Source organism: Staphylococcus sp. GDY8P126P (genome assembly GCF_017891965.1).
Lineage (GTDB): Bacteria > Bacillota > Bacilli > Staphylococcales > Staphylococcaceae > Staphylococcus > Staphylococcus saprophyticus.
Window position 1 is genome coordinate 57672 of record NZ_JAESKG010000001.1, and the last position, 115343, is coordinate 173014.

Consider the following 115343-nt stretch of genomic DNA (forward strand, 5'->3'; position numbering starts at 1 on the left):
TGATATAACTGCTGCTGGCAGTCCATTATCAGCTAACGGGTTACTAATCGCCCCACTATCTTTAGTTTCGTAAAAGAGGCCACTACCACCAAGTATGGAGAACCATAAGTGCGACACAACAGCAGCTACTATAGAAACGAGTAAGAATATCTCTCTGATTGTACGCCCTTTTGAAACACGTGCAACTAACATGCCCATTAATGGCCCGTAACCAATAAACCAGCCGAAAAAGAATAACATCCATGCTCCAGCCCATTTGTCATCTCCTCTGAATGTACTAATTTCTAAAAAGTGAGTAAGATATACGCCGTAAGAAGAAATGAATGTATCAATAATAAAACGGCCAGGCCCTATTAATAAAATAAATACGGCAAGTGCTAAAGCAAGCCATACATTAAGTTTACTTAAAAACTGTATCCCTTTATCAATACCTGTCGTGGCAGAAATTGTAACAACGACCATTAAACCAGCTACAGATAAAATTTGGGTGATAATATTATCTGGGATACCAAATATACTATGTAACCAATAACTAAATTGGAAACCAAAGAAGCCGATTGTGCCAATTGTACCTGCAACTGCACCTAAAATACAAAATACATCGATCATCCATCCAATTTTATTCTTTTCAATTTTACTTCCAAAGATTGGATACAACAGCGTACGTGGACGCATTTTCATGTTTTTATTGTAGTGTGCATACATAATAATAATGCCACTGACTGCACCATAAACTGCCCATGCTGTGAATCCCCAGGATGTAAAGCTTTGTGCCATGGCAGCCGGAATGGCTTGAGTACTGCTATTTTTAATATTTGGATCCATTGTTGGCGGTACATCTATAAAATAATACATTGGTTCCGCTGCTGCCCAAAAAATCGCACCAGCTCCTAAACCAGATGTTATTACAATAGCAGCCCATCTGAAATAACCCATTTCAGGTTTAGAGGCATTACCTAATCTTACGCGTCCGTATTTGGAAAAAGCTAAAAATGCTCCAACAGCAAAAGTAGCTAGCAGTAAAACTTGCCAAAAAGCACCAAAATATGTAATTGAAAGCTGAAATCCTTTTTGAACTAATGTTGATGTTGTCTTAGTGAATATTGATGACATCAGTACAAATAAGACAAGTATGCCCCCGCTTATTAAAAATACTGGCCAATCTAGTTTTTCTTTCCATTGAGAATATTTAATATTATTCGACTCCTCTATGTTACGTGTTTTCTTTTTCAAACGATTTACATTGCTTTAGACCAAAATGTTAAAAAGTTTAATTATGACGAAACACTTTAAGTAAAGAGTATAGCTTACTTTTGAAAAGTAATCAATTGGGCATTTAAAATAATTTGATTCTATAATTATAAAAATATTTAAAAATAGCTTTATAATAGTAAAAGAAGATTCCGAAAATAATTGGAATCTTCTTTGAAAATTTATATTTTGTTTTAGAGATGATTATAGTTATTCTTTTTCATACACAATCGGTTTTTGTTTTTTAACCATTGCCGCTACAATATATCCAATAATTGTAGTTACAATCGCGATTGGGAACCATTCTAATGAATATGATTTTAACGGTAAACTATCAATGAAGCTTAATTTTATCCAACCTTGTGTATGGATCACACTGAGGATTGATACAATAGAAACGATAGCGACTGGTATTTGTTGTGCAATGGGTTTTGTTGGTACAAAACGAGCTAATAAAATAAGTAGTACGGATGTAATCGCAATAGGATAAACAATACTCAATACAGGTACAGACATTGTAATGACAGAGTTTAAGCCTTGATTAGCTAAGATAAAACTAATTAATGTGAAAATAATTACGTAAATTTTGTATGAAATTCTTGGGAAAATTCTATGGAAATACTCTGATACTGCTACGACTAAACCACAAGCTGTAGTTAAACAAGCAAGAGCAACAATAATGCCTAATAAATATTTACCAAAAGTTCCAAATCCAACACTTGCCATTGTAGTTAATAAATAGGTACCGATATTTTGATCATTTGCAGTCAAACTCGCGATTTTTTCTTGAGAAACTGCCATATGATTGCCGATGTAGCCTAATGATATGTAAATAAACATAAGTGCTACGGCAGCAATAATACCAGCCATCAATGTTTGTTTGAATATTTTATTTGCATGTGTGACACCCGTTGCTTTTACTGCATTTACAACAATCATTGAAAAAGCAATCGCAGCAATCGCATCCATTGTTAAATATCCGTTCGTAAATCCTTGTGAAAAACCACTGAAGTTTGATGTGAAAGCATCAGTTGCTTGGCTATGTGAATTACTACCGTAATCAACGAATCCTTTAACAATCATTGCTAAGATAGTGATCAATAGTAACGGTGTTAATAATGATCCAATTCGATCAACCATTCTGCTAGGATTAATACATAAATATAAAACAATTAAGAAATAAATAACTGTGAAAATAAATAGTGCTAAATTACTATTCGTATTTGCTATTGGCGTAACTGTCATTTCGAATGAAGTAGATGCAGTACGTGGAATTGCAAATAGTGGTCCGATTGTAAGATATATAATAATTAAGAATATGATTGAAAATTTAGGTGAAATTTTATTTAATGAACCAATGTAACCTTGTTTATCCAATGCACCTACAATAACACCTAACAGAGGTAATCCAATACCTGTTAATGCAAATGCGAGTATGGATGGCCAGAAATATTGCCCACTGTCTAAGCCTAAGTTTGGTGGAAAAATGAGGTTCCCTGCACCAAAAAACATTGCAAATAGTGTGAAACCTATAATCCATGTATTTTTATTCATATGTCGTTCTCCTTCTAACCAATAAAATAATATTATCTATTCTATCATGTTTGATTAGATAACGTCTATATAAATTTCAGAATATTTAAAAATATAAAAGCCATTTATAACTATTTGTTTTATTAAAAAGACTTTAACAACAGTTTTTTTAATAATGGTGACAATTGTGCAGGTAAATTTTCAACACCTTCAACAAATAAAGCATATTGACCATAGATATTATGGATTGTTTGTTCAATGTCTTCTGTAATAGGTTCTTGACTAAGGAAAACATTAAACACTTCGATACCCATTTTACGAGACATCTCAACAGCTTCATAAGTATCTAAGATACCATCTTGACTATAATTATAGGCAGACGGTTCACCATCTGAAAATACAATTAAAAATCTTTGATTATGTGAGCGACGCATTAGACGCTCACTTCCAACTCTAATAGCGACACCGTCCCTATTATCATCTTGGGGTTCAAGCGCCATAATTCTTGGCCCATCTTTTTCTAATGTTGAATGATCATAAGAAATGATTTCATCAATAATATTTGGTTGGTTAGCATCGTCAGCATCAAAGGCATCTTCATTAAAGGCTAGAATCTCGTGTTTGACATTTAAAGGTTTTAAGGTTTCATGAAAAAGGACAACCCCTTTGATTGTTTCTTCCATTTTATCTTGCATACTTGCTGAAGCATCAATAAGTAGCATGAAAGTAGCATCGAAAGATTGACTTAAGTCTTGTTTTTTATAGAATAATTTGTATTGGTCATCAATGAACCAATTTAATAAATTCTTTTGCAGTCTGCCTTTAGTTAAATTATGTCGCTCATCAACATGTTCTCTGTCTATGGTCTTCTGGATGATTTGTATTAAATCTTTTATTTCAAATTGAACATCTGATTCAACGTTTTTGTATGCTTGTACATATTGTGGTTCAATATCTGGTATATTCCATTTAATTTCAACTCGCTCATTGATGCCTTTTAATGCAAAAGCTTGATTATGTCCGACTGAACCGCCCTCATCGTCATCGATTTGATTATTGGTTAGGCCTTTCCCTTTTTTGGTTTGCATGTCAGTCATGTCATCGCTTGCATCACCTTCGCGTGCGTTATCATTGTCCCCCATGACTTCACTATTTTCACCTTCATGTAATTCCATTTCTAAATAGGCACCACCTTGAGAAGCACTATCTTGATGGTTAGATTCCATGTCTTCACTAACTGTATTGTCATCACTTTGCTCTTCTGATTTGCCATCTGAATTACTGGCATCAGTTCTTGTTAAGTCTTCGAATTTGAGTGCCTCAATCGCTTCGTATACTTTTTTAGGTAAGTGATAATACTCATTTAACATATCTTCTTTTAATATGTCATCAATTTGATACATGATTCTTTCTGCTAAATACATATTGTCTTCAGACGATTGATTATAGAAAAAATTATGCAAATACATATACATATTGTTTAAAATATCGTCAATATGTGGATGGATTTGAGGAATATCATAAAAATTTTCAGTTATAAAAGATGCTTCTAAATGTAAAAATAGTAAGTCAGTGAAAGTGGTTTTAGTTTTATATACTTTAATTTGTGTTTTCGTATAATTTAACCGTACCTCTTTACGCATTTGAATAGCGGGTTGAATCGATGGACGTTGTCTTGCAATGGCATTTAAAATACGTTGATCTTCAAGTAATTTGAATAGTTGCTGGAAAAATTTTGGATGTTGAAATGTTGTATTATGAATCACTTCATTAACGATTTGTTCATCCATCATTTGATAACCATAAGCAGCAAGCATGACATCGGTCTTCAATCCTGTAGTTTCTATTGCTGTATCTCTATGTGACCAAAATGAACTTGTAATTAGGGTATTGTTTATTGGATCATAATATGGAAATTTTTGTATTTTTACTTGTGTTTGATCATTTTTTAATAAAAGTCGGGCTAAATCTTGAAGCATCATGACTTGCTTAGCGTCTAATTGTTCATCATTAAATTTTATAAAACGATCACTCATGATTATCCCTCACTAAAAATTTAATTCTACTGCATTTAAAATAGCTTGTTGCTCACGTTCATCTTCTAGTTTGTCTATAATTGTACGTTGTATTGCACGTTCGATAGGCATAATCGTAGCTAAATCACTTAGATCTATTAATGCTCTTATACTTGCCGCTTCTTCAGAAATTTGACCTTGTTTTGTCATTGTACGCAAATCTTCATTGAATTTAATGATTTTTTGAATCATTATGTCATCACTGAGTTGGCTTTGTTGTTTGATTACATCACTCAAAATATCTCCATCAATATAATCTACTTGAATAACAACGAAACGGTTTTTTAATGCTTCATTCATTGGTAATGTACCAATATAACCTACGTTGATAGCTGCGATCACATTAAATCCAGGTGCTGCATTAACGACTTCACCTGTAAATGGATTAGTTAATTTTCTACGATAATCTAATACACCATTTAATATAGGTAACGTTTCGGGTTTGGCCATATTAATTTCATCTATATAAAGAATATGACCTTCCTTCATAGCTTTTATGACGGGCCCATCAATAAATACTATTTCTTGTGACCCATTTTCGTCTGTTTGTATTGTTTTAAACCCGAGAAGACTTTCTGCATCTAAATCAACGGAACAATTAATTTGGTGCATAGGTCTATTCATTGTCTCACTTAATGTTTCAGCTAATTTTGTTTTTCCTGATCCAGTCGGTCCTTTTAGTAATATATTTTTATTAAGTTGCATTAATGATTGCGCATCATTGAATACAGTTTCATCTCTATTAATATAATTGGTATTTGCCATCACTTTATAATCTCCTTTTTAAAATGGATAAAATAGTTAGTTTTTCAATCAATAAAAATAGACTGGGGCATGAATCGTTAATCGTTCGTTTGCCCTAGTCTTATTAGAAAAATATTATAAATACGCAAACAGTGTTCTGCGTACAGTGCTCAGTTTAAACTTCTTTAAAATAATCTTTATAATAACCACCGACAAGTCCAGAGTTATCTATAATTTGATAATATTCTTCAGTTTCATTGATAACATCATACTGCTTACCAATTGTTAATATATCAGAAACAGTAAATTTTTGTGCATCTGTATGTACGACTTCTACTTTCTTTATAGGTGTATTATTTTTCCAAGTTTCATGTAACATAATATATACCTCGCTTATTCTTTGATTTCTAATGTTAATATGAAAGTGATACCACTTTTTTCACTAATTCTAAGAGATTTTTCGCCATCTTGATCTAATGATTGATAAGGAATGCCTATAGATTCTAGTTGTTGTAATGCATTCTGGAACTGTGCCTTAGACTCTGTAGCGAATTCAATTTGTTCAACGATACCATGTTCAGGCATTTTAATCTCTTCGGAGGAAGCATATAAATGCAATTCTCCACCTAAACCACCTTCTCCTATACGAAATACTTGTACTTTATAATCCGCATCTGGATGTGGTGCATATTCAGCAAAGTGTGTTAAACCGAATACTTTATCTAAAATAGATTGAGTTAATAATAATTCATTGACCTTAAGTAAAACAGGACCTAACCCTTGAATTTGATGTAGTGGGTTAACAGTGCTATCAAATGTAGGCATACCTAAAGGTGCACCTATATTATGTTCATTTGAATAAATATTAAAAGACTGATTATTTTGATCTTGAAATTCAAAATACTTATGTCCATTCAAATCTGTTACTTCACTATGCTCAATATGATGCTGATCTAATATGGTTTTATACTCATCTAGACCTTCATCACTTGGAATTCTCAAACCAATATTTTCAATATGATTATCATCATTTTGATATTTTGGAATTTCTACAAAATGAATACGTGTCCCAGAAGTGAGTTCAGCGTCTCCAAAACGTAAAGCATTGCCTTTATCAGCAACATTTAATCCAAGTATGTCTTTAAATAAAGTCTTAGTTTTTTCTAAATTATCTGTCCCGGTTGTTACACTTCTTAGACCATTCATTATATTAACCCCTTTATTTATCACTTTTCAATTTATTATAACGTATTTTTAATGTGATTAATATGATGATGTTTGTTAGTAAAGAACGTTTTATGAATTTTTAAGATTATACATTGGACGTTTTTAAAATATGTATTAATATAGATATATAACGTATTTAAAATTTTTAATGAAAGATTAAAAAATAGATGAAATATGATATATAGGAGGTAGAAATATGACTGGTGTATGGATTGTTTTTGCAATAACGGTACTTATTGCTGTTTATTCTGGCATCACTTTCTTTTCTAATTTAAATAGTAAAGCGAAACAAAAAAATGCCAACGCTAAAAGTGTTAAGAAGAATAATATATATGGCATAGTATTCTTGGTCTTTTTAATTATTGCCATTATAGAATTATTTGTATATATAGCGTAAATACTTAAATTTCATATTGTTAAATTAAGGCTTAGCTTTATGAAATTGATTAAGCATGAAAATAGCCCATCGATTACTTGTTTAAGTGAGCGATGGGCTATTTTCATTCTAGTATTTTTTTTTATATAAATATATTAAGGGGCAAAAAGCAATAAATTGGTAAGCAAATGAAATTAACACTAGTACAAGAAAGTTAAGGTCATATATTTGTATTGAATCCTCTGTTAAATAAGATAATAAATTATTGATCGGTGGTAGTATCCATAATATCCAATTTGTAAAAGGAAGGTTATTAACAATTATTATTTTGATTAATGACACAATAATGAAAAATACAGTAATCAGCCACCAGTAAGGTTTAAAAATAATATTTGTATTTGTTATGTAAGTACCTAACAAAATACCAAATCCCCCCATAAGTATGTGGATGATTAATCCTATGAAAAATAAATTGAGTGTCATTGATTTATCAAAATTACCAAGTAATATTGGATAAAATAGAGATATGATGTTTAGCGTAAATACTATAAGAAATATGTAAGTCATTTTAAAAATTAAATACTTGAGTTTTGAAGATAATTGAATATAAAATACATACCGTTCATTAATAGAATCAGTTTTGAAATTAGTTATAGTCAGCCAAGTTGAAATGATATAGAGGCCTACTGAAGTCGATCCATAACTAGATAAAATAGGAATGTCTGTGTATATATAAATACCAACGACCCAGATTAAATATAAAAATATAGGTGCAATGAATTGAAATGATTTAATAAATTTAATATTTTCATATTTTAAAAATGTTAGTAACATACTACTCGTCCTTCACTTCTAGTATTTTATAATTATGCTTGATTAAGTTATTCAAAATAATATTTGTATCATTTCTATCTATGTATATTTTTATTGAATTATTATTAATATTAATTTGATTATGTATTTTCTGAACTAATACTTGAGGAAAACTGATAGATGCATTTTTAGAAGTCAAAAATGTAATAGCTTTAAATTTAGGGTTTGTATTTATTGTCTTAAATTTGCCGTTATGCAAATTTAATTCATGTGTTGCAAATGATTGAACGATATTGCTTTCATGAGAAGTCAAAATAATTGTTTTTGTTTTTGACAGTTTTTTTAATAAAGAAATAAAGTTACTCTCTGTTTTTTTATCCAAGCCATTAAATGGTTCATCAAAAATAAGTATTTCTCCATTTGATAACAATGCTTGTATGATATTTATTTTTTGCAATGTCCCTTTTGAAATTTGGTTTAATTTATCTTTTTCAAATGAAGATAAATTAAATGATTTACTATAATATTTCCAATTATGGTCATAGTTATTATTTAAGTTTTGTATCGTTTCTAAAAATGTATGGACTTTTATTTTTAAATTATTTGGAAATTTATCAGGCGCATAGGCAATACGACCGTTAGTCTGAATCTTACCTTTTGTTGGTCGTATTAATTGTGCTATTAATTTTAATGTAACACTTTTTCCTATACCGTTGTCGCCCTTGATTAACGTAATGGAACCTTTTGGTATTTTAAAAGAAAGATTAGAAACAATATATTTATTATTAAGCTTTAAGGAAACATTTTTCGCATTGACTGCTACATTCAAACTTATCATTCCTTTTTATATTAATCTTTACTATATATCAATTGAACAACACCACTTTTAAATGTGTTTGTTTGTATGTGTGATAGATTAAGTTGTTTATGGATATTTTCAAAGAGTGGTTTACCTGTCCCTAGTACAACGGGATGGATGGATAGCCGATATTCATCTATGAGGTCGTGTTTAATAAATGACGTAATGAGCTCCGAACCACCATACAACCATATATCTTTTTGTTGTTGTGATTTGATGTCATTCACTGTTGTATACATGTCCTTAGGTTTAATAAATTGTGTTTGGTCATGGTTGAAACGTGTTTGGTTGGTAAATACATATTTATTTTTGCTATGAATTAATTGCCACATCAATTGATCATCGTTTTCTTGTTCATCATCAGGCGTATACGATCCCCATAAGTCATAGCTTTTACGACCATAAATGATAGCGTCAATTTGGTTTAAAAATGCAGTGAAATTCATCTCAGGCTCCATGATACACCAATCAATTTCTCCATTTGGTCCTTCAATAAAACCATCTAAAGTAACAGCTAAATCTAATATGATTTTGGAGTTGTTATTCATGTAAACACCCTCATTTCGATAAGATTATATCAAGTGTAATGGAAGTGCTGTTCAAATATCAATTAAAGTGTGTACATTTAATTGCAACGTTTTAAATATATTAAACCAACATCGATGAATAAAAAATGGTAGCATCGTCACTTAAGGACGATACTACCATAGAAAATTTTGAGGTATTAAATACTGTCGAATTGTACTGTTTTAAGTGATTCTGATGATTTCTGTATGGCATCAATCATAGCGATAGAAGTTAATGCATCCTTTGGATGAACGTAGTTATTACTATCATTATTGATGCAGTCATAAAAGGCATTAATTAATTTTCCGTGACTTGGCCCGTAATACGTTTTGTTACCGGTCATTTTTTCATCTTCAGCAATTTTTATCTTTTCGCCCGCTTCATTAACACGAGTAAGTATATTATCTTTGATTGTAAATTTTTCATTTTCAAAGATAATCTGTAATTCAATACTTGAATTTCCGAAATTCGCATTTGTAGCAAAGAACATACCATTTGCTTTGTTTTCAAACTTGATATGTGCAGAGGCAGTATCTTCCACTTCAATATCGTAGTCCAGTAACTGAGAAACAGTGCCTTTGATTGATGCAATTTTTCCACATAAAAGTTGCATTAAATCTAATGCATGAGTGGTTTTAGTGATTATTCTAATTTCTACAGAAGATTTAAAACATCTTATGGTTGTAGTTCAAGAAAATATTATCAGCAACATTTAACGTCATGATGCTTAAAAGCATTATGACGATATCTGTCACCTGTAATTAGAATGGTATTTATTGTGGTGATAAAAGACTAACAATTTAAGGAGATGTGATGAAAGCAAATGCATTACAGATCTCAGTTTCCGTAAATTAATGTAGAACAATGCTAAAAGCTACATAAATTAACAGGCATGACATAATAATATTAAATAGTAATTCATGTTTGGTAATCCATTCTTTTAAGAGCGTACCTATTGCAGCCCAACTTAAAGTACCTAGAAAGCCAATAAAAGCCAATAAAATTACTAAATTCAATTGCACTATCCAAGTGGAATAATTAGGTGTCACAAAAGTTGAGATAACTGTTAATGCATAAATTACACCTTTTGGATTAATAAATTGAAGTATCATTGCATATTTTATATTACTATATTTTTCATCAAAGGATTTTTTTGGCCCACCGATTGAACTTATTAATACTTTATAAGCTAAATATAAAAGATAAATAAAAGCAAAAATTTTCATGTATATTTCAATTTTAGGAAAAACTGTATTGAGTGATTCATTAAAAATGTTGGATAAACACAGTAAAGCTAAAAAACCAAATCCAACACCTAATGAAAAACGAAATGCTTTTTTAAAGGTTAAATTTTGCGAGAAAAACAAGGCCATAATATTGTTTGGACCTGGTGTAAAGCTTGCTACAACAGCATAAATCAGCATGTTGAGTAGTAACAACGCACTCCCCCCTATCGTGAAAAACGTTATAAAGTTTTTAAATGCGTTATAGCGTTTTTACTTTAAAGTATACTTTATGTACGTTATATTGTAAATAGAGGTGTTTAAAGAATGAAAGAAATCAATGATATTATTGCTGAAAATTTAAAACTCTATAGAAAACAAAATGGATATTCACTGGAACATTTATCGTATCTTACTGAAGTAAGTAAAACGATGCTAGGACAAATTGAACGTAAAGAATCTATACCATCCATTACGACACTTTGGAAAATAGCTAATGGTCTAAAAGTGTCATTTACTGAGCTTACTCAAGAAAATGATGAAATCATTAGAAAGATCACTTTGAATGATATTCAACCTTTAGCATCAGAAGATAATAAATATCAAATTTATCCGTATTTTAAATTTGATATTGAGAAAAAATTCGAAAGCTATATGGTGCTTATTGAGCCTGGAGGGACTATGAGCGGCGAACCACATGGATCTGGCACTATGGAATACATAACCGTATTTGATGGCACATTGACGCTAACATTAGCAGATGAGCAATTTATCATTAAAGAAAATGAATCAATAAAGTTTAATGCGAATATGTTTCACAATTATGCTAATAACCATGATGCAACGATTCGTATAAATATGGTTATACATTATTAATAATAAAGGCATCGACACCACTAAAATGTGGAATCGAGGCCTTTGTTTTATAGAATATAAAAATGTACTCTTAAGATTAATGATTCTCATATCGACGTGTTTATAATGCTGATATTTAATTTATTAAACGATTAAAAATCATTTCTTTTTCATATTCTCTTTTCCTAATATAAAATACGATAGTAATAAACCAACACCAACTATTATCAGACAAAGTACTATTCTCCCTACTAATGTTTCAGGCATCGGGAAAATATAAAACATTGTACACATAACTAATGCCATAATTATACCGAACCTCAATGAATTTTTAAGAGTCATAAAATCACCTCTTTTTTATTGATAACCCCAATTAGTACCTTGAAACACGTAATTACCAGCGGCATTTTTTACAGATTTCATATTTATATAAACACCCTTACTTATGTCTAAGGCTGAACTAGCCATAGCACCTAGGAGACTATCAATAGATCCACCTAAAGGATCGCTTGTAGCCAAAGTTGCGAATAATAATTTTTTCAAAATCATTCCATCTTCTCTACTTAATTATTTATATCAAATATATTATATCATTTTATAATGTAAGCGATTTATTTTTTGCTAAGTGTTTGATTTTATTTCATAACTGTTGTAATATGCCTGTTTTTTGTCACAAAATACAAGCTAGTAAATCAAAGGACTCATAATTTAGGAGAGATCCCGTGTGTATTTCAAAAATGCATAAATACATAAAAAATACAACGACGTTAAACGCCGCTGTATTAGTGTTAGTAAACTATTTTGTGTTGTGGATTAAGATTCTAATAGTAAATCTTCTGGGTTTTCAATTAATTCTTTGATTGTTTTTAAGAATCCTACTGCTTCTTTACCATCGATAATTCTATGATCATAGCTTAATGCAATATACATCATTGGGCGATTTTCAATTGTATCTGCATCGATAGCAATTGGACGCGTAATAATTGAGTGCATACCTAGAATTGCAGCTTGGCTACCATTGATAATTGGTGTAGACATCATTGAACCAAAGATACCGCCGTTGGTAATCGTGAATGATCCATTAACCATGTCGTCTAAACCAAGTTTTTTGTCGCGTGCTTTCTTCGCTAAGTTGCCAATTTCATCTTCGATTTCAGCAAAGTTTTTCTTATCGCAATCTCTGACGAAAGGTACAAGTAAACCATCTTCTGTAGATACGGCAACTCCAATATCATAATATTGTTTAGTAATCATATCGTCTCCATCAATTTCAGCATTGACTTCAGGATATTTCTTCAATGCAGCAACTGCAGCTTTTGTGAAGAATGACATGAAACCAAGTTTAGTACCGTCGTGATCTTTAATAAATTGTTCTTTTTTACGTTTACGTAAATCCATAACATTTGTCATGTCAATTTCATTAAATGTAGTTAACATAGCTGTGTTATTAGAAACTTCTAATAATTTTTTCGCTGCTGTTTTCTTACGACGAGACATTTTTTCTCTGATTACAGGTTTTGATGGATTTTGTTGTGTTGGTTTTTTCGTTTCTTCTTTAGGAGCCGGTTGTGCTTGTTGTTGAGTGCTTGTTTGAGTTTGGCTTTGATCAACATGTTCTTTTCTAACTACATCATTTGAAGCTGCAGCTATTTCAGATAAATCAATACCTTTTTCGCGTGCGTATTTACGTGCAGATGGTGTTGCATTAACGCGTTGGTTATTATCTTGTGATTTATCATCTGCATCATTGCTAGTTGATTCAGCTGGTTGCGCTGATTTGTCGTCTGTAGATGTTTCAGTTTCTTGTTTAGGTGCTTCTTGTTTCGCAGGTGCTTCTGAAGTGTTATTACCACTGCCTTCACCTACAACTGCAATAGCTTGGCCTACTTCAACCGTATCGCCTTCATTTGCTAATAATTCTTGAAGTACACCAGCTTCTTCTGAAACGACTTCAACGTTAACTTTGTCCGTTTCTAATTCAACGATAGCTTCGCCTTTATCAACGCTATCACCGACTTGTTTTAACCATTCTGCAATGGTACCTTCTGTTATGGATTCTGCTAATTCTGGAACTTTTACCTCTGGCATGCTTAACTTCCCCCTAGTTAATGTTTGTACTTTGTTCTATTATCATATTTTGTACGAGTTTGTGAATTTCACCGTCACCTTCAGCTGGCGCTGAACGTTGTATACGACCATGATAACTCAAATCGTATTTGTCTGTTGTTAACTCTTTTAGATAAGGATATACGAATGACCAAGCCCCTTGATTTTTAGGTTCTTCTTGTACCCAAGCTGCATGTTCTAAATTAGGTAACTCGCTTAACAATGCATCGATTTCATCTGCAGGGAAAGGATACAATCTCTCTACTGCTACAAGTAAAATTGACTCATTTGGATTTTTTGTCAGATACTCTTTTAAATCAATAAACATTTTTCCTGATGCTAAAATAACTTTTTTAACAGATGCTTTATCATGTGCTTCTGGTAAAATAGGTTCGAATTTACCTGAAGTGAATTTGCTGATAGGATCTGCAACTGTTTTATTACGTAATAAACTCTTAGGCGACATCACAACTAAAGGTCTCATAGATTGTGTACCTAAGTTAGCAGCTTGTGCACGTAATAAATGGAAATAGTTACTAGAGCTAGATAAATTAACAATTGTTGAATTATTTTCACCGGCAAGTTGTAAAAATCTCTCTAAACGTGCTGATGAGTGTTCAGGACCTTGTCCTTCAAATGAATGTGGTAAGAATAGTGTTAGCCCAGAACGTTCGCCCCATTTGGCACGAGAACTAAATAAGAAATTATCAAAAATCATTTGAGCCATATTTGAAAAGTCACCATATTGGGCTTCCCAAATTGTCATACATGATTTATTTTGAACATTATAACCATATTCAAAGCCCACTACTGCGGCTTCAGACAATGGTGAATTACGCACTTCAAACGTTGCTTTTTGGTCAGGCACATTGTGTAATGGAACATATTGTGCGCCTGTGTCTGGGTCATGTAATACAGCATGACGATGACTAAATGTACCACGTTCACTGTCTTGGCCAGTTAAGCGTATAGGTGTACCATTTTGAGTTATTGTAGCAAATGCTAATTGTTCTGCTTGAGCCCAATCAACTAATCCGTCTTCACTTTCAAATGGTTCTCTACGTTTTTCTAATACTTTGTTAAGTTTTTTCAGTACATTGAAATCTGATGGGTACGATAGCATTGCATCGTTGATTTCTTTAAGTTGTTCATAGCTTACTTCTTCATCTTTAGTTTGGATTGGTTCTGCCAGACTATCTGGTTTTTGCATATCTGGATTATCCATTTTATCGTTTTTATCGATTTTGTCATGAGCTGCACGTAATGTATTTTGAACATCATCAAAAATTTGATTCATTTGATCTTCAGAGATAATGTTTTCATTTACGAGTTGTTTACCGTATAGGATATCAACAGACTCATGCTTACGTATTTCATGATATTGTAGTGGGTTTGTGATGGATGGTTCGTCCATTTCATTATGACCGTAACGACGATAGCCGACTAAGTCAATCACGACGTCTTTGTTAAATTCTTTTCTAAATGCCATTGCAATTTCTATTGCTTCGATTGTAGCTTCAACGTTATCTGCATTGACATGCATGATTGGCACATCATAACCTTTAGCAACATCTGAAGAATATGTTGTTGAACGGCCATCTTCAGGTTCAGTCGTAAAACCAATGCGGTTATTAGTAATGATGTGAAGTGAACCACCTGTTGAATAACCTTCTAGATTACCTAAATTCATTGCTTCAAAGTTAATACCTTGACCTGGGTAGGCAGCATCACCATGTATTAAAATCGGCATTGATTTTTTAAATTCAGTAGTAACTGCACCTGGTTTATCTGTTGTATCTTGATTTGCACGAGTCTTACCTAATACTACTGGTGCGACGATTTCCAAATGACTTGGGTTATTTGCTAATGAAATGCGTTGTTCACTACCGTAAGATTGCGTAGTTTTAACACCACCAAGATGATATTTAACGTCTCCAGTCCATCCTGAAGTTAATTGTAGGCTACCGTCTTCAGGTAAGAATTTCATAGGATCTGTGTGCATAAATTCAGAAATCATCATTTCATAAGGCTTTTCTAATACGTGGGTTAATACATTTAATCTACCACGGTGTGCCATACCTATTTGAATATTTTGTATGCCTTCATCGCTCGCAATTCTTAATGTCTGTTGAAGCATTGGTACTAAAGTATCTACACCTTCAATAGAAAAACGTTTTGCGCCTACGAAGTTTTTATGAAGATACTTTTCAAAACCTTCAACATGAGCTAAATTTTTAAATAATTCAATTTTTTGATTGTCATTCAATGTTGCTTTGTATGGAGTTTCAATTCTGCGTTTTAACCATACACGTTCACGATTATTGTTAATGTGCGTATATTCAAAAGCGATAGGACCTTTGTAGCGTTTTTCCATACGCACAATCGCTTCATAAGCATTATCGTATATGTCTTTAAAATGTTCAGACACAATACCTGCTGAAATAGATTCTAATGTTTCTTGATCTAAGTTGAAGTCTTCGATGTTTAATTTCGGTACGTTTTCTCTTTGAGGTCGGTTTACAGGATAAATATCTGCCAATAAATGCCCATATTGACGAATGTTATCGATTAGGCGCATAACACGTTTGATTGTGCTATCTCCTTTAGTCACATTTGATTGACCTTCTGTGTTTGTTGCGATGTTTGCTTCACCGTTTTTAATTGTACTAAATAGGACTTGTAAATCTTCTGGAACTGCACTAGGATCGTCTAGATATATGTCATATAAGTCTAAAACATATCCAAGATTTGCTCCGAAATTTACAGGTGCCTCGGAAACCTGACTTTCGTTGCTCATATTACACCCTCCACAAAATAGTTGAAACGCTTACAAATCAATAATAGCACTTATTATATACAAATTAAAGTACCAATAGCGCACTTATTACTAAAAAAGCAGAACCTTTTTTACTTTGGTTCTGCTCATAAGTTTTATATATAATAGGGTGACATATATGTTGTTAGAAAAAACATTTTGCACCAATTAGTTTTGAATGTTAAAAAGTAATCTTAAACGTTGTATATTTACCAACTTCACTATCGACATGTATAGTACCATTATTTAGTTCTATGATTTTTTTAGCGATAGATAATCCCAATCCATTACCACCTAATTTGCGAGAACGTGATTTATCAACTCTATAAAATCTATCAAAAATAAATTCTATATCTTCTTTAGGTATACCCACACCGTGATCAGTAATTTCAATAGAAATTTGTTTGTTTCTCAACTTTGTTTGTATCTGAATGTATTTATTTATCTGATCATATTTCATAGCATTATCAATAAAGATGATCAGCATTTGTTCAAATTGATAACGATCAATTCTTATGTTTAATGGTTTAGGAAACGCATCGAATTCAAATGTATAATCACTGTGCAATTGTGATAAAGATTTAATTCGAGATGCAATCTCTTGATTTATCTCAACATTTTCAATTTCACCGTCTCTACTGTTATTATTGTCTTTTGTAAGTAATAATAGTTCTTCTACAAGTTTTGTAATTCTTGTCATTTCTTCTAATGAAATATCTAAAGACTCTTCTAATATAGCAGCATCTTTTTTACCCCAGCGATTGATGAGATTAAGATGGCCTTGAATGATCTGTAAGGGAGTACGTAATTCATGTGACGCATCTTCGACAAATTGTCGCTGTTGATTAAAAGATTCTTCCAATTGGAGCATCATCTCATTAAATGTCACAATTAAGTTGTCTGTTTCTTCGTAATTTGTACTTAATTCTACTTTTTCTTGGAAACCATCTCTCCGAATTTGTTGCATCTTATTCGACATCAATATTAACGGTTTTGTAATTTGCGAAGAAAAGAAATAACTAATAATTGCAGTTATAAACGTTGCTATCACACCAAATATTAGAGCGATAAAATATAAAGAGTTTACAAGTGCTTTATAGTCTTCTAAAGAATGCACTATCACACTGTAACCATTAAATTTTGGTGACTCAATATGATCTGTGATGATGAGATAATCTTTTTTGTGATCACTTTTAACTGCTATACGATTTACATTTGTCGGTGCGATATTCGGAGAAAACGTAATGGAGTTATCATTTGATGTTTCCATTAATTTGTGACCATCTTCATTAAATAACATGACTTTTTGAAAATTACCTAAGGATGCATTTAAATCAAGTGGTGTGACGTGTTCAATTTGTTTAGATTCAAATAATTTAACTATATCTTCTGAACTACGTTCAGCCTCATCTACTTCATTATGTCTTAATGAATTACTGAGGAAGAAAATGATTATGATGCTAAAAAGAAAAATGGTTAAAAACGTAATCGTCGGAGTAATCAACATCCATTTAGTTTTAAGTTTACGTTGTTTCATTGTCTTACCACGTACCCTACACCGCGTACTGTTTCGATACACTTATCTTTACCAAAGGGTTTTAATTTGTTTCTTAAATATCGAATGTAAACATCTACTACATTTGTTTCTACTTCTGTATCGTATCCCCATACGTCCGTAATGATTTGTTCCCTTTGCAGAACGTGGTTTCTGTTTTCAGCTAGTAAAAATAACAAATCATATTCTGTTTTTGTTAAATCAAGTGGTTGTCCATCCACAGTGACTTTAAAAGCATCTTTATCTATAATGATGCCTTTGATATCGATTAGATTCTTTTTTGGTTGTCTTCGTAACATAGCTCTGATTCTTGCTAATAATTCTTCTATATCAAACGGTTTAACGATATAATCATCCGCACCGTAATCCAAACCAGCCACCTTATCGTAAGTATCACTTTTAGCAGTGATGATAATGATAGGTGTAGTTTGATTTTGACGAATCTGACGACAAATTTCTAAACCATTTATATTCGGAAGCATTAAGTCTAAAAGAATTAAATCATAAGTATTTGATAATGCTTTTTCTAAACCAGGCTTCCCATCATATTCAATATCTACGTCATAATTTTCATGTTCAAGTTCAAGCTCTATAAAACGCGCAAGGTTTTGCTCGTCTTCTACTATTAAGATTTTTGTCATATGTAGCACCTCAAATTATATATTATAATAAATGCTTGTTTGTAGAAAGTTATTGCATAAAAATTTCAAAATGTTTTTAAAATACTTCATGATTTTAATCACTTTTATTGTAATATATAGGTATTTCATAAAATTTGAAAAAATTATTCGAATTCAATTGACAATCATTCTCAGTGTTGTATAATGTAATTGAAAATGATTATCAATACCAAAAATAAGACATTCCCCCCCACATATTTCGTTCTTATTTGGATTGTTCATTTTCAAAAATATCCCCTTTTATATGCCCGTAAAAGACTAACGTTGCGAGACAACGTGAATATAAAAACCGGTTTTACATTGTGAAATCGGTTTTTATAATAAATTTTGACACATAAAAGCAGTTAGATGAATTTATTCACCTAACTGCTTTTTTACTGTGTTTTTAAATAAATTATAAGTTACATCAGACACTATGGATGCACATAAGTTGAATTGAATGGAATTATACTTGCAATTTATGGCGTAATATTAATGTTGATAATACGACACAGAATGCGCCACCAATAATACCTGCTATAATATCTGTAGGATAGTGTACACCAAGATAAACTCTTGATGACGATATCATAATGATAAATAAAGCTGAGAGACCAATCATAAAGGCTTTAGATTTACCCTTCATAACTCGATTGGCGATATATATCGTACTTCCAAAGAATGCTGTAGAACCCATCGCATGACCACTTGGGAAACTAAATCCTGAGATATCAATAAGTCGAAGTAGCGTTGGACGTTCTCTATCAAAGATATTTTTAAGTAATGGGTTTAATGTACTCGATAAACTCATTGCAATTGCGAAAAATAAAGCCTCAATATTTAAACGTTTTAACATTAAATAAGCAACGAGCAACAGAGATAAACAAACCATTGCCCAAACTTCTCCAACTTTGGTTACACCGAGAAATATCGTTGTGGTGATGAAACTTTCAGAAGAATAAATGAACTCATATACTTCATTATCAATCCACTTTCCCAGTCTTGATTCGTGGAAGAATGCAATGATGCCAAATATTAACGTAAAAATAATGAGTAATGATATTCTTTTCCAACGACTCATTGCATGTACCTCCTATTCGCTTAAAGCATCGTTTATTATCTTTTGGAATAAATCCTGACGCGTAAAGCTTTCTTTATATGTTTGCATTTGTTTAATGATATCATCGCGATTGGTTTCAATTTCTCTCAATTGTGTTTTTAATTCATTTTCAGTTAATGTATCTTCGAGAATTGTTTTACCAAATCCTTTTGATTCAAAATGTTTAGCATTGTCAATTTGGTCGCCACGTGATTGATCTAAACCTAAAGGAATTAATAACATTGGAATGCGTAGCGCTAAAAATTCATAGATAGCGTTAGAACCAGCACGACTAATCACTGTATCTGTAATAGCAAGTAAATCCGTTAAATCATCTTTAACAAATTCAAATTGAATGTAATCTTTAGTGCCAACATATGAATTGTCTAATAGCCCTTTTCCAGTTAAATGAATGACTTGGTAAGACTCTTGAAGTGTCTCGAGATTTTGTCTTATAATGTCATTCAATTTTTTACTGCCTAGACTGCCACCCATGACTAATAATACTTTTTTATCATTATTAAATTCTGTCAGTTGATAACCTCTATGTTTATCTCCAGTTTTTAAGTCTTCTCTCACTGTTGCACCAACAAAATTTGCTTTATCTTTAGGTAAATAATTTAATGTATCTTCAAAGGTAGTATATATTTTTTTAGCGAATTTTAATGAGATTTTATTTGCTAAACCAGGTGTTAAATCAGATTCATGTATAATCGTAGGGATTTTTAAAGATTTTGCAGCAATAACGACTGGTACTGAAACAAATCCCCCTTTAGAAAATAGTAAATCAGGCTTTTCTTTTTTTAGCACACTTCTAGCATCTAATACACCTTTTAACACCTTAAATATATCTTTAATATTATCCCAAGAAATATACCTTCTTAATTTACCACTAGATATAGAGTGGTATTTAATTGAAGGTAATTGAGATTCAATCATTTCACGTTCAATCCCATTTTTTGATCCGATATAAAAGGTATCGTATCCTTCTTCTATTGCAGTTGGAATCAAACTTAGGTTTACGGAAACATGTCCAACTGTACCTCCACCGGTAAATGCGATTTTCGTCATAATATAACCTCTATTCTTCTAAATTTTTATAATAGGCATAAAATGGTTCACCTTTATTAAAAGGATGATAATCAATTTTTGCTTCGCCTACTTTGCTAAAGCCAAATTTAGTAAACAGTCCTTGTGCGCGCTTATTTAAAGCAAATGTATCGGTTAATAACACATGAATATTATGATCCAGTGCTAAATTAACTGCAAAATCAAATAGTTGCGTTGCAGTACCTTTATATTCAGATGATCCTGCCAATCTATGAATAACATAGGCACCTTTTCTGTCAATTGGCCATTCTAATTCATCATACCATTCTGATTGCTGTTGGTCGACAACTATAAAAGCATAAATAATAGAATTTTCTTCTAGAACAAAAAGTGTGTCTTTTTCAATATCTTCTTCAAAATGTTCTTCTAAAGGATAATGTTCATCCCATTGATTGTTGTTGTCTTGCTTCATAATAGTTTTAGCTTCTTCTACAATGTTTAAAATACTAGATAAATCATTTTTATTTGCTTTTCTAATCATAAACCGATGACTCCTCTTAAATTAATTTAGTTTTTTTAAAAGCTCATTTAATACGGTGTCTTCTTTGTTTGCTTTTTCAACAAGTTGCTGTGTGAATTTTTCATTCGTTGACTTGTTAAATGTGCCATTTACATCTAAATTATTTTTCTTTTGGAAGGATTTGAGTGCATCCTCTAGTTCGCTATCAAATTCAGTAGACTGATTATTAATATGATAGCCTAATGCATTCAATCCCACCTTCATTGTTTTAACATTTTTATCATCGTCACCCAACTGATATGTTTTATTGCTTGGGATAACATTTAATGATTTATATGCAGGTTCTTCTATTTTCTTATCAGGAGTAATGCCTTTTCCATGAATATAATGAGATTTTGGCGTTAACCATTTCATATTAGTGAATTTTAATAATGAACCATCTTCAAATTCTCGTGTAGTCTGCACAATGCCTTTACCAAATGTTTTTGAACCATAAACTTTGGCTTTATTATAATCTTTCATAGCACCTGTGAAAACTTCTGAAGCACTAGCTGAGCCTTTATTTACTAAAATAGAAACATCCATATCTTTGGCTTCTTTTGAGGCATCATTTGAAGCCTTAATTGCTTCTTTATGTTTGCCTTTTTCTAATTGAACAACTGTTTCATTTTTATCAATGAAAATGTTTGCCATTTTAACAGCTTCATCTAATAAGCCTCCAGGATTATTACGTAAATCCAATACAATTTTACGGATGCCATCTTTGTGTGCTTTAATGATGGCAGATTTTAATTCGCCTGATGTACTATTTTGGAATTTATTGATAGTAAAGACACCGACATCGCCATGTTTTTGGTATTCAACACTTTTGACATGAATTTTATCTCGTTTTATTGTGATGTCGTGAGCTTGTCCACCGCGTTCAATGGTTAGTGTTACTTTTGTACCTTGTTTTCCTCTAACTTTTTTAACAATTGCTTCTAAAGGCTGTCCTTTAATCGATTTACCATTCACTTTAGTAACCACATCTTTAGGCTGAATTCCGGCCTTTTCAGCAGGTGATTGTTTCATAGGGCTTGTAATTTGAATTTGATTCCCTTTCTTTTGCATTTCAGCCCCAATACCTACAAAATCACCTGATACATCTTCATTAAATGATTTAGTTTCTTTTTTGGTCATATAGTCTGAATAAGGGTCATCCAATTTTTTTACCATACCATCAATCGCTGCTGTCCCCAGCTCTTCTGAACTAGTATCTTTATAGTATTCATCATCTAGTGTTTGATAAACTTGCTCTACTTTTTTCATCTCAGCACGTTGATTACTATTTAAACCACTTGTCCAATGACTGATCCCAATCGTTGCAAATACTGCAATCACAGCAGTTACAAGTATTGTAACTATTAATATAATAATAAAGTGACTACGTTTGAAATTTATTTGTTTCTTTGTTGATTGCGATGATGCTTTTTCATTTACTTCTTGATTCACTTCAGTTGTGTCTTTACTTTCTGACATTTAATCACTTCCAATACATATGTAAAAAATTAATATTGTAAAAAATCATTACAAATAAAATGAGCTGGGATTGAATCATTTAGATTAATCCCAGCAACAAATGATACCTTATTATTTTAATATATTTTAATCGTGCTACTCAAATGTTAAAGTAATTAAAATTTTAACCATTCGGTATATTCCTCGTATAAATCATCAAAAACGGATAATGAAATAGTATAATGCCCTTGTGTTTCTATATAATCTGACAGTATATGAAAGTCTTTTTCATGTTTTGGAAAAGATAAATCATCAAATATTTCTTCTGCTAATTCACCTTTTTCATCTTTACGCCCACGTGCTGTAAGGGCAAAATGATAAAATGAATGGTCTTTCATTAGTTCATTGTCACATCAACAATTTTAGTTTCACCTTTAGTCACAGTTGTTACATCAGCCACTGAAATAGATGCTGTGTTGTCAGAATTTGTGATAATAATTGGTGAAACAACTGATTTTGCATTTTCTTTTATATAGTCTAAATCAAATTTTAATAATGGGTCTCCAACGTTAACAACGTCGCCACTTTCAACTAGAATGTCAAAGCCTTCACCATCTAATTGCACGGTATCAAGACCAATATGAACAAGTAATTCTAGGCCATTTTCAGCTTTTAATCCAATAGCATGTTTCGTTGGGAAAACATTATCTACCTTACCATCGATTGGTGAAACAACTTCACCTTCTGTTGGATTTATACCAAAGCCTTCACCCATCATTTTTTGAGCAAATACTGGATCTGGTATATCTTCGATTTTTACATATTCCCCAGTAATTGGTGCATAAATCGCGCTTTCTTTATTGACCTCTTTGCCTTTACCAAATAATTTTTTAAACATAATATGTTCGCTCCTTATTTTTCAAAATGTGGTATTAAATCTCCATATCCTAGTTCTTCTAATTTTTCATATGGTATAAATTGTACAGCTGCTGAATTAATGCAATATCTCAGACCGCCGCTTTCTTTTGGTCCGTCATTGAATACGTGACCTAAATGGCTATTTGCATCTTCAGAACGTACTTCAGTGCGCACCATGCCAAATGTTTTGTCGACTAATTCAACGATTTCTTCATCGGCTAATGCCTTAGAAAAACTTGGCCAACCACAATCTGATTCGAATTTTTCTTCAGAAGTGAATAATGGTTTACCTGAAATTTTATCAACGTAAATACCTTTTTCAAAGTGGTTCCAGTATTCGTTTTGAAATGGCGGTTCTGTACCATTTTCTTGTGTAACTAAATACTCCATTTCATTTAAATCATTTTTATTCTTTTTAATCATTTTGTTTCCCCCAATGCTTTTCTATAAAATTTTTCCGACCTGATCCACGTTGATACTGTTCATAATGCAATGGATTCTTTTTATAGTAATCCTGATGATAAGTTTCAGCTGGATAAAAGTTTTTATATGGTTTAATGGGTGTAATGACAGGTTTGTTAAAGATACCTTGTTCATTTAATTGTTGAATTTTAGCTTCGGCTGCTTTTTTCTGATTTTCATCATGATAAAAAATAGCAGGCTCATAATGTTCTCCACGATCAAAAAATTGACCACCGTTATCAGTAGGATCAAACGTTTTGAAATAAACGTCTAATATATTTTCGAAGGAAGTAATTTCTGAGTTATAAGTAATTTGGACTGCCTCGACATGCCCAGTTTGATTTGTACTTACACTTTCATAAGTTGGGTTATCTGTATGTCCACCACTATAACCAGAAATAACATTTTCGATACCAGGATATGAAGTGAATGGTTTAACTAAACACCAAAAACATCCTCCTGCTAATGTCGCATAAGCCATAATATACCTCCTATATCTATTTTGTCATAAAGTTACCATTATTTTAAGCGATTTGCTATGAAACTGTTTATATATTAAATAAGACCAATTTCATTTTGAGTATAGTCATAGCGCGCTTTGAAGTAGTACTTTATGATCGTAATACGACTAAACCGATAGCACCTTGTCCTGTATGTGTTGAAATGATAGGTGTTGTAACGTTCGTGTCGAATTTTGTAAAGTTGAACTCTTCTGAAAAATGTTTTTTTACTTTGTCTACGAATTCAATAATATTTGCATGTGCAATACCGATAGATTTTACATTTTTATCACCGATAAACGCGCTCACTTCTTTTTTGAGGAACTGAACACTTGCATTTTGAGTTCGAGAATTATGAATTAATTCAATCTTTCCGTCTTCGAGTGTTCCGATTGGTTTGATTTTCATCATATTACCAATTAAACCTTTCGTTTTGCTAATACGTCCGCCTTTAATTAATTGGTTTAATTGTCCTATAACAACATAAAGTTTAATGTTTTTTTGTAGTTCAACAATGTTTTCAACGATTTCATTTGTTGATAGTCCAGTATTATTCCAATCAACAATGTGTTGCACTTGGTAACCTAAACCAAAAGAAATAGACTTAGAATCAATGACAGTAACTTTACTATCAGTCATTTCGCTAGCTTGCAGTGCAGTCTGATAAGTTCCACTTAAACCTGATGTCATATGAATGCTTATGATTTCAGAACCATCTTCGCCTAGTTCATCGTATAATTCAATGAACTTACCGATAGCAGGTTGACTTGTTTTAGTATCAGCATTTTCTTCCAGTTTTTGAATATATTCTTCCGACGATATATCTATTTGGTCAATGTAGGATTCACCATCAATTGTTAAATTAAGAGGTATCACATGAATATTATTTTCATTTAAATATTCATGTGATAAATCAGATGTTGAATCAGTAACAATTTTCTTTTTTATCATAAATTTCCTCCTATGAAGTTCCCTTACGGATTAAATGTAAAAAGGTATGAGGAATCGTATTTTTTTCATCCAATACACCTTTATTTGATGATGCGACTTCCCAGTCTTTAAATGTATATGGTGGGAAAAAAGTATCACCGTTATATTTATCTTCAATAACAGTAATATACATATCATCAACCTTATCTATCATTTCTTCAAATAAGGACTGGCCACCAAATATAAAAACATGGCCAGGTAAGTTGTAGATTTCTTCGAAAGAATGGATAACATCCACACCCTCTGGTTTAAATGATTTATTTCTAGTTAACACAACATTTCTTCTATTAGGAAGAGGTTTCCCGATAGATTCAAATGTTGCACGACCCATGACAAGCGTATTTCCAGTAGTTAACGACTTAACGTGCTTTAAATCACTAGGTAAATGCCAAGGCAATTGGTTATTTACGCCAATAACCCGTTGTTGATCATGGGCTACAAGTATTGAAAGTGTCATAATGTTCCTCCTAATATTGAAATGAAAACAGTTTAATATGAAACACAAAGTGCATTATATAATAAATTATTGATGTTTTTAAGTCACTTCCCATTTAAACTGCGATGGGTGCTTTAATCGCTGGATGTGATTCATAATCAACAATTTCTAAATCCTCGTAATCAATATCAAAAATAGAGGCATCTGAATTGATATTAAGTGTTGGTGGATTATAGCTTTCTCGTGCTAATTGTGTCTCAATAGCTTCGATATGATTAGAGTATATATGTGCATCGCCAAAGGTGTGTACAAATTCTCCAACTTCAAGGCCACATTCTTTCGCGATGAGGTGAGTTAATAAACTATAACTTGCGATGTTAAAAGGAACCCCTAAAAAGATGTCTGCACTTCTTTGGTATAATTGACAACTTAATTTGCCATCTTGAACATAAAACTGAAACATTGTATGACAAGGTGGTAACGCCATTGTATCAATTTCTGTTGGATTCCATGCAGATACGATATGACGTCTTGAATTAGGATTCGTTTTAATTTGATTGATCACCGTTTTTAATTGATCATAATGATTACCATATTTATCTTCCCAATCACGCCATTGTTTACCATAAACATTACCTAAATCACCATATTTTTTAGCAAAATCATCATCATTTAAAATACGTTTTTTAAATTGGTTCATTTCGTCTTTATAGATTAGGTTAAAGGACTCGTCTTTTTGTGCCCTATGGCCAAAATCAGTCATGTCGGGTCCGTTATAGTCTTTGGATTGAACAAATTTTTCGAATGCCCACTCATTCCAAATGTTGTTATTATATTGAAGTAAATACTTAATATTTGTATCTCCTTTGATAAACCATAAGAGCTCTGTAGCAATTAATTTAAATGATACTTTTTTAGTTGTTAGTAATGGGAAGCCTTTTGATAAATCAAACCTCAGTTGGTGACCAAATTTTGAGATGGTTCCAGTATTTGTGCGATCATTCTTTTGTTTACCGATTTCTAAAATTTCTTCACATAATTGATGATACGCTTGATCAAAAGCATTTAACATTTAATCCACTCCTTCCAAAATTAATTTTATTTGTATCTTATTGGATAATTGTTATAAGTTAAAGGATTTAACATTAATTATGTAAAAATAATGTACTTTGAGTAAATTATACATCATTTTTTGTAAACGTTATACGCGTTAGTACTTATTTTTATGGAATAAATGCCAACTTACTATATCTTATTGGCTTGTTTAGACACAGTAAGTTGGCATAATGACCATTTAATGAATTTTTACGCTATGTTATTCAATACGATTTAAAAGCGATATTTATATAACCATACGAACCATTTAGCAGTAATCGTCAAATGCGTCTTTAATGTCCATACAAATATCTTGAATATCTCTACCTTCAATGTGTTCACGAGGTATAAAATGTTTCAATTCTTGTCCTTTGAAAAGCGCATAGGATGGACTAGATGGAACCTGTTGGATATAATCACGCATTGTTGCAGTAGCTTCTTTATCTTGACCTGCGAATACTGTTACTTTATTTGTAGGTTTTTTATCATTTTGTTCTACAACTGTAACAGCCGCTGGTCTTGCTAAACCAGCTGCACAACCACATGTTGAATTAATAACAACAAATGTTGTATCGTCACTACCCACATTTGTCATAAAGTTAGATACTTCATCTGCGGTTTCTAAACTTTTGAAATCACGTCCAGTTAATTCACTACGCATTTGAGTTGCAAGTTCATTCATGTATGCTTCATATGCATTCATTTAAAACACTCCTTTATAAATTCATATCATCAAATTATTACGATTTATTTCTATTAGCAATTTGTTTCCACACAGAACCTAATGCTTCATCACCATTTTCAATTCTTGCTATTGCCATTTCTATTTGAAGTTTAACTTCATATGCAGGGTCATTTTCATGTGTGCGAAGTGCATCAAGTTGTTCAGGACCGCCTTCATCAAATATAAACATAGCAGCTCGCCATCTTACTATTTTATGGGGATCATCTAATGCTTTTTCCATTTCAGGCAAAGCTTGTTTGAATCCTAAATCGCTTAAACAATCACCAGCTGTTCTTCTGACTGCTGGACTTTTATCATGTAATCCTTTAAATAAATAAGGTAATACTGCTTTATCTTCTATCATACCAAGCAACACGATCGCTTCACGTCTTAATGGTGTTTTCTCTTCTTCACTAACAGCATCACCTAATAATGGGAAATCTCTTTCTGTTGGTGTTGGGAAAGCTTTTAACATTCTTAAGCGTTCTTTCCAATCATCAGTTGCTTGATAAGTCTCAAGCGTCACATGTTGGTATTTTTTTTCAGGAATAACGACATCTGTATTTAAAGCATTTTCTACAAGATGGTTTAAATCTTTTTCAGGATAAAGTGCTAGGATTTCTTCAGTGACTTCAGACATAATATCATCTAATTCACCATAACGTATACCTAAGTCTTCCCATTTACGTTGGAAAACGATATTGTCATCATCTTTTTGAGCTGCAAGCATACTATCAATATACACTTCAGGTAATTGCTTACGTTTTTCTTCAGTACTAGAAGTAAGTTTAACCTGGTATGGGATCCCTTTGAACTCAAGTACTTCTGCCCTAACTTCGCCAAAGTGTTCATCTGGTGCTGGTGTAACAATAGATTCAGATTCGTCGCTTAATGTTGCTGTTACTTTAGGTAATAAAACTTCCCAATCATATTTGGGCTTTTTATCTACAGCTAAAAAATCCATAACGTAAAATATAGATTTCACACCATCAACTGCTAATACATCATTGATAAACTTGGGCTGATTATCAAGAATAGTTGTATACGTATTTGACTTATTATCTTTTCTTTTCTCATTCAAAACAATTTTCATTGTGTTGGGACTGGGCGTTGGTTCGACACGTACAATTTCCATTCAGAAAACTCCTTTTTATATTTCTTCTAAGGTTTTAGTTACTTCAGGTAATAGTGTTTCCCACTCATAGTCCGCCTTTTTATCTACGGAGATAAAATTCATTGCTTGGAAAATAGATTTTATTCCTTCGATTTGTAAAATATCGTTAATAAACTCAGGTTGATTATCTTTTACTGCAGTAAAGGTATTCGGTTTGTAATCTTCACCTGATAATTGTAAAACGATTTTCATTGTATTTGGGTTTGGTGTTTGTGATACTTCTAAAATATCCATAATAAAATGCCTCCTAATTATTGTAACTCATTTCCTAATTGTTTAATTTCTTTGCCGATTGAACATTCATTTATACAAAAATGATGTGCTTGTGTTTTACCTTCTGACTTTCTTATATGATGTTTGAGTAAACATGATTTGCAATAAGTGTTCATTAAATCATCTATTGAAGCCATAGCTTCTTTTTCAGAATAAGTAAGAATGTTTGTCACGCTCCTATATTACTTAAAATATCATATTTCTATCGATTGATTCATTTTATAATGTTTTGACACTTGAAGACATTATATCATTTGTAACTAGGATTGTTTAATCTTTAAATTTATGAAAATAGATATTCAACTTTTTATGTACGATATGAATAAACACACTTGTATTTTTAATTTTTTCTGATAAAATTACTTAGTTGTTTATTTTGCGGTTTCTAAACTCCCGCATTATCAAAATTTAGGAGGAATTTAAATTGTTTAACGAAATATTTGGTGTACTAACATTTTTAGTTACCTTTTTATTATTAGTAGCTATGTATCGCTTGTTTGGGAAACAGGGATTAATCGCATGGATTGCAATTGGAACTGTACTTGCTAATATCCAAGTTCTTAAAACAATCGACATATTTACTATTTCAGCAACATTAGGTAATGTAATGTTTGCTTCTATATATCTTGCCACAGATATTTTAAATGATATTTATGGTAGAAAAGTTGCAAAGCGTGCAGTCTGGATTGGCTTTAGTTCGACACTTGTTATGATTATCGTAATGCAAATGTCGCTGCATTTTACACCATCATCTATTGATACTTCGCAAGGTGCGTTGGAATCAATATTTAATCTTGTGCCAAGAATTGCATTGGGATCAGTGGTTGCCTATATAATCGGACAACATTTAGATGTACTACTCTTCTCGTTAATAAAAAAAGTGTTTAGCTCAGATAAAACATTTATCATTAGAGCATATGGTAGTACGATCATAAGTAACATAATCGACACTGCTTTATTTGTAACCATTGCATTTTATGGTTCAATGCCAAATGCAGCAGTATTTGAAATTTTTATTACTACGTATCTATTGAAAGTAATCTCAACGATATTTAATGTACCATTTGGTTACTGGGCGAAATCCATGTATCGTAAAGGAAAAATTAGTAAATTAGATGAAGGTTATTAAAAACTCTGAAATTGGTTAAATGCCAATTTCAGAGTTTTTATTATTTAAACTAGCAGTGATTTGATTTTTAAGAAAATCAAAAGTAAGATAACCATCGCAATCTTGGAAGTGTCCATTATGATGCAGTTCGACTGTTTCTGTATTTAATTGTTGAGATAATCGGTTTGTTGCATTTATGTCGACAATTGGGTCATTATCTCCACCTATGGTCATGATATGTTGCGCATTAATATTTTCAAATTGTACTTGTGTTTGATTGATAAATTGATTCAATTCAGGGAGATTGTGTAAAGGTTCATTGAAACCTGAAATTAAAAACAGCCCTTTTATATTACTAAATACCTCTACTTTTGATAAATAATTTAAAACGGTAACCACACCCAGGCTATGAGCAACAATGATAGAATCTTTATCGAGTTTATGATTTAAACTATGTTGAATTGCGCTGTCCCAAGCATCTAAATCGGGGTCATTAGTATTTGGTAAATACACGATTTCAGTATGATAATCATAGGATTTCATCTGTGTTGCTAACCATTCAAACCAATGACTTTCGGTGCTAGCTTGGTAACCATGTATGATGAACATATTTTTCAATATAACAGCCTCCTTTAATTCCGACCTTTATAGTATGTTATTTATTATACATCACCTTACGTCAAAATGTCTAAATATCCGATTAGTATCGTTTCACTTATATAGAACAAGTACCATTTGTTTGGTAGTATAAATGTAAATATAGTTATAAGGATGATATGAATGGCGAAAATATATTTTGATGCTGCTACAGCTGGCAACCCTGGTGAAAGTGCCAGTGCAGTTGTCATTATCACAGAAGAAGAACGATTTCATTACACGAAATCATTGGGTCAAATGGATAACCATAGTGCTGAATGGGCATCGTTTCAGTTCGCGTTGGAATGTGCTATAGCACATAATATAACAACTGGCCTTGTATATACGGATTCTAAACTTATCGAAGATAGTTTTAATAGAGGGAATGTAAAAAATGAAAAATTCAAATCTTACTATAATGAAATTATAAAATTAGAACAAAAATTTGAATTACTCTTTGTTCGTTGGGTACCGAGAAACCAAAATAAAGAAGCGAATCATCATGCAAAACAAAGTTTATATCAAATAACCAAACATAACAAAAAATCATAACGCTATCTAAAGCTACTACAAAGAAGCGGTTATGAATCGAAAAACGAGACTGAGACATTAATAGTTGCCTCAGTCTCGTTTTTAAATAAAGAAATAACTGTATAATCTTGCACTTTATCATCTTATTTGTCGATTCAAAAAATGAGTTAGGTTTGTAAATTTTTAAATTAGCCAGCTTTAATCATTTGGTGCAAAAAAACATTTTCTATCAAAATCTTTTCCTGTGTCTTGCCTACTACATTATTCACATTGTTATGATAGTTAAATTATGAATTTAACTGAAATGTGTGGATAGATATTTACCAGAAACATACAACTCATGTTCTTTACATATATTAAGAATTTTAGTAAGTTCTGTTCCAAATTGCATCTTATCCAGCAAATCGACTGTATTTAGAGGCACTTTGGTATGAATTTCTGCTAATGTTTTTGACAATTTAAGGTTATCGATATTAGCTTCGATTTTAGTTCTTTGACCTGGTGTTAATTGATCTAATGCATTTAAAACAGATTCTACAGACCCGTGATTTTGAATGAGTTTAATTGCTGTTTTTTCACCAATCCCTTTCACACCTGGATAACCATCAGCTGTGTCTCCCATAAATGCTTTGACATCGATTAATTGTAAAGGATTCAACCCGTATTCACTTTGAAAACGATCTAAAGTATAACGGTTATAAATATTAAAGCCTTTTTTAGTTAGCCATATTTCTACATTAGGATTAATACATTGCAAAATATCTTTATCACCTGTTACGACATAAACTTGATTTTGATCAGAATATTGTTGTGCAAGTGTACCGATAACATCATCAGCTTCATAATTTTGAACGCCAATATTTACAAATCCAAATTGATTAGAAACTTCTTTGACATAGTCAAATTGTGGAATCAATTCTTCTGGTGGTGCAGGTCTATTTTGTTTATATCCATCAAACATATCATTTCTAAATGTTGATTTACCCATATCCCAGCACACTGCGACATGAGAAGGCTGTATTTCATTGATAGCGGTAAACACATGGCGAACAAATCCTTGAACACCATTTGTAGGTATACCTGATGAATTTCTCATAAATTGTTTATGCAAACTTGTTGCAAAGAAGTGGCGAAATAATAAAGCCATGCCGTCTATTAGTAATATTTTTTTGGTCATATTGTGTCCTCTTTCTATTTTTACAATAATGCTTTTAATTTTTCGTTTGTTTCTTGTAATTGTTTAATAAGAGCGTCGTCCATTTCAAATGCTAATAGTTCTTGAATTTGATGATGCGCTTCTTTTTCTAATGTTTTGAATTTAGTTTCAGCATTGTAATCCATTGTAGAGACAATGTCGCTCATTGCTTGTCTTAAATTTGCAATACAAGGTGCTAAAAGTGCTATGGTTTCGTGTGTGATTTGTTCTTGAATCGCACTTTGAGATTTAGGTTGCAAAATCGTTTTCTTAGTTAAACCTTTTGGTAAAGCATTGAGCATGGTTTCTAAATCAATTTTTAAATAAGGGTCATCAAGTTCAATCATTTCTTGACTAAACTCAGGTTGTATAAATAAATGTACTTGTTCAAGCTTTTGTTTTAATGGTGCAATCTCTGCATATACTTGTTCATGAAAATACTTCTTGATACGTTCTACTAAAAGGGACTGTTCTAAATATAGACGTTGGTGAATCTGATCTAAGTAAATTTTGGTTGATTGACGTTTTTCATCATTAAAATTACTATTTTTTGTCATTTGTCCATTGTAAATAGATTTAACCTCGTCTTGTAATTGTAGTTTTAATCGTTCATTTAAATGGTATAGTTGATCTTCTACTTCATTTGATGTGCGTTGTTCAGCAATTTGTAATATATTATTGTTGAAAATTGAAGAATTTTTATATTCTTGTAGCTTTTGTTTTCTTTGTTCAATTTGTTTTTTATTATTGTTAAATTCTTCAATCATTTGCTCATAAGCTTCAGAAATATTTTTTAATTGATTTAACATTTGTTGCTGTAAGATATCTTTGGATTCGATTTGAGTAAAGTGCTGAATACTGTCTTGAAGGCGTTTGATACCCTCATTGCCTGATTTCAGTGCTTCTCTACTTGATACTGCAAAAATATCTGAATCCATATTGACTTGACTTAAAGCATCACCGACATACTCAATAACAGCATTTAAATCCTCTTCCGTTTCTGCTAAATCAGTAGCATTGACAATCATTTTAAAGGCCTGATTTTCGTTCAATTGATTCATTTCTTTCATATGTTCAATAAAACGTTTATCATTTTCCGTAAATGAATGATTAAAATAACTAACATAGAGTATTAAATCGGAAGAAGTTAGTACTTTTTCTGTCTCATTCGTATGACGCTGATTATTTGAATGTAAACCTAATGAATCTACTATAATTTTATCTTTCAACCATTCTAAAGGTATATTTAGATGAACTGTATTAACAAACGTTGCATATTCATCCTCTGCACTCCACTTTTTAATTTCATCTTGTGCAATCGTATGTGTTTGCCCATCTTTGAGCATGTCTTGGTACATATCGTAATGCTTTTCAACAGCGTTCACAAAAGCTAACTTATTTTTCTCTAATGTTGCTTTCAATTTATTCGTGTTTTTAGATAGAAAATCTTCAATTGTTTTAAATGTTTTATTTTCTACTTCAAACACATGATTTAATTCTTCTAATAATTGTTTAGAGGATTTTAATGTGATTTGGCTTTCATGACCATAAGTTAATTCGGTCATTGCAGCTGTCGTTGGGTTGGGCGAACTCACTAAGTATGCATCTCCTAAGAGTGCATTGATTAAACTACTTTTACCTGCACTAAATGTGCCAAAAACACCAATTTTTATTATTTTCTTATCTAATCTCTTAAGCGTTTCTTCTATATCTGATTTTGTTTGTTCGAATAATGGTACATCTTTTATGGTATTCAAGGCATTTTTAATATTTTGAGTATTATTGGAATGCTTCTGCTGTTTACTTACATCAGATTTTGTTTGTTTCTTTAGATTAGTTTTGTTGTTTTTCGGTGTGAAAGTAATTTCTTTTCTATCTATCAATTTATCAAGAGAATCGTCCATGTGAATATAGTAATGCATATAGTTTTGTGTTTCTAATGACTCTCTTAAGCTACGCATTTCTATAAACTTCTCATAATCATTGTAATCATCTGCTTGTTCTGTACCAATATCATTAGCTTGCGCATGGCTTATAGCTTTTTTAAATAATGGATCTGATGCTTTAGCAATATGTTGTTTAAGTGCTTTCATCAAATCGTCGCAGAAAGTTAATACATATTGATTACTAATCGTTATTTGCATTTGATATAAATCGTTAATCAATGATGAAGGGATAGTGTAATGTTGATTTAAAATCTCATCATTTATATCAGATGAATTGATGAATCTCGTTAAAAATGACATATCTTCTCTTAATGGTTGTCGTATTTCTTGATTAACTTTATCTTGTAAGTGTTCTAAGACTGTAGTTAATCGTCGTTGTTGTTCTTCTTCTGTCTTTTTCTTTTTATTAAATAATCCGCCAACACTAAAATCTTTTGTGCGACTTTCTAAGTATATTCTGATTTTTTCTCTTGTGTCATGCGTCATGATATAAGCATTATCGATGATTGCTTTTCTCTTTTGCTTTAAAAAATCATATAATTCTTCAGGATTGTTTAGCAGTTTGGCTTCTTCACTAACTACTTGATGTTGTTTGAAATTAAGATAAGCTTGATCAAAATCCGCTTCATTAATATCTAACTTATCTAGTAAATCCTGAATTTCATATTGTACATAAGATAATTGTTCGTTAGTAATAAATTTAACAATGCGTTCTACATAAGCAGCTATAGATTCACGATGCGTATCTTTCTCTATTAAATAATTAGAAAGTGACGTGATTTCATTATGCTCATGTTCATATTTTGAAACGTAAAATGTTTGATCTAGGTCGATTTCCCACTCATTGATGGATTTATCTACACGACGCTTAAATGTTTCGAAACTAATTTCTTCTTCATTATGCTTATCTATCTGATTTATCACAAATACGACTGGTACACCTGCTTGATTAAGTTGTTTCATAAACTGAAAGTTTAATGATGATTGTACGTGATTATAATCTACAGTATAAAATAATATATTACTTGTATACATAAATTCTTCAGTGCTAGATTGGTGCGTTGCAACATTTGAATCTACCCCAGGTGTATCTTGTAATGTGAAGCCTTTATTAAACTTAGTTGATGGAAATTTAATTTCAACAGATTCTACATCGAAATTCTCGCGATTCATTTGTTTCACTTCATCGTAGTTATTTAAGATTGTGTATTGTTGATGGCTTAAATTAGCAATGATACCAGGTTGTTCAGCAACAGATACAATTGCGGTATTACTAGTAGTTGGTACAGGTGAGCTTGGTAAAATACTTTCTTCTAATAACAAATTGATTAATGTGGATTTACCAGCCGAGAAGTGACCAACAAATGTCGCTGTATATTGTTCTAAAAACATCTTTTTAATAACCTGATTGATAATGTGAACCAGTCTATCGTTTTTAGATTTTTCTACTTCTTTTTTTAATTTATATAAAATATCGAGTTGCTCAGTATTAGACATCTTTCGTATCCCCTTTATTACTTATATGTAATTAATCCTTATTGTATAACAAATGATTGCATGTCTAAAGTAAGTATTTGAAATTAAATTGTTTCATTGCAAATTTTATCAAACAACTTAGAACTTTTTTGAAGTTAATTAGCATTAGTCATTGAATAAATAATTACTTAAAGTGACAGTCTATATTTTTATGCACCATATTCAATTTATGGCATTACAAAATTATTTATTGTCATGCTAACTACACCATATTTTAAATATATTCACTTTACATCTCAAAACAACAGGGGGCATTTGTTTATGCACCCTGCTTTTAACATTGGATATCATAGCTATATAAGAAAAGGCTATTTTGTTGAACTATAAATAACACCTTTTTTAAGTATCTTAATTATCCACTGTATTTTATTATGAAATAATTTAGTGCAAATGAATGACTAGGCATAACTTACATATGATTATAATGATAGGTCACTAGTTCGAAAAATTGTTGCATATCATATCCCCATTTCCCATAATAAGCGATAGGATCAACATGTGTCGTACCTCCCCAATACTGTCTTACTGCATTATGACTAATGATTGTACCTATCCACTTATTCTTATCTGCAAAGCTAGGGGTCAAACCATTTTGTTTTAACATATATGCAGCAAGCCACGGATGAATTTCTTTGTTATCTACAAATGCATGTACAAAGGCAATTTTATATGTGTCATACATCCGATCAACCCATTGTTGTAGCGTTCGATTATCTTCGCCTACTTCATGAATGACAACACCTTTATAAGTACCATATTTATATGGCAATTTAGGAAGTGTATTCATTCTACTGTCCTTTATCACGTTTGAGTGATTTATATTATTTTGAATTATATATTGATTGACATCGGGGTAATTAATAAGTGTTGAAGTATCTTTATTTTGGGAAGGCTGATTCGCATTTAGTAATGTATCATTTATTTTAGTAGTTTGTGTCATCACAGTAGAATGAGACTCATTAAAATTTAATAACGGACTTGTGGCATAAGTAGCAGGAGCGAAAATAACTGACGTTAAAATTAGGGAGACAAACAGCAAAAATATTTTTAACATAGAATAAAAATCCTTTCGATTTTTTTGAAATAAAAAAATATTGTACAATACAATAATTATAATACTCCAAAAAACCATGACTACAAGTGTATTATTCCACCTTGAAAACGCTAGATATAAAATTATGTGTATTCATGCGCTCTGTCGTTGCAATAAATCTGGACTTGCATGGAATTCGACAAATTAGTGAATTTAAAGATGTTGAAGTAGCAGTGAAAATGCTACGACTTCAATAAGTTAATATTTAAAATTATAATCATGCGCTAAGGATGGTTTAAACATAAAAAAACTGAAACATTAATTTATGTCTCAGTCTTTTTTATCAATTTATTAAGTTATTAGTAATTATGCATGTGCTTTAGCTTGAATCATAATTATTTTAAAATTGACTTATTCTACTTCCATCTAGGTTTGTCAAAATCAGTATTGGGTTTATTAATCCCTATATTATCTCTTGAATAAAGGGCTGGATCTTTAGCAATTTGTACTGCAATGGCTGCCACACTCTTTCTAGAAACTTCTGTCCCTTTAAAAGGTTCATCTTTTTTGGTGATTTCATAATCGATTTCGTTCGTATGTGTTAACCAGGCAGGTCTAAAAATAGTGTAATCTAAATCAGATTGTTCAATGATATCGGCTGCTTTCCTATAAATTACTAAATAATCACTAATTTGATCTTGTACCCATAATCCGAAATTCCCTGGTACTTCATTATATATACCAATGGAAGTAACGAAAATAAGTCTTTTGACATTATTTACATTCATTGCATCTACAATGGTCTGTGCTTCTTTATCTAATTCACCAGATAACGAAGCTAAAACGATATCAACGTCTTCCATAGCACGATTTACATCTTCAAAATTTGTTGCGTCACCTTCTCTAACGCGTATACGATCAGAAGCGTAATCAGGTAATCGATTTGCATCTCTTAAAAATAAGCGCAAAGTATAGGAAGTGTTTTCTAAAAATGAATTGATCGCCGCTTTAGAAACAGCACCATTAGCTCCCAATATTAATACTTTAGTCATTTAATCACTCCATTTCTTTTATTGTAATACGAGATATGTTGTCCATATTGTTTATAAGATATTTTTAGGTTCGTTTATATTATAATTATAAATGCTTGAAAGTTCACATTTTCTGTTTAATGACACTTCATAGTACTCACAATATTATAGTTATCCTATTTCTAACTACTTAAACGTAATCAATGAATTCGATTGTATACGCTTAGATTTTAAGGTATTAAAAAAGCCTCTTATTCGCAACGACGAACAGAGACTTTTAGTAAGGCTAATGAATGATCGGATTTTTATCTTTCTTAATTTTAAAATATTGAGAAATACTATATATAATAATACCAATCCATATAAATACAAATGTGATTAATTGATCAATATCAAATGGTTCTTTGAATAAAAATATTCCTAGTATAAACATTAAAGTTGGTCCTATGTACTGAATAAAACCAGTTAAAGATAAAGGAATACGTCTTGCACCTGCCGAGAACAAAATAAGTGGTACAGCTGTAACCGCACCTGAGAAGATTAACCAAAATGAAGAACTATTCATCCCAAAAGATAAACCACCATTTTGCCAAATATACCATAAATAAATGAATCCAGCGGGAGCAGTAACAATACATTCAATTGTAATGCTACTTATTGCATCGATAGGGACTATTTTTTTAATTAATCCATAGACACCAAAAGAACCTGCAAGTAACAATGAAATGCCTGGGAAGACGCCCATTTTCAACGTCATATAGAGTACTCCGATAACCGCTAGGCCTATGGCTATCCATTCAAGCTTATTAAAACGTTCTTTTAAAAATATAAGCGCCAACAAAATACTGACCAGTGGATTGATATAATAACCTAAACTTGACTGAAGTACATGTCCATTTGTAACGGCCCATATAAAAGTACCCCAATTTATTGTAATAACATAACCCGCTGCAATGATAGCAATAAGTTGGATAGGATTTGTAAAAAGTTGTTTAATATCCCGTTTAAATGGAGCCGTATTTTTCGTTATGATTAAGATGAATAACATAAACACCATCGATAATACAATTCTAAATGCTAATATTTCAAATGCACCAATATCACTAATTAATTCCCAATATATAGGGAGTATACCCCAAAGAATATATGCTCCGAACGCAAAGAAAAAGCCTTTTTTAAATTCTGTATTCAATTGAGTCACCGCTTTCCAAAATACTAATTGCACTAAAAACTAAGAACGAGGCTTTTTGTCTCCCCAATATTGGTAATATGTACATTCAATATAACCATTAAATAGTTTTCTACGTTTAGTCGCTTTTTTATTTACTAAAAATTCGAATTCTGTACTACTTGTAAGAATATATGTAGATAGTTGTGAATGTTGTTGCATAAGTTCTCCGATGTATCGGTACATTTCTTCTACTTTATCTCTATCCCCGATACGTTCACCATAAGGTGGATTGCCTATTAAAGCCATAGGTTTATCTTCATCAATGGTAAGTGTATTAACATCTTTAACACTAAACTGAATGATGTCGGCTAATCCAACTTCTTCAGCATTCCTTCGTGCTATTTCTATCATTTCAGGATCGATATCAGATGCATAAATTTCTAATTTACGGTCATAATTCGCTTGTTGATCAGCTTCATCTCTCATTTCATCATATAAACGATCTGGCATAATATCCCAATTCTCAGAAACGAAATCACGGTTAAATCCAGGCGCAATATTTTGAGCGATTAAACATGCTTCAATTGCTATCGTACCAGAACCACAAAATGGATCCACTAAAGGTGTGTCACCTGTCCAGTTCGCTAAACGGATAAGGCTAGCAGCAAGTGTTTCTTTGATAGGAGCTTCACCTTGCGCTAAACGATAACCACGTTTATTTAAACCTGAACCAGAAGTATCTATAGTTAAAAGTGCATTATCTTTTAAAATGGCTACTTCAATTGGATATTTAGCGCCCGTTTCATTTAACCAGCCACTTGCTTGATATGCACGTCTCAAACGCTCAACGATTGCTTTTTTCACGATGGCTTGGCAATCAGGTACACTAAATAATGTAGATTTAACACTTCGACCTTGTACTGGGAAATTACCATCTTGTTCAATGAGCGTTTCCCAAGGTAGTGCCTTTGTTTTTTCAAATAATTCATCAAAGGTTGTGGCTTTAAATTGGCCAACAACAATTTTGATTCTATCTGCTGTGCGTAACCATAAATTACATTTAACAATGGCAGTTTCGTCGCCTTCAAAAAAGATTCTACCATTTTCAACAGTTGTGTCGTAACCTAATTCCTGAATTTCCTTAGCTACAACTGCTTCTAATCCCATTGGGCATACTGCTAGTAATTGATACATTGTTTTGCTCCTTCTTTATAATGATTTGCTTTTATTTTATCAAAAGTTATTTTAAATAGATATGACATTGCCTAAAGATGTGTATGGAACGTAGGTTTTTAATAGATTATAGCAATGAAAAAAGCTCTCCGATTTGGGAGAGCTTGGGTCTAGTGATGATATTTCTGTAAGCCATGTTTTGTACCATTGTACTGCTAACGTGTACTAGAAACACTCGTACGCAGGTGGTAACCATCTGTCTACATACTTTTAAAAGTATGTCTTATATATACGTTGAATTCCGTTAAATAAGTGCTCCTACCTAATTTGGATTGCTCACTCGAGGGGTTTACCGCGTTCCACCTTTTGCATTTCTGCAAAAGCTCCGTCACTGTGGCACTTTCAAACTAATCTAACCTTATCTAAGGACTTAGGTTATTTCGTTGCCGTCAACTTAATGCCTTGACTTATTGTTTCATCAAGCACGAACACTACAATCATCTCAGATTGTGTGAGCATGGACTTTCCTCTATATCGCTATAGCGATTACCCGAAACACCATCTTTAGAAGTATATCATTATTTTATAGCCTAAACAAATAAAAAATAAGATAAGTTTTGAACGAATTCAAAACTTATCTTTATGTAGATGCTGCTATATCTACGGTCATCATCATATTCTCTATGTGATAATAGTTGATTATTTACCGAAAACAGCTTTTTCTAGGTTGGATATTCTTTTTAATATATCAACATTGTTGTTACTACTATTATTCTTAGTTGTAGCATTGTTGTTTGAAGAGAAGTTTTTATTTTCTTGTGGTCTCGATGTTGCTACACGTAATCTTAACTCTTCAAGTTCTTTTTTTAATTTGTTGTTTTCTTCTGAAAGTTTAACTACTTCATTATCTAAATCTGCCATTTTTTGATAATCAGCTATGATGTCGTCTAAGAAAGCATCTACTTCTTCCCTTCTATAACCACGCGTCATAGTTTTTTCAAAATCTTTTTCATAAATATCTTTTGCTGATAATTTTAATGAAACTTCTGACATTTTTCTCCACCTCATTCGAAACTTTGCTCTTGAGACCACTGCAAGTCGTTGATGAATTCAGTTAACTCATCGAACGTCACAATATCACAAGTATAATTTGTTTTTTCCATAAAATCAACTAACATCTGCTTAAAGAACTTTGGACTAGCTTCTTGTTCCTCATCATAAATCAAAAGCGTTGTATCAGAATGTGCTAACATAAATTGATCGGTTTGTTTAAATTGATGAGGCCCTTCATATGAAGAATGGAATACGCTATCAACAAAATCAGCATGATGCGCAATATGATTATATTTTGCTTGATTTTGTTCGTTCCATCTATCAATATGACCATAAAACGGTGTGATAATTCCTAATTTTAAATCTGGATAGGTTGCTTTCAACGCTAACACGACCTCTGCTGTCCATAGCTCTATACCCATCTGTCCTTGTATCAATACCCATTCTAAGCCTTCTTCAATCAACTGTTTTAATTTATGTTCAATAAATTTTTTTAAATAGGAAACTTCAGGTGCATCATCTTTAAAAATATTAAGTTCAAACGACTTATATCCAGTAACATATACAGTTTTAATCATAAAAATTGCTCATTTCTTTGTATGTAGCTTAAATCATATTGAACAGCCTTTACTTTTTCATTAAATAATTTTCTGCTCGTACGTTTAAAGTGACATTCAACAGATAAAGATTCAATATTTGAAATAAGTAAATCGAATTTTTGTTTATTCATATATTGTAATTGAATTACTTGTTGCTCATATGTAACTAGCTTTTTAAGTTGTTGATCAATATCATTTGTGAATGGTACAACCTCAACATAAAAATCGTAATCTTCGCCAGTTGATTTGGCAGTCTCGTATTTTTCTACCATTTTCAAAACATCATTTAATAATTGCATTAATAGTTGTTGCATGAGGATTCCCCCTACTTCACAAATTTACCATAAATGACCTACTTCGTCATTTTTAAAGTGTCGTTTAACATTTATATGATTAACTATTTTATTTTGTTTCAAATATTGTTTAATTGAGCAAAGCACGTTAAAATGTATGTGATGTATTTATAAATACATTGGTTCATATTTCATAGTTTGGAAAAATTTGCTAAAGTCATGTATAATGAAACAGGTTTTGGATGACCAAACTAAAGTGGTGAAAATAAATGAATTATCCAAATGGAAAGCCATTTAATAGAAATAAGTCTCAGGTCGGACGAACTCATAAGGGACAAACGAGTAAAATTGATTATGGTGGCAGAGGTATGTCACTTGAAAAAGATATCGAACTGTCGAATGATTATTATTTAAATCGAGGTATTGCTGTAATACATAAGAAGCCTACCCCGATACAGATAGTGAATGTTCATTATCCTATGAGAAGTAAGGCAGTAATAAATGAGGCTTATTTTAGAACGCCGTCGACAACAGACTATAATGGTATTTATCATGGTCGTTATTTAGATTTTGAAGCAAAAGAAACAAAAAATAAAACATCATTCCCTTTAAATAATATGCATGAACATCAAGTTCGACATATGGAAGCATGTTATCAACAACAAGGGATTGTATTTTTATTAATTCGCTTTAAATCGCTCGATGAAGTGTATTTGCTCCCATATGCAAATTTCAAAAAGTTTTGGGAGAGACACATTCAAGAGATTAAAAAGTCGGTAACGGTTGAAGAAATAAGAAAAAATGGTTACTATATTCCTTATCAGTATCAACCACGATTGAATTATCTCAAAACAGTTGATAAGTTGATATTAGATGAAAGTGAGGACCGCGTATGACGGAGAAAAAGAGGACTTCTCAATCTAATAATAAGAATGGAAAGTCCGAGCAAAAAAAGAATAGGAATATAAAACGAACGATTATTAAGATATTTGGGTTTCTAATTATAGCCTTTATCGTTCTAGCTTTAATAGGAATCTTGTTGTTTGCATATTATGCTTGGAAATCTCCTGCATTTAATGAAGCAAAATTAAAAGATCCCGTGCCAGCTAAGATTTATGATAAAGATGGCGATTTAGTTAAAACAATCGATAATGGGCAACGACGAGAGCATGTCGATTTAGACGAAGTACCTAAGACAATGAAAGAAGCTGTTTTAGCTACTGAGGATAATCGATTCTATGATCATGGAGCACTTGATTACAAACGTCTCTTTGGTGCTGTAGCTAAGAACGTCACTGGTGGCTTTGGTTCACAAGGTGCATCAACATTAACACAACAAGTAGTTAAACGTTCATTCTTAACAGATCAAAAATCAATTGCACGTAAAGCTCAAGAAGCTTACTTGTCCTACAGATTAGAACAAGAGTATAGTAAAGATGAAATTTTTGAGATGTACTTAAATAAAATTTACTACTCTGATGGTGTATACGGCGTGAAAGCTGCTGCTAAATATTATTTCAATAAAGATTTGAAAGACTTGAATTTAGCGGAATCTGCTTATCTTGCTGGTTTACCACAAGTACCAAATACTTATAACATTTATGATCATCCTAAAGAAGCTGAGTCTCGTAAAGATACAGTACTTTATTTAATGGAATATCATAATAGAATTACTAAGAAACAAAAAGAAGAAGCACAAAATACTTCTTTACAAGACAATCTGGTCCAACGTTCATCTGAAGATCGCGAAGTAAGTGAAGATAATTCAAACGAGGCATACGATTCATATGTAAACTTTGTGAAATCTGAACTTATGAATAATAAAGAATTTAAAGATGAAGATTTAGGTTCTGTATTAAATAGCGGCGTTAAGATTTATACGAATATGGACAAAGATGTTCAACAAACATTACAAGATCGAGTGAATAATGGTAGCTATTATAAAAATGAAGACCAACAAGTTGGTTCTTCTATTGTAGATAGTGAAAATGGTGGCCTTGTCGCAATATCTGGTGGTAGAAATTATAAAGATATTGTAGATAGAAACTTAGCAACTGATGCCCACCCTACTGGTTCTTCACTGAAACCATTCTTAGCGTATGGTCCTGCAATTGAAAATATGTCATGGGCAACGAACCATGCGATTCAAGATGAAGAATCTTATCAAGTAGATGGTGTAACATTTAGAAACTATGATACTAAGAGCCACGGTACGGTAAAACTTTATGATGCATTACGTGAAAGTTTTAATATTCCAGCACTTAAAGCATGGCAATCAACTAAAGAAAATGCCGGAAACGATGCACCAAAAGATTTTGCTAAAAAAGTTGGGTTAGATTATGAAGGAGACATTGGTCCATCTGAAGTATTAGGTGGTTCAGCATCTGAATTCTCTCCTACTCAATTAGCTTCTGCATTTGCTGCAATTGCTAATGGTGGTGAATATAACAATGCCCACTCTATTAAAAAAGTTGTCAAACAAGATGGCGAAACGGTTGAATACGATCATACTAGTAAAAAAGCTATGAAAGACTCAACATCATATATGTTAGCAGAAGTACTTAAAGGTACATTTGAAGCATATGGTTCTGCATACGGTCATGGTGTATCTGGCGTTAATCTAGCAGCCAAAACTGGTACAGGTACTTATGGTGAACAAACTTATCAACAATATAATCTGCCAGACGATGCAGCGAAAGATGTTTGGATTAATGGTTTCACACCTAAATACAGTATGTCAGTATGGATGGGATTCAATGAAGTTAAACAAGGCGGTACAAACTCATTTATAGGCCATGAAGAACAAGAATACCCACAATACTTATTAGAAGATGTCATGGAAAGTATTTCACCAAAAGATGGCAAAGATTTCTCTAAACCAGATTCAGTTTCTGGAGACTCAAAAGATGATTTATCTGTTAAAGGTAAACCAGATGATAATACCACTAGTAATAAACCTCAGGGTCAAGGTGGTAGCAGTAACAGTTCATCATCTTCTAATTCAAGTAATAATAATTCAACTAGTAATACAAACAACTCAAGTAACCAACAAAGTGCAGCACGTTAATTCATTTAGCTACACTCATACCCGGTATGCCATTTCATTTGGCTACCGGGTATTTTTTTGAAAATAAGGATATCTTTAAATAACACTAAGTATTCATTTTTTGATAGCAATCACTTAATTAAATAACTGCATTTGCAATAAGTACTTATATTACAAATAGCAATTATAAAAAAGCGTACGCATCCATCATATATGGATGCGTACGCTTTATATTTAGAAGTTTATGATCTCGGCTGCGCATAGCAGAATTGTGGTATGTCTCGAAGTCTAGAGAATCTTATTTATACTATTTTTCTAGCTGTATGCATTCGTTACAAAATTAGTGAAAAATGTGTGTTCATATTCAAAAATAAGACACCTCATTTTAAAATGACTATAACATAGTTTTAAAATAGAGTGCCTTATGCCTTAAATTATCTACAAATCGAGCAATATGAACAAAGTAACTATAATTTTCGGTTTTTGCTTCTAATTTGATAAGAAGCATTCATTTTTATAAGTTCAGATTTTAAAGTTTTCATTTGACTGTAGCCCATAAAATGATATTTTCTAGCAATCATATAATGATAACGTTCTTCAAAATTCATTGGCACTACAGGGTATGCATCTAAATCTGAAAAATTTATAGTTTGGATATGATTAATCTGTTTAAAATATTGTTCGATTAAAGCAAAATAGTCATCTAATTTTAATTTAGCTTCTGATGATTTCAATTGCTTTGATTTCGCATATTGATCAATTTGAGCTTCTAATTCAGTAAAGTCTTCTTTTGTAATCATAAAATTACGCCTCTTTCAAATTGGCTTTATAGCGTTTTTGACCTTCTCTACAATCATTAAATAACGGACAAACATCACACTTTGGACTTCTAGCAAGACAGTGATAACGACCAAAGAATATAAGTTGGTGATGTGTTTTATTCCAGCGCTCTCTTGGTACAACGTGGCATAACTTATCTTCAACTTGTCTCACGTTATCTTTCCATCTACAAATGCCTAAACGTTTAGATATTCTTTCAACGTGTGTATCAACTGCTAAAGATGGTTCGCCAAAAGCAACACTCATAACTACATTAGCGGTTTTTCTACCTACGCCAGCCAAACTTTCTAATTCAGCATGCGTATGTGGAATTTCACCATCAAATTGATCCAACAAAGAACGACATAATTTTTGAATATTTTTCGCTTTGTTTCTATATAGACCAATGGTACGCAAATCATTTTCTAATTCAGAAATATCTACATTTAAGTAATCTTCAGGTGTTTTGTATTTTTGAAATAAATCTTTTGTTAATTTATTAACAGAAACATCCGTCGTTTGAGCTGATAATAACACAGCAATCGTTAATTCGAAAGGATTGTCATGTTTGAGCTCACATTCAGCATTTGGAAACATATTTGCTATGACATCAACCATTTCTAATGCTTTTTTATTACTTATCATTTGGATTCTCCCCGTTCAGCCAGTCGAATTTAGGCACTTTTTTAATTGTATGCTTCATTTTAGGTTGATTGAATTGGCGACTAATTTTTTTAGAATCTTCAATTGTTTTTACATTATTTTTTTTCCAATTTAATAAAATACGATCGATATATTTAAAACTTAACTTATTCTGGCTCGTCGCTTCATCTAGAGCAGCTTGAATGACACTTAATTCATGTTTATCAATATCTAACCATTGGTTTAACGTTTCGATTTCAAACGGAGATAACGGTCTACCAAAGGCTTGTTCAATTTGTTGAAATAAAACATTAAATTCAACTTCCGTATTCTCTTCTTCTACTTTAATATTTACTTGTTCCATTATCTCACTTAATTTCACATAGAATTGGTTGAGGTTCATATATTCAGTAAATTTACCTTCTTCATCTTTCTCAACCTTTAATTCAAGTAAATCATGTTGTATTAAACTTTGGATGATAGTTGTGACTTCTCTAGAGCCGAATGTCGTCCCTTGCTGCAAGGATTCAATAGAAGGTTGTTTGTTTGAAGATTCAGAGGCATGTAATAGCTTAATTAATATAACCAATTCAGCTTCATTTATCCCAAGTTGGTTATAATGATCTAACAGTTCACGTCTAATAATGACGGGCCGTATTTTAAGTTGTTCACTATTCAAAGATAGATACCTCCTGTTCTATATTCATGTTATAAAAACGTCCAGCCATTGATAACTAGACTGGACGTTTTTGACACATATTCTAAAATAAATTATGGGTATAAACGGTTTAATAAGCGTGGGAATGGTGCTGTTTCACGAACGTGTTCAACGCCTGATAACCAAGCTACAGTTCTTTCTAAACCTAAGCCAAAGCCACTATGTGGCACACTACCATAACGACGTAAATCTAAATAATAACTATAACTTTCAGCATCTAATTCGAATTGACTTAGTCGTTCTTTAAGTAATTCAAGATCATTAATACGTTCAGAACCACCTATAATTTCACCATAACCTTCTGGTGCAATTAAGTCTGCACATAAAACAGTGTCCTCATTTTCTGGATTAGGCTGCATATAGAATGGTTTGATTTTAGTTGGATAATTCGTGATGAACACCGGTAAATCATAGTGATTAGCAATCGCTGTTTCGTGTGGTGCACCGAAATCTTCACCCCACTCTATATCATCAAAACCTTGTTCTTTTAAGAAAATAACAGCATCAGCGTAAGTTATACGTGGGAATGGTGTTGTTACTTTTTCTAATTTAGATGTATCTCTGTCTAGCGCTTTTAGTTCTAATTTGCAATGATTCAATACTGATTTAACAACATGAGTGACATATTGTTCTTGTACTTCTAAACTTTGTGCGTGTTCACAAAATGCCATTTCTGGTTCTATCATCCAGAATTCAATTAAGTGACGACGTGTTTTAGATTTTTCTGCACGGAATGTAGGACCAAATGAGAATACTCTTCCGTGTGCCATTGCAGCGGCTTCCATATATAGTTGGCCACTTTGAGATAAGAAAGCATCTTGGTCAAAGTATTTTGTATGGAATAATTCACTTGTACCTTCTGGTGCACTTGCTGTTAAGATAGGCGGATCAATTTTTGTAAATCCGTTATCATTAAAGAATTCGTATGTGGCACGAATAATTTCATTTCTGATTTTCATAACCGCATGTTGTTTTTTTGAACGTAACCATAGATGACGATGATCCATTAAAAATTCTGTACCATGATTTTTAGGCGTAATTGGATAATCATGTGCTTCAGATATTACTTCTATTGATTTAACTTGCATTTCGTAACCGATATCAGAACGATTATCTTCGCTAATTACACCTGTCACATATAATGATGACTCTTGTGTAATTTCTTTTGCTTTTTGGAATATCTCTTCATCTACTTCAGCTTTAGCAACAACACCCTGGATAAATCCTGTGCCATCTCTTAATTGTAAGAAAGCAATCTTACCACTTGAACGTTTATTCGTTAACCAAGCACCGATTGTAACTTCTTGGCCAATATACTGTTTTGCTTCTTTTATCGTTGTATTCATAACCAGTCTCCTATAATAGTGTATTCTACTTTTTTTATCCTTATATATTTTAACAAAATCCATATATAAGTTCTAGTTGCTTGTGCTATGTTTATGGTTTCTTAGCGTTTTCTTTTTTTAATTTTTTAAGGAGTATAGAAAATTGCTTAATATCCCCTTTTTTCTGACGATATTGTTCTAATGATTGTTCAAAAAACTGTTTGTAATTACTACGAATTAAACGGTCATCAAAAGATACGATAATGCCTTTATCATTTTCACTACGAATTAATCTACCTAGCCCTTGTCTAAAGCGTGTCACAGCATCAGGTAACACATATTCTTTGAATGTAGAAGTAAACTCAGACTCCATCAACCAATATTTAGTATTATTTTGGTTCATAAACGGTAATTTAGCAATCATGACACATTTAATGCCATTTGACTGAAAATCGAAGCCTTCAAAAAATGTACCTGTACCTAACAATATGGCTTTATTAAAACTATTAAATTGTTGGACAATCTTATAGTTTTGGTTCTGTTGTTGTGTTAATACAACATAATCTTCAAATTCAGGCAATTCATTTATTAATTCTTGAACCATATGCATCATTTTATAACTCGTAAATAGGATCAGACATTTGGATTCTACAACAGATACGTATTCAATTACATAATTAACAATGGAACTTACATAATCGTTAATATTCTTATAATTATAAGATGATACATCATTTGGTATAAAGACAGTCGTTTGATTCGGTGATGTTACGGTCGTATCAATTTCATATGTGTTAAATTCAATATCTTTATTAAACCATTGTTTAAAGTTCTCAAAGGAATGATTGAATGTTAGTGTCCCTGAAATAAATGTTAGTGATTTGAATTTATCGAGCACTTGCTTCGTGAGGATTTCTTTAACATCGTAATCTTTAACATTAAGTCTTATAGTAGATTTCTGATTTAAATTTTTGATAGATAAATAACATGTGTGTTTATTTTTAAGACTTTGTTCAATATCTTTAAAACGATCATTAATATATAGAAATTGCTTTCTCACTGATTTAATTGATTTATGGCTCATACCATTAAAGAATTCTAACGTCATGTTTAATTTGTGAATAATGGCATGTAAGTCGTTTAATATAGGTGTGACATCAAAGTGATATACGAAATGAAGTTTATGGACTTCATCATCTTGTATTTCAGAAGATTGAATAATATCATACATCGTTGTAAACAATTGTTCATTCAAATCATGTATCTCATTCACAGTCGTTTTTAAGCCAAAAACATCTATAGGTGGTATGTCTAATTTTTCGAGAATACGTTGCTGTTCAAGTAGATCTATAGATTTTAGTAACTTTTCATTTTCAGTCTTACCAATCAACCCTAACTGATATTTAATATCTGCGTAACTCAATTCATTAGTTACTTGATTTAAAGCATAATCTGGCAGCCTATGTGCTTCATCTATAATACAATCATCAAATAATTGATAAATGGAGTTATCGTGAGCTGCGTGAATTAAGTGGGCATGGTTTGTGATACCAATTTGAATGTTTTGTGCATTGCGCTTAATAAAATTAAAATAATGTATATCATTACGGACTGGAACATAGGTTTCGAGTTTTTGTTCGAAATACATTTTTTGTCCGCCTTTTAAATCTAATTCCTGAATATCACCCGTGTCTGTTTCCGTAATCCAAATCAGTAATTGCATCTTCAAAATGCAAACTTCATAATTACTAGATTCTTCTTTAAGTATTTGACTTATTAACCCTAAAGCGATGTAGTCACGTTTGCTTTTGATTAGCGTCGCATTTATTTTGAAATCTAATGCTTTTTTAATCGCAGGAATATCCTTTTCTAATAATTGGTTTTGTAATAATTTTGTATTTGTAGAAATCATGACATGTTTGCCAGTTTCGATATTATACATCAGTGAGGCAAGTAGATAAGCAAATGACTTACCGCTTCCTAAAGGGGCTTCAATCATTGCTTTTTCACTATGCATGAGTTGTTCCAATATAATTTCAGATAAATATAATTGTTGAGGGCGATATGTTAACCCCAGTTCTTTAGTCACTAAAGTGTATAGTGCTTTTAAGTTACCACCGAATTGTACGGTTGGTGCTTTAAAATCTATTTGTTTTTTATATATGATTTGTTCGAATTGATCAAATCGATCACTAAGCGTTTGTTCATCATAATTTCGCACCATTTCAAATATAATATCATGTAAATCGTATTTTAGATTTTTACTTAGGTAATAAAGTTGCTTAAGTGTATCTAATGGTAAAGATTCAAATTTTTCGAATGCAATAATCATCAGTTGTGCCGTTGTGGCAGCGTCTTCATCAGCTCTATGGGCATTGTTTAAGATAATCCCATGTACTTCAGCTAGTTCGCTTAATTGATAGCTTTTATCCGTTGGGAAAGCAACTTTGAATAATTCTAACGTATCCATGACTTTCTTTGGACGATAATTGATATGGCATTGTTTAAATGATTTCTTGATAAAATTTAAATCAAACGCCACATTATGCGCTACAAATATACAACCATCTATTTGTTTGTATATATCTTCTGCAATTTCATGAAAATACGGTGCTTGATTTAACATATCTTCTTCAATTGAAGTTAAAGCTTGAATAAAAGGAGGAATTTCTAAATCTGTTTTAATCATGGAGTGATACGTTCCAATAATTTTATTTTCACGCACAAATGTTATGCCTATTTGAATAATTTCATCATAATCTAATTGGTTGCCTGTAGTTTCTAAATCTACGACAGCATAGCAAGGTTTTGCCATTCTACTTCCTCCTTTCATTATTTGAGTTATAATTCAATATCAGCGCTCATCAATTGGTGTTGTTGTTTATTCTCATCTAAAACAATTAAAAATCCATTATCATCTATATCAATGGCTTCACCTTTAAATTGAACATTATTTTCAGTGAATCTTAACTGTTTGTGCCATATATTTGAAGTAGCTATGTATTCATCACGAATAGATGAAAATGGTTCTTTAATAAATTGTTTATATCGATACTCGATTTGTGAAATAAGCACTTCTAAAAAATCATAACGATTCACTTTATCTTTCTTGTGTATTCTAATACTGGTTGCTTTTTGAGCTAATTCACCAGTAAAATCGCTTGGTTCTTGATTCATATTAATGCCAATACCACATATAACAGCTTCAATACCGTCACTATTAGCAACCATTTCGGTTAAAAAGCCACAGACTTTTTGATTATTGATATAAATATCATTAGGCCACTTTACAGAAACATCACTTTTACTAAATTGTTGAATAGCATCTCTTATACCAAGCGCCATAAATAAATTAAACTTAGTTATCATATCGAAAGGTACATCTGGTCGTAAAACAATTGACATCCAAAGCCCTTTTCCTTTGGCTGAAGCCCACGGTCTATTGAAACGGCCTTTTCCTTTCCTTTGTTCATCACTTAGGATTAAAAACGTATCTGTATTGCCTACTAATTTTTGTTTCGCTAATAATTGTGTGGACTCTACTTGATCGAATACGTCAACATGTTCAAATAAATGTTGAGATTGAATGGTTGGCATAACGATACCTTTGTACCATTTATCTGGTAATTGAATTAAGTGATGTCCTTTATGATTAATGGATTCTATCTGACACCCTTCTTCTTTTAATTGATCAATGACTTTCTTTACAGCTGTTCTTGATATAGAAAGTTGCTCAGCAATAAATTGGCCAGAAATGTATTCAGATTCATATTGGTATAACATATAGACAACTGCTTTACTATATTTAGACACGTGTTTTCACCCACTTTTTAAGTTCAGGTTTGAAATTGACTACTTCACCTGATATTATAGCGTATTCGACTTCACGTAAGGTTTCTTTGAGCCATGGTCCGCTTTTTTTATTCGCTATTTCTAATATATCTTTCCCATTGATATCCATTTCACTTCTTGACAGCATCGGTAATTGTTTTGCAACTTCAGTAACTGTTTGGTCGTTAACTATTAATGGTGATATAGATGTAATACGATTTCGTTTTAATTCATCTAAATAGCTTAATACTTCTAGTATATCTTTTTTTCCATAGTCATAAACAAATAATTTTAATTGTGATTTTGTTTGTACTTCATCTATTTGATCGATAAGTTGAACTAATGTTTTAATACGTTTTTTTTCATTGTTGCTCACTTTTAAATCAGCAATATTCGCATCTATTTCACGCTGTTGAGATATTAAAAACGCTACAAACGTCGTAAAAGGCATGGCATTACGTAATGTGAATTTGGTGATGTCGTAGTGTTTGAAAAATGGAATATATTTAAAAGCCATAAAATGCTTTAAATTATTAAAACTTTTCGATACAAAGTCACCATTTGTTAGTTTCTTTAATTCAACAACAATGCGTTCAATTGCCAAATATTTAATATCTGCAATGTGGTTGAACATCGCGGTAAAAGTAGCTTCTTCTAAGTGAAAGCCAAATTGTGATTGAAAACGTAAGCCTCTGATAATTCTTAATGCATCTTCATCAAAGCGTTCATCAGGATTACCAACAGTTCTAATGAGTTGATGTTTAATATCCTGCTGTCCTTCAAAGTAATCAAAGATTTGATAATTAATATCCATCGCAATTGCATTCATTGTAAAATCTCTGCGCTGTACATCATCATATAAGTTTCTAACAAAAAAGACCTCATTAGGTCTACGGTGATCATCATAATCACCCTCAGAACGAAAAGTTGTAACCTCATACTGCTCGCCTTTGTATATCACATTAATTGTGCCATGTTCTCTCCCAATAGGTATGGTCTTATCAAATACTGTTTCAATTTCATCCGGCGTTGCACTCGTTGTAATATCGATATCATGAATGGGTCTATTCATAAGATAGTCACGCACAGAGCCACCAACAAAATAGGCTTGAAAATGATGAGCTTGTAATTTTTCTAGAATTGGTTTGGCTGTTTCAAATAAAGAATTAGTCATTGTTACCCTCTAACATTTTTTTGTAATAATACTCATATTGATCTGCAATTAAATCAGATGAAAATCTGTTTGCAACATCTTCTAGCATTCGCGTTTGCATTTCGTGATATAGTTCAGGATTAGTTAGTAACTGAATCGAATACGCACTTGCAGCTTCATCGTCTCCAACATTAACGATATATCCAGTATCTTCATGTTTAATTACTTCTTTAATACCACCTGCAGTTGAACCAATTGGAACCACACCAGATTTCATAGCTTCAAGCAATGTTAATCCAAAGCTTTCTTTTTCACTCAATAATAGAACTAAGTCTGAAATTTGATAGAATTGACTCACCCAATTTTGCTTACCTAAAAACAACACTGCATCTTCTAAATTAAGTTGACGTGCTTTTTCTTTCATATCCATAAGTTCAGGGCCATCGCCAAGTAAGATTAATTTAGAAGGGATAGCTTTATGCACTCTTGCAAATGTATCAATAATCGTATCGATACGTTTCACTGATCTAAAATTGGACACATGAATCAGTACTTTTTCATCAGGATGGATACCGTAACAAGCTTTTAGTTGTTCATCCTCTGAAGTTGGTGTATTGAGTTTGGTAGGAAATTCTTTTTCTCTTACAAAATTATATATAGGGACAATCTCTTTATCAGTTTCGATGATATCATAAGTTTGTTGTGCAAGTGATTGACTTACACTCGTCACCACATCGCTGCCCTCAATACCGAATTTAATTGCATTTTTTAAAGAATGGTCATAACCGAGCACTGTAATATCAGTACCGTGTAAGGTCGTCATTATTTTTATATCTTTTTGTGACATATGTTTTGCTAATATACCACACACAGCATGAGGCACAGCATAATGCATATGTAGCACATCTAAGTCATATTCATTGATGACTTCAGCGATTTTTGTACTCAGTGTTATATCATAGGGTGGATATTGAAAAACAGCATATTGGTTTACTTCAACTTGATGGAACGTCATATTTGGTAAAGGCTTTCTTATTCTAAACGGTATATTAGATGTAATAAAGTGAATATCATGACCACGCTCAGCGAGTTTGATACCTAATTCTGTAGCTATAATGCCTGAACCACCCATAGATGGATAACAAGTGATGCCTATTTTCATAAGGCGGTACATCCTTTCTCATTCATGTAAAATTATTTTCGTTCGAAACGATTTTTGTCACGTGTATTAAATTTCTCCATCGTCTCATCAAAGCTTTCAGTTAAATCGATATCTAAAGAATTGGCAATACACATTAAGACAAATAAGTTATCTCCTAATTCTGCTTTAATTGTATTATCATCTTCTGAAGCTTTTTTCTTTTTCTCACCATATACATGATTGATTTCTCTTGAAAGTTCCCCGACTTCTTCAGTTAAGCGCGCTAGGTTCGCTAATGGAGAAAAATATCCTGTTTTAAACTGTCCAATATAGTCATCTACTTCGGTTTGCATTTCTTTCATAGATTTCATAATATATGCCTCTCATTTCTAACGGTTTCTTTTATAGTATAGACTAATTTTATGTTTCATGCATTATTCCTGCAACAGTTAAGGCTTATGCTTGATTGTGAAAAAATATATTTAGAAAGCAGTAGGATACTTGTGTATCTAGATGAGGAAAAATGTACTATACATAAGCAACTCAATAATTGTATTACAACGGTCGTATTTTGATTATGAGAAAATTTAAGAATTAGCACATAAAAAAACCCAAACATCAAAGATGTTTGGGAATCAATTATATTAATCACTTGATCTAGCAATTAGAATAAATCTTGCAAGTTCTGCTAAAGCAACTGCAGTTGATGCAACATAAGTCATTGCAGCAGCTGTAAGTACTTTTTTAGCATGACGATATTCTTTTTCATTTACGATATCTAAACTTTGAATTTGTTTCATTGCTCTACTACTAGCATTGAATTCAACTGGTAATGTGACAATTGAGAACAATACTGCAAATGACATAAATGCTATACCAATCCATAGTGCTGTAGAACCTAAAGTACTTTGTAAGCTTGTTAAAATAATACCTGCAAATACAGCTAAATAGCCGATTGAACTACCAATATTAGCAAGCGGTACTAAAGAAGTTCTGAATCTCAAGAAGAAATAGCCCTGCGCATGTTGAATTGCATGACCAACTTCGTGTGCAGCAATAGCAGTACCAGCGACTGAAGGTCTGCTAAAGTTAGCTGGAGATAGTACAAGTACTTTCTTACGTGGATCGTAATGGTCCGTTAAGAAACCTTGTCCTTCTACAACATCAACATCGTAAATGCCATTAGCATGAAGTATTTCTAAAGCTACTTCTTGACCCGTCTTTCCGCTTGTAGATCTGACTTGTGAATATTTTTCATAATTAGATTTAACTTTGTGCTGCGCCCAAAGAGGCAGTACCATTAATATAACAAAGTATATAATCATATAGATAAAAGACAAAAACCTCACTCCTTTATAAACATTTTACTGTGTCCTTCATTAGTGGTCAAATATTTTATCTTTTTCAAATCGAGTTAAATTTAAATATAGAATTAACGGAATAATACTCAACCAGAAAGCGAGATAAGCAACACCTTCAATATGACTCGCGATAAAATCATAATAGGGATACTGCATAAAAACGTAATCGATAATATCGTTATGAAATACCCAGATCATAGCAATAATAAATGCAGAAATAGATATTTTAAACCTTGGATAAAAGACGAATGCTTCAACTGCCATTACGCCATGCGATAGTATAAGCATGCAACCCGTAATCGTTACTGCATCGTATTGTATAAACATGATGATATTCATAATGACTGCCCAAACACCGTATTTAATAAGCGATACAAAGGCCAAAGCCTCAAAAATGGGTATTTGTTTACCGAATATATAGGCCAGAATGATAATACATAGAAACAGTGATGCAGTCGGACTATCAGGTACAAAGGCCTTAAATTGTATATCAGTAACACTAAGTTGACTACCGTACCATATATAACCATATGCCGTTCCTAGTAAATTACAAATAAGTAAGAAGTAAAGCACACCCTTATGATATATCATTGCATGCCATAACGTTTTTATATTCATAGCGTCAGTCCCTCGTTGATGTATTTACATTTCTTAATTTAAACGTGTTAAGGATTTGTGATAATTGATAAAACAACGCTTTATCATGTAATTGTAAACTTAAATCAATATTATCTTGTAAATGAGAAATAATAGAAGTCTCACTTTGCTTCGATAAAGGAATGCTGTATATATCTTGCATATATACAGCATAATAAGGTGAATTGAGTAATTGTGTTAACAATAAATTATCTAATTTATAATCTCTTTTTTGCGTGTCGCTAAAATATACTTTTATATCAAAAGACAAAGCATCATTTGCTATAAATTCAAAGATTTCATTGCTATTGATTAATTGTTGATTGTCTAGTGTAAATCTTATTGCAGGCTCTACCGTATTTTCTGTAGCTATTTCTAGTGTGTTATGATTTGGAATACGTGCATCTACAAAGTGTATTTGTTGCAATAAATTCGGTGATGACTTGATTAAATTCAATACCCATACACTAATTCTAGATTTAAACTGATAATGAAATAGAAGGTATTCAATAAAAGCTGCTTTAGATTGTTGTAGGGTATAAGTCATTCGAACCCACCTTTCCTAATTTAGAAAGATTGTAATCTTTCAGCTTCGTCGTGCCAAGTTTCATTACTAGGCTCTAATTCTAATAATTGGTCTAAAATCATTTTGGCTTGTTTAATTTGGCCAATTTCAATCAAATAATAATAGTAATCACTTAAAAATGCTGATTGTGTTTGTAACGTCGTATACGCTAATTCGAAAAAGTGTTGCGCTTCTTTATCTCGTTCTTCTTGGCCAAGTGCATAGGCAAGATGCCACATAAAGACAGGATCCAAGTCTTCTTCGTCAACATATTGTAGTAATCCTATGAGTGATTCGTAATCTTCTTCTTGTCTATATAAATCACTTAATATTAGTAAAGGTTCTTGGTATGCATTATCTACTTCTAATGCTTGAATAAGCAATTGGACACCTTCATTTGCATCGCCATGCTCTATTTGAATTGTTCCTGTAGAGACCATCAATTCTTTATAAAATTGTGTTAAGCGTAAACCTTCTTTACCAATTTCAATTGCATCTGCATGGTTGTGTTCATTTTCATATAATTGTTGTAAATAAAAATAAGCTTGTAAGAAATCAGGATCTTTAGATAATAAAGTCTGTACTAAATTAATTGCCTCTTGCGTAAGATCATTTTTTTCATAAGCAATTGCTTTTTTAAAATAGTCTTCAGAGTCCATCTCGTCTTCACTAATTTCATCAAACATTTTGATAGCATCGCTATAATTCCCACTTTGCAAACTACAGTCAGCTAGACGTGAAAATAAATTCACGCCATTCACTTCATATTCGCCTGTTTCAAGGACAGTTTCGTATTCAGACGTAGCTCTTAAATACTGTCCGTCAAAGTATAATAATTCTGCTAATGCATAATGAATAATTGGATCATTTGGTTCAATGTCAATTGCTTCATCAAGTTTACTAATTGCAACTTCAAGCATATTTAATTGTTGATATAAATCAGCTTCTAACATTAATCTTTCAGTGGATATTTCCACTTCACTTAAATACTCTAAGGCTTCATCAGTATGGTTCTCAGACATTAACCCTTCGATGAAATAGATTAATAGTTCACTTTCATCAGGATATTTGTGGTAAAGCGTACGGAACACTTCTAAGCCCTGAGGCATTAAACCATAATTATATAACGTTTCACCAAGAATAAATAATGCATCGTCTTTAGGGGAACTTAATGCATCATTTACCCGTGTATCTAGGTTATCTAATTTTTGTAAGTTGATATCGTCTATGAGTTTGTAGATATCTTCCATACTATTATCCCTCTTTTTCTAATTGTTTTAACTTTGGTAAGAAACCTGGGAAAGAAACATTGACAGCATCAAATTGCTCGATTGGTAGTGCTTCATTTGATAACAATGACGCGATGGCTAACATCATTCCAATACGATGATCAGTGAAACTGTTAACTGTCGCCGTTTGTTCAAATGCAGATGGGTGGATGATTAAACCATCATTCGTTGGTTGCAATGTAAACCCTAACAAATTAAGCATATTTGCGGTCGTATCAATGCGGTTTGTTTCTTTAACTTTAAGTTCTTCCGCTTCTTTTACAATACTTGTACCATTCGCTTGCGTACAAAGTAAGGCTACAATTGGAATCTCATCAATCGCTCTAGGTACAAGGTCACCATCAATATGAATAGGTTTCATATTAGGTGAATATTGCACGCGAATTGATGCTGTTGGTTCTGGATTATCTGTTTGATTAAATAATGTGATATTCCCTTCCATTTGTGTCACGATTTCTATGATACCTGAACGTGTAGGGTTAATGCCAACATTGTGAATTGTAATATCACTGCCCGGCGTAATCAAGCCAGCAACAATAAAGTATGCTGCGGACGATATGTCACCTGGTACGTGAAAATCAGCAGGTTTAATATGTTCGATACCAAGACTTGGCATTTCAATAATGTCATTATTTACAGCAATAGGTATATTGAAATGTTCAAACATCGTTTCTGTATGATTTCGTGTTGTATCAAATTCTTTAATTTTCGTTGGTTCATTAGCAAAAAGACTTGCAAAAAGAATTGCACTTTTAACTTGTGCGCTGGCTACTTCCATTTCATAAGTAATACCGCTGATAGAAGCAGGTTTAATAATCAGTGGCGTATAATTATCATTAATTCCAGTAATATTTGCATTCATGTATCTTAATGGTTTCATAATTCTATCCATTGGGCGTTTACCAATAGATTCGTCCCCAGATAAGACTGTTTCTATGCCGAGTCCGCATAATAATCCGGCGACTAAACGCGTCGTTGTACCAGAATTCCCAGTATATAACACTTGGTGTGGTGTTTTGAAATACTTATAGCCAGGTGAATCAATTTCGATTTTATCTTCATTGACTTCAATTTGAACGCCTAGAAGTTTAAATATTTCGACTGTACGAAGACAATCTTCACCTAGAAGCGGCTTATAAATGGTTGATTTTCCAGTTGCAAGCGAACCTAACATAATCGCTCTATGTGTCATTGATTTATCGCCAGGTACTTCGATTTCCCCAACAAGTGGTCCGTTAATTTCTACTAATTTACTATTTGACAATTTTTAGGCACCTACTTTTCAAAATGTGTTGTGAATATTTCAAAAGCTTGTGAAAGTGTGGCTTTATCTACGTGTTTGACTTGAGGATCCCCAATAGCATTTAAAAGCACCATTTGCACACCTTGTTGATCATTTTTTTTATCTTTTAACATTAATCCATACAATGAATTAAATTCAAATGATTGAATGACTTCTAACGGATAGTTTAGTGATTTTAAATACTGAATATAATGTGAAATATCATAATGTGTATTTAATATGATATTAGAAACTATAAATTGATAAATTATACCTATCATGACGGCGTGACCATGTGGGATTTTAAATTGATATTCAACAGCATGTCCAAAAGTATGCCCCAAATTTAGATATTTACGTACATTAGATTCTTTTTCATCTTGAACAATAATATTTAGCTTTGTTTCTATACCTTTATATAGAAAATATTCAATATCCTTTAACGAAGCAAGTGCTTGTTCATTTGGATACTGTGCTTCAATATTATTTACAGACGTTATATCGTTTAGTAAGGCATGTTTATAAACTTCTGCATAACCACTTAATATCTCAGTGTAAGGTAATGTTTCTAAAAAATTCAGGTCATAAATAACAGCTTTAGGTCTATAAAAAGCGCCTATTAGATTTTTACCATGTTTAGAATTAATCCCTACCTTGCCACCCACACTTGAATCATGTGCCAAAATAGTTGTTGGAACTTGAATGAAATCAACACCTCTTAATAAAGTCGCAGCAAGAAAACCTGTGAAATCACCAGTAGCACCACCACCGATCGCAATGAGACATGTATCACGCGTTAATTGTTTAGCTAATAATGATTCGATGGTTTTTTCATAAAATGATAAGGTTTTTGTCGTTTCTCCTGAAGGAATGATCAATTTATGTGCATTATTTTCAGAAGTGATAAAATCTAACAACTCGTGCCAATCATGGTTTACATGTTCATCGACCACAAGTACGACATCTTCATAGTCTTTGATAAACTGATGTAAATGGTCTATTGCTTGGTGTTCTACAATGATAGGATAATTATTAGATTTATAAGTTGTTTCTAGTTTCATGTAATCACCTCAATAATCTGTGAATTTTTTAGTTACATTTTAGTATTCTATATTTAATAAACGACGTTCTTTGATTTGTGATTGAAGCTGTTCAATATGATTACATTGAAATTCTTCGAGCAATGCTTTTGCTAATTCAAATGCGACTACGTTTTCAACAACAACACTGGCTGCAGGTACAGCACAACTATCAGAACGCTCAATAGATGCTTTAAATGATTCTTTAGTATTAATATCTACTGAATTTAATGGTTTGTATAGTGTCGGAATAGGTTTCATTACACCATTAACAACGATTGGCATTCCATTAGACATGCCGCCTTCAAAGCCGCCTAAATGGTTTGAGCCTCTATAATACCCATTTGTTGTATCGTATAATATCTCATCTTGAATTTCACTTCCAGGTTTTTCAGCTGCTTTAAACCCTTCACCAAAACTAACGCCTTTAAACGCATTGATGCTTACAACACCCTGTGCAATTCGACCGTCTAGTTTACGATCATAATGTACATAGCTACCAATTCCAATCGGTACACCTTCAATGATTGTTTGTACAACGCCACCGATTGTATCACCAGCTTTTTTAGCAGCATCGATTTTATCTCGCATCGTTTGCGCGATTTCATCATTAACGACACGCACATCATTTTTATCGATATTTGATTTGATTGTATCTAAGTCATATTCTAAATCATCTTTAACTCCACCAATTTCTACTACTCTACTATAAAAGTTAATATCTAATTGTTTCAAAAGTATTTTTGAAACGGCGCCTACAGCAACACGTGCTGCTGTTTCACGTGCAGATGAGCGTTCTAATACATTTCTTAAATCTCTGTGATTGTATTTCATCCCACCGATTAAATCTGCATGACCAGGACGAGGTTTAGTGATAACACGTTTCATATTATCTTGATCTTCCTCGCTAATTGGGTCTGCGCCCATTATTTTTTTCCAATGTGTGAAGTCATCATTTGTAACAATCAGTGTAATTGGGCTTCCAAGTGTATAACCATTTCTCACACCTGAAACAATCTCAACAGCATCTTTTTCAATTTGCATACGGCGACCACGACCATATCCACCTTGTCTTTTAAACATTTCTTCATTTATATCAGCTACATTAATTTCTAAATTAGCTGGCACACCTTCAATAATCACCGTTAGTTGAGGTCCATGTGACTCACCAGAAGTTAAATATCTCATACTTTACCCACTCCGTTCTTTAGTACTTTAAATTAATATATGTTCTATATCTTATCATATTCAATAGTTCAAATTAATAGGAAAATTAATAATTGCTGAATATTCATAAAAATGACTTCTAATATTATTATTTTACAAGTGTAACACTTGAGTTATTTAAATTATATTAAATCCTGTACTTGATTACTATAGTCATGTAAAACGAGTGGAAAATTTGTTTTGTACATATAAAAAACTGATTAGATACAATGATCTAATCAGTTTAATTATTGGTATTTACAATTTTTAATGATTATTCGTATAACCAAGATTCTCTAGACTCTGAGTACTCACTTAATTCATCAGCCTTAAACCAAAGATTAATCTCTTTATTTGCTGACTCAACTGAATCTGAGCCATGTATAATATTTCTTCCTACTGTTAAACCAAGGTCTCCTCTAATTGTACCTGGCGTAGCTTCTGATGGGTTTGTTTTACCTATAATATGACGAGCTACATGTACTGCATCTTCACCTTCAACAACCATCGCAAATACTGGTGCAGATGTTATAAAACTAATTAAATGTTTATAGAACGGTTTGTCAGTATGTTCAGCATAATGCTCTTCAGCTAGTGATTGTGGTACAGTCATAAATTTACCACCAACTAATTTGAGACCTTTCCTTTCAATGCGAGAAATAATTTCCCCTATCAAATTTCTTTGTACTGCATCTGGTTTAATCATTAAAAATGTTCTTTCCATTGTGTGTGCTTCCCCCTGTTTGTTATGTATCAGTGTACGATTAATAAATTAATGTACACAAATATGTATTAAAAATAAAAATATGTTTTGAATCACATTCATATATTAACAGGTTATTAGAGCGCTTTCAATATTTTTCACATAAGTTACACATTTCTTTTACCAACTTTTTTAATTAACTTTTTAAATAATGATTTTGAATTTTCGTTATCTAATTCATCAATTAAATGTAAAGCCTTATTAAGATATTTGTCGCTTACAGCTTGAGATTGCGCAATGACATCAGAGTTTCTAATTTGATCAATTAGTTTAACGAATGTTTCATGATCCGTTTCTGAATTTAATTGCTGGATTTGTTGTTTAAATGTTTCATTTTTTCTCATTTCGAAAAGCACAGGCAAAGTTAAATGACCATTCATCAAGTCACTTCCAACTGGTTTGCCTAGTTTTTTCTCAGTACTAGTAAAATCTAATATATCATCTACAATTTGGAAACTCATACCTATATAGTGGCCAATCATTTTTAGATTATGTACAGTTTTTGCGTCAGCTCCAGAGGTGATTGCACCTACTTCTGTAGACAATTGAATGAGCAATGCTGTTTTACGATTAATTCGACGTAAGTAGTTTGTTATTGTCTGATGTCCATTGAATTGATCCTGAAACTGATATAGTTCTCCCATGCATACTTCTACAATGGCGCGAGAAATAACAGCGTGTACACGATTAGCTTCAATATTCGATATATGTTCAAGTCCACGAGCGAGTAAGAAATTACCAGTGAGTATGGCTGTGTTTTGATCCCATTTTTTTGAAATCGTCAAACTGCCTCTACGTTTGTCGCTTTTATCTATAACATCATCATGGACTAAAGTAGCCATGTGAATTAATTCAAGCGTAACTGCGACACGATAAACATCTTCATTCATTTCTTTGCCGAATTGGCTACTTAAAATTACAAAAGCTGGTCTAACGCGTTTACCACCAGAAGAAAATAAATGATGTGAAGCAGCCTCGAGTACTTTATCGTGACTTTTAATTGACTGTTCTAATCGTTTTTCTATTTTTTTTATTTCACTATTTATATTTAACTTTGACACGCTAATCACCTTTGGTTGATTCATTTTTATTTATAGCCAAGGTGCATTGCTGCAACGCCACCTGTAAAGCTACGGACTTTAACATTACTAAAACCTGCTTGATTAAATAGTCTTTTCAGTTTTTCTTTATCTGGAAAATCAAATGTTGATTGTTGTAACCATTCATATTCATCTTTAGATTTTGCAAAAATTTTACCAAAAATTGGCATCACAAATTTAAAATAAAGTTTGTAACATTGTTTAAATACTGGCGTTGTAGGTTGACTTGTTTCAAGACAAACAATCATACCACCTGGTTTAAGTACACGATTTAATTCTTTCAATGTTGCTAAATAATCAGGCACATTTCTTAAACCAAAACCGATTGTTACATAATCAAATTCGTTATCTTCAAATGGCAAATTCATTGCATCACCATGAACAAGTTGAATATTATGCATATCTTTGGTCTTGCGTTTTCCAACTTCTAACATGTTTTCACTGAAATCTACACCGATGACCTCTCCAGTGTGACCTACAGCTTTACTTAAAGAGATTGTCCAATCTGCTGTTCCACAACAAACATCTAATGCTTTAGATCCAGACTTCACATTCATTTCTTTCATTACGCGCTTTCTCCATGTTTTATGTTGCTCGAAACTTATGATGTTATTCAGCCGATCGTATTTACCAGAAATATTTTGGAAAACATCATGTACTTGTTCTTTTTTTGCTTTATTATCTGCCATATTAATTACCTCTTTTTGGATGAATTTCAGTTTTTAGTTGGTCTAAAAATGATTCTAGCGTTTCTTTAGAATAATTACTTAAATATGAAGGGTGATTTTCACTTAAATTTGCTATTAATTTATCATTGATAAAAGAAGTATCAGCATTTGGAATAAATCGTTTTATTGTAATTAGTGGAAATGTATTTTCTATTTTTAATATATATGCTCCAATAGCGTTAATATCTATTGCTTCGTGGTGAATAGAAGATTTCATTTCATTTACTTCTACAATGGCTGTACTAATTTCTTTTTGATAAGTTGGATCATTTAAATTTGCTAATAATGTATAAAAATGTGCACTTAACAAGTCACCTATTAAAATAGATTTTTTAGACGATAAAGTTGTAGAAACTTCGTCTAAGTGACGCATTGCTGTATCTATTGTGAGGCAAGCTAATTTAGCTTCTTGTGGTATATCATAAGAATCAAGAATTTGTGCCAACGTTTTATTTATATAGATTGATTCATAATGATTTACACCGCGAAGTCGCTGTGTAATTTGTGTTTCTAATATGTTTAATGTCGTTTCCATGTTCACACCTCACGTTATTATCCATATACATATTAACATTATATAGAGAAAAATAAAATCAACGAAAACCATAGTTAACAATAATCGTGCATTATATATAAAAAAAGCGTAAGAACTACTTATATCATTTTGCTAAAAAAGTTTCGTCTTCTCAATTTGGAAAGAATGGCTAGTGCTTGAAATGACTGATTTAAAGCTGTTTTAATTCAATCACCAGTTGTTCACATTATAATTCAGACTAAAACGAATGTACTTGTCTTAGTCTGAACTGTGATTTATTTCATCGTATGTATTAATTTTAGTTTCATTGTATCTTAAATCATTGTGAATATATAGTTTGTAGTTAACACAAATGATATCATAAAGTTTTTGTTTATATTGATAAGTATTTAATTAAAAGCTTAATAAAAAAAGAAAAAGCCCCTTAAAAAGGGCTTCACTTTTAGTAAAGAATTATTTTACTGCGTCTTTTAAAGCTTTACCAGCTTTGAATGCTGGAACTTTGCTTGCAGGGATATCAATTTCTTTACCAGTTTGAGGGTTACGGCCTTTACGAGCAGCGCGTTCGCGTACTTCAAAGTTACCGAATCCAATTAATTGTACTTTTTCACCTTTAGAAAGTGATGATTGAATTGATTCGAATACTGCATCTACAGCTAAACCAGCTTCTTTTTTAGTTAAATCAGCTTGCTCTGCTACAGCATTGATTAAATCTGTCTTGTTCATTATGAATTCACCTCCCCTAGGGTTTATAATGATACTTAATATCATTATGGTATGACTTTAACACAACGATTACTGCTACTGCAATGATTTATGTGCAAAAAACGTTGAAATAATAGGATTTTGATAGCAAATTGTTATATATTTTATAAAAAGTGTAATTATACTCTTTTATTCTGCTTTCTTTCCTCGTCCCATCAAATCTTTAACGCTTTCATCTACGGGTCTATTTTCGAATAATACTTTGTATAGAGCGGTTGTTATTGGCATATCAACATTGACTTCTTTTGATAAATGGTAAACTGATTTTGTTGTATATACACCTTCCACAACCATATTCATTTCATTTAAAGCAGTATCAAGTGATTTTCCTTCACCTAATTTATAGCCTAATGTATAGTTTCTGGAATGTGTTGAAGTACATGTCACAATTAAATCGCCAATACCACCTAAACCAAGAAAAGTAATAGGATCTGCACCTAATTTTTCGCCTAAACGACTAATTTCAGCCAAACCTCTAGTCATCAATGCCGCTTTAGCATTATCTCCGAAGCCCATTCCTGAAATTACACCGCTTGCAACAGCGATGATATTTTTTAGAGCGCCTCCGAGTTCAACACCTACGAGATCTTCATTTGTGTAAACACGTAAATAATCATTCATAAATAAATCTTGTGTTAGTTGCCGTACAGATTCTGATTTTGAAGAAGCTGCTACTGTTGTAGGTTGTTTAATGACTACCTCTTCGGCATGACTTGGTCCTGATAGTACGCCAATTCCTGCATTATGTTTAGGTGAAATAGAATCTTCTAACATTTCAGATACGCGTTTATAAGTATCATTTTCAATACCTTTAGCAACGTGTATAAACGTTTTCTTACTAGATAATAACGAATCAATTGTTTGAGCTACTTCTCTCATCGCTTTGGTAGGTAGTGCCATTAAATAAATATCAGCAAAAGCAACAGCGGTTTCAATATCAAGTGTTGCTTCAATAGTTTTATTTAACTCAGCGGTTTTTAAATATTTACTATTAATGTGTTGTTCATTAATTTCTTTTATAGTGGTTTCGTTTTTCCCCCACATCAATACTTGATGTCCATTTTCGGCTAAGACATTTGCTAATGCTGTACCGAAACTTCCAGTACCAAAAACGGTAACTTTAGACATGCTATCCCCTCCGATGATTAATTTCTTTTTCTTGCTATAATATGCACTGGTGTACCTTCAAATCCAAATGCAGCCCTGATTTGATTCTCTAAATAACGTTTATAAGAAAAATGCATCAATTCTACATCGTTGACAAAAACGATAAATGTTGGTGGTTCAATTGCAACTTGTGTAGCATAAAATACGTTTAAACGACGTCCTTTGTCTGTCGGTGTCGGGTTCATTGATATAGCATCAGTGACAACTTCATTAAGTGTAGAACTTTGAACACGCTTTTTATGATTCTCACTGGCTTCTTTAATATATGGGAATAACGTTCTAAGACGTTGTTTTTCTTTAGCTGAAACAAATGCTATTTCTGCATAGTCCAAGAATTGAAACTCTTTACGTACTTCATCCTTGAATTTTTTCATTGTATTTGTTTCCTTATCTACCGTGTCCCATTTATTAACTACGATAACGATGGCTTTTCCTTCTTCATGCGCATATCCTGCAACACGTTTGTCTTGTTCTATGATACCTTGTTCAGCATCTATGACAATAAGTATGACGTTCGATCTTTCTATTGCTTTTAGTGCACGTAAAACGGAGTATTTTTCAGTATTTTCATATACTTTACCCTTTTTACGCATGCCGGCAGTATCAATTAATACATAGTCTTGATCATCATAGCTATATTCAGTATCTACAGCATCACGTGTTGTGCCTGCTACGTTGGAAACAATGACGCGGTCTTCACCTAAGATAGCGTTCACTAAACTTGATTTACCTACATTTGGACGTCCTATAATTGATAATCTAATTGTATCATCATCATATGGATCAGGTTCTTCTTCTTTAAAATGTTTAACAACTGCATCTAATAAATCACCTAGACCAAGTCCATGTGAACCGGATATTGGGTATGGATCTCCAAAGCCAAGAGAATAAAAATCATAAATTTCATTTCTCATTTCTGGATTATCGACTTTATTAACGGCTAACACGACAGGTTTTTTTGATTTATATAACATTTGTGCAACCATTTCATCACTTTGAGTTAAGCCTTCTCTTACATTAACCATGAAAATGATAACATCAGCTTCATCAATTGCAACTTCTGCTTGAGCTCTTATTTGAGTTTGAAATGGTGCATCTCCAATTTCAATACCACCCGTGTCAATGATATTAAAATCGTGCGTTAACCATTCACCTGATGAATAAATTCTATCACGAGTCACTCCTGGCGTATCTTCTACAATCGATACACGCTCGCCTACGACTCTATTAAAAATTGTCGATTTACCAACGTTTGGCCTACCAACAATTGCTACTATAGGTTTAGTCATAACTAACTTCCTCTCTTTTTTAATCTCTATAATTCTATCATACGGGTTAGATAAATAAAAAGAAATATTAAAACAATATGACTGTTATAATTATTACATTGTAATTTTATGGCAAAAAAAGAAATCTTGCCCTAGTTATCATTAGGACAAGATTTAAAATTGGCATCATACTTTGTATTAAAACTTAAAGTCTTTTAATTTATCACCGAATACATCACCCAATGTTGGATTATCTTCGTCATCAGAACCATTATCTAAATAGGATTGTGTTGTTTCACTATCACTTTCGATAACATTTTCATTTGGTAACGTAGCTTTTATAGATAACGAAATACGCTCATTCTCTACATCTACACCAAGCACTTTAACACTTACGACTTGGCCAGGTTCTAACGCTTCACTTGGAGAACCAATATGTGAATGACTAATTTCAGAAATATGCACTAAACCTTGTACACCAGGTTTAATTTCTACAAATGCACCAAAGTTAGCTAATCTTACGACAGTGCCTTCGATTACATCGCCTTCGTTGAATTCACCTTTAATTGATTCAAATGGGCTAGGTAACGTATCTTTAATAGATAAAGAAATGCGTTCAGAATCTTTGTCTACAGATTTAATTTTCACATTTACCGTTTCACCAATTGAAACCACATCTTCAGGAGATTTTACATGTTCATGTGATAATTCAGAAACGTGAACAAGTCCATCAACGCCACCTATATCTACGAATGCACCAAAGTTTGTAAGTCGAGCAACTTTACCTTCTATAACGTCACCTTCATTAAGTGATTCCAATAATTCATCTTTTTTCTCTGCATTTTCCAATGCCTCTACTGCTTTACGACTAAGAATGACACGATTATTTGCAGGGTCTAATTCTTCTACTTTTAATTTAAGAACTTGACCTTCAAAATCAGAGAAATCTTCAATGAAATCTGTAGAAATTAATGAAGCCGGAACAAATCCTCTTTGACCAACATCAACCACTAAACCACCTTTAACAACTTCAGTGACTTTAGCTTCAATTGTTTGGTTATTGTCTAGTTGTTCTTGTAAAAATTCATATGATTTTTCAGTTTCAAGTTGACGTTTCGAAAGGATGTAAGCACCCGTTTCATTCTCTTCGTCATATTCTACTTTAGTAACATATGCACCAATTTCATCACCAACTTTGACAGCATCACTAGGATTATCAATATGATGTGTTGAAAGTTGACTTATTGGGATAATACCGTTAAATTTTGCACCATTAACAGCAACAATTACTTGCTTTTCTTCAATTTCTTGAACTTCGCCTGTAACTTTATCCCCTTCTTTAATGTCATTAATCATTGATTCGTTAAACTCTTCAGTCATCTTGTCTGCCTCCTTATTACACTACATATTTATAACATCTTATAATCTGACAAAATTGTCAAGAAATTCCACTTTAATTAAGGAATTCAAATATTAATTGTTAAAATGCTGTAAAATAGGGTCATTTAGCTAACTAAATTTTAAATAAGTTTACCTATTTTTTACAATTTCACTTTATATGCAGCTCGTATTAGTATAAAAATTCATGTAAGTTTTATACCCGATAATTGTATTATATAACCTTTTTACACAATTTGGAAAGAAAGGGCTTTATATATCTAGCTATTATTTGAGATTAACTAATTTTATGAACAAGTGCTAATATTTCTTGTGTAACAATTTCTATGCTCTTTCCTGTTGTATCAACTGTAATCGCATCATCTGCTTTTTTCAAAGGTGATATGTCACGGTTCATATCATATTGATCTCGATCAGCAATTTCTTGCTTAAGTTGTTCAACATTGGAAACAATACCGCGTTCTTCATTATCTTTTTGTCTTCGAACTGCACGTTCTTCCACTGAAGCAATCATATATACTTTCAAATCTGCATCAGGTAATACAACGGTACCAATATCTCTTCCATCCATTACGATGCCTTTTTTAGCTGCTAATTCTTGTTGTTTGTTTACAGAAAATGTTCTAACCGCTTCTTTAGATGCAACATAAGAAACATGATTGGTTACATCGTTTTCTCTTAAATAGTCAGTGACATCTTGATTATCTAAAATAACTCTTTGACCTTTGTCTTTATCATAAGTTAAAGACAATTCAGTAGTTTCTATAAGTTGATCAAAATCTTCAGGTTTGTTTTGTTGTAAGTATTTGTAAGTTATTGCGCGGTACATTGCGCCTGTATCTACATAAATCATAGATAATTTAGCTGCTAATAATTTAGCGATGGTACTTTTTCCAGCCGCAGCAGGTCCATCTAGTGCGATATTTAATAATTTCATTTTTGTAACCCTTCCTTGTTGTTTTATGAATAATATTTTATCATAAATATGTATATTATAAATAGGAGGAATGCTAGCATGAAAAATGTTCTTGTTATACATACCGGTGGAACGATAAGCATGTCACAAGATGAAGCTAACAAAGTGGTGACAAATAAAGATAATCCTATATCTAATCATCAAGATGTGATTGCGCAATATGCAAATGTGACAGAAATAACACCGTTCAATGTACCTTCACCGCATATGAATATTGAATATGTGGAAAAGTTGAAAGAAATTATTGAGGAAGCAACTAAAAATGAATCTTATGATGGATTTGTTATTACTCACGGTACAGATACGCTAGAAGAAACAGCTTATTTACTGGATTTAACAACAGATATTTCAAAACCTATTACGATTACTGGTGCTATGCGTTCTTCAAATGAAATAGGTTCAGATGGTTTATATAATTTCATATCTGCGATTCGTGTTGCAACAAGTGACGAGTCTTCAGATATGGGTGTCATGGTAGTGTTTAATGATGAAATTCATACTGCGCGTAACGTTACGAAAACACATACATCAAATACAAATACTTTTCAAAGCCCTAATCATGGCCCACTAGGTGTTGTCACTAAAAATAGCGTTCAATTTCACCATAAACCATATGAGCATCTTATCTTAAATGAAATAGACCATACTTTAAATATTCCATTAGTTAAGGCATATATGGGAATGAATAGTGATGTGTTAACGTTTCATAGTGATAATAATGTTGATGGCATCATCATTGAAGCGCTTGGACAAGGTAATTTACCACCAACAAGTTTGGAAGGACTAGACAAATGTTTAGATAAAAACATACCTATAATTTTAGTATCTAGATCATTTAACGGTATTGTAGGACCAATTTATGCTTATGAAGGTGGCGGTGCAACCTTAGCAGATAAAGGTGTTATTTTCTCAAATGGTTTAAATGGTCCTAAAGCTAGGTTAAAACTTCTAGTTGGATTAAGTAATGATTTAACATTTAAACAATTAAAACGATACTTTGAATCACAACTTTAAAATGATTAAGTATACTATTTGAATTATAAAAAGCTGAGACAATTTTTAGTTGTCTCAGCTTTTTATATCTTAGGAATTTAAGATTCTAAAGGTGTTTGTTTTTTTGATAAGATACTTTGTGTAATAATACCGCCATGGTATTTGCCATTTTCAATAAAAATTGTATTTGCATCATTACCAGCAGCTATGACACCAGCTATATAGCAATTTTCAACATTAGTTTCATATGTTTCTTTATTATATACAGGTGCAGTACCATATTCATTTTGATTAATTTCAATGCCGATAGATTGTAAGAATTCGTAATCTGGGTGATAACCAATCATGGCAAACACATAGTCATTGGCTATCTCAAATGTTTGGCCACCCTGTTCATAGAAAACACTATCCTCAGTAATTTTAGTGACATTTGCATTAAATGCCATATCGATTTTTTCATGTCGTACAAGCGATTCGAAATTAGGAAGTATCCATGGTTTGATCGCTTTTGGATATTCATTGCCACGATAAATAACTGTGACATTTGCGCCTGCTTTTTCAAGTTCTAAAGCAGCATCGACTGCTGAGTTTTTACCGCCTATGATGACAACATTTTGATCGAAGTAAGGATGCGCCTCTTTAAAATAATGCATTACTTTTGAAAGTTCTGCACCTTCGACTTCAAGTTGATTGTGATGTCCATAGTATCCTGTTGCTACAGTGAGAAATCTACATTGATAAACATCTTTCGTAGTTGTAATTGTGAAACGGTTATTGATTTTTTTTACAGTGAGGACTTCTTCGAAAGCATTGATTCGTAACTGATGGTGTTTAACTACAGCTCTATAATAAACCAGTGCTTGATTTCTATGCGGCTTGCTTTCTTCAACTATAAAAGGTATGTCCCCAATACTTAATTTGTCACTAGAAGAAAAGAATGTTTGGTGTGTAGGATAATTATAAATCGCGTCTACAACATTACCTTTTTCAATAACTAATGTATCTATTCCTTTTTTCTTTTGCTCAATGGCAGCACTTAATCCACAAGGACCGCCACCTATTATGATACTTTCAACTGTTTGCATACTTTATTCGTCCTCCTTTTACCACCCATACATTATACCAATAGTTTTAAAAATTCCAAATTAAAGAATTTGAAAACTTTATAACAATTGAATTCATAAGGTTTATGCTTGAAAGAAAATTATATTATTTAATATTTAACTCGATAAATAAACATAGATAAACCCTACGCAAATATGTGCGCAGGGTTTATCTATAATTTGATAGCTACTCTATTTAATAGTTATCCATAAAAATTATCAGTAGTAAAGAAAATTATTGTGGTATCACAAGACGTTGACCATTATGAATGTCGTTGCCTTGAATATTATTTGCTTCCCTGATTTTTTCTACATTTTCTGGAGTACCTTCACCATAGTATTGGATCGCAATTCTATATAAATTTTGTCCATTTACAACGTGAGTGCGTTGTCCAGAATTGCTATTTGAAGATTGATTATTTTGTTGGTTGCTATCGTTTGATGCATTTTGTGACTGGTCTGATGAACCATTTTGATTGCTATTAGCTTGATCATTTTGTTGTGATTGATCGCTTTGTTGATCTTGATTGTTTTGACTATTTTGTTCATCTTGTGTGCCTTGGTTTTGATCGCTGTTAGCTTGATCTTGTGAATCGTTGTTACCTTGGTCAGAATCAGAATTGGCATTATCAGAGCTATCACTACTATCAGAATCTGTTGTAGCTTGATTATTGTCATCATCTTTAGCTTTGTCTTTATCTTTAGCTGATTTACTGTCTTTATCAGAATCAGCATCTTTAGCTTTATCAGAATCTTTATCTTTGTTGTCAGCTACTTTTTTGTCATCGTCGCTGCCTTTATCATCGTTGTTACCTGTTAACGCCATACCACCAAAGATACCTATAGCGGCTAAGATTAAAATAGCTGCTATAATTGGGAGGAGTTTACCAAGTAAACCACCTTTTTTCTTGTTGTTATCTTCAGAATCATGGTTATTGTCACCATTATTACCATTTCCGCCGTTGCCACCATTACCATTACCACCATTGCCAGTACTTGATTTAGAATGTGAAGCAGCGGCAGCGCCAGTACCAGCAGCTGCTGCACCGCCTGCTACAGCAGCACCTTTTTTCTTAGAACCATGTTTTTCTTCGTTTTTAACGTCAGATTTGGATTCATTTTGTTCTGGTTTATTATCATTTTTATCTTTTTTGCCTTTATGCTTGCCAGCTGCATAAGCACCAGCTCCAGCAGCGGCAGCGCCACCTGCTACAGCAGCACCTTTTTTCTTAGAATCATGATTGTTTGTATTTTCATCTTGCGTTTCTGTCGAATCATTCGTTTGATTGGATTGTTCCCAATCTTGATTTTGTTGATGCGCTTTATCGTTATGGTCTTTAGAACTTGAAGCTGCATCGTTATGTTTACTAGCAGCATAAGCACCAGCGCCTGCAGCACCACTACTGGCGATAGCAGCACCTTTTTTATTATTGCTATCTTCGTCAGATTGAACTTTTTCATTATTTATATCATGACGATTTTCAGATTGCTGATTGTTTGATGATTCGTGAATCAAATTGTTATTTTGTGAAGGATCATTAGATTCTTTGTCTGCATTTGAATCTCTTGAAGAATTGTCTTCGTGTTGTAAACCATTATCACGATCACCAACATCATTATTTTCGTTGTGATGTTCTTGGTTAGACTGCTCATCTTCTCTTTGATTTGTTGCTGTGTCTCTTCGACGTTGTCTGCGTTGAGCATTTCTAGGAGGAAATTGTTCATCTGATTTATTAGACACTTCCTCTTTTACATTGTCAACTGAATCGTTAACCGAGTCTTGAGTATTTTCTTGGTGTTCTTTTGGATCAATGGATTGACGATTTTTTTCAAAATCATCTTTAAAATTGTTGTTAGACAAATTCATCATCCTTCCTTTTTTTATTTAAGTATATACTGTTTTACCCTGAAAGATTGTAAATATGTATAACTTTTTGAAGAAAAATTACTATTAAACAAGTGTATACACCGTATTATAGCTTGATTGAAAATATGAAGTAAAGTGATTGTCTATTATTTAAATAAATTTTGTATTTTTTCATTAAAATCCATTTTTCTTTTAACTTTTTTTCTATTTAATATATTTATTGCATTAATTTTAGAATCATTATCACAGCACTGGTTTGGTTTTTCGCTCAATTGTTCGTTAAAGAATTCTATCATATAAGCACGTCGACATTGATCAAGATGCTTATAGCCTAACATGCGCATATATCCTAAATGTTTACGTTTGTATGAAATCTCGAATATATTACGTAATTGTTGATATGTATAATAGCTATAAAGTATTTGTAGAACTTCTGATTTTTCAGGAGGCAAAAATTGACCGAGTTCGAATGTTTCAACATCCTCCATCGTTATCATATCGGTAAATAATAGTGTTTCTAATAAAAAGCGATCATCTGGTTGATAAAGACTAATGGCTTGACTTTGTCCCCCGTCACGACCAGCACGACCTATTTCTTGCATATAATTAGAAGGACTTGTAGATAAATGAAAATGGATAATTGTTCGGATGTCTTTTTTATTAATGCCCATACCAAATGCACTTGTAGCAACAATGATTGGGATTTCATTATTTAAAAATTGATGTTGTACCGTATGACGCTCCTGATAAGATAAGTCACCATGATAAATACCAGTTAAAAAGCCATAGTTGTATATTTGTTGCGCTAATAATAGACACATTTTTTTAGATGATACATAGATAATTGTTGGACCAGCGTGTTCTAATGAAGGTAGTAACCATTTCAACTTCTCATCATCATCAGCAAAGTTTTTATGCGATAACGAAATATTATCTCTATTCATGGTTGTCTTTACGATATGAAAAGATTTATTTAATATTTGCTCTAAATCAAATGTTAAATAGGATGGTGCTGTTGCTGTTAAAGCTAATACAGTAGCGTTATGAAAATGGTTGACGATTTTGCCAACTAAGGCGTAATGCGGTCGGAAATCATAACCCCATTCTGAGAGACAGTGTGCCTCATCTAATACGATGATTCCTAGATTTATATGTTTTATTAATTTAAAGTTATGAGGTTGTAGTAGAAATTCAGGACTTAAGAAAATAAAGCGACTTTTCGTCAATTGTTTAATGTTTTGAGCCCTTTCATGTTCATCCATTCCTGAGTGAATGCAAGCTACATGATGCTCACCATGTAGTTTAAGTTGCATGACTTGATCATCCATTAATGAGATTAATGGAGAGATGATTAGTGTTGGTTGTTGATTTATATATGTTGGCAATTGATAGCATAGGCTTTTGCCACTTCCAGTTGGTAAAATACCTAATGTATCTTTCTTTTCAAGTACATGCGTTATGATTTCTTTTTGTCCAGGTTTAAAAGTATCAAAACCAAAGTGTTTTTTTAACGCTTCATTAAGCATGCAAATCACCTCTTTCAATGCCAACAATGATTAATTTAATTTCAAAATAACTAAGATCTGGAAATATAGTTTTATAGTTTCTTAAACGTTCACTGCGGTTTGACAAGTAATGTGGAATAAATTGTTCATAAGTTTTATGTATTAAAAATGAATGATAATCTGTTAAATAACCTTTGATAAATAATTCTAAGATATGATCTTGTATCGTATTTTGTTTAACATTTTGTTGAGCTGCTAATTTATCAAAATGCATGCCTTGTTTTATACCTTCATAAGTTAATGTTGTCTTATGTAATAAAGCAGGTAATATAATAAGTTGATTTAATAAAGGATATTGTGAATCATCTTCTATTTCATACATTAAAGTAACTAAATCTCTTATTTCCAATTCATATAAGTGTTCTTGAGATACAGATTCAATTAAACTTACTTGTTGTCTAGTGTACATGCTTTCTTCAAAACCTTGTAAATAGTAATGGAGATAAACATGATTGTTTTTTTCTGATAACGTATGAAATAAGTTTGTAAGTTCTTCGATGAATCGAGATTTTAAATCTTCATCAGTTATTTTTTTATATAGTTGTTTAACTTGTTTTTGCACAGTACGATGTTGTGTGATCGGTATAAATTCATAAATAGCATGGCCAGTATTGGAAAGTGTCTGAGTTAACAATTGAATTGCATTAAACGTGTTCACAAGACTGTCGTATGTGTGTCGAGGATGATTAATGATACTTTGATATTGCGCTGTTTCAATGTTAAAATTATTAGAATATCGCTCAAACGACGGATATTTTAAATTAGGTAAGCTATGATACAATGACAATAGTTGTTGACTACAGGCGTCAAAAAACGTTTGATGAGACTTTTTCCCTGTGATAATATTAAATATACTTTTTTCGGTTTTGTAATTATGTGCATTTGTGTATGCAAAATGAATTATATTATACATAGACGCTCCCTCATCTTATAAATCGAAAACATTTGAAAAAACGATAAACTGTGATTACAATAATATTTGTGTAATTATTGTAGCATTTTTGTCAAAGGAGGCGAAGCAATTGGCTAAATATACAATTGTAGATATGGATACATGCATTGCATGTGGTGCTTGTGGTGCCGCTGCCCCTGATATTTATGACTATGATGACGAAGGTATTGCATATGTTATTCTAGATGATAATCAAGGTACTGCGGAAGTGCCAGAAGAACTATATGAAGACATGGAAGATGCATTAGATGGTTGTCCTACGGATTCAATTAAAATTGAAGAGGAATCATTTGATGGCGATGCATTAAAATTTGAATAATGCTATTATTGCAAAATAGTATTTATATACAACCATGTTAGTAACGTCATCACTGTGACATTTGCTAACTTTTTATTTTTTTAAAGCGATAGATAAAACGAGCCGTGATATCAATATATAATGGCTCGTTTTATCTATCTTTCTTTTATTAAATTTTATTTAGGTAAGACATTTTTTAGTCTGTCGTATAACAAAATAAATATGATAGAGATGACAATACCTTTAATGATATTAAAGGGAATCACACCAGATACGATGACGATTTTTACATTTTCAACAACGTCAGATAGATTCATAATCATGCCATACAGTGGGAGTAAAACGAAATAGTTCAGTATACTTAATACAATTGTCATAACTACTGTCGCAATACTTAGTCCAACAATTTGTGACTTAATTTTATCTTTATATTTCGTTACAAAATAAGCTGTTAATAAAAAGCTAGATGCTGCTAAAAAATTTGCAACTGGTCCAACTGGATCACCTATGTTAAATAAAAAGTTGAGTAAATTTTTTATGAATTCTACAATAAGACCTGCTACAGGTCCTAAAATAAATGTTGCTAATAACGCGGGAACATCACCAAAATCTAACGTTAAATAAGGTGGCAAAAATGGTATTGGAAATTTTATAAACATTAAAATGAAAGCCACCGCACTCAACATACTTATGGTAATGAGTCTTTTTGTTTGTTGATGCATATTTAATTGTCTCCTTCCATTCATCTTACATAGAATAGGAGGAATAAATTGCACAACAAATCATGTCCTCCATCTTCTCCCATCCAGACTTTACTGTCGGCTCTAGATTTTCACTAGATCAGCCATTTTATTATATATAATAAAATGGGTCGCAGGCTTTATTTACTGCCGGTTGGGAATTGCACCCTACCCCGAAGATGAATTTCTTAAATTTTATAAATTTATCATAGCTTATTAGTCAGATAAAAACAATAGAATTGCTTAAAATAACTCATTGCCTAGCCATTGTGTGTACTACACATGTGATAAAATGATTAAAAATAAAATTAAATTCAAGCTACCAACGAAAATAATCCGTCACAAGCCGTAGTAGTACCACGCTTGTAACGGATTTGTAATAGATTAGAATTATTAAAGATAAATCAGTTTGTTTTAGGTTTTGGTAAAGTGATGATAAATGTAGTCCCTTTACCAAGCGTACTTTTAACATCGATAGTACCACCATGCTCGTGTATAATCATGCGACATATGAACAATCCTAATCCTGTTCCTTGTTTACCTCTTTTACGAGCAGTGTCTACTTTATAGAATCTATCAAATACTTGTTGTAAATGTTCAGGTGCTATGCCTGATCCAGTGTCACTAATATAAAGGATATTTTCAGTTTGCGTTTCTCCATACTCAATCTTTATTTCGTCACCTGGTTCAGTATATCTTGAAGCATTGTCTATAAGATTGGTTAATACTTGTTCAATTCTATCAGAATCATAATACCACATCTGATTGTGAGTATTTGGACTTAAATTCATATTTAAACCTAAATCTTTAGCATGTTTTTGATACTTTTGTTGCACCTTATCAAGCAAATGATCAATGGGTTGAACAACTTTTTCTACAGTTAATCCTTCTGCGTCCATACGAGCAACATTTAATAACTCATTCACTAATCTGTTCAAGCGTTTTGTTTCATCTAACACAATTGAAAGTGACTCATGAATTTCTGCAGGTTCGGTGACGATACCATCAACGATGGATTCTGTATACCCTTGCAGTAAAGATATAGGCGTGCGTAATTCATGTGATACATTCGCAATAAAGTCTTTTTTCATTTGGTCCATATTATGTTCGTTAGTCATGTCACGAATGATAGCTACAATACCACTACGACCATCAGGTTGAATTTGTTCGATATAACTTGTAATAATTACAAAATAGCGCGTGTTAATTTCATAAACTTCAAATTGCGTTTTTTTATTTTTAAATGTAAGTTCATTTTGTTCATCAAGTTTTTCTAAAGCAAAATCATCTAACATTTGCAATGTAGTATTAGCCATTTTGTTTGAAATGATAATTTCTTTTTTATCATTAAAGCCTAATACGCCTTCTACCATTGAATTGATTAGACTATCGCGGATATTTTTAGATGAAGATAACGCGTCAATGTGTTGCTGTATTTCGGAACTCATTGTATTAAATGCGCGTGATAATTCCCCTATTTCATCTCGCGAATTGACTGGGACAACTTGCGCATAATCACCTTTAGATACTTTTAACGCTTGTGTTCTTAAATTTCTTAAAGGCTTTGTAATTCTAGAAGATAAGAAGAAGGCAAAGATAGTTGTTATCGCTAAAAAGATAATCGCAATAATTAAAATGATAACGGTAATGACATTGTTTGTGTCTTCAATCGTTTTTAAGTCTTGATAAATGAATACACCACTAAACTTATTTGTGTGATTATCCGCTGATGAAATGGCTTTTGTAGGATAACCGATTAATACATAAGTTCGTTGATTTCCATTCATATTTAAGGTGACATGTTCAGAAACTTGTTTACCATTATTAAATACTTGATTGTAATCATTGCTTTTTTTAATTTCTTTGACCATTTTGTTTTTCGTTTTATCTTTATCCTGTCTATCTATATGCTTATCATTCATTATGATAAGTCCAACTGGTCCTTCGATTAATTTTCTACTATGTTGAATTGCAGTTTCTCTATTATCTGCGCTTTCTAAAAGTTGACTAATTCGTTTTGCATCTTTTAATAATGAGTCTTCTGTTTCTTGCGTGAAATAAGATTGTATAAACGTTATAAGCGCTGCACTTAATAAAATTAAAACTGTAGTCACTATAAAAATAATAGTTAACCACAGTTTAATGACGACGCTATTGAGTTGATTCATTATTTGATTTGATTTCAAATTTATAACCAACACCCCATACAGTTTGTATCATATGTGCAGCGTCCTCTGATACACGATTTAATTTCTCTCTTAAACGTTTAACGTGAGTATCTACAGTTCGCAAGTCACCATAGAACTCATAATGCCATACTTCTTTTAGTAATTGTTCTCTATCAAATACTTTATTAGGTGTTTTTGCTAGGAAGATCAATAATTCATATTCTTTAGGTGTTAAATTCACTTGACTACCATCTGCCAACACTCTATGTGCATCGTTATCAATCACTAAGTGATCAAATTCTATTAAATCACGTGCATGTGGTTCGCTTTGTTCGGCAGTTGCCACTTGTGTACGTCTTAATAATGCTTTAACACGTAGGACCACTTCTCTTGGAGAGAATGGTTTTACGATGTAGTCATCCGCACCAGATTCAAATCCTTCTACACGATTTGTTTCCTCACCTTTAGCAGTTAACATGATAATGGGTGTTTCCTTATGCTCTCTTAATTTAGACGCAACGGTAATGCCATCCATTTCAGGTAGCATCAAATCTAATAAAATGCAAGCATAGTCATGTTCCATTGCCATTCTATATGCTTCATTTCCATCATTTGCTTCATGTATTTCAAAAGATTCTCTTTCGAGATATAGTTTCAATAATCTTCTAATACGATCTTCATCGTCTACAATTAGTATTTCGTTTGACATACGTATATACCTCCCACACGACTAACTTTCTAATTCAACCATATTATATCATAGCTTTAAGGTTAAAAGTGGTTATGAAGAAAAAGTTTGTGAAAAAATTATCATAGTTGATAATTTAAATTCAGATTAATTACCGTGTTCTGCAATTTGGCGTATCATTTTAACTTCGTGTGGCGTAAGTACTCTACCTTCACCAGCATTTAAACCTTTCAAGTTTAATGGTCCAAATTCAATGCGTTGCAATTTGGTTACTTGATGTCCAAAATGTTCAAACATGCGACGCACTTGTCGATTACGTCCTTCAGTAATAGTGATTTCAACTAATGTTGTGTTTTTATCTTTATCTTGATTTTTCACTTTAATTATAGCAGGTTGAGTAACACCATCTTCTAGTTGGACACCTTGTTCAAGCGATTTCACTTCTTCACGCATGAGATAACCTTTTAATTTTACTACATATTTTTTCTTTATTTTATAACGTGGATGTGTCATAAGATTAGTGAATTCGCCGTCATTTGTCAGTAATAATAAACCAGATGTATCATAATCTAAACGGCCAACTGGATAAATTCTTGTTTTAATTTGTTTAAAGTAGTCAGTTACAACTTTACGCCCTCTGTCATCTGAAACACTGGTGATGACTTGTGCAGGTTTATAAAATAGTATATATAATTTGTCTTCTTGTTCTAATTTGATACCCTCTACTTCGATGCTATCAGAAGGTTTAACTTTAGTGCCTAATTCAGTTTCAACTGTGCCATTCACTTTTACTTTGCCTTCAGTAATTAAAGTTTCTGCTTTTCTACGTGAAGTATAGCCACTGTTGGCAATACGTTTTTGAAGTCTTTCTGTATCTTTATTCATGATTATCTCCTTTTTGATTAACTAAGTTACTAAAGAACGCTTCGATTTCTTCATCTTCTTCGTCTGTAGTAGGTAAATCGTCTAAATGTTCAATACCAAATACGTTTAAAAATAGTTCAGTGGTATAAAGTTGATGACTTCTAGAATCGGCTTCCTCTTTAGCTTCTACTAAACCGCGAGCGATTAATGTTTTAACAGCGCCGTCTGAATTAATACCTCTAATTAGTTCAATATCACTGCGTGATAAGGGCTGATTATATGCAATGATGGATAAAGATTCCATTGCAGCTTGTGATAATTTCATTTTTGATTTTTGTTCAATTAATTGTTCGATATAATCAGATGCTTCTTTCTTGGTAGTTAATACATAAGTATTACCGTAGTGTTGAATCGTTAAACCGGGTGAATCATACGCTTCAATTAATTCTGTTAATGTTGTTGGTTCAATTTCTAAAATTTCTAGTAGTTGCTGTTGATCCAAACCTTCGTCTCCGGCTGTGTATAGTAGTGCTTCTAATATGCCTTTATCTTGCAACGCCATAGTTTACTCCTCTTAAAATATTAATATCATCAAAACTTTTTGCTTGTTCAATATTTACTATACCGGATTTCGACATTTCAAGTATAGCTAAGAAATGTGTCACTACCATTTCTATCGGTTCTGTAAAATTAAATAAGCTAAAGAAGTTAAAGGACTCATGCTGCTTTAATTTATCAGTGACTTGTGAAGTTGCTTGTTGTATTGTGAATGTTTCTTTACGTATATCTACTGTTTTAGGTGTATGGAACTCAACTCTGTTTTTTACTTTTTGATAGGCAATGATTAATTCTGTTAAATCAATTGTATTATCTGGGCTCCATGTTTCATTGGATTCTAAATGGGATAAATCCGTTGGATGTTTAGAAAAATATAAAGCACGTTCGACTTTACGTTCATTTAAAAATTCAGTGTAGGCTTTATAATTTTGATATTCGATTAAACGACCCACCAATTCGTCTCGTGGATCATCATCTAAATCTTCCACTTCATTCGTTTGAGGTAGAAGCATTTTACTTTTTATCATCAATAATTCTGAAGCCATGACTAAGTATTCACTAGCAATATTAATTTCTAATTGATTCATCGTATGTATATATTGCATATACTGCTCAGTTAATGCTTTCATAGGAATATCATAAATATCAATTTCAATTTTTTGTATAAGATGCAATAATAAATCTAATGGTCCATTAAAGGCATCTAGTTTTACTTCGTACATTTTATCTACCTCATATCGCAAGTTAAGTGCGTAATTCACTAAAGTATTATAGCATGTTTAATGAAAACATTTAAATTTGGAGCGGTTTTTTATGGAAAATGCATTAAAGGAATTTTATTTTCAATTTCATACGAATCAACATTACTTTTTATGTCATGACATTTTAGAGGAAGCTTGGAAGGAAAATAAATCTTTCAGTAAGGATGACGCTGTCGTCAGTTTAATTTTATTTGCAACTGGATGTTATCACTTTCGTAGAGAAAATGATAAAGGTGCTATCAAATCTTTTAGAAAAGCATTAAAAGTTATTGAACCTTACAAAGAAGAAATCAATCTAGGTATTGATATCAAAGCATACCAAAAAGTGATTGCTGAATTAGTACATGCTATTGAAAATGGTCAACAATTTGCACCAGTACAGTTACCAATCACTTCACAAATGCAACAAAAAATTTTAACAACGTATCCAAACTATATCATGACGGAATATGTTATTAGAGATAGTTACATTGTTAATCATCATTTAGAAAGAGATAGAACAGAAGTGAATGAGGCTCGTTTAAACGCATTATATCAAAAACAACAAGATAGAAAATAAAAGTACTAAACCAATTGTTTGCATATAAAAACACAGGCGAGTTATTCAACGAATCAACTTGTCTGTGTTTATGCACGTGGATGAAATTCATTATACATTTTTCTAATTTGTGATTTGGATACATGTGTATACAATTGTGTGGTAGATATATCAGAATGTCCTAACATTTCTTGAACTGCACGTAAATCCGCCCCATTTTCTAGTAAATGCGTGGCAAATGAATGTCTCAATGTATGTGGTGTTAATGATTTTGTGATATTAGCTTTGATAGCGTTTTGTTTAATCATTTTCCATATAGCTTGTCTTGATAAAGGTTTGCCATGCATATTTAGAAATAAGGTATTCGTCACTGTTTTCTTCAACAATTGAGGACGAATGGTTTCTATGTACGTCTTTAAATATTCTATTACTGTGTCACCTAAAGGTACAATACGCTCTTTATTACCTTTTCCAAATACTTTGACAAAGCCCATAATTAAATTTACATCTTCTAACTCAATTTGGATGAGCTCAGAAACACGCATGCCTGTCGCATATAATAACTCTAGCATTGTGCGATCTCGATAGCCATTTATTTTAGCCAAATTGGGCGTTTCCAATAGTGCTAACACTTCATTTATTTCTAATACATCAGGTAATTTGCGATCATATTTGGGTGTCTCGATAAGTACAGTTGGATCTTTTGCAGCATACTTTTCTCTCAACGCAAATTGATGAAAGCTTCTAATTGTTGAAATAAACCGTGCTAACGATTTAGCAGAAGCGCCATTATCATGTAAATACCCCAGACATTGTTGAATGGATGCTCTATCAATAAAATCAATATGACTAATCTTTTGTAACTCTAAAAACGTATTATATTTTTTTAAATCTCTCCGATAAGCTCCTATTGTATTCGAGCTTAATCTTTTTTCTAATTGAATGAATTTCAAATATTCTTCAATAATCGTATCCAAGATACCACCTCTATCTTTAAAATGGTGTACGTAGCTGAGTTATTTACCCAATGCCTGGCAATCAGAACATACACCATGGAATGTCAAACGATGATCAGAAATTCTAAAATTAAAATCATTTTCGACACGTTCTTCAACTTGTGGCAATAAGTCTTCTTCAATTTCTTCTACTTTGCCACATTCCATACAAACAAGGTGGTGGTGAAAATGTTTTGCGCCTTCTTTACGTAAATCAAAACGAGCGACGCCATCTCCGAAATTAATTTTATCAACAACTTTTAATTCTGATAATAGCTCTAACGTACGATATACTGTTGCTAGACCTATTTCAGGTGCTTTGTCCTTCACTTTTAAATAAACATCTTCAGCACTTAAATGATCTTTTTCATTTTCAATTAAAACACGCAACGTAGCTTCACGTTGAGGTGTCAATTTATATGAAGATTGTTGTAATTGTTGCTTCACGCGATTTAAACGTTCTTCCACGGAAGCCTCACTCCCCTACTAATAATTATAATCATTTTAATTTACATAATGATTTATATATAAAATACCAGTAATTGATAAAATACGCAAGTCAACTTGCTTCTTATTTATAATCATTATAATTAAGGAGTAAATGTTGTAATGCAATAATCGTTTTAGCATCTTCGAAATACTTATTTTTTAACATATCTTTAATGTCGTCTACATCGTAATATACTAATTCAATAAATTCATCATCATCGAGATGCATTTCTCCAACTTTTAAACTATTAGCCATATATATGGAAATTTTCTCATTTGAAAAACCAGGAGAACCGTACATTTCTGTAATTAGTTCTAAATCTTCAGCTATATAACCTGTTTCTTCTTCTAATTCACGCTTAGCTGCAGAAAGTCGTTCTTCGCCTTTTTCTAATTTGCCTGCTGGAATTTCTAATAATGGCTTTTCAGCTGGTTTACGAAATTGTTTTACTAAGATGACTTTGTTATCAGGTGTCACCGGACAAACTGCGACTGCCCCATTATGATAAACTAATTCACGTTTAGATGTGTTGCCATCGGGTAATTCAACATCGTGGACTTCTAAATCAATAATTGCGCCTTTATAAATGGATTCTTTATGTATTGTTTTCTCATATAAATTCATTTTAATCACGTTCCTTTAATTTGATTTAAGTTACTGTTAAGATAAATACGTTAGTATATAGGGAGCAATTAAAATAAGTATTTCAAATGACAAATAAATCGTATTTAGTAAATTTATTTTTAATCCCTATGATTTGAGTGTATCGAAAGGAGAAACGACATGCAAAAAAATGTTTTAAAAAGTGGTATTGAACTCTCAGAATTAGGATTAGGTTGTATGAGTTTAGGCACAGATATTAACCAAGCTGAACCAATTATAGAACGTGCAATAGAACATGGTATTACTTACTTTGATACAGCAGATATATATGATAAAGGTGTAAATGAAGATATTGTAGGTAAAACACTTAAAAAATATCAAGATAGAAGTGACATCGTCATTGGTTCTAAAGTAGGAAATCATTTAGCTGATGATGGTTCTACATTTTGGGACCCTTCGAAAGCATACATTAAAGAAGCAGTAAAAGGTTCATTAAGTCGCTTAGGACTTGACCATTTAGACTTGTATCAATTACATGGTGGAACGATAGATGATCCCCTAGATGAAACGATTGCTGCATTCGATGAATTGAAACAAGAAGGCATCATCCGAGCATATGGTATTTCTTCAATTAGACCCAATGTTATCAATTATTATTTAAAACATAGTGATATTGAAACACTCATGTCTCAATTTAATTTAATAGATAACAGACCGGAAGCTTTATTAGATGATGTACATGCTAAAAAAGTAAAAGTTTTAGCTCGTGGTCCAGTTTTTAAAGGATTGTTAACTTCTAACAGTAATCAAGCCTTAGATCGTAAGTTTTCAGAAGGTATTTTTGATTACACATATCCTGAATTAGGCGAAACTGTTGCATCTATTAAAGAAATCGAAAGCAATCTCTCCAGTTTAACATTTAATTACTTAACCTCTCATGATGCGTTAGGTTCAATCATTGTAGGGGCAAGTAGTGTGAATCAACTGGATGAAAATGTTGAAAATTATAAACTGTCTAAAGATATCAGCTTAGAAAAATTGAAAGCAGCACGTGATCGCGTTAAAAATTTAGAATACACGCAACATTTAAAATAAGTTAACCAATTAAAGCGTATGAGTTATTTTAGATAGGAAAGTGAACTAAACTGTATCCTATTTAATCTTACTCATACGCTTTTAATATTGTATAACTACTCATATTGATTAAGATTTGTTATTAAATAAAAAAGTGAAGTGTTTTTCAATAAATCGAGGTGCTAACTGATAAATACGTAAGAGATGATGCATCCAACTGGGTGCATTAATTTCTTCTTTTTGAGTGATTATCGCATTAACAATACGTTGAGCTAATTTATCGGAGTTTAGCATGATTTTTTTATATTTTTTTGAATATGTTAATGAAGGATCTGCTTTTTCATGGAATGGTGTTGCTATCGGTCCTGTATTAACTGTTAGTACATGGTAATTGGGTTTTTCAATACGGAGTGCATTTAGTACTTGATTAAATGCAGCTTTACTAGCACCGTAATGGGCAGCAGAAGCTTGTGTCAAAAATGCAGACTGACTTCCAATGCCTACGATTGTAGGCATGCGACTGAAATGTGGTTGTAATGTAGTTAATAATGAATTAAAGCTAATTACATTTAACATATATGTTTCTTGCATTTCTTCTATTGTGTGTTGATCAATTGATTTGAAATAACCTAACCCAGAACTATAGATGATACCATCGATGGATTGTCCTTTAAAATGGTTGCTAAGTTGGACGATTTGCGATGTGGACTGTAAATCACATTGGATAATCTTTAAATGTGAGGAGCCATATTTTAATTGAAGCGGCTTTAGCTTATTAACGTCACGTACCAGTGCAGTCACATAGACCTGTTTTTGTAATAGAATGTGTAAGATAGATTTACCTAATCCACCTGATGCGCCTGTTAAGACATAATGTCTACCTATCATATGTATCCCTACCCTTTGTTAGTATATGGATAGTATATATGAAGTCATTACGTTATGCCATTTATTATGGAAATATTAGGCATATTGTGAAACTATGTTACTATAGATACATAAATGAAACATAAAAACTCAGAGGAAGTGAAATGTTCACATGAAACTAGTATTTTATGGTGCTGGTAATATGGCACATGCAATTTTTACAGGTATCGTTAATTCTAAAGTTATAGATTCCAATGATATTTATTTAACAAATCGTTCTAATGAAGTTGCACTTAAAGAATATGCTGAAAAGTTAGGTGTCAATTATAGTTATGATGATGAAGCGTTATTAAAAGCGGCAGATTATGTATTTTTAGGAACTAAACCTTATGATTTCGAATCATTAGCAGAAAGAATTAAACCATTTATAACAGACAAAAATAAATTTATCTCTATCATGGCTGGTTTACCTATTAGTTATATAAGAGAAAAATTGGAAGCGGACAATCCAATTGCACGTATTATGCCAAATACCAATGCACATGTAGGTCATTCAGTTACTGGAATTAGTTTTTCAAGTAATTTTGGTCCAAATTCTAAAGATGAAGTCGATGAATTAATTAATGCCTTTGGTTCAGCAATAGAGGTTCCAGAGGACAATTTACATCAAGTGACAGCCATTACAGGAAGTGGTCCAGCATTTTTATACCATGTATTCGAACAATATGTTACAGCTGGTACACGCTTAGGTTTGGAAAAAGCACAAGTCGAAGAATCGATTCGCAACTTAATTATTGGAACAAGTAAAATGATTGAACGTTCTGAATTAAGCATGGAACAACTTAGAAAAAACATCACATCTAAAGGTGGCACTACTCAAGCAGGGTTAAATGCCCTTTCACAACATGACTTAGAAAGTGTTTTTGAGGATTGTTTGAGAGCTGCAGTGGATCGTAGCGTTGAACTTTCAAGCCAGGATGAAGATTAAGGACTGACATTTTACAACAATAATAAATAGAAACATGTTTTTTCATAAAATTATAAATACCCTTTAAAGTAGAAGTTCTAAAAATTTCACTTTAAAGGGTATTTTATATATGGGATTTTAATTTCCACTATATTCATTATTATAAGCAAGTTTTAAAAAGACCACGAATCAAAATCTTTCACAAATTTAAATGGAGGTGTAGTGGGAAGTGATTTGAGTGATTTACTAATCGTTTCAACTTCTTCAATTGTGTAACGATTACTCATGTGTGTAATCAAGCTATAATCTACGTGGGCATTTTCTATTAGTGTAAATACATCCTCAATATGGCTATGATGATAATTGTTTGCTAATGATTTATCACCTTCTATATAAGTACTTTCATGAACCATAACATTAGCATGATCGGCGATGATTTCTTCATTTTGACACGGCATTGTATCACCAAATATAGCGATAACAGGTCCTTTCACAGCATCCCCTTTAAAATCTTTGGAATTATAAATAATGCCATTATATTCAAATGTTTCATTATTTTTTACATCTTGATATTTAGGCCCAGGCTCTAACCCAATTTCTTTAAGCGCCGATACATCTATTTTTCCAGATGTATAGGGTGCTTCGATACGATATCCGAAAGAAGGTATACCGTGATTTAACATATGCGCTTCTACATTAAAACCATTATTTTGATAGGATAAGTGGTTTTCGATTTCTATATATGTAATTGGATAATTTAATTTAGATTCAGATAAACGTAAAGTCGTTTCTATATATGCTTTAATTCCTTTAGGTCCAATGAGTGTTAGTGGCTTACCTTCACCACCTTGAAACGACCTACTCGTTAATAATCCTGGTAACCCAAAAATATGGTCGCCATGCATATGCGTTATAAAAATGTGATCTACCTTTCCTAATTTAATAGAATGATGCAATATTTGGTGTTGTGTACCTTCACCGACATCAAATAGCCAGATATTATTAGAATATGGTTCCAAGTTTAATGCAATTGCTTGTGTATTTCGTTCTTTTGTTGGTAGACCAGCACTCGTACCAAAAAATGTGATTTCCATGCATATGCCTCCTCTTCTTGTTCACATTTTATCATAGAAAAGAATAAAAAATATATTAAAATTTTCTTCTCTCAAGCAAAAAGGTATGAACTAAACAGATTATTGTTCTATAATATAAAGAGATTTATAAAAAGAATTGAGGTTTTGATCTTGAATACTAAAAATAAAGACATTCCATGCTTAATAACAATATTCGGAGCAACGGGTGATTTAAGTCACAGAAAATTATTCCCATCATTGTTCCATCTATATCAACAAGAAAATTTAAATGAACAAGTTGCTATAATTGGTATAGGTCGAAGAGAGTTAACAAATGATGATTTTCGTAGTCAAGTGAAATCATCTATTCAAGAACATGTTAAAGACACGAAGCATCTTGATAAATTTATGGAACATGTATTTTATCATAAACACGATGTAAGTGACGAAGCAAGCTATCAATCATTACTAGAAGTTAGTAATAAACTAGACACTGAATTTAATTTAAATGGTAATAGATTGTTCTATTTAGCTATGGCGCCAAAATTCTTTGGTGTAATTTCTGATTATTTAAAATCATCTGGATTAACAGAAACGACTGGTTTCAAACGTTTAGTCATCGAAAAACCATTTGGCTCTGATTTAGCCTCTGCTGAAGATTTAAATGAACAATTACGTCGTTCATTTAAAGAAGAAGAAATTTATCGTATTGATCATTACTTAGGTAAAGATATGGTACAAAATATCGAAGTGTTACGTTTTGCTAATGCAATGTTCGAACCACTATGGAATAACAAATATATTTCCAATATCCAAGTAACCTCTTCTGAAGTATTAGGTGTAGAAGATAGAGGTGGTTATTATGAATCAAGTGGTGCATTAAAAGATATGGTACAAAACCATATGCTACAAATGGTTGCCCTACTTGCTATGGAAGCGCCTATCAGTTTACACAGTGAAGATATTAGAGCAGAAAAAGTAAAAGCGCTTAAATCATTACGAAAATTAGAACCAGAAGAAGTGAGACAGAACTTTGTCCGTGGTCAATATGATGAAGGTGTAATCCAAGGTCAAAAAGTACCAAAATATAGAGATGAAGATCGTGTTGCTGAAAATTCAACTACCCCTACTTTCGTAGCAGGTAAATTAACGATCGATAACTTTAGATGGGCAGGCGTACCTTTTTATATTAGAACTGGTAAACGTATGAAGAGTAAAACAATACAAGTTGTTGTTGAATTTAAAGAAGTGCCAATGAACTTGTATTATGAAACTGATAAAAAATTAGACTCAAACTTACTTGTAATCAATATTCAGCCTAATGAAGGTGTGTCATTACACTTAAATGCTAAGAAAAATGTACAAGGCATAGAGACAGAACCTGTTCAATTATCATATGCAATGAGTGCACAAGATAAAATGAACACAGTCGATGCATATGAAAACTTATTGTTTGATTGTTTAAATGGTGATGCTACAAACTTTACACATTGGGAAGAATTAAAATCTACATGGAAGTTTGTAGATGCAATTCAAGAAGAATGGAATCAAAATGAACCAGAGTTCCCTAATTATGAGTCAGGTTCTAATGGTCCGCTTGATAGTGATTTATTATTAAGTAGAGATGGTTTCAAATGGTGGGACGATATTCATTAAATAATATATTGCTAATCATACGAGCATCAACATTTGTAACTTTACAATGTTGATGCTTTTTTGTTAACTATTTTTTATGTTATGATTTAAGCTATTGAGTAAAAAAAGTGAATGCCAAATAACTTATTTACATTTTACCCTATTTAATATTTTTAAGATGTAAGCGGAATGAAAATGATGTAGAATATACTTAATCAGTTAAAAACATATTATATTATGTAGTCATTTTTTAAGAGTAGTAAAACACGGATCATATGTTTTTTGTGTTATTCAGTTGATACATCGGCTGATAAATATAGAGGGTTACTTCGTGAGAAAAGTGATTCGTTGTGAATTTGATTCGTGCTCTATCAGTAGATAGTTTATGGTTTGTTATTTGAATGGAAAATCTAGTTTAGGAGTGAAAGTTTTGGACGTTATCAAGCAAATACAACAGGCAATTGTTTATATAGAAGATCATTTATTAGTGCCTTTTCATTTGCAAGCACTCAGTGATTACGTTGGTCTTTCACCATATCACCTTGATCAATCGTTTAAAATGATTGTTGGTCAATCTCCGACAGAATATGCTAGGTCTCGTAGAATGACATTAGCAGCGAATGAAATTATAAGTGGATCTAGTCGATTAATGGATATTGCTAAAAAATATCATTACAGTGACACAAATGCTTTTGCAAATGATTTTAGTGACTTTCACGGGGTTTCACCTATTCAAGTCAACACAAAACGTGAAGAGCTAAAGATGCAACCACGTTTATATATTAAATTAACAACAACAGATAAACCGCCCAATGCATATCGTTTAGAGGATACAGCGGGCATAGCTTTAGTTGGTTATGCACAATTTATCGATTCAGAACATTTAGAGAATCCTTTTAAGGTACCAGATTTTCTTGAGGACTTAATGAAAGATGGAAAAATCAAGGAGCTACAACGTTACAATGATATTAGTCCACATGAATTGTTTGTAGTAAATTGTCCGCTAGATGAAGGTATGGAAATATTTGTTGGTGTGCCTAGTGAAAGGTATCCGTCTCATTTAGAAAGTAGATATCTTCCAGAAAGGCAATATGCAAAATTTAATCTACAAGGTGAGTTAGACTATGTTGTGAATGAGGCATGGTATTATATAGAAACAAGCTTACAAATGACTTTACCTTATGAACACAATAGTCTTTACGTTGAAGTATATCCATTTGATATCTCATTTGATGATCCATTTTGTAAAATTCAATTATGGATGCCTGTAGATCAAGAACAATACTTAGATTATGATGAAACAAACCGATAAAATATAAATAGATAGACCCACCACTCATTATTGTGGTGGGTCTATCTATTGGCTAAGCTGAGACGTTTGTAGGCTCGGTTTATTTTTATTTGTTTGTTAAATCAAGGACAAATGCTTCAAAAGGTCGTAATGCCTTCATGTTAATAGCGCGGTCTTTATAGTTATGAAGTAAAATATGATTGCTATGATTGGACATATAATCAGGCATATTTAAAGATGTTATTTGATCAGTAAGATTACCGACAATTAAGACCTGCTTATCATCTAATGTTCTTGTATATGCGAATACTTGTTCATTATTTGTATCAACAAGATCAAATTTACCATATGTGTAGACATCATCAGATTTTTTCAATTGAATCATTGCTTTATAAAAATGGAGTATTGAATTTGGATTATCTTGTTGTTCAGCAACATTGATTTGTTGATAATTAGGATTTACTGGGAACCACGGTTGATGATCAGAAAATCCAGCATTTTTATTTTGGTTCCATTGCATAGGCGTTCTTGAATTATCTCTATTTTCCATTTTATGTTTTTCTAATAATGCAGACGTATCACCATTTTGCGCTTTTACAATATTGTATTCATTAACTACGGCGACATCATTAAAAGTCTCGATGCTTTCAAATGGATAATTTGTCATACCTATTTCCTGTCCTTGATAAATAAATGGGGTGCCTTGTTGTAAGAAATAAACAATTGCATGGCTTGTTGCAGATTCATACCAATACGTTTTGTCATCTCCCCATGTAGATACACGTCTAGGTTGATCATGATTTTCTATAAATAACGCATTCCAACCTACATTTTCTAGTTTCTTTTGCCATCTATTTAATATAGTTTTGTATGATTTTACATCAAATTTTACGTCACCGGTGTTCCATAAACCTAAATGTTCGAATTGGAATATCATGTTAAATTTGCCTTTATCTTCCCCTACCCAATCCTCTGCATTATCTGGATTAACACCATTGGCTTCGCCTACAGTCATAATATTATACTGACTTAGTGATTTATCTTTCATTTCCTGTAACCATGTTTGAATGCCAGGTTGATTCATATCAACATCAAATGCCGGTGCATATGTTTTACCTTCAGGTACGGATAAATCTCCAGACTCGAATGATTTTTTTATATGTGTAATTGCATCTACTCTAAAACCATCAATTCCTTTTTCAAACCACCAATTCATCATATCAAATATTTCATTACGAACTGCTGGATTATCCCAGTTTAAATCAGGTTGTTTTTTACTAAACAAATGGAAATAATATTCTTTAGTTTGCTCATCAAATTCCCAAGTTGAACCATTAAATATGCTTTCCCAATTATTTGGTTCAGAACCATCTGATTTTGGCTTTTTCCAGATGTACCAATCTCGCTTGGGGTTGTCTTTGCTTGATTTTGATTCAATGAACCAAGGATGTTCATCTGAAGTATGATTAACAACAAGATCAAGGATTAATTTCATGCCACGTTTATGTACACCTTCTAGTAATTGATTAAAATCATGCATCGTACCAAATTCATCCATAATATCTTTATAATCACTAATATCATATCCGTTATCATCATTTGGTGATTTATACATTGGGCTTAACCAAATAACATCGATACCTAAGTCCTTTAAATAATCCAACTTTTCTATAACACCCGGTAAGTCACCGATACCATCATTGTTTGAGTCATTAAAGCTTCTTGGATAAACTTGATATGCGACAGCTTCTTTCCACCATTGTTTATTCATAATGTTTCCTCCTAATATTTTTTGGTTGAGCAACGATTAATGATATGCGTTGGTATGATTTTATTCATATATTCAATGTGGCTATCTTTTACTAATTTAATAATACTTTCACCTGCAGCTTTACCTAGTAATTGAGGTTGAATATCTACAGCAGTTTGTGGTGGTGCTGCGTATGCTGATATATATGAGTCATTAAAAGTTGCAGTTTGTATGTCTTCAGGAATAGTAATATTCAATTCATATAGTGCACTTAAAACGAGTTGATTAAGCATAGTGTCGGAGGTAATAATGATAGTTGGTAAAGCGTTTTCAGTAACAAGCGCCTTTAAGTGATTTATAATTTGTTGGCGACTCAAATCTGTAAACATTATACTCGGTTTTAAATTAGCAACCTTCAATGTTTGTTTATAACCTTTAATGCGATCTTTCACTACCTCATAATCACCCATCTCCGCTAAAAATAGAAACGTTTTATGTCCTAAATCTATTAAATAGCGCGTTAATAATTGTGATGCCAAAATATTATCATTATCTATATGTACCACATTTTCATTGTTGATTGGTTTACCTATAACAACATAAGGTATGGCATGTTGTTTTAATAAATTAGCAATCTCGTCGTTTTCTTTTGAATAAAGCAATATAAATCCTTCAACTGCATGAGACTGAATCATATGTTTTACTTCAGCTATGATTTCACTAGTTTGCTCACCTGTTGTAGATATGGTTGCATAATCATAGTATTTACATTCAATATAAACACCAGACAATACTTCTATAATAAATGGATTTTGTCTTGTTGCTTTGTCACCTTGCTTTTGAATAATACCAATTGTTTTTGATTTTTTTGTTATGAGCGTTCTTGCAGCATGGTTTGGCTGGTAATTAAAATCAGCCATTATTTTTTTCACTTTTTCCTGTGTGGCTACACTTATGCGACTATTACCACTAATCACACGGGAAACAGTAGAAGGAGACACATTTGCTACATTTGCAATATCCTTTATAGTTACCAATATAACGACATCCTTTAATTAACTAATAAAGCGCTTTCTCTTGCTAAAATAAATAATAAAGAAAATATAAACCAAAGTCAAAAGATTTGTGCAAACGTTTGCGCAAAAATATTTTTTCTTTCTCTAAAATCTACTAGCATATAAAAAAGAGCCAAGACATTATTATTTAAACAATAATGTCTTGGACTCCTCTATGATACAAATACAATTAGAATTTTAAAATCGTATTATTCTTCAATCCATTGTGTATGGAAGACACCCTCACGGTCTTTACGTTCATAAGTATGTGCTCCAAAATAATCACGTTGTGCTTGAATTAAGTTAGCTGGTAAGTTTTCTGAACGATAACTGTCATAATAGTTAATACTTGCAGAGAAACCAGGTGTTGGAACACCATTTTGTACACCAGTTGCAACAACATCACGTAATGCGTCTTGATAATTAGTTACAATATCTTTGAAATATGGATCTAATAATAAGTTTTGTAACTCAGTATCATTATCATAAGCTTCTTTAATTTTTTGTAAGAATTGCGCACGAATAATACAACCTTCACGCCAAATCATGGCTAATTCGCCTAATTTTAGGTTCCATTCGTTATCTTCACTTGCTTTTCTCATTTGAGCAAAACCTTGTGCATATGAACAAATTTTACTCATATATAGTGCTCTACGTATTTTTTCTAAGAATTCATCTTTATTACCTTCGAATTTAGCATTAGGTCCATTTAATTGTTTTGAAGCATTTACACGTTCTTCTTTAATTGATGAAATGAAACGCGCAAATACTGATTCAGTAATAATTGTTAATGGAATACCTAATTCTAAAGCGTTAATTGAAGTCCATTTACCAGTACCTTTTTGACCAGCTGTATCTAGTATTTTTTCAACTAAAGCATCATCAGCGTTATCGTCTAATTTTGTAAAGATATCACCAGTGATTTCAATTAGATAACTTGATAATTCGCCAGCGTTCCAATCTTTAAATGTTTGAGAAATTTCTTCATGAGACATACCAAGTAAATCTTTCATCATTGCATAACTTTCAGCAATTAATTGCATGTCTGCATATTCAATACCATTGTGAACCATTTTGACGTAGTGTCCAGCGCCATTTGGTCCAATGTAAGCTACACAAGCAGCACCATCATCTGCTTTGGCAGAGATAGATTCTAATATGTCACTTACTTTATCAAAAGCAGCCTCTTGACCACCAGGCATTAATGAAGGACCAGTTAACGCGCCAACTTCTCCGCCTGATACACCCATGCCGATAAAGTTAACGCCACTTTCAGCAAGTGCTTTATTTCGTCTGATTGTATCTTGATAGTTTGTATTACCACCATCAATTAATATATCATCATTGTCTAATAATGGTAATAAGCTATCAATTGTTGCATCTGTTGCTGGACCAGCTTTAACCATTAATAAAATTTTACGTGGTTTTTCTAGAGAATTAACAAATTCTTCTATAGAGTATGTTGGATGTATGTTTTTTCCTTCAGATTCCTTAACCATTTCATCAGTTTTTTCTGAAGAACGATTAAATACTGAAACACTATATCCACGAGATTCAATATTCCAAGCAAGGTTTTTACCCATTACGGCTAAACCTACTACACCAATTTGTTGTGTCATTTAACTAACCTCTCTTATTAAAGTTTTCTAGTATATTATATCACAAAGCGATAATAATAATCACTTAATCAGTTCGTAGATTGTTGAGTAATTATTTCTACAATTTTAAGTAATTGTTTTGTTAATAAATTTAAAGCATTTATTGGCATGCGTTCTTCAGTTGTGTGAATGTTTTCATAACCTACGCCTAAAATAACAGTAGGAATTCCCAATTGATTAATGATATTACCATCTGATCCTCCACCTGCCATCACAGTGTTAGGTTTTAAGCCTAATGCAGTTGCACTTGCCTTTGCTACTTGAGTTACTGTAGCTTCGTCATGAATTTTAAAACCAGGATAGCTCTTAATGATTTCAACTTCAGAAGTACATCCATATTTTTCTGTCGTTTCTTCAAACACTGTTTTCATATGCTGTACTTGAGATTCAATACTTTTATCTGAATGAGAGCGTGCTTCAGCTTTAAGTGTAACTTTATCTGCAACAATATTTGTAGCAGAGCCACCTTCAAATCGTCCAATATTTGCAGTAGTATAGTCGTCTATTTGTCCTAATTTCATTTCACTTACTGCTTTAGCTGCTATATTAATCGCGCTTACGCCTTTACTTGGGGTACTCGCATGTGCGGTCTTTCCATAGATTGTAGCATTTACTTTCATTTGAGTGGGGGCATGTGTCACAGTTGTACCTACGCCAACACTGGCATCAATAGCATATCCATAATTGGCATCTAATAAGGTTTGATCTAATGCTTTTGCACCCTCAAGTCCTGATTCTTCACTAACAGTAATAACGAATTGGATTTGACCATGAGGTATGTTTTGTTCTTTTAAAACGTTTATACATTCTAAAATAGCAGCTAACCCTGCTTTATCATCAGCACCTAAAATTGTAGTTCCATCAGAATATATGTATCCATCATCTTTAATTTGAGGTTTTACATTTAAACCGGGGACAACAGTATCCATATGACTAGTAAAATAAATTTTATCTATATGATCTAAATTTGATGTAGCAGGTAAAGTGCAAATCAAATTGTTAGCACCTAAATTTTCATTTTTACTAGCATTATCTTCTTGAACTAATAATCCTAATGATTCAAATTGTGATTTGAGATGTGATTGAATCATTTGTTCATTACCACTCTCAGAATTTATTTGGACTAATTCTAAGAATGTGTCTAAAAGTCGTTGTTCGTTAATCATCTATAATTCCCCATTCTAATATTTATATGTCTTATAGTTCAGTTTAACGAATTATATAGAGCAGTAAAACTAATATGATTCAACGTATGTAGATGCTATGTGATATAATATGTATATAAATATATATTGATGCGTATTTAATTATGTGCATGATATTGATGAAATTAGATAAGTTGGAGGAATAATTTTGAATAATAATAAAGTATTAAGAGTTATTATCGTAGTTATGTTAATAGCTGTCGTTCTTGCATTAATCTTGACGAGCGTCGTGCCATTAGTAAATTAATCGTTAATGTATTAATAAATGTGTGTAAGTAATATAATTTAATAATCGCATTTAAAATGACTGAAACATGAGTATGATCTTTACTCAAATCTCATTTGAATTATATGAGTGTAGTAATTTGCTATTAGAAAAGCATATTAAAAATATCATCAATTTAGTTACTTATACCTCAAATCAATGAAACAGGCCGAGACAAATTGTTGTCCCGGCCTGTTTCATTGATTTGTTTAAATGGTAACTTTTTGATCGCTATGTAACCTTAATGAACCGAATTGTGATTTAACAGCCAAATAGGCTTCTAATTCATTTAATAATTGTAATAAACTTGCTCTCGTTCTAAATGATTCGTGTGTTGTGGGTAACTCTGCCTCATTCAGTTCTAATCTTATTTCATATAAAGAATGTAAACGTAATGCAGTATAGTCATTGCTATTTACATTCGTAGCTACTTCGGCAAATAAATTAGAAATCTTAGTTAACATACAGTCCTTTGTTTCAATATTTTCTATAATTAAAGCCATACGATGCAATAATTCTAATTGTTCTTCTCTCATATCAAAATAATGATAATAAGAGTTTTCGTTTCTAACAAAATGGTTTTTAACATCTCTAAACGCAATAGATTTTGCTTTACGAATCGTGAATTTTAATTGTTTGAAAGAAATATCAATCGATATATTAGGTTTTTGACATGTTTTGCTAAATGTTTCAAAAATTGCTGTGAACTGTTGTTCAATTTGTTGTTTATAATGCTTTAAATTGCTATCTAAACTAGGCATAATACTATTCATTAAAAAAGCTATTCCTAATCCGACAACGAGCAATAAAATTTCATTTATAAATAAATGTAAATCGATTGTTTGAGCATTAAACACATGTAATAAAATAACACAACTTGTTACCACGCCTTCTTGAACTTTAAATACCACAGTTAGTGGTATAAAAAACAATACGATGATGCCTAATACGATTGCATGTTGCCCTAAAAGGCTGAAAGCAATAGAGCCAAATATTAAAATCATAAAGCAAGATACAAAGCGTGATACAATGGCTTGTAGTGAATGTACTTTCGTATGCTTAATGCATAAAACAACTAAAATAGCGCTTGAAGCAAAATTATCAAGGCCAATTAATTTGGCAATAATGATACCAAGCGCCATTCCAACAGCAGTTTTAATTGTTCTAAATCCAATTCTATAGGGATTTAAACTAATCATTTTTTACGCCTCTATTTTTCGACACAATAATTATCGAATAAATTTTGTAATTGTGTGATGACGTTCATTACGTCATGACCTTCTATTTGATGTCTTTCTATCATTTCAGTTACTTTACCATCTTTAATCAATGCGAATGAAGGACTTGATGGTGCATAACCTTCAAAGTAATCTCTAGCACGTTGAGTTGCTTCCTTATCTTGACCCGCAAATACTGTTACTAAACGATCAGGTAATTTATCATAATGTAAAGCATGTGTTGCTGCTGGTCTAGCAATACCGCCTGCGCAACCACATACAGAATTGACCATTACTAAAGAAGTGCCTTCTTGTTTTAATACATTATCCACTTCATCTGCACTAGTTAATTGTTCATAACCAGCTTCTTCAATTTCATTTCTAGCTTGATTAACAACGTCTGTCATATATAAATCAAAATTTAAGTCCATAATCAACTTCACCCTTCATTTCTAGATTAATACTTTTATTCTACTAATATATATAGAATACTTCAACAGGTGTGCGTTATATTGTATCATTTCCTAATATTTAAATAATCATTTTAAATCAAACCTGTTCATTTAATTAATGATATAAAAAAAGCACAATCACATGATATATAACATTAAGTTTGATATCACATGATTATACTCTTATCTAACATTGGTCAATTTTTTTTATATTAATAAATGCTCGTATGTTCTATTGAATATTGTTCAATACGTGTTTTAACGAAATTCATAAATCTACCAGCTTGTAAGCCATCTAAGATACGGTGATCAATTGAAATACATAAATTGACCATATTACGAATAGCTATCATATCATCAATAACAATTGGTTTTTTAATAACTGATTCAATTTGTAGTATCGCCGCTTGAGGGTGATTGATGATACCCATTGATGAAACTGAACCAAATGTTCCAGTATTATTTACAGTGAATGTTCCACCTTGCATATCTTCTGAGCGTAATTTTTTATTTCTAGCTTTTTGTGCTAACTCATTTATTTCTCTAGCAATACCTTTAATTGATTTTTCATCAGCATTTTTAATCACTGGCACATATAATTTATCTTCATCTGCCACAGCAATCGAGATATTCACATCTTTATGCATAACGATTTCTGAATCTTGCCAACTACTATTAAGTAATGGATATGCTTTTAATCCTTCAGCCACAGCTTTAACGAAGAATGCGAAAAATGTTAAGTTGTAACCTTCACTTTCTTTAAAACTTTGCTTATGATAATTTCGCGTTTTTACTAAGTTAGTGGCATCTGCTTCTACCATCATCCATGCATGTGGTATTTCATTTACACTATTGACCATATTTTGCGCGATTTGTTTACGAACGCCATTTACAGGTATAGATGAACCAGGTGATGGTTCATTATATACTGCTTGTTTAGAAACTTTAGGCGAATCTTTAGGTGAAATGATATTAGAAGACGTTTTACTTGTACCTTCTTTGATTGCTTTTTCAATATCTTTTTTAGTTACACGACCTTCGAAACCAGTACCAACAACTTGTGATAAATCGATATCATTTTCAGAAGCTAATTTAAATACAACTGGAGAATAACGACCATTATTTTTAGCTTCACTACTTTGAGCATTAGCAGATTGATTTGTTAATTCACTATCCTGATGATCTTTTTCAATATCTTCATTTGATGTATTATCTTGCGTTTCTGATTCTGTCTCATTTTCAGTGGCAGTTTCAAGTGTTTGGTCGTCTGCATCTAATATGCAAATGACTTCGTCAACAGCAACAGTAGTACCTTCATTTACGATTATTTCACGAATTGTGCCGGCGTATGATGAAGGTACTTCTGCAGTTACTTTATCAGTAATAACTTCGCATAGTGGATCATATTCTTCAACTTTATCGCCTACTGAAACTAACCACTGTTCTATTGTGCCTTCATGCACACTTTCACCGAGTTTAGGCATTTTTATTTCCATTATAGTGCCTCCTTAGAATTCTGCGAGTTCACGCATTTTAATTTTTATCTTATCTGGATTAATCATAAACTCATCTTCAAGTGGTGGTGCGAATGGCATAGAAGGAACATCAGGTCCAGCAAGTCTCATAATTGGTGCGTCTAAATCGAATAAACAATTTTCTGCAATAATGGCAGCAACTTCAGAAATGACACTACCTTCAAGATTATCTTCAGTAACTAACAACACTTTACCAGTTAATTTGGCTCTTTCAATAATCGTTTCTTTATCTAATGGATACACTGTACGTAAATCAACTACTTCAACATTGATATCATCTTCAGCAAGCATATCAGCTGCTTGAATACAATAATTCACACAAAGTCCATAAGTGAATACTGTAATATCATCACCTTCACGCTTAACATCAGCTTTACCAATTGGCACCGTATAATAAGATTCAGGTACTTCCTCTTTTAATAACCGATAAGCTTTTTTGTGTTCGAAATATAACACTGGGTCATTAGACTCTATTGATGACAGTAAAAGCCCTTTTGCATCGTAAGGTGTAGAAGGAATTACGATTGTTAGACCAGGTGTGTTAGCAAAAATAGATTCGACACTTTGTGAATGATAAAGCGCACCGTGTATGCCACCACCAAATGGAGAGCGAATCGTAATCGGACAATGCCAATCATTATTTGAACGGTATCTCATTTTTGCAGCTTCACTCATAATTTGATTTGTGGCTGGTAAAATATATTCAGCGAATTGAATCTCTGCAACTGGTCGTTTACCTAACATCGCCGCGCCAATACTAGTACCAACAATATTAGATTCTGCAAGTGGTGTATCTAAAACACGTGCTTCACCATATTTTTGTTGTAAACCTAAAGTAACACCAAATACACCGCCTTTTTTACCAACATCTTCACCTAAGACGAATACGTCATCATCCTTAGCCATGGCTTGATCTAATCCTTGTTGAATTGCTTCTAAATAGCTTAATTTAGGCATTGATTGAGCTCCCTTCTTCGTAAACGTGTGTGTAAGTTTCTTCCGGAGATGGATAAGGTGCTTTTTCAGCTTCTTTTGTTGCTTGGTTTACGATTTCTTTATGTTCCGTTTCGATTTTTTCTAACCATGTTTGATCGATAATACCTTCTTCAAGCAGAAATGTTTTAAATTTGAGGTTACAGTCTAAGGATTTTAAACCATCTCGTTCTTCTTGAGTACGATACTTGTCATCATCATCTGATGAGTGCGCAGTCATTCTAGTACACATAGCTTCAATAAGTGTTGAACCTTCACCATTCAATGCACGTTCACGCGCTTCTTTCATCACTTTGTACATTGCAATGGGATCATTACCGTCAACATGTTCCCCGTGCATACCATAACCAATGGCACGGTCAGATAATTTTTCAGCACCATATTGCAAAGAATCAGGAACAGATATGGCATATTTATTATTTTCTATTACACAAATAAAAGGAAGATTGTGGACGCCAGCAAAGTTAAGGCCTTCATGAAAATCACCTTGGTTCGAACTTCCTTCACCAACCGTTGCCATTGCAATATTTGGTTTTTTATCCATTTTTAAAGCTAACGCTGCACCTACAGCATGTACAATTTGTGTCCCGACAGGTGAACTCTGTGATAATATACCTTTTTCTCTTTTCCCAAAATGAGAAGGCATTTGTTTACCACCAGAGTTTATATCATCACGTTTACCAAATGCAGCCAACATTGAGTCTAATGCTGTCATACCCATATAAGTTACAAATGCTAAGTCTCTGTAATAAGGTGAAGATATATCACCTTCACGCATAGCATATGCCATCCCAATTTGAGTAGCTTCTTGTCCTTGACAACTAATGACAAATGGAATCTTCCCTGCGCGATTTAATAACCACATGCGCTCATCTATTTTACGACCTAAGTCCATCCATTTATACATCGTTTGTAAGTCGGACGCTTCAAGTCCAACCGATTTATAATCAAACATCTTATTTCCTCCTTAATTAAACGTGAATCGATCTGTTTTCAACTTTTAAGCCTAGTTCCATTAACACTTCTGAAAGTGATGGATGGGCATGTGTTGTTAATCCAAGTTCTAAAGTTGATCCATTCATAAATTGCAACAATGATACTTCGTTAATTAATTCTGTTACATGAGGCCCAATCATATTTAAGCCAAGTACAGTATCATTATCTTGATCGATTACGATTTCGCAAAAGCCATTTTGATTTGTAACATTTTCAATAACTGCCTTACCAATCGCTTTAAACGGCACTTTAAAAGCTTTTGCATTTAAGTTATTCGCTTTTGCTTGTTCTAGATTTTGTCCAATACTCGCTACTTCAGGTTGTGTGTACACACATTTTGGCATCTTATTATAATCCAATGGTAAAGGTGATTTATCAAACATATGTTCAATTGCTGTAGTACCTTCTTTAGAACCTACATGAGCAAGTTGTAACTTTCCAATGCAATCACCTGCTGCATATATATGTTTGTCCTCTGTTTGTTGGAATTCATTGACGATAATATGATTGCTATTAGACAATTTTATTTTTGTGTTATTTAAACCAATATCTTCAGTATTTGGTTTGCGACCAATTGCCACTAAAGCTTTTTCAAAATGAGTAACTTCTTCATTTAATTTAATATCAATACCTGTTGCTTCAATTGTAATTTGCGATTCAGTAAGTTGTGTATTTTCATAAAACGAAACACCGCGTTGTGTTAATTCTTTCTTTAATGTATTGGCAATTGATTTACTTTCAGTTGGTAAAATACGTTCTCCTGCTTCGATGACCGTTATGTCTACCCCCAAATCAGTCATTAAAGACGCAAATTCTAAACCTATAACACCCCCGCCAATAATGGCTAGTGATTTAGGTAACGCTTCTAATTTTAAGATGTCATCACTAGATAAGACGATTTTATGATCAAACGGCAAAAATGGTAAGTTCATTGGTTGTGATCCAGTAGCAATAAGTACATTGTTATTAGGTATTAATTCTGATTCACCATTTTCAAATTCTACAGATACTGTACCACTTTGAGGTGAAAATATAGAAGGGCCTAATATACGGCCAACGCCATTAAACACATCAATTTTATTATGTTCCATCAAATGTGTTACACCATTAAACATCTGATTGACGATATCATTTTTTCTTGATTGCATCTGAGAAAAGTTAACTTTAAAGTTATCCACATCCACACCATAATCAGTAGCATTGGATATTGTCCTCATAACTTCTGCGGATTTTAATAATGCTTTTGTCGGTATGCATCCTTTATGTAAACAAGTTCCACCTAAAAGCGATTGCTCTACAAGTGCCACTTTTTTTCCTAGCTGTGATGCTCTAATTGCAGATACATAACCTGCAGTGCCTCCACCTAGTATCACTAAATCATATTTTTCTTCTGACATTTTTTTGCTCCTAACTATAAACCTCAGCAATTTCAGCTATTGTTAATACTATTCATGTACCTATTGCCATAGTTGCCTTTGCGCTGTAACCTGGATAAATAGGTTCTATTGTAATCCAAGAAACTAAGATTTTTAATTTTTCTAAACCCTGTTCTTTAAATTTTAATGCCTCATGTAAACCATTCGACTCGTTTCAGCTTAATACGCCTATGTAGCTCCATGTAACGATTTTCACTTTTTGACTCACTCATATATCGAAAATATATTAATTATATGGCTTAGATAATTATTCAGTTGATTAGTAGTATTCAATCAATTGTTTAGTACACACTAATGAAACCACCTTTTTACTTAAAAAGTGATTCATTTCTTTAAGTGTAAAATTGTAATTGTATCATCTGGTTTTTGAACATTCCCGCTACATACATTTAAAAGTCATGTACTAGATAATTAATCATCGTTATCGAATATATTTTCAATTTTTTATGAACCAACTGTAATACAATTTCAAAAAAGTATGTCAATAACAGTGATATCAAGATTAAATCTTTAAATAAACATTACCTTTTAATCAAGCAAACACTTTTGAAATTAATACGTGAAAATGTCGGCATTCTTTTCCCTAAGATATCTTCCTATCGTTATAATCATTAATGCCTCAATGACTATAAGCGCATCGGTAAAAAACATCATTAATGAACATCTAAAACCATAAACAATAATACCACTCAGTTTCGCTACATGTACACCATATTTAAAAATTTTAGGCGAATGATCATCTTGCGTTAAATAGAATGTCAGGACGTCCCCATATCATAAACACAACTGTAATTTAATTTTTAATGTTATACGGAATACCTTGGTTCATTTAAAGTGAAAATATTGATTGATGCTACATGAATTCAAGTTTTAAGTTTTCAAAACTACGGTAATATTAACCAATTTATGATATCCATTTATATTTTACATCAATTAAAGGCATTATAAAATTAATAACCTATCCCGAAAAATATAATATGACACTTCAATAGAAAAATTACGTTAGTTTAACACTTTTAGCGCTAAAAGTAAGGAGTCTAATTTATTTTGCTTTGTATCTGAACGAGATGTTAATACGATTGGAAATTTTGCCCCTAATATTAAACTTGCAACGCGTGCTTCTCCGAAATAAGTGAATGATTTATACAATGCATCACCAACATCAATATGTGAAACGAGTAATGCGTCGGCGTCCCCTGCAACCGACGATTTAATATTTTTCTTAATCACGTTTTGCATACTAATTGCATTTTCAAATACAAAAGGACCATCAACGAATAAAAATTCCGATTGTTTCCGACTGAAAATTTGCTTTAATTTCACAGCATCCAAAGAAGATTGTATTTTTTTAATTGGTTTTTCTACAGACGAAAGCAAGGCAATTTTAAATTTTACATAACCCAGTGACATTGCAAATTTTGATAAATTATTAATTATTTGTTTCTTCTCTTCAACTGTAGGACTAATATTAAAAGCTGAATCGCTCAGCATAAGCGTTTTGTGATAATTAGGGATGTGAAAACATGCTACGTGATTTAAAAAACCATGATAATCAACAAAATTTTTGTTGCCTAATACAAATGTTAATAAAATTGAAGACGCAATATTTCCCTTCATCAATAAAGACGCTTTACCAGTAGCTAAATCATGTGCACACTGTTGAAATAATTTGTTCTCATCCTCAAATGTTAGGATATGAATTCTATTTAATATTTGTACTTCGACGTCAAATGATCGGATAATTTCGGTAGGGTCTTGCGTATCATAGAGATAAACATCAATATCTGTTAGCGATAATGCATCTATAACGACAGATAACATTTTTTCATCGTTGGCAAATAAAATGGCAACATCACCTTTTAACACTTTTTTAGGCTCAATTAAATGTTGATATTGCATGAAAATCAACACCTTTCTTATTTTATAAAAATAATTTTTATAATAAATTAAGAAATTACACTTTGCTTATTCACGTAAACGTTGGTTTTGCTCAATCATTTCTTTCGCATTTTGACGTGTGAGTTCTGTAACGCTTGCGCCAGATATCATCCTTGCTATTTCCGTTACACGTTCATCGCCAGATAATTCTTGTACATGTGTAGTTGTACGGTCATCTGTAGTGTCTTTGCTTATAAATAGATGGTGGTCGCTCATCGTTGCTACTTGTGGTAAATGTGAAATACATATAACTTGAATATAAGTAGCTAAGTCTTTCATTTTTTCTGCCATTTTTTGTGCAGCTTGACCAGAAACGCCAGAATCAACCTCATCAAATAATATTGCTGTTTGACCTCTTGTTTTGACAAAAATGGTTTTAAGCGCCAACATAATTCTAGATAATTCTCCTCCAGATGCGATTTTGTTTAAACTTTTAAGTGGCTCACCTTTATTAGGACTAATTAAAAATTCAACAAATTCAATACCTTCACGATTAGGAACATCTAGTGGTTTGAATGAAATTTCTAAGTTAGCATCTTTCATTTGTAAGTTTTGAATTTCTTCTACAATATGATTTCTTAATGTTTGTGCAACACTACGTCGCTCTTTAGATAATTGTTCACCTAAATTAATTACTTTATCGTATAACGTATCAATTTCTTGTCTTAATTGAGAGGTACTTTCTTCATAATTCTCAATTTTATCAATTTCATTAGCCAGTTTACTTTGATAAGTAATAAGTTCACTAATATCCTTGCCATATTTTCTTTTCAAATCGTTGAGTACATTCATTCTAGACTCTAGTTCATTTAAATATTGTTCATCAAACTCTGTATTCGTTAATTCATCATATAACTGATGTTTAGCGTCTTCTAAGGTGTAATAAAATTGATCCACCTCTTCTTTCAATGAATCGTATTTTTCAGGTAATATATGACTAATTGATTGTAATTGATTACTTAATTCATATAATCGATCTGTTATTGCATGTTCATCAGTTAATGTGAGGTGTGCATTATTTAATGCTAAGTTTAGGTTTTCAGAATTTTGTATACGTTTAATATCAGTTTCGAGTTGCTTAACTTCACCTTCAACCAAATTTGCTTCTTGTAATTCTTCATGTTGAAATTTCAACAAATCTAAACGTTGTAATAAAGCCTGGTCCGCAGACTCTAAATCTTCTAGTTCTTTCTTTTTGGCTTTGTACTGGTCAAAAGTAGCCACATACGAATTTAGTAATTTCTTATATTTGTCTTCAGCATAATTATCAAGAAGTTGCAGATGATATTTTTGTTTTAATAGTGTCTGTGTTTCGTGCTGACCGTGAATATCTAGTAATTCTTGCATAATCTTACGTAAATCTTGTAGAGTTACGATTTGATTATTAACTCTGCACATACTCTTGCCAGTACTGAAAATTTCTCTTTTTACTAGAAGAAAATCTTCGTCGATATCAATATCTAGAGCTTCTAATATAGAAATTGCTTCCTTGCTCTCATCAATATCAAAAATACCTTCAATAATAGCTTTTTTTTCACCATGTCGTACATAGTTAGATGAAGCACGCATGCCAATTAATTGACCAATTGCATCAATTATAATTGATTTACCAGCACCTGTTTCACCACTTAGGACAGTTAATCCATCACCAAAATGAACTTCGAGTTCATCAATAATTGCAAATTGTTTTATAGATAGCGTTTGGAGCATCCTTTTAACACTTCCTTATACTTATAATAAATTAAAGATGCGTTTTTTAATCTTCTCGCTTGCAGCATCATCTCGACAAATAATTAAACAAGTATCGTCACCACAAATTGTACCTAATACCTCTTCCCAATCGATTTGGTCTAATATTGCACCAATAGATTGCGCATTACCTGGTAGTGTTTTTAATACTAATAAATTACCGGTTCCATCAATATTTACAAATGAGTCAATTAAATAACGACCCAATTTTTCTAAAGGATGATATTTTCTATCATTTGGTAAACTATAAACATATTGCCCCGCTGGCGTGGGAACTTTTATAAGTTGTAGTTCTTTAATGTCTCTAGAAACGGTCGCTTGGGTAACATTTAATTCATATTCATTTAATCGCTTTACTAATTCATCTTGTGTTTCAATTTTTTCATTTGAAATTATTTCTCTTATTTTTATATGTCTTACCGATTTTTTAGCCATATATAGCACCTCTATAAACGAATATTTATACATTGATTTTACCACAAGCCATAGCATTCGACTACTAAAGACGGTTTATAATTTTACTTACTTAAATGGATATTCCGTTGTAATTATAGTCTTGACAATACTTTTTCAGTGATTCTAAATATGAAGCATTTCAATCATGACTTATATCATATTATGCGTATGCTGAATATTTATTGAATAGTACAAAACTAAATAAAACAAGGAAATAAAAAAACGGAGACCGTTATTTTTCATTGTGATCAATATAATTCGGAGTCAGCGACATTACGATAATCACATTATTGATTATTACTATAAATTAAAAAGCAGCCTCATGAGAAAACTCATAAGACTGCCATGGTAGCTTGTATGAATCGCTTGTTAAAAACAATTCATTATTTAGTTACCAATAATAAGCAATATGACTATCAAATGTCCCCACATTAAAATAATCATAATTACAAATATAGATTAACACCTTATTTAAAAATATTAAATCATAAGGTTTATTTAGTATACTTAATTTACTATATAACCAGTTGACTAATCGTAGGAAAGAGTCCGAAACATCCATTTTTGTCCCAGACTCTTAAATAAACACATTTGATTTTATGATTCACGATTATTAAAAAGTTCTATAATATAAACTAAATTGTCAGTATTATATTGTTTTGGTAATTGATTTAAACATTTGTAAGCTTTGTCAGTATGATGTTTCAATTTGTCTTCAGCCCCTTGTTGGCCTAAAAGTGAAACATAGGTACTTTTATCATTTTCAATATCACTACCGACAGCTTTACCAAGTTTTGCTTCATCACCATAAATATCTAATAAATCATCTTTGATTTGGAACATTAATCCCAAATGTTCACTATATGATTCTAAAGCATTGGAAACTTCATTTTCTGGTTCAGCAATATCGACTGCTGCCATGACTGCAAATTTTAATAGTGCACCTGTTTTTGCATTATGAATTTTCTCTAAAGTGTCTAGATCAATATTTGTTTCTGCACCTTCGCTTTGCATATCAAGCGTTTGGCCACCTACCATACCCAGATGGCCGCTAGCAAAGGATAAACGTTTGATTAATTTAACTTTAGCAACATCATTAAGTGAATCATCGTTTACAATCATATCAAATGCTTTAGTTAGTAACGCATCACCTGCTAGTATCGCTTTCCACTCTCCAAATACTTTATGATTTGTTAATTTACCTCTACGATAATCATCATTATCCATTGGTGGTAAATCATCATGTATTAATGAATATGTGTGTATCATTTCTAGTGCAAGTGCTGATGAAAATCCTTTTTTATACTGATCTGTTAACATTTCTAAAGTTAACAGTAATAATACAGGTCTTATGCGTTTACCACCTGCTTCTAGTGAATAACGCATACTTTCTTCTAGATTAGTATTTAGTTTTGAATTTGGAATTGTTTCAGATAACAATTGATTAACTTCTTCAGTTAAATGTTCCATTTTTTTATTTATCATCACTATCTACCTTCTCAGTATCGTCATTATTGTCAGTATTTTCATCAGACATCAATTCATTTACTTTTTTCTCAGCATCTTTTAATGTTTCATCACAAGTAGCCGATAATTTCATACCACGTTGATATAGGTTTAAAGATTCTTCTAAAGAAACATTTTCATTGTCTAATTTTTGAACGATTGTTTCTAGTTCTTTCATCATTTCTTCAAAACTTTGTGTATTACTATTACTCATCATTACACCTTACTTTCTTTACTTGTGCATCAACAACGCCATCTTTCATTGTTAACACAATATTATCATTTTCAGCCAAGTCTTTCGTACTGGTAATAACTTTATCATCCTTATTTACGATTGTATAACCACGCAACATAGTATTAGTAGGACTTAAATTATTAAGATTTTCTAGTTTTCTAGCAAGATTGTTTTTTTGATTATCAAGTAAATTATGCATGACTTTACTTAATTCAACACGTTTTTGATTATTTGTTAATTGGTCTCTTTTAATACGTTGTTTAAACGTTTTTAAATTGAAATTGTTAAAGAGTAACTGTAATTGTTGTTGCTGATTTTTAATTTTCAAATTCAAAGACAACTTAAGTTGTTTCTCAAGATCATCACGTTTTTGTATTTGTTGATCATAAAGTAGTGAAGGCGTTTGGAATTTATAATAAGATGCAACATGTTCCAAATGTTTTCGTTGTTGCTGCATATATTGTTTGATAAATCGAGTCAATGATAAATTAGCTTGCTGTAAATATTGACGTAATTCATATTGGTCCGGCGTAGCCATTACTGCTGCTTGAGTTGGTGTTGCTGCTCTTACATCTGCCACAAAATCACTTAATGTAAAATCAGTTTCATGTCCTACTGCGGAAATAATCGGTGTTTGACAATTATAGATGGCTTTAACGACATCTTCTTCATTGAAATTCCATAAATCCTCGATAGAGCCTCCGCCACGACCGATAATAATTGTATCAACATTCAAAGCATCAGCTTGATTAATTTTTTCAATAATGTCGCTTTTAGCTTGTTCTCCTTGAACAAGTGTATTGATCTGAACTTGTTCTGCTAATGGATACCTACTATTAATAGTCGTATGAATATCTCGTATTGCAGCGCCAGTTCCGGCTGTTAGCACAGCTATTTTTTGGGGGAATTTAGGTATCACTTTCTTATGACTTTGATCAAAAAAGCCTTCTTTAGTTAATTTCTTTTTTAACTGCTCTAATTTTTGATAAAGATTACCTATTCCATCCATATGCATTTTATTAACGTATATTTGATAATTACCACGACGTTCATAGACAGAAACACGTGCTTCTAATAGCACTTCGTCCCCTTCTTTAGGTTCAAAATCAATTTTTGATGCATTTCCTTTAAACATCATTGCACTGATGACACTGTTTTTATCTTTTACATTAAAATACAGATGTCCACTACTATGCTTTTTAAAATTAGATAATTCGCCTTTAATCAATACGGATTGTAAATGAGGATCTTGATCAAATTTATATTTAATATATTTAGTTAACGAAGTTACACTTAAATATTCTGACATGTTATATCACTCTTCTATTCAATATTGCTCAATACACCGTTTATAAATTTGTAATGATCATCATCACTGAATTGTTTTGCTAATTCAACAGCTTCATTGATAATTACTTTTTGTGGTGTTGAACTATGTAACATTTCAAATGTAGACATTCTTAAGATAATTCGATCAGATTTTAACAATCGTGCTAAAGTCCAGTCCTTTAAATGAGGTTGGATTTTTTCATCTAGCACAACTTCGTGATCTTTAACGCCAGTTACTAACCAACTGATGAATTCGAATTCTAAATCTGGATTATCATCTTTAATAAAACTGATTGCTTCTTCAATTGTTAAATCGCTATTTTTCATTTCAAGTTGAAATAGAGTTTGAAAGGCTTGCGTTCTGGATTCTTTTCGACTCATTATAAACTCCTTCAAGCATAGTATTATAGTAAACCATTAACGAAAAGAGATGCTTAAAATAGAAGCAATCGCTTTTCGCAAAATGAATTTAAAGTAAATTTGCTTTTATAATTTTAATTTATTGGTTCTATATGTGTAATATGAATATTGATTTGACTAGGTTCAATTGTTGTCATCGTCGTTAACGAATTATAAATAGCTTGTTGAATTTTTTTAGCAGTTTCCGATATATTGATACCATACGCTAATGAACAATATACATCGATATAGATGCCTTCATCATTTGTATCTACTTTAACACCGCGACTAAGCTGTTTTTTGCTAATGTTTTCAATGCTGCCTTTTTTTAATTCTTTAAAATGCCCTTGTATACCTTTTACTTCTGAAGTGGCAATACTAGCTATGACTGTTAATACCTCGGGTGCTATTTCTATTTTACCTAATTGGGAATGTGAGGTTTCTGAAACTTTGACCATGTCAATTACCTCCTATTTAGATTGATCATCCATAATATTATGTGTTTCTAAAAACTTCGTATTAAATACGCCGCTTCTAAAAATATCATTCTTTAGTAAACGAATATGGAATGGGATTGTTGTATCAATGCCAAGAACAAGATACTCACCTAGTGCGCGTAAACCTGTCATAATTGCTTCTTCTCGTGTTGGTTCATGAACAATGAGTTTCGCTACCATAGAATCATAATAAGGTGGAATCGTATAATTAGTATAACAAGCTGATTCAATTCTCACACCAAAACCGCCTGGAGCTAAATATTGAGTGATTTGACCTGGAGAAGGCATGAAATTTTTATATGGATTTTCAGCATTGATTCTGAATTCCATTGCATGTCCCTCGATTTTAATATCTTTTTGTTTGAAAGGAAGTTTTTCACCCATTGCAACCTTCAATTGTAGTTTAACTAAGTCTACACCCGTAACCATCTCTGTAACTGGATGTTCAACTTGAATTCGCGTGTTCATTTCCATAAAATAAAAGTCATTCGTATCTAAGTCATAAATGAATTCTATCGTCCCAGCATTTTCATAATTTACGGCTTTTGCTGCTCTGACTGCTGCATTTCCCATTTCTTGGCGTTTTTCTTCGGTAAGTATCGGTGAAGGAGCTTCCTCAACTAATTTTTGCATTCTTCGTTGAATTGTACAGTCACGCTCACCTAAATGTACAACATTACCAAAGCTATCACCCATAATTTGTATTTCAATATGACGGAAATTTTCAATGAATTTTTCTAGATATAAGCCATTATTGCCAAATGCAGTTTCTGCTTCTTGTTGTGTCATTTTAAAACCAGTTTCAAGTTCTTTTTCGTCACGTGCCACTCTAATCCCTTTACCACCGCCACCAGCAGTTGCTTTAATGATTACTGGATAGCCAATTTCAGTAGCGATTTTTTTAGCTTCATTGATATCTTGAACTAACCCCTCGCTACCAGGAACTACAGGTACTTCTGCACGTTTCATTTCTTCTTTAGCTACATCTTTAATCCCCATTTTTTGAATTGATTCATAGCTAGGTCCAATAAATTTTAACTGGCATGCTTCACATAATTCTGCGAAATCTCCATTTTCTGCTAAAAACC

At 32.1% G+C, this 115343-nt stretch carries 113 protein-coding genes, 1 other RNA gene, 1 pseudogene and 1 riboswitch (2 of these 116 cut by a window edge); of the genes and pseudogenes, 15 read left to right on the top strand and 100 right to left on the bottom strand.

From position 1 onward, the window contains the following. From KA893_RS00270 to KA893_RS00295, 6 genes are all read right to left on the bottom strand, one after another. Positions 1 to 1233, bottom strand: the 5' portion of a protein-coding gene (locus tag KA893_RS00270; RefSeq protein WP_069821984.1) for a BCCT family transporter. The gene continues 399 nt to the left of window position 1, outside the view; the window shows 1233 of its 1632 coding nt (coding positions 1–1233); it begins with the start codon at positions 1231 to 1233; the stop codon falls past the left edge of the window. A gap of 228 nt (positions 1234 to 1461) precedes the next feature. Then, entirely contained in the window at positions 1462 to 2805 is a 1344-nt protein-coding gene (gene brnQ3, locus KA893_RS00275; RefSeq protein ID WP_002483313.1) for a branched-chain amino acid-like transporter carrier protein BrnQ3, read from the bottom strand. 122 nt (positions 2806 to 2927) lie between these two features. Continuing rightward, positions 2928 to 4820, bottom strand: coding sequence for a vWA domain-containing protein (locus KA893_RS00280; RefSeq protein WP_210125499.1), 1893 nt, complete (start codon positions 4818 to 4820; stop codon positions 2928 to 2930). A 12-nt stretch (positions 4821 to 4832) separates the two neighbouring features. Further along, positions 4833 to 5624, bottom strand: a complete 792-nt coding sequence (locus tag KA893_RS00285; RefSeq protein ID WP_069821986.1) for an ATP-binding protein — start codon at positions 5622 to 5624, stop codon at positions 4833 to 4835. Between the two features lie 154 nt (positions 5625 to 5778). Continuing rightward, positions 5779 to 5982 (bottom strand): DUF6501 family protein, encoded by a 204-nt coding sequence (locus KA893_RS00290; protein WP_194375698.1) that lies wholly within the window; start codon positions 5980 to 5982, stop codon positions 5779 to 5781. 14 nt (positions 5983 to 5996) lie between these two features. Next, positions 5997 to 6809, bottom strand: coding sequence for a VOC family protein (locus KA893_RS00295; protein WP_069821987.1), 813 nt, complete (start codon positions 6807 to 6809; stop codon positions 5997 to 5999). Positions 6810 to 7026: 217 nt separating this feature from the next. On the opposite strand from KA893_RS00295, the gene KA893_RS00300 reads away from it, so the two are divergent. Further along, positions 7027 to 7227 carry a hypothetical protein gene (locus KA893_RS00300; protein WP_002483308.1) on the top strand — a complete coding sequence of 67 codons (201 nt, stop codon included), beginning with the start codon at positions 7027 to 7029 and terminating at the stop codon, positions 7225 to 7227. An 814-nt stretch (positions 7228 to 8041) separates the two neighbouring features. Here the strand turns inward: KA893_RS00300 and KA893_RS00305 are convergent. The 4 genes from KA893_RS00305 to KA893_RS00320 all read right to left on the bottom strand — a co-directional run bounded on the left by KA893_RS00305 (position 8042) and on the right by KA893_RS00320 (position 10884). Continuing rightward, positions 8042 to 8857: an ATP-binding cassette domain-containing protein gene (locus tag KA893_RS00305; protein WP_081326474.1), complete on the bottom strand. Its 816-nt coding sequence runs from the start codon at positions 8855 to 8857 to the stop codon at positions 8042 to 8044. Positions 8858 to 8868: 11 nt separating this feature from the next. Further along, positions 8869 to 9426 carry a dihydrofolate reductase family protein gene (locus KA893_RS00310; protein ID WP_002483305.1) on the bottom strand — a complete coding sequence of 186 codons (558 nt, stop codon included), beginning with the start codon at positions 9424 to 9426 and terminating at the stop codon, positions 8869 to 8871. Positions 9427 to 9602: 176 nt separating this feature from the next. After that, positions 9603 to 10058 (bottom strand): Gfo/Idh/MocA family oxidoreductase, encoded by a 456-nt coding sequence (locus KA893_RS00315; RefSeq protein WP_228480995.1) that lies wholly within the window; start codon positions 10056 to 10058, stop codon positions 9603 to 9605. Between the two features lie 238 nt (positions 10059 to 10296). Continuing rightward, positions 10297 to 10884 carry a LysE family translocator gene (locus KA893_RS00320; RefSeq protein WP_228160924.1) on the bottom strand — a complete coding sequence of 196 codons (588 nt, stop codon included), beginning with the start codon at positions 10882 to 10884 and terminating at the stop codon, positions 10297 to 10299. Positions 10885 to 10995: 111 nt separating this feature from the next. Between KA893_RS00320 and KA893_RS00325 the strand changes: the two genes are divergently transcribed. Beyond that, on the top strand, positions 10996 to 11544 hold the full coding sequence (locus KA893_RS00325; protein WP_002483302.1) for a helix-turn-helix domain-containing protein: 549 nt from the start codon (positions 10996 to 10998) through the stop codon (positions 11542 to 11544). Between the two features lie 336 nt (positions 11545 to 11880). Here KA893_RS00325 and KA893_RS00330 read toward each other — a convergent pair whose 3' ends face one another. The 20 genes from KA893_RS00330 to KA893_RS00425 form a co-directional block, all read right to left on the bottom strand. Continuing rightward, positions 11881 to 12072 (bottom strand): hypothetical protein, encoded by a 192-nt coding sequence (locus tag KA893_RS00330; RefSeq protein ID WP_041080680.1) that lies wholly within the window; start codon positions 12070 to 12072, stop codon positions 11881 to 11883. Between the two features lie 264 nt (positions 12073 to 12336). Continuing rightward, complete coding sequence (sucB, locus tag KA893_RS00335) at positions 12337 to 13611, bottom strand: dihydrolipoyllysine-residue succinyltransferase (RefSeq protein ID WP_041080679.1); 1275 nt, start codon at positions 13609 to 13611, stop codon at positions 12337 to 12339. Between the two features lie 13 nt (positions 13612 to 13624). Further along, positions 13625 to 16426 carry a 2-oxoglutarate dehydrogenase E1 component gene (locus KA893_RS00340; RefSeq protein WP_041080678.1) on the bottom strand — a complete coding sequence of 934 codons (2802 nt, stop codon included), beginning with the start codon at positions 16424 to 16426 and terminating at the stop codon, positions 13625 to 13627. Positions 16427 to 16625: 199 nt separating this feature from the next. Then, positions 16626 to 17981, bottom strand: a complete 1356-nt coding sequence (locus KA893_RS00345; protein WP_210125518.1) for a HAMP domain-containing sensor histidine kinase — start codon at positions 17979 to 17981, stop codon at positions 16626 to 16628. Next, complete coding sequence (locus KA893_RS00350) at positions 17978 to 18640, bottom strand: response regulator transcription factor (RefSeq protein WP_041080676.1); 663 nt, start codon at positions 18638 to 18640, stop codon at positions 17978 to 17980. The genes KA893_RS00345 and KA893_RS00350 overlap by 4 nt, the downstream gene beginning before the upstream one ends. A 484-nt stretch (positions 18641 to 19124) precedes the next feature. Further along, positions 19125 to 19739, bottom strand: a complete 615-nt coding sequence (locus KA893_RS00355; protein ID WP_041080675.1) for a phosphatase PAP2 family protein — start codon at positions 19737 to 19739, stop codon at positions 19125 to 19127. A gap of 12 nt (positions 19740 to 19751) precedes the next feature. Next, positions 19752 to 20828 carry an undecaprenyldiphospho-muramoylpentapeptide beta-N-acetylglucosaminyltransferase gene (locus KA893_RS00360; protein ID WP_041080674.1) on the bottom strand — a complete coding sequence of 359 codons (1077 nt, stop codon included), beginning with the start codon at positions 20826 to 20828 and terminating at the stop codon, positions 19752 to 19754. A 10-nt stretch (positions 20829 to 20838) separates the two neighbouring features. Beyond that, positions 20839 to 21348 (bottom strand): GNAT family N-acetyltransferase, encoded by a 510-nt coding sequence (locus tag KA893_RS00365; RefSeq protein ID WP_002483294.1) that lies wholly within the window; start codon positions 21346 to 21348, stop codon positions 20839 to 20841. Between the two features lie 21 nt (positions 21349 to 21369). Further along, positions 21370 to 22845: a S41 family peptidase gene (locus tag KA893_RS00370; RefSeq protein WP_194375699.1), complete on the bottom strand. Its 1476-nt coding sequence runs from the start codon at positions 22843 to 22845 to the stop codon at positions 21370 to 21372. A 155-nt stretch (positions 22846 to 23000) separates the two neighbouring features. Next, positions 23001 to 23222, bottom strand: a complete 222-nt coding sequence (locus KA893_RS00375; protein WP_002483292.1) for a YozE family protein — start codon at positions 23220 to 23222, stop codon at positions 23001 to 23003. Continuing rightward, positions 23222 to 23722 carry a PTS sugar transporter subunit IIA gene (locus tag KA893_RS00380; protein ID WP_002483291.1) on the bottom strand — a complete coding sequence of 167 codons (501 nt, stop codon included), beginning with the start codon at positions 23720 to 23722 and terminating at the stop codon, positions 23222 to 23224. The genes KA893_RS00375 and KA893_RS00380 overlap by 1 nt, the downstream gene beginning before the upstream one ends. A 14-nt stretch (positions 23723 to 23736) precedes the next feature. Continuing rightward, positions 23737 to 24165: a peptide-methionine (R)-S-oxide reductase MsrB gene (msrB, locus tag KA893_RS00385; RefSeq protein ID WP_002483290.1), complete on the bottom strand. Its 429-nt coding sequence runs from the start codon at positions 24163 to 24165 to the stop codon at positions 23737 to 23739. Continuing rightward, on the bottom strand, positions 24158 to 24685 hold the full coding sequence (gene msrA / locus KA893_RS00390) for a peptide-methionine (S)-S-oxide reductase MsrA (RefSeq protein ID WP_041080673.1): 528 nt from the start codon (positions 24683 to 24685) through the stop codon (positions 24158 to 24160). Before msrA ends, msrB begins: the two co-directional genes overlap by 8 nt. A 130-nt stretch (positions 24686 to 24815) precedes the next feature. After that, positions 24816 to 25655 (bottom strand): DegV family protein, encoded by an 840-nt coding sequence (locus KA893_RS00395; protein WP_002483288.1) that lies wholly within the window; start codon positions 25653 to 25655, stop codon positions 24816 to 24818. 10 nt (positions 25656 to 25665) lie between these two features. Beyond that, on the bottom strand, positions 25666 to 26151 hold the full coding sequence (locus tag KA893_RS00400) for a dihydrofolate reductase (RefSeq protein ID WP_002483287.1): 486 nt from the start codon (positions 26149 to 26151) through the stop codon (positions 25666 to 25668). Between the two features lie 94 nt (positions 26152 to 26245). Further along, positions 26246 to 27202, bottom strand: a complete 957-nt coding sequence (locus KA893_RS00405) for a thymidylate synthase (RefSeq protein WP_011303096.1) — start codon at positions 27200 to 27202, stop codon at positions 26246 to 26248. Between the two features lie 291 nt (positions 27203 to 27493). Further along, positions 27494 to 27928, bottom strand: coding sequence for a bacilliredoxin BrxA (gene brxA, locus KA893_RS00410; RefSeq protein ID WP_002483285.1), 435 nt, complete (start codon positions 27926 to 27928; stop codon positions 27494 to 27496). A 37-nt stretch (positions 27929 to 27965) separates the two neighbouring features. Further along, on the bottom strand, positions 27966 to 29084 hold the full coding sequence (locus tag KA893_RS00415; RefSeq protein WP_002483284.1) for a conserved virulence factor C family protein: 1119 nt from the start codon (positions 29082 to 29084) through the stop codon (positions 27966 to 27968). A 15-nt stretch (positions 29085 to 29099) separates the two neighbouring features. Next, complete coding sequence (locus KA893_RS00420) at positions 29100 to 29357, bottom strand: NifU N-terminal domain-containing protein (protein ID WP_002483283.1); 258 nt, start codon at positions 29355 to 29357, stop codon at positions 29100 to 29102. Between the two features lie 17 nt (positions 29358 to 29374). Further along, positions 29375 to 29569, bottom strand: coding sequence for a zinc-finger domain-containing protein (locus KA893_RS00425; RefSeq protein ID WP_011303093.1), 195 nt, complete (start codon positions 29567 to 29569; stop codon positions 29375 to 29377). A 251-nt stretch (positions 29570 to 29820) separates the two neighbouring features. On the opposite strand from KA893_RS00425, the gene KA893_RS00430 reads away from it, so the two are divergent. Beyond that, positions 29821 to 30525 carry a queuosine precursor transporter gene (locus KA893_RS00430; protein WP_002483282.1) on the top strand — a complete coding sequence of 235 codons (705 nt, stop codon included), beginning with the start codon at positions 29821 to 29823 and terminating at the stop codon, positions 30523 to 30525. 15 nt (positions 30526 to 30540) lie between these two features. On the opposite strand, the gene KA893_RS00435 is transcribed toward KA893_RS00430, so the two are convergent. Then, positions 30541 to 31122 carry an RBBP9/YdeN family alpha/beta hydrolase gene (locus KA893_RS00435; RefSeq protein WP_037538426.1) on the bottom strand — a complete coding sequence of 194 codons (582 nt, stop codon included), beginning with the start codon at positions 31120 to 31122 and terminating at the stop codon, positions 30541 to 30543. Between the two features lie 162 nt (positions 31123 to 31284). Between KA893_RS00435 and KA893_RS00440 the strand changes: the two genes are divergently transcribed. Continuing rightward, on the top strand, positions 31285 to 31692 hold the full coding sequence (locus tag KA893_RS00440; RefSeq protein ID WP_002483280.1) for a ribonuclease HI family protein: 408 nt from the start codon (positions 31285 to 31287) through the stop codon (positions 31690 to 31692). A 274-nt stretch (positions 31693 to 31966) separates the two neighbouring features. Here the strand turns inward: KA893_RS00440 and KA893_RS00445 are convergent, their stop codons facing one another. From KA893_RS00445 to KA893_RS00490, 10 genes are all read right to left on the bottom strand, one after another. Continuing rightward, entirely contained in the window at positions 31967 to 32848 is an 882-nt protein-coding gene (locus tag KA893_RS00445) for a 5'-3' exonuclease (protein WP_011303091.1), read from the bottom strand. A gap of 20 nt (positions 32849 to 32868) precedes the next feature. After that, positions 32869 to 36309 carry a dynamin family protein gene (locus tag KA893_RS00450; RefSeq protein WP_210125520.1) on the bottom strand — a complete coding sequence of 1147 codons (3441 nt, stop codon included), beginning with the start codon at positions 36307 to 36309 and terminating at the stop codon, positions 32869 to 32871. 448 nt (positions 36310 to 36757) lie between these two features. Continuing rightward, positions 36758 to 37402: a peptidoglycan recognition protein family protein gene (locus KA893_RS00455; protein ID WP_037538424.1), complete on the bottom strand. Its 645-nt coding sequence runs from the start codon at positions 37400 to 37402 to the stop codon at positions 36758 to 36760. Positions 37403 to 37797: 395 nt separating this feature from the next. After that, the gene (locus KA893_RS00460) at positions 37798 to 38433 is read right to left on the bottom strand and encodes an SDR family oxidoreductase (protein WP_041080669.1); all 636 of its coding nucleotides are present in this window, start codon (positions 38431 to 38433) and stop codon (positions 37798 to 37800) included. A gap of 265 nt (positions 38434 to 38698) precedes the next feature. Continuing rightward, on the bottom strand, positions 38699 to 39604 hold the full coding sequence (rarD, locus tag KA893_RS00465) for an EamA family transporter RarD (protein WP_048787387.1): 906 nt from the start codon (positions 39602 to 39604) through the stop codon (positions 38699 to 38701). Between the two features lie 39 nt (positions 39605 to 39643). Continuing rightward, positions 39644 to 40777 (bottom strand): THUMP domain-containing class I SAM-dependent RNA methyltransferase, encoded by a 1134-nt coding sequence (locus KA893_RS00470; RefSeq protein ID WP_011303086.1) that lies wholly within the window; start codon positions 40775 to 40777, stop codon positions 39644 to 39646. Between the two features lie 162 nt (positions 40778 to 40939). Then, positions 40940 to 41314: RNase P RNA component class B (gene rnpB, locus KA893_RS00475), an RNA gene on the bottom strand. 141 nt (positions 41315 to 41455) lie between these two features. Beyond that, complete coding sequence (gene gpsB / locus KA893_RS00480; RefSeq protein WP_002483273.1) at positions 41456 to 41809, bottom strand: cell division regulator GpsB; 354 nt, start codon at positions 41807 to 41809, stop codon at positions 41456 to 41458. A gap of 11 nt (positions 41810 to 41820) precedes the next feature. Further along, the gene (locus KA893_RS00485; protein WP_002483272.1) at positions 41821 to 42387 is read right to left on the bottom strand and encodes an SLOG family protein; all 567 of its coding nucleotides are present in this window, start codon (positions 42385 to 42387) and stop codon (positions 41821 to 41823) included. Beyond that, positions 42384 to 42722, bottom strand: a complete 339-nt coding sequence (locus KA893_RS00490) for a DUF1798 family protein (RefSeq protein ID WP_002483271.1) — start codon at positions 42720 to 42722, stop codon at positions 42384 to 42386. Before KA893_RS00490 ends, KA893_RS00485 begins: the two co-directional genes overlap by 4 nt. 248 nt (positions 42723 to 42970) lie before the next feature. On the opposite strand from KA893_RS00490, the gene recU reads away from it, so the two are divergent. Together recU and KA893_RS00500 are read left to right on the top strand one after the other, a co-directional pair. Further along, entirely contained in the window at positions 42971 to 43597 is a 627-nt protein-coding gene (gene recU, locus KA893_RS00495) for a Holliday junction resolvase RecU (protein WP_002483270.1), read from the top strand. After that, on the top strand, positions 43594 to 45768 hold the full coding sequence (locus tag KA893_RS00500; protein WP_041080668.1) for a transglycosylase domain-containing protein: 2175 nt from the start codon (positions 43594 to 43596) through the stop codon (positions 45766 to 45768). The genes recU and KA893_RS00500 overlap by 4 nt, the downstream gene beginning before the upstream one ends. Positions 45769 to 46214: 446 nt before the next feature. Here the strand turns inward: KA893_RS00500 and KA893_RS00505 are convergent, their stop codons facing one another. The 25 genes from KA893_RS00505 to cmk form a co-directional block, all read right to left on the bottom strand. Continuing rightward, positions 46215 to 46547: a YpoC family protein gene (locus KA893_RS00505; RefSeq protein ID WP_002483268.1), complete on the bottom strand. Its 333-nt coding sequence runs from the start codon at positions 46545 to 46547 to the stop codon at positions 46215 to 46217. 4 nt (positions 46548 to 46551) lie between these two features. Beyond that, the gene (gene nth, locus KA893_RS00510; protein WP_011303081.1) at positions 46552 to 47211 is read right to left on the bottom strand and encodes an endonuclease III; all 660 of its coding nucleotides are present in this window, start codon (positions 47209 to 47211) and stop codon (positions 46552 to 46554) included. Then, positions 47201 to 47887: a DnaD domain-containing protein gene (locus KA893_RS00515; protein ID WP_002483266.1), complete on the bottom strand. Its 687-nt coding sequence runs from the start codon at positions 47885 to 47887 to the stop codon at positions 47201 to 47203. Before KA893_RS00515 ends, nth begins: the two co-directional genes overlap by 11 nt. A 92-nt stretch (positions 47888 to 47979) precedes the next feature. Continuing rightward, complete coding sequence (asnS, locus tag KA893_RS00520; RefSeq protein WP_002483265.1) at positions 47980 to 49272, bottom strand: asparagine--tRNA ligase; 1293 nt, start codon at positions 49270 to 49272, stop codon at positions 47980 to 47982. A 91-nt stretch (positions 49273 to 49363) separates the two neighbouring features. Further along, a complete protein-coding gene (locus KA893_RS00525; RefSeq protein ID WP_041080666.1) occupies positions 49364 to 52066 on the bottom strand; it encodes a helicase C-terminal domain-containing protein in 2703 nt (900 codons plus the stop codon). 26 nt (positions 52067 to 52092) lie between these two features. Beyond that, entirely contained in the window at positions 52093 to 53064 is a 972-nt protein-coding gene (locus tag KA893_RS00530) for a biotin--[acetyl-CoA-carboxylase] ligase (protein WP_194375701.1), read from the bottom strand. Continuing rightward, the gene (locus tag KA893_RS00535; protein ID WP_002483262.1) at positions 53057 to 54256 is read right to left on the bottom strand and encodes a CCA tRNA nucleotidyltransferase; all 1200 of its coding nucleotides are present in this window, start codon (positions 54254 to 54256) and stop codon (positions 53057 to 53059) included. The genes KA893_RS00530 and KA893_RS00535 overlap by 8 nt, the downstream gene beginning before the upstream one ends. Then, positions 54249 to 55397: an N-acetyl-alpha-D-glucosaminyl L-malate synthase BshA gene (gene bshA / locus KA893_RS00540; RefSeq protein WP_069821997.1), complete on the bottom strand. Its 1149-nt coding sequence runs from the start codon at positions 55395 to 55397 to the stop codon at positions 54249 to 54251. Before bshA ends, KA893_RS00535 begins: the two co-directional genes overlap by 8 nt. A 32-nt stretch (positions 55398 to 55429) precedes the next feature. Continuing rightward, positions 55430 to 55747 (bottom strand): nucleotide pyrophosphohydrolase, encoded by a 318-nt coding sequence (locus KA893_RS00545; protein WP_037538413.1) that lies wholly within the window; start codon positions 55745 to 55747, stop codon positions 55430 to 55432. 273 nt (positions 55748 to 56020) lie between these two features. Beyond that, on the bottom strand, positions 56021 to 56716 hold the full coding sequence (locus KA893_RS00550) for a zinc metallopeptidase (RefSeq protein ID WP_011303074.1): 696 nt from the start codon (positions 56714 to 56716) through the stop codon (positions 56021 to 56023). 39 nt (positions 56717 to 56755) lie between these two features. Next, entirely contained in the window at positions 56756 to 57355 is a 600-nt protein-coding gene (locus KA893_RS00555) for a DUF1405 domain-containing protein (protein ID WP_041080663.1), read from the bottom strand. A 4-nt stretch (positions 57356 to 57359) separates the two neighbouring features. Further along, the gene (locus KA893_RS00560) at positions 57360 to 57920 is read right to left on the bottom strand and encodes a YpiB family protein (RefSeq protein WP_011303072.1); all 561 of its coding nucleotides are present in this window, start codon (positions 57918 to 57920) and stop codon (positions 57360 to 57362) included. Positions 57921 to 57940: 20 nt separating this feature from the next. Further along, positions 57941 to 59188 carry a tetratricopeptide repeat protein gene (locus KA893_RS00565; protein WP_002483256.1) on the bottom strand — a complete coding sequence of 416 codons (1248 nt, stop codon included), beginning with the start codon at positions 59186 to 59188 and terminating at the stop codon, positions 57941 to 57943. A 4-nt stretch (positions 59189 to 59192) separates the two neighbouring features. Then, complete coding sequence (aroA, locus tag KA893_RS00570; RefSeq protein WP_002483255.1) at positions 59193 to 60491, bottom strand: 3-phosphoshikimate 1-carboxyvinyltransferase; 1299 nt, start codon at positions 60489 to 60491, stop codon at positions 59193 to 59195. Between the two features lie 11 nt (positions 60492 to 60502). Next, the gene (aroB, locus tag KA893_RS00575) at positions 60503 to 61570 is read right to left on the bottom strand and encodes a 3-dehydroquinate synthase (RefSeq protein WP_002483254.1); all 1068 of its coding nucleotides are present in this window, start codon (positions 61568 to 61570) and stop codon (positions 60503 to 60505) included. 39 nt (positions 61571 to 61609) lie between these two features. Further along, positions 61610 to 62776 (bottom strand): chorismate synthase, encoded by a 1167-nt coding sequence (aroC, locus tag KA893_RS00580; RefSeq protein WP_002483253.1) that lies wholly within the window; start codon positions 62774 to 62776, stop codon positions 61610 to 61612. Between the two features lie 292 nt (positions 62777 to 63068). Beyond that, positions 63069 to 63518, bottom strand: a complete 450-nt coding sequence (gene ndk / locus KA893_RS00585) for a nucleoside-diphosphate kinase (RefSeq protein ID WP_002483252.1) — start codon at positions 63516 to 63518, stop codon at positions 63069 to 63071. A 146-nt stretch (positions 63519 to 63664) separates the two neighbouring features. Continuing rightward, positions 63665 to 64618: a polyprenyl synthetase family protein gene (locus KA893_RS00590; protein ID WP_186330546.1), complete on the bottom strand. Its 954-nt coding sequence runs from the start codon at positions 64616 to 64618 to the stop codon at positions 63665 to 63667. 26 nt (positions 64619 to 64644) lie between these two features. Further along, positions 64645 to 65346 carry a demethylmenaquinone methyltransferase gene (locus KA893_RS00595; protein WP_002483250.1) on the bottom strand — a complete coding sequence of 234 codons (702 nt, stop codon included), beginning with the start codon at positions 65344 to 65346 and terminating at the stop codon, positions 64645 to 64647. 1 nt (position 65347) lies between these two features. Then, complete coding sequence (locus KA893_RS00600) at positions 65348 to 65920, bottom strand: hypothetical protein (RefSeq protein ID WP_002483249.1); 573 nt, start codon at positions 65918 to 65920, stop codon at positions 65348 to 65350. A 453-nt stretch (positions 65921 to 66373) separates the two neighbouring features. Further along, entirely contained in the window at positions 66374 to 66646 is a 273-nt protein-coding gene (locus KA893_RS00605) for an HU family DNA-binding protein (RefSeq protein ID WP_002483248.1), read from the bottom strand. A gap of 168 nt (positions 66647 to 66814) precedes the next feature. Then, positions 66815 to 67813, bottom strand: a complete 999-nt coding sequence (locus tag KA893_RS00610; protein ID WP_002483247.1) for an NAD(P)H-dependent glycerol-3-phosphate dehydrogenase — start codon at positions 67811 to 67813, stop codon at positions 66815 to 66817. Between the two features lie 17 nt (positions 67814 to 67830). After that, a complete protein-coding gene (der, locus tag KA893_RS00615; protein ID WP_002483246.1) occupies positions 67831 to 69141 on the bottom strand; it encodes a ribosome biogenesis GTPase Der in 1311 nt (436 codons plus the stop codon). Positions 69142 to 69318: 177 nt separating this feature from the next. Next, complete coding sequence (gene rpsA / locus KA893_RS00620; RefSeq protein WP_002483245.1) at positions 69319 to 70500, bottom strand: 30S ribosomal protein S1; 1182 nt, start codon at positions 70498 to 70500, stop codon at positions 69319 to 69321. A gap of 295 nt (positions 70501 to 70795) precedes the next feature. Continuing rightward, positions 70796 to 71455 carry a (d)CMP kinase gene (gene cmk, locus KA893_RS00625; RefSeq protein ID WP_002483244.1) on the bottom strand — a complete coding sequence of 220 codons (660 nt, stop codon included), beginning with the start codon at positions 71453 to 71455 and terminating at the stop codon, positions 70796 to 70798. Positions 71456 to 71533: 78 nt separating this feature from the next. Between cmk and KA893_RS00630 the strand changes: the two genes are divergently transcribed. Next, the gene (locus tag KA893_RS00630; protein ID WP_041080660.1) at positions 71534 to 72508 is read left to right on the top strand and encodes an asparaginase; all 975 of its coding nucleotides are present in this window, start codon (positions 71534 to 71536) and stop codon (positions 72506 to 72508) included. Between the two features lie 77 nt (positions 72509 to 72585). Here KA893_RS00630 and ypdA read toward each other — a convergent pair whose 3' ends face one another. The 4 genes from ypdA to KA893_RS00650 all read right to left on the bottom strand — a co-directional run bounded on the left by ypdA (position 72586) and on the right by KA893_RS00650 (position 77935). Then, positions 72586 to 73572: a bacillithiol disulfide reductase YpdA gene (gene ypdA / locus KA893_RS00635; RefSeq protein WP_002483242.1), complete on the bottom strand. Its 987-nt coding sequence runs from the start codon at positions 73570 to 73572 to the stop codon at positions 72586 to 72588. Between the two features lie 253 nt (positions 73573 to 73825). Then, entirely contained in the window at positions 73826 to 75460 is a 1635-nt protein-coding gene (gene ebpS, locus KA893_RS00640; protein ID WP_194375702.1) for an elastin-binding protein EbpS, read from the bottom strand. A gap of 143 nt (positions 75461 to 75603) precedes the next feature. Next, the gene (locus KA893_RS00645) at positions 75604 to 76983 is read right to left on the bottom strand and encodes a RecQ family ATP-dependent DNA helicase (RefSeq protein WP_041080659.1); all 1380 of its coding nucleotides are present in this window, start codon (positions 76981 to 76983) and stop codon (positions 75604 to 75606) included. Continuing rightward, the gene (locus KA893_RS00650) at positions 76976 to 77935 is read right to left on the bottom strand and encodes a helix-turn-helix domain-containing protein (RefSeq protein WP_002483239.1); all 960 of its coding nucleotides are present in this window, start codon (positions 77933 to 77935) and stop codon (positions 76976 to 76978) included. The genes KA893_RS00645 and KA893_RS00650 overlap by 8 nt, the downstream gene beginning before the upstream one ends. Before the next feature lie 109 nt (positions 77936 to 78044). Between KA893_RS00650 and KA893_RS00655 the strand changes: the two genes are divergently transcribed. Beyond that, positions 78045 to 78293, top strand: a complete 249-nt coding sequence (locus KA893_RS00655; protein ID WP_002483238.1) for a ferredoxin — start codon at positions 78045 to 78047, stop codon at positions 78291 to 78293. A 155-nt stretch (positions 78294 to 78448) separates the two neighbouring features. Here KA893_RS00655 and KA893_RS00660 read toward each other — a convergent pair whose 3' ends face one another. The 6 genes from KA893_RS00660 to KA893_RS00685 form a co-directional block, all read right to left on the bottom strand. Beyond that, the gene (locus KA893_RS00660; protein ID WP_210125522.1) at positions 78449 to 78994 is read right to left on the bottom strand and encodes an ECF transporter S component; all 546 of its coding nucleotides are present in this window, start codon (positions 78992 to 78994) and stop codon (positions 78449 to 78451) included. A gap of 67 nt (positions 78995 to 79061) precedes the next feature. Continuing rightward, a riboswitch (FMN riboswitch) is annotated at positions 79062 to 79197 on the bottom strand. Positions 79198 to 79416: 219 nt separating this feature from the next. Beyond that, positions 79417 to 81180, bottom strand: coding sequence for an ATP-binding protein (locus tag KA893_RS00665; RefSeq protein WP_037538600.1), 1764 nt, complete (start codon positions 81178 to 81180; stop codon positions 79417 to 79419). Then, positions 81164 to 81889, bottom strand: coding sequence for a response regulator (locus KA893_RS00670; protein WP_011303060.1), 726 nt, complete (start codon positions 81887 to 81889; stop codon positions 81164 to 81166). The genes KA893_RS00665 and KA893_RS00670 overlap by 17 nt, the downstream gene beginning before the upstream one ends. A 126-nt stretch (positions 81890 to 82015) precedes the next feature. Beyond that, entirely contained in the window at positions 82016 to 82753 is a 738-nt protein-coding gene (locus tag KA893_RS00675) for a pseudouridine synthase (protein WP_002483234.1), read from the bottom strand. Further along, entirely contained in the window at positions 82746 to 83294 is a 549-nt protein-coding gene (gene scpB / locus KA893_RS00680) for an SMC-Scp complex subunit ScpB (RefSeq protein ID WP_002483233.1), read from the bottom strand. Before scpB ends, KA893_RS00675 begins: the two co-directional genes overlap by 8 nt. Next, entirely contained in the window at positions 83278 to 84012 is a 735-nt protein-coding gene (locus KA893_RS00685; protein WP_041080657.1) for a segregation and condensation protein A, read from the bottom strand. The genes scpB and KA893_RS00685 overlap by 17 nt, the downstream gene beginning before the upstream one ends. A gap of 91 nt (positions 84013 to 84103) precedes the next feature. On the opposite strand from KA893_RS00685, the gene KA893_RS00690 reads away from it, so the two are divergent. Then, positions 84104 to 84610 carry a DUF309 domain-containing protein gene (locus KA893_RS00690; protein ID WP_002483231.1) on the top strand — a complete coding sequence of 169 codons (507 nt, stop codon included), beginning with the start codon at positions 84104 to 84106 and terminating at the stop codon, positions 84608 to 84610. A 68-nt stretch (positions 84611 to 84678) separates the two neighbouring features. Here the strand turns inward: KA893_RS00690 and xerD are convergent, their stop codons facing one another. The 3 genes from xerD to KA893_RS00705 form a co-directional block, all read right to left on the bottom strand. After that, positions 84679 to 85566 (bottom strand): site-specific tyrosine recombinase XerD, encoded by an 888-nt coding sequence (gene xerD / locus KA893_RS00695; protein WP_069822000.1) that lies wholly within the window; start codon positions 85564 to 85566, stop codon positions 84679 to 84681. 39 nt (positions 85567 to 85605) lie between these two features. Next, on the bottom strand, positions 85606 to 86052 hold the full coding sequence (gene fur / locus KA893_RS00700; protein ID WP_002483229.1) for a ferric iron uptake transcriptional regulator: 447 nt from the start codon (positions 86050 to 86052) through the stop codon (positions 85606 to 85608). A gap of 103 nt (positions 86053 to 86155) precedes the next feature. Then, positions 86156 to 86698, bottom strand: a complete 543-nt coding sequence (locus KA893_RS00705; RefSeq protein WP_037538405.1) for an NUDIX hydrolase — start codon at positions 86696 to 86698, stop codon at positions 86156 to 86158. 159 nt (positions 86699 to 86857) lie between these two features. Here KA893_RS00705 and KA893_RS00710 point away from each other — a divergent pair, with 159 nt between their 5' ends. Beyond that, the gene (locus KA893_RS00710; protein WP_002483227.1) at positions 86858 to 87772 is read left to right on the top strand and encodes an aldo/keto reductase; all 915 of its coding nucleotides are present in this window, start codon (positions 86858 to 86860) and stop codon (positions 87770 to 87772) included. 108 nt (positions 87773 to 87880) lie between these two features. Here KA893_RS00710 and KA893_RS00715 read toward each other — a convergent pair whose 3' ends face one another. Further along, complete coding sequence (locus KA893_RS00715; RefSeq protein WP_002483226.1) at positions 87881 to 88639, bottom strand: SDR family NAD(P)-dependent oxidoreductase; 759 nt, start codon at positions 88637 to 88639, stop codon at positions 87881 to 87883. 151 nt (positions 88640 to 88790) lie between these two features. Here KA893_RS00715 and proC point away from each other — a divergent pair, with 151 nt between their 5' ends. Further along, positions 88791 to 89606 (top strand): pyrroline-5-carboxylate reductase, encoded by an 816-nt coding sequence (proC, locus tag KA893_RS00720; RefSeq protein WP_011303054.1) that lies wholly within the window; start codon positions 88791 to 88793, stop codon positions 89604 to 89606. Between the two features lie 152 nt (positions 89607 to 89758). Here proC and rnz read toward each other — a convergent pair whose 3' ends face one another. Beyond that, the gene (gene rnz, locus KA893_RS00725; RefSeq protein ID WP_002483224.1) at positions 89759 to 90679 is read right to left on the bottom strand and encodes a ribonuclease Z; all 921 of its coding nucleotides are present in this window, start codon (positions 90677 to 90679) and stop codon (positions 89759 to 89761) included. A 150-nt stretch (positions 90680 to 90829) separates the two neighbouring features. Between rnz and zwf the strand changes: the two genes are divergently transcribed. After that, a complete protein-coding gene (gene zwf, locus KA893_RS00730; protein ID WP_037538404.1) occupies positions 90830 to 92314 on the top strand; it encodes a glucose-6-phosphate dehydrogenase in 1485 nt (494 codons plus the stop codon). Between the two features lie 409 nt (positions 92315 to 92723). Continuing rightward, a complete protein-coding gene (locus KA893_RS00735) occupies positions 92724 to 93605 on the top strand; it encodes an AraC family transcriptional regulator (RefSeq protein ID WP_037538401.1) in 882 nt (293 codons plus the stop codon). Positions 93606 to 93690: 85 nt separating this feature from the next. Here KA893_RS00735 and KA893_RS00740 read toward each other — a convergent pair whose 3' ends face one another. The 4 genes from KA893_RS00740 to KA893_RS00755 form a co-directional block, all read right to left on the bottom strand. Continuing rightward, positions 93691 to 95355, bottom strand: a complete 1665-nt coding sequence (locus KA893_RS00740; RefSeq protein ID WP_194375704.1) for a glycoside hydrolase family 13 protein — start codon at positions 95353 to 95355, stop codon at positions 93691 to 93693. An 11-nt stretch (positions 95356 to 95366) separates the two neighbouring features. After that, on the bottom strand, positions 95367 to 96371 hold the full coding sequence (locus KA893_RS00745; protein WP_041080651.1) for a LacI family DNA-binding transcriptional regulator: 1005 nt from the start codon (positions 96369 to 96371) through the stop codon (positions 95367 to 95369). Positions 96372 to 96598: 227 nt separating this feature from the next. Further along, positions 96599 to 98008 (bottom strand): NADP-dependent phosphogluconate dehydrogenase, encoded by a 1410-nt coding sequence (gene gndA, locus KA893_RS00750; RefSeq protein ID WP_002483219.1) that lies wholly within the window; start codon positions 98006 to 98008, stop codon positions 96599 to 96601. Positions 98009 to 98076: 68 nt separating this feature from the next. Beyond that, on the bottom strand, positions 98077 to 99213 hold the full coding sequence (locus KA893_RS00755; RefSeq protein WP_002483218.1) for a M20/M25/M40 family metallo-hydrolase: 1137 nt from the start codon (positions 99211 to 99213) through the stop codon (positions 98077 to 98079). A 187-nt stretch (positions 99214 to 99400) separates the two neighbouring features. Here KA893_RS00755 and prli42 point away from each other — a divergent pair, with 187 nt between their 5' ends. Further along, on the top strand, positions 99401 to 99499 hold the full coding sequence (prli42, locus tag KA893_RS00760) for a stressosome-associated protein Prli42 (RefSeq protein WP_150873476.1): 99 nt from the start codon (positions 99401 to 99403) through the stop codon (positions 99497 to 99499). Positions 99500 to 99726: 227 nt separating this feature from the next. Here prli42 and KA893_RS00765 read toward each other — a convergent pair whose 3' ends face one another. From KA893_RS00765 to ahrC, 9 genes are all read right to left on the bottom strand, one after another. Beyond that, positions 99727 to 100716 (bottom strand): aromatic acid exporter family protein, encoded by a 990-nt coding sequence (locus KA893_RS00765; protein ID WP_002483217.1) that lies wholly within the window; start codon positions 100714 to 100716, stop codon positions 99727 to 99729. Positions 100717 to 100727: 11 nt separating this feature from the next. Further along, positions 100728 to 101165 (bottom strand): bacilliredoxin BrxB, encoded by a 438-nt coding sequence (gene brxB / locus KA893_RS00770; RefSeq protein ID WP_002483216.1) that lies wholly within the window; start codon positions 101163 to 101165, stop codon positions 100728 to 100730. 233 nt (positions 101166 to 101398) lie between these two features. Further along, the gene (locus KA893_RS00775; RefSeq protein WP_069822002.1) at positions 101399 to 102682 is read right to left on the bottom strand and encodes a dihydrolipoamide acetyltransferase family protein; all 1284 of its coding nucleotides are present in this window, start codon (positions 102680 to 102682) and stop codon (positions 101399 to 101401) included. A 12-nt stretch (positions 102683 to 102694) separates the two neighbouring features. After that, on the bottom strand, positions 102695 to 103678 hold the full coding sequence (locus KA893_RS00780; protein WP_002483214.1) for an alpha-ketoacid dehydrogenase subunit beta: 984 nt from the start codon (positions 103676 to 103678) through the stop codon (positions 102695 to 102697). Beyond that, positions 103671 to 104669, bottom strand: coding sequence for a thiamine pyrophosphate-dependent dehydrogenase E1 component subunit alpha (locus KA893_RS00785; protein WP_210125524.1), 999 nt, complete (start codon positions 104667 to 104669; stop codon positions 103671 to 103673). Before KA893_RS00785 ends, KA893_RS00780 begins: the two co-directional genes overlap by 8 nt. 16 nt (positions 104670 to 104685) lie before the next feature. After that, the gene (gene lpdA / locus KA893_RS00790) at positions 104686 to 106107 is read right to left on the bottom strand and encodes a dihydrolipoyl dehydrogenase (protein WP_002483212.1); all 1422 of its coding nucleotides are present in this window, start codon (positions 106105 to 106107) and stop codon (positions 104686 to 104688) included. Positions 106108 to 107148: 1041 nt separating this feature from the next. Continuing rightward, the gene (locus tag KA893_RS00795) at positions 107149 to 108045 is read right to left on the bottom strand and encodes a phosphate acyltransferase (protein WP_115340595.1); all 897 of its coding nucleotides are present in this window, start codon (positions 108043 to 108045) and stop codon (positions 107149 to 107151) included. A 66-nt stretch (positions 108046 to 108111) separates the two neighbouring features. Next, the gene (gene recN, locus KA893_RS00800; protein WP_069822005.1) at positions 108112 to 109794 is read right to left on the bottom strand and encodes a DNA repair protein RecN; all 1683 of its coding nucleotides are present in this window, start codon (positions 109792 to 109794) and stop codon (positions 108112 to 108114) included. A gap of 21 nt (positions 109795 to 109815) precedes the next feature. Next, entirely contained in the window at positions 109816 to 110268 is a 453-nt protein-coding gene (gene ahrC / locus KA893_RS00805; RefSeq protein WP_037538396.1) for a transcriptional regulator AhrC/ArgR, read from the bottom strand. Positions 110269 to 110493: 225 nt separating this feature from the next. On the opposite strand from ahrC, the pseudogene KA893_RS00810 reads away from it, so the two are divergent. Next, positions 110494 to 110724, top strand: a pseudogene (locus KA893_RS00810) (IS110 family transposase); the annotation flags it as partial. A 162-nt stretch (positions 110725 to 110886) separates the two neighbouring features. Here KA893_RS00810 and KA893_RS00815 read toward each other — a convergent pair. The 6 genes from KA893_RS00815 to accC form a co-directional block, all read right to left on the bottom strand. Next, the gene (locus tag KA893_RS00815) at positions 110887 to 111774 is read right to left on the bottom strand and encodes a polyprenyl synthetase family protein (protein ID WP_041080640.1); all 888 of its coding nucleotides are present in this window, start codon (positions 111772 to 111774) and stop codon (positions 110887 to 110889) included. Then, positions 111764 to 112009 (bottom strand): exodeoxyribonuclease VII small subunit, encoded by a 246-nt coding sequence (locus KA893_RS00820; RefSeq protein ID WP_041080639.1) that lies wholly within the window; start codon positions 112007 to 112009, stop codon positions 111764 to 111766. Before KA893_RS00820 ends, KA893_RS00815 begins: the two co-directional genes overlap by 11 nt. After that, positions 112002 to 113339 carry an exodeoxyribonuclease VII large subunit gene (gene xseA, locus KA893_RS00825; RefSeq protein WP_069822006.1) on the bottom strand — a complete coding sequence of 446 codons (1338 nt, stop codon included), beginning with the start codon at positions 113337 to 113339 and terminating at the stop codon, positions 112002 to 112004. The genes KA893_RS00820 and xseA overlap by 8 nt, the downstream gene beginning before the upstream one ends. A 14-nt stretch (positions 113340 to 113353) precedes the next feature. Then, a complete protein-coding gene (gene nusB, locus KA893_RS00830; RefSeq protein WP_011303036.1) occupies positions 113354 to 113740 on the bottom strand; it encodes a transcription antitermination factor NusB in 387 nt (128 codons plus the stop codon). A gap of 113 nt (positions 113741 to 113853) precedes the next feature. Further along, a complete protein-coding gene (locus tag KA893_RS00835) occupies positions 113854 to 114216 on the bottom strand; it encodes an Asp23/Gls24 family envelope stress response protein (protein WP_002483204.1) in 363 nt (120 codons plus the stop codon). Between the two features lie 12 nt (positions 114217 to 114228). After that, a protein-coding gene (accC, locus tag KA893_RS00840; protein WP_210125525.1) for an acetyl-CoA carboxylase biotin carboxylase subunit crosses the window boundary here: on the bottom strand, positions 114229 to 115343 show its 3' portion. 244 nt of this gene lie beyond the right edge of the window; the window shows 1115 of its 1359 coding nt (coding positions 245–1359); its start codon lies off the right edge, out of view; its stop codon occupies positions 114229 to 114231.

What these genes read in the sequence shown, in the direction of transcription:
- KA893_RS00690 (WP_002483231.1), top strand. Translation starts at nt 84,104, where the DNA reads ATGGAAAATGCATTAAAGGAATTTTATTTTCAATTTCATACGAATCAA.
- KA893_RS00470 (WP_011303086.1), bottom strand. Translation starts at nt 40,777, where the DNA reads ATGTATCAATTACTAGCAGTATGCCCAATGGGATTAGAAGCAGTTGTA.
- KA893_RS00325 (WP_002483302.1), top strand. Translation starts at nt 10,996, where the DNA reads ATGAAAGAAATCAATGATATTATTGCTGAAAATTTAAAACTCTATAGA.
- ebpS (WP_194375702.1), bottom strand. Translation starts at nt 75,460, where the DNA reads ATGATGAATTTGTCTAACAACAATTTTAAAGATGATTTTGAAAAAAAT.
- KA893_RS00705 (WP_037538405.1), bottom strand. Translation starts at nt 86,698, where the DNA reads ATGAATTTATATGAGAAAACAATACATAAAGAATCCATTTATAAAGGC.
- aroB (WP_002483254.1), bottom strand. Translation starts at nt 61,570, where the DNA reads ATGAAACTAGAAACAACTTATAAATCTAATAATTATCCTATCATTGTA.
- KA893_RS00305 (WP_081326474.1), bottom strand. Translation starts at nt 8,857, where the DNA reads ATGATAAGTTTGAATGTAGCAGTCAATGCGAAAAATGTTTCCTTAAAG.
- KA893_RS00375 (WP_002483292.1), bottom strand. Translation starts at nt 23,222, where the DNA reads ATGAAAGACCATTCATTTTATCATTTTGCCCTTACAGCACGTGGGCGT.
- KA893_RS00295 (WP_069821987.1), bottom strand. Translation starts at nt 6,809, where the DNA reads ATGAATGGTCTAAGAAGTGTAACAACCGGGACAGATAATTTAGAAAAA.
- recN (WP_069822005.1), bottom strand. Translation starts at nt 109,794, where the DNA reads ATGCTCCAAACGCTATCTATAAAACAATTTGCAATTATTGATGAACTC.
- KA893_RS00670 (WP_011303060.1), bottom strand. Translation starts at nt 81,889, where the DNA reads ATGTCAAACGAAATACTAATTGTAGACGATGAAGATCGTATTAGAAGA.
- gpsB (WP_002483273.1), bottom strand. Translation starts at nt 41,809, where the DNA reads ATGTCAGAAGTTTCATTAAAATTATCAGCAAAAGATATTTATGAAAAA.
- KA893_RS00785 (WP_210125524.1), bottom strand. Translation starts at nt 104,669, where the DNA reads ATGTTTGATTATAAATCGGTTGGACTTGAAGCGTCCGACTTACAAACG.
- KA893_RS00450 (WP_210125520.1), bottom strand. Translation starts at nt 36,309, where the DNA reads ATGTCTAATACTGAGCAACTCGATATTTTATATAAATTAAAAAAAGAA.
- rpsA (WP_002483245.1), bottom strand. Translation starts at nt 70,500, where the DNA reads ATGACTGAAGAGTTTAACGAATCAATGATTAATGACATTAAAGAAGGG.
- recU (WP_002483270.1), top strand. Translation starts at nt 42,971, where the DNA reads ATGAATTATCCAAATGGAAAGCCATTTAATAGAAATAAGTCTCAGGTC.
- KA893_RS00340 (WP_041080678.1), bottom strand. Translation starts at nt 16,426, where the DNA reads ATGAGCAACGAAAGTCAGGTTTCCGAGGCACCTGTAAATTTCGGAGCA.
- KA893_RS00330 (WP_041080680.1), bottom strand. Translation starts at nt 12,072, where the DNA reads ATGATTTTGAAAAAATTATTATTCGCAACTTTGGCTACAAGCGATCCT.
- KA893_RS00645 (WP_041080659.1), bottom strand. Translation starts at nt 76,983, where the DNA reads ATGCTTAATGAAGCGTTAAAAAAACACTTTGGTTTTGATACTTTTAAA.
- asnS (WP_002483265.1), bottom strand. Translation starts at nt 49,272, where the DNA reads ATGAATACAACGATAAAAGAAGCAAAACAGTATATTGGCCAAGAAGTT.
- KA893_RS00815 (WP_041080640.1), bottom strand. Translation starts at nt 111,774, where the DNA reads ATGATAAATAAAAAAATGGAACATTTAACTGAAGAAGTTAATCAATTG.
- KA893_RS00600 (WP_002483249.1), bottom strand. Translation starts at nt 65,920, where the DNA reads ATGGAAACGACATTAAACATATTAGAAACACAAATTACACAGCGACTT.
- KA893_RS00525 (WP_041080666.1), bottom strand. Translation starts at nt 52,066, where the DNA reads ATGGCAAAACCTTGCTATGCTGTCGTAGATTTAGAAACTACAGGCAAC.
- KA893_RS00460 (WP_041080669.1), bottom strand. Translation starts at nt 38,433, where the DNA reads ATGACTAAAGTATTAATATTGGGAGCTAATGGTGCTGTTTCTAAAGCG.
- brxB (WP_002483216.1), bottom strand. Translation starts at nt 101,165, where the DNA reads ATGGACTTAAATTTTGATTTATATATGACAGACGTTGTTAATCAAGCT.
- KA893_RS00565 (WP_002483256.1), bottom strand. Translation starts at nt 59,188, where the DNA reads ATGGAAGATATCTACAAACTCATAGACGATATCAACTTACAAAAATTA.
- KA893_RS00490 (WP_002483271.1), bottom strand. Translation starts at nt 42,722, where the DNA reads ATGCAACAACTATTAATGCAATTATTAAATGATGTTTTGAAAATGGTA.
- KA893_RS00505 (WP_002483268.1), bottom strand. Translation starts at nt 46,547, where the DNA reads ATGATTACAAAAGAAGACTTTACTGAATTAGAAGCTCAAATTGATCAA.
- KA893_RS00605 (WP_002483248.1), bottom strand. Translation starts at nt 66,646, where the DNA reads ATGAACAAGACAGATTTAATCAATGCTGTAGCAGAGCAAGCTGATTTA.
- KA893_RS00455 (WP_037538424.1), bottom strand. Translation starts at nt 37,402, where the DNA reads ATGTTAAAAATATTTTTGCTGTTTGTCTCCCTAATTTTAACGTCAGTT.
- KA893_RS00355 (WP_041080675.1), bottom strand. Translation starts at nt 19,739, where the DNA reads ATGAGTCGTTGGAAAAGAATATCATTACTCATTATTTTTACGTTAATA.
- KA893_RS00630 (WP_041080660.1), top strand. Translation starts at nt 71,534, where the DNA reads ATGAAAAATGTTCTTGTTATACATACCGGTGGAACGATAAGCATGTCA.
- KA893_RS00380 (WP_002483291.1), bottom strand. Translation starts at nt 23,722, where the DNA reads ATGTTTAAAAAATTATTTGGTAAAGGCAAAGAGGTCAATAAAGAAAGC.
- cmk (WP_002483244.1), bottom strand. Translation starts at nt 71,455, where the DNA reads ATGAAATTATTAAATATCGCACTAGATGGACCTGCTGCGGCTGGAAAA.
- sucB (WP_041080679.1), bottom strand. Translation starts at nt 13,611, where the DNA reads ATGCCAGAGGTAAAAGTTCCAGAATTAGCAGAATCCATAACAGAAGGT.
- lpdA (WP_002483212.1), bottom strand. Translation starts at nt 106,107, where the DNA reads ATGTCAGAAGAAAAATATGATTTAGTGATACTAGGTGGAGGCACTGCA.
- KA893_RS00715 (WP_002483226.1), bottom strand. Translation starts at nt 88,639, where the DNA reads ATGATAGGTAGACATTATGTCTTAACAGGCGCATCAGGTGGATTAGGT.
- msrA (WP_041080673.1), bottom strand. Translation starts at nt 24,685, where the DNA reads ATGGCTTATGCGACATTAGCAGGAGGATGTTTTTGGTGTTTAGTTAAA.
- KA893_RS00315 (WP_228480995.1), bottom strand. Translation starts at nt 10,058, where the DNA reads ATGCAACTTTTATGTGGAAAAATTGCATCAATCAAAGGCACTGTTTCT.
- KA893_RS00660 (WP_210125522.1), bottom strand. Translation starts at nt 78,994, where the DNA reads ATGCATCAACAAACAAAAAGACTCATTACCATAAGTATGTTGAGTGCG.
- KA893_RS00285 (WP_069821986.1), bottom strand. Translation starts at nt 5,624, where the DNA reads ATGGCAAATACCAATTATATTAATAGAGATGAAACTGTATTCAATGAT.
- KA893_RS00665 (WP_037538600.1), bottom strand. Translation starts at nt 81,180, where the DNA reads ATGAATCAACTCAATAGCGTCGTCATTAAACTGTGGTTAACTATTATT.
- KA893_RS00280 (WP_210125499.1), bottom strand. Translation starts at nt 4,820, where the DNA reads ATGAGTGATCGTTTTATAAAATTTAATGATGAACAATTAGACGCTAAG.
- KA893_RS00740 (WP_194375704.1), bottom strand. Translation starts at nt 95,355, where the DNA reads ATGAATAAACAATGGTGGAAAGAAGCTGTCGCATATCAAGTTTATCCA.
- KA893_RS00780 (WP_002483214.1), bottom strand. Translation starts at nt 103,678, where the DNA reads ATGCCTAAATTAAGCTATTTAGAAGCAATTCAACAAGGATTAGATCAA.
- KA893_RS00310 (WP_002483305.1), bottom strand. Translation starts at nt 9,426, where the DNA reads ATGAATAACAACTCCAAAATCATATTAGATTTAGCTGTTACTTTAGAT.
- KA893_RS00755 (WP_002483218.1), bottom strand. Translation starts at nt 99,213, where the DNA reads ATGATTAACGAACAACGACTTTTAGACACATTCTTAGAATTAGTCCAA.
- KA893_RS00300 (WP_002483308.1), top strand. Translation starts at nt 7,027, where the DNA reads ATGACTGGTGTATGGATTGTTTTTGCAATAACGGTACTTATTGCTGTT.
- KA893_RS00835 (WP_002483204.1), bottom strand. Translation starts at nt 114,216, where the DNA reads ATGGTCAAAGTTTCAGAAACCTCACATTCCCAATTAGGTAAAATAGAA.
- KA893_RS00415 (WP_002483284.1), bottom strand. Translation starts at nt 29,084, where the DNA reads ATGGAAATTGTACGTGTCGAACCAACGCCCAGTCCCAACACAATGAAA.
- KA893_RS00535 (WP_002483262.1), bottom strand. Translation starts at nt 54,256, where the DNA reads ATGACTAATTCTTTATTTGAAACAGCCAAACCAATTCTAGAAAAATTA.
- scpB (WP_002483233.1), bottom strand. Translation starts at nt 83,294, where the DNA reads ATGGCGTTGCAAGATAAAGGCATATTAGAAGCACTACTATACACAGCC.
- ypdA (WP_002483242.1), bottom strand. Translation starts at nt 73,572, where the DNA reads ATGCAAACAGTTGAAAGTATCATAATAGGTGGCGGTCCTTGTGGATTA.
- KA893_RS00345 (WP_210125518.1), bottom strand. Translation starts at nt 17,981, where the DNA reads ATGAAACAACGTAAACTTAAAACTAAATGGATGTTGATTACTCCGACG.
- rnz (WP_002483224.1), bottom strand. Translation starts at nt 90,679, where the DNA reads ATGGAAATCACATTTTTTGGTACGAGTGCTGGTCTACCAACAAAAGAA.
- aroC (WP_002483253.1), bottom strand. Translation starts at nt 62,776, where the DNA reads ATGAGATATTTAACTTCTGGTGAGTCACATGGACCTCAACTAACGGTG.
- KA893_RS00350 (WP_041080676.1), bottom strand. Translation starts at nt 18,640, where the DNA reads ATGACAAAAATCTTAATAGTAGAAGACGAGCAAAACCTTGCGCGTTTT.
- KA893_RS00290 (WP_194375698.1), bottom strand. Translation starts at nt 5,982, where the DNA reads ATGTTACATGAAACTTGGAAAAATAATACACCTATAAAGAAAGTAGAA.
- KA893_RS00685 (WP_041080657.1), bottom strand. Translation starts at nt 84,012, where the DNA reads ATGTACGAAGTAAAACTAGATGCCTTTAATGGACCATTAGATTTATTA.
- brnQ3 (WP_002483313.1), bottom strand. Translation starts at nt 2,805, where the DNA reads ATGAATAAAAATACATGGATTATAGGTTTCACACTATTTGCAATGTTT.
- brxA (WP_002483285.1), bottom strand. Translation starts at nt 27,928, where the DNA reads ATGAATGCATATGAAGCATACATGAATGAACTTGCAACTCAAATGCGT.
- KA893_RS00420 (WP_002483283.1), bottom strand. Translation starts at nt 29,357, where the DNA reads ATGGATATTTTAGAAGTATCACAAACACCAAACCCAAATACAATGAAA.
- KA893_RS00795 (WP_115340595.1), bottom strand. Translation starts at nt 108,045, where the DNA reads ATGCAATATCAACATTTAATTGAGCCTAAAAAAGTGTTAAAAGGTGAT.
- KA893_RS00560 (WP_011303072.1), bottom strand. Translation starts at nt 57,920, where the DNA reads ATGACTTATACCCTACAACAATCTAAAGCAGCTTTTATTGAATACCTT.
- ndk (WP_002483252.1), bottom strand. Translation starts at nt 63,518, where the DNA reads ATGGAAAGAACATTTTTAATGATTAAACCAGATGCAGTACAAAGAAAT.
- KA893_RS00545 (WP_037538413.1), bottom strand. Translation starts at nt 55,747, where the DNA reads ATGAAATCTATGAAAGAAATGCAAACCGAAGTAGATGACTATATTGGA.
- proC (WP_011303054.1), top strand. Translation starts at nt 88,791, where the DNA reads ATGAAACTAGTATTTTATGGTGCTGGTAATATGGCACATGCAATTTTT.
- msrB (WP_002483290.1), bottom strand. Translation starts at nt 24,165, where the DNA reads ATGATTAAAAAGAATAAAAATGATTTAAATGAAATGGAGTATTTAGTT.
- KA893_RS00675 (WP_002483234.1), bottom strand. Translation starts at nt 82,753, where the DNA reads ATGAATAAAGATACAGAAAGACTTCAAAAACGTATTGCCAACAGTGGC.
- KA893_RS00500 (WP_041080668.1), top strand. Translation starts at nt 43,594, where the DNA reads ATGACGGAGAAAAAGAGGACTTCTCAATCTAATAATAAGAATGGAAAG.
- KA893_RS00360 (WP_041080674.1), bottom strand. Translation starts at nt 20,828, where the DNA reads ATGACGAAAATCGCATTTACCGGTGGAGGTACAGTTGGACATGTTTCC.
- KA893_RS00370 (WP_194375699.1), bottom strand. Translation starts at nt 22,845, where the DNA reads ATGTCAGAAAGTAAAGACACAACTGAAGTGAATCAAGAAGTAAATGAA.
- KA893_RS00820 (WP_041080639.1), bottom strand. Translation starts at nt 112,009, where the DNA reads ATGAGTAATAGTAATACACAAAGTTTTGAAGAAATGATGAAAGAACTA.
- KA893_RS00595 (WP_002483250.1), bottom strand. Translation starts at nt 65,346, where the DNA reads ATGGCAGATAATAAAGCAAAAAAAGAACAAGTACATGATGTTTTCCAA.
- gndA (WP_002483219.1), bottom strand. Translation starts at nt 98,008, where the DNA reads ATGACACAACAAATTGGTGTAGTAGGTTTAGCCGTAATGGGTAAAAAC.
- KA893_RS00395 (WP_002483288.1), bottom strand. Translation starts at nt 25,655, where the DNA reads ATGATAAAAAAGAAAATTGTTACTGATTCAACATCTGATTTATCACAT.
- KA893_RS00710 (WP_002483227.1), top strand. Translation starts at nt 86,858, where the DNA reads ATGCAAAAAAATGTTTTAAAAAGTGGTATTGAACTCTCAGAATTAGGA.
- nth (WP_011303081.1), bottom strand. Translation starts at nt 47,211, where the DNA reads ATGATAAGTAATAAAAAAGCATTAGAAATGGTTGATGTCATAGCAAAT.
- KA893_RS00765 (WP_002483217.1), bottom strand. Translation starts at nt 100,716, where the DNA reads ATGATTAGTTTAAATCCCTATAGAATTGGATTTAGAACAATTAAAACT.
- KA893_RS00775 (WP_069822002.1), bottom strand. Translation starts at nt 102,682, where the DNA reads ATGGAAATAAAAATGCCTAAACTCGGTGAAAGTGTGCATGAAGGCACA.
- ahrC (WP_037538396.1), bottom strand. Translation starts at nt 110,268, where the DNA reads ATGGCTAAAAAATCGGTAAGACATATAAAAATAAGAGAAATAATTTCA.
- bshA (WP_069821997.1), bottom strand. Translation starts at nt 55,397, where the DNA reads ATGAAAATAGGCATCACTTGTTATCCATCTATGGGTGGTTCAGGCATT.
- KA893_RS00445 (WP_011303091.1), bottom strand. Translation starts at nt 32,848, where the DNA reads ATGACCAAAAAAATATTACTAATAGACGGCATGGCTTTATTATTTCGC.
- nusB (WP_011303036.1), bottom strand. Translation starts at nt 113,740, where the DNA reads ATGAGTCGAAAAGAATCCAGAACGCAAGCCTTTCAAACTCTATTTCAA.
- KA893_RS00365 (WP_002483294.1), bottom strand. Translation starts at nt 21,348, where the DNA reads ATGATTAGAAAAGCAAATAAAAATGATTTATCTAGTATTTTAAACATT.
- KA893_RS00485 (WP_002483272.1), bottom strand. Translation starts at nt 42,387, where the DNA reads ATGATTAAAACTGTATATGTTACTGGATATAAGTCGTTTGAACTTAAT.
- KA893_RS00555 (WP_041080663.1), bottom strand. Translation starts at nt 57,355, where the DNA reads ATGAATATAAAAACGTTATGGCATGCAATGATATATCATAAGGGTGTG.
- KA893_RS00400 (WP_002483287.1), bottom strand. Translation starts at nt 26,151, where the DNA reads ATGACACTTTCAATACTTGTAGCCCATGATCAACAACGGGTTATTGGC.
- KA893_RS00650 (WP_002483239.1), bottom strand. Translation starts at nt 77,935, where the DNA reads ATGTATAATATAATTCATTTTGCATACACAAATGCACATAATTACAAA.
- KA893_RS00440 (WP_002483280.1), top strand. Translation starts at nt 31,285, where the DNA reads ATGGCGAAAATATATTTTGATGCTGCTACAGCTGGCAACCCTGGTGAA.
- xseA (WP_069822006.1), bottom strand. Translation starts at nt 113,339, where the DNA reads ATGTCAGAATATTTAAGTGTAACTTCGTTAACTAAATATATTAAATAT.
- KA893_RS00405 (WP_011303096.1), bottom strand. Translation starts at nt 27,202, where the DNA reads ATGTTAAATGCTTTTGATCAAGCGTATCATCAATTATGTGAAGAAATT.
- der (WP_002483246.1), bottom strand. Translation starts at nt 69,141, where the DNA reads ATGACTAAACCTATAGTAGCAATTGTTGGTAGGCCAAACGTTGGTAAA.
- KA893_RS00610 (WP_002483247.1), bottom strand. Translation starts at nt 67,813, where the DNA reads ATGTCTAAAGTTACCGTTTTTGGTACTGGAAGTTTCGGTACAGCATTA.